The 111,571-nt window shown below is 67.9% G+C and carries 108 protein-coding genes, 1 tRNA gene and 2 pseudogenes (2 of these 111 running past the window's edge); 61 read left to right on the forward strand and 50 right to left on the reverse strand.

Annotated features, from left to right (window positions below; all coding sequences use genetic code 11):
- Nucleotides 1-1,185 carry the final stretch of a beta-ketoacyl synthase N-terminal-like domain-containing protein gene (locus W5W_RS15535; protein ID WP_008732089.1) on the forward strand. The gene continues 1,356 nt to the left of window position 1, outside the view, so the window shows 1,185 of its 2,541 coding nt (coding positions 1,357-2,541); its start codon lies off the left edge, out of view; the stop codon is at nt 1,183-1,185.
- A gap of 110 nt (nt 1,186-1,295) precedes the next feature.
- Here W5W_RS15535 and W5W_RS15540 read toward each other — a convergent pair whose 3' ends face one another.
- Entirely contained in the window at nt 1,296-1,898 is a 603-nt protein-coding gene (locus W5W_RS15540; protein ID WP_081486193.1) for a TetR/AcrR family transcriptional regulator, read from the reverse strand.
- 227 nt (nt 1,899-2,125) lie between these two features.
- Between W5W_RS15540 and W5W_RS0103510 the strand changes: the two genes are divergently transcribed.
- Nucleotides 2,126-2,515: a hypothetical protein gene (locus W5W_RS0103510; protein WP_008732101.1), complete on the forward strand. Its 390-nt coding sequence runs from the start codon at nt 2,126-2,128 to the stop codon at nt 2,513-2,515.
- A gap of 123 nt (nt 2,516-2,638) precedes the next feature.
- On the opposite strand, the gene W5W_RS0103515 is transcribed toward W5W_RS0103510, so the two are convergent.
- From W5W_RS0103515 to W5W_RS0103535, 5 genes are all read right to left on the reverse strand, one after another.
- Complete coding sequence (locus W5W_RS0103515) at nt 2,639-3,277, reverse strand: malonic semialdehyde reductase (protein ID WP_008732105.1); 639 nt, start codon at nt 3,275-3,277, stop codon at nt 2,639-2,641.
- 336 nt (nt 3,278-3,613) lie between these two features.
- Nucleotides 3,614-4,321 carry a hypothetical protein gene (locus tag W5W_RS0103520; RefSeq protein WP_008732103.1) on the reverse strand — a complete coding sequence of 236 codons (708 nt, stop codon included), beginning with the start codon at nt 4,319-4,321 and terminating at the stop codon, nt 3,614-3,616.
- Nucleotides 4,318-4,644: an ArsR/SmtB family transcription factor gene (locus tag W5W_RS0103525; protein WP_008732099.1), complete on the reverse strand. Its 327-nt coding sequence runs from the start codon at nt 4,642-4,644 to the stop codon at nt 4,318-4,320. The genes W5W_RS0103520 and W5W_RS0103525 overlap by 4 nt, the downstream gene beginning before the upstream one ends.
- 83 nt (nt 4,645-4,727) lie before the next feature.
- Nucleotides 4,728-5,513: a CPBP family intramembrane glutamic endopeptidase gene (locus W5W_RS0103530; RefSeq protein WP_017194363.1), complete on the reverse strand. Its 786-nt coding sequence runs from the start codon at nt 5,511-5,513 to the stop codon at nt 4,728-4,730.
- A gap of 120 nt (nt 5,514-5,633) precedes the next feature.
- A complete protein-coding gene (locus W5W_RS0103535) occupies nt 5,634-6,578 on the reverse strand; it encodes a sugar ABC transporter substrate-binding protein (RefSeq protein WP_232611721.1) in 945 nt (314 codons plus the stop codon).
- A gap of 134 nt (nt 6,579-6,712) precedes the next feature.
- Here W5W_RS0103535 and W5W_RS15545 point away from each other — a divergent pair.
- Nucleotides 6,713-8,067, forward strand: a pseudogene (locus W5W_RS15545) (ISL3 family transposase).
- Between the two features lie 362 nt (nt 8,068-8,429).
- Here W5W_RS15545 and W5W_RS0103550 read toward each other — a convergent pair.
- Genes W5W_RS0103550 through W5W_RS0103560 form a run of 3 tightly spaced genes read right to left on the reverse strand, consistent with a single transcriptional unit; the run spans nt 8,430 to nt 10,761 of the window.
- Nucleotides 8,430-9,173, reverse strand: coding sequence for a cupin (locus W5W_RS0103550; RefSeq protein ID WP_029574051.1), 744 nt, complete (start codon nt 9,171-9,173; stop codon nt 8,430-8,432).
- Nucleotides 9,170-9,970 (reverse strand): ABC transporter, encoded by an 801-nt coding sequence (locus tag W5W_RS0103555; RefSeq protein ID WP_029574052.1) that lies wholly within the window; start codon nt 9,968-9,970, stop codon nt 9,170-9,172. The genes W5W_RS0103550 and W5W_RS0103555 overlap by 4 nt, the downstream gene beginning before the upstream one ends.
- Nucleotides 9,967-10,761 (reverse strand): ABC transporter ATP-binding protein, encoded by a 795-nt coding sequence (locus tag W5W_RS0103560; RefSeq protein WP_017194366.1) that lies wholly within the window; start codon nt 10,759-10,761, stop codon nt 9,967-9,969. Before W5W_RS0103560 ends, W5W_RS0103555 begins: the two co-directional genes overlap by 4 nt.
- 130 nt (nt 10,762-10,891) lie before the next feature.
- Between W5W_RS0103560 and W5W_RS0103565 the strand changes: the two genes are divergently transcribed.
- From W5W_RS0103565 to W5W_RS16595, 3 genes are all read left to right on the forward strand, one after another.
- A complete protein-coding gene (locus W5W_RS0103565) occupies nt 10,892-12,130 on the forward strand; it encodes a sensor histidine kinase (RefSeq protein ID WP_017194367.1) in 1,239 nt (412 codons plus the stop codon).
- 14 nt (nt 12,131-12,144) lie between these two features.
- Nucleotides 12,145-12,882, forward strand: a complete 738-nt coding sequence (locus W5W_RS0103570) for a response regulator transcription factor (RefSeq protein WP_017194368.1) — start codon at nt 12,145-12,147, stop codon at nt 12,880-12,882.
- 118 nt (nt 12,883-13,000) lie between these two features.
- Complete coding sequence (locus W5W_RS16595; RefSeq protein ID WP_238533242.1) at nt 13,001-13,195, forward strand: hypothetical protein; 195 nt, start codon at nt 13,001-13,003, stop codon at nt 13,193-13,195.
- 311 nt (nt 13,196-13,506) lie between these two features.
- Here W5W_RS16595 and W5W_RS16600 read toward each other — a convergent pair.
- Nucleotides 13,507-13,806, reverse strand: a pseudogene (locus W5W_RS16600) (glycosyltransferase); the annotation flags it as partial.
- 186 nt (nt 13,807-13,992) lie between these two features.
- Between W5W_RS16600 and W5W_RS0103585 the strand changes: the two are divergent.
- The 3 genes from W5W_RS0103585 to W5W_RS0103595 all read left to right on the forward strand — a co-directional run bounded on the left by W5W_RS0103585 (nt 13,993) and on the right by W5W_RS0103595 (nt 15,579).
- Entirely contained in the window at nt 13,993-14,754 is a 762-nt protein-coding gene (locus tag W5W_RS0103585) for an anaerobic ribonucleoside-triphosphate reductase activating protein (protein ID WP_017194371.1), read from the forward strand.
- Between the two features lie 115 nt (nt 14,755-14,869).
- Nucleotides 14,870-15,181 (forward strand): type II toxin-antitoxin system Phd/YefM family antitoxin, encoded by a 312-nt coding sequence (locus tag W5W_RS0103590; RefSeq protein WP_232611509.1) that lies wholly within the window; start codon nt 14,870-14,872, stop codon nt 15,179-15,181.
- Nucleotides 15,178-15,579: a type II toxin-antitoxin system VapC family toxin gene (locus tag W5W_RS0103595; RefSeq protein WP_029574054.1), complete on the forward strand. Its 402-nt coding sequence runs from the start codon at nt 15,178-15,180 to the stop codon at nt 15,577-15,579. The genes W5W_RS0103590 and W5W_RS0103595 overlap by 4 nt, the downstream gene beginning before the upstream one ends.
- Nucleotides 15,580-15,629: 50 nt before the next feature.
- Here the strand turns inward: W5W_RS0103595 and W5W_RS0103600 are convergent, their stop codons facing one another.
- Nucleotides 15,630-16,097, reverse strand: coding sequence for a YbhB/YbcL family Raf kinase inhibitor-like protein (locus W5W_RS0103600; protein ID WP_017194373.1), 468 nt, complete (start codon nt 16,095-16,097; stop codon nt 15,630-15,632).
- A gap of 222 nt (nt 16,098-16,319) precedes the next feature.
- On the opposite strand from W5W_RS0103600, the gene W5W_RS0103610 reads away from it, so the two are divergent.
- The 5 genes from W5W_RS0103610 to W5W_RS0103630 all read left to right on the forward strand — a co-directional run bounded on the left by W5W_RS0103610 (nt 16,320) and on the right by W5W_RS0103630 (nt 19,995).
- Entirely contained in the window at nt 16,320-16,685 is a 366-nt protein-coding gene (locus W5W_RS0103610) for a type II toxin-antitoxin system Phd/YefM family antitoxin (protein ID WP_050980332.1), read from the forward strand.
- The gene (locus W5W_RS15555) at nt 16,672-17,079 is read left to right on the forward strand and encodes a type II toxin-antitoxin system VapC family toxin (protein ID WP_081486194.1); all 408 of its coding nucleotides are present in this window, start codon (nt 16,672-16,674) and stop codon (nt 17,077-17,079) included. The genes W5W_RS0103610 and W5W_RS15555 overlap by 14 nt, the downstream gene beginning before the upstream one ends.
- Nucleotides 17,080-17,252: 173 nt before the next feature.
- A complete protein-coding gene (locus W5W_RS0103620; RefSeq protein WP_017194377.1) occupies nt 17,253-18,539 on the forward strand; it encodes a nitrilase-related carbon-nitrogen hydrolase in 1,287 nt (428 codons plus the stop codon).
- Between the two features lie 176 nt (nt 18,540-18,715).
- A complete protein-coding gene (locus tag W5W_RS0103625) occupies nt 18,716-19,153 on the forward strand; it encodes a GyrI-like domain-containing protein (protein WP_017194378.1) in 438 nt (145 codons plus the stop codon).
- Entirely contained in the window at nt 19,150-19,995 is an 846-nt protein-coding gene (locus tag W5W_RS0103630) for an AraC family transcriptional regulator (protein ID WP_017194379.1), read from the forward strand. The genes W5W_RS0103625 and W5W_RS0103630 overlap by 4 nt, the downstream gene beginning before the upstream one ends.
- Before the next feature lie 67 nt (nt 19,996-20,062).
- Here W5W_RS0103630 and W5W_RS0103635 read toward each other — a convergent pair whose 3' ends face one another.
- Nucleotides 20,063-21,496, reverse strand: a complete 1,434-nt coding sequence (locus tag W5W_RS0103635) for a hypothetical protein (RefSeq protein WP_034498306.1) — start codon at nt 21,494-21,496, stop codon at nt 20,063-20,065.
- Between the two features lie 641 nt (nt 21,497-22,137).
- Here W5W_RS0103635 and W5W_RS15560 point away from each other — a divergent pair.
- The 3 genes from W5W_RS15560 (at nt 22,138) to W5W_RS0103655 (ending at nt 25,755) form a co-directional block, all read left to right on the forward strand.
- Nucleotides 22,138-22,713, forward strand: coding sequence for an excalibur calcium-binding domain-containing protein (locus W5W_RS15560; protein ID WP_017194382.1), 576 nt, complete (start codon nt 22,138-22,140; stop codon nt 22,711-22,713).
- Nucleotides 22,714-22,725: 12 nt separating this feature from the next.
- Nucleotides 22,726-23,067, forward strand: coding sequence for a sensor histidine kinase (locus W5W_RS0103650; protein WP_017194383.1), 342 nt, complete (start codon nt 22,726-22,728; stop codon nt 23,065-23,067).
- Between the two features lie 360 nt (nt 23,068-23,427).
- Nucleotides 23,428-25,755: an HNH endonuclease signature motif containing protein gene (locus tag W5W_RS0103655; RefSeq protein WP_050980334.1), complete on the forward strand. Its 2,328-nt coding sequence runs from the start codon at nt 23,428-23,430 to the stop codon at nt 25,753-25,755.
- Nucleotides 25,756-25,832: 77 nt separating this feature from the next.
- Here the strand turns inward: W5W_RS0103655 and W5W_RS0103660 are convergent, their stop codons facing one another.
- The 3 genes from W5W_RS0103660 to W5W_RS0103670 form a co-directional block, all read right to left on the reverse strand.
- The gene (locus W5W_RS0103660; protein WP_017194385.1) at nt 25,833-27,005 is read right to left on the reverse strand and encodes a glycosyltransferase; all 1,173 of its coding nucleotides are present in this window, start codon (nt 27,003-27,005) and stop codon (nt 25,833-25,835) included.
- Between the two features lies 1 nt (nt 27,006).
- Entirely contained in the window at nt 27,007-28,068 is a 1,062-nt protein-coding gene (locus W5W_RS0103665; protein ID WP_017194386.1) for a phosphodiester glycosidase family protein, read from the reverse strand.
- 139 nt (nt 28,069-28,207) lie between these two features.
- Entirely contained in the window at nt 28,208-30,610 is a 2,403-nt protein-coding gene (locus W5W_RS0103670) for a calcium-binding protein (protein ID WP_017194387.1), read from the reverse strand.
- Nucleotides 30,611-30,734: 124 nt separating this feature from the next.
- Between W5W_RS0103670 and W5W_RS16790 the strand changes: the two genes are divergently transcribed.
- Nucleotides 30,735-30,860: a hypothetical protein gene (locus W5W_RS16790; RefSeq protein ID WP_269771068.1), complete on the forward strand. Its 126-nt coding sequence runs from the start codon at nt 30,735-30,737 to the stop codon at nt 30,858-30,860.
- A 4-nt stretch (nt 30,861-30,864) separates the two neighbouring features.
- Nucleotides 30,865-32,229, forward strand: a complete 1,365-nt coding sequence (locus W5W_RS0103680; RefSeq protein WP_017194389.1) for a multidrug effflux MFS transporter — start codon at nt 30,865-30,867, stop codon at nt 32,227-32,229.
- Here W5W_RS0103680 and W5W_RS15565 read toward each other — a convergent pair.
- Both W5W_RS15565 and W5W_RS0103690 read right to left on the reverse strand, forming a co-directional pair.
- The gene (locus W5W_RS15565) at nt 32,148-32,684 is read right to left on the reverse strand and encodes a GNAT family N-acetyltransferase (RefSeq protein ID WP_008730170.1); all 537 of its coding nucleotides are present in this window, start codon (nt 32,682-32,684) and stop codon (nt 32,148-32,150) included. The genes W5W_RS0103680 and W5W_RS15565 overlap by 82 nt on opposite strands.
- Nucleotides 32,681-32,947: a type II toxin-antitoxin system TacA family antitoxin gene (locus W5W_RS0103690; protein WP_232611513.1), complete on the reverse strand. Its 267-nt coding sequence runs from the start codon at nt 32,945-32,947 to the stop codon at nt 32,681-32,683. The genes W5W_RS15565 and W5W_RS0103690 overlap by 4 nt, the downstream gene beginning before the upstream one ends.
- 224 nt (nt 32,948-33,171) lie before the next feature.
- Here W5W_RS0103690 and dnaK point away from each other — a divergent pair, with 224 nt between their 5' ends.
- From dnaK to W5W_RS0103720, 6 genes are all read left to right on the forward strand, one after another.
- The gene (gene dnaK, locus W5W_RS0103695) at nt 33,172-35,037 is read left to right on the forward strand and encodes a molecular chaperone DnaK (protein ID WP_017194391.1); all 1,866 of its coding nucleotides are present in this window, start codon (nt 33,172-33,174) and stop codon (nt 35,035-35,037) included.
- The gene (locus tag W5W_RS0103700) at nt 35,034-35,714 is read left to right on the forward strand and encodes a nucleotide exchange factor GrpE (RefSeq protein WP_008730145.1); all 681 of its coding nucleotides are present in this window, start codon (nt 35,034-35,036) and stop codon (nt 35,712-35,714) included. Before dnaK ends, W5W_RS0103700 begins: the two co-directional genes overlap by 4 nt.
- Before the next feature lie 262 nt (nt 35,715-35,976).
- Nucleotides 35,977-36,999 (forward strand): DnaJ C-terminal domain-containing protein, encoded by a 1,023-nt coding sequence (locus W5W_RS0103705; RefSeq protein ID WP_017194392.1) that lies wholly within the window; start codon nt 35,977-35,979, stop codon nt 36,997-36,999.
- Nucleotides 36,996-37,532 (forward strand): heat shock protein transcriptional repressor HspR, encoded by a 537-nt coding sequence (locus W5W_RS0103710; protein WP_017194393.1) that lies wholly within the window; start codon nt 36,996-36,998, stop codon nt 37,530-37,532. Before W5W_RS0103705 ends, W5W_RS0103710 begins: the two co-directional genes overlap by 4 nt.
- Nucleotides 37,533-37,629: 97 nt before the next feature.
- Complete coding sequence (locus W5W_RS0103715; protein WP_017194394.1) at nt 37,630-38,076, forward strand: hypothetical protein; 447 nt, start codon at nt 37,630-37,632, stop codon at nt 38,074-38,076.
- Nucleotides 38,077-38,083: 7 nt separating this feature from the next.
- Nucleotides 38,084-38,941 carry a hypothetical protein gene (locus W5W_RS0103720; protein WP_017194395.1) on the forward strand — a complete coding sequence of 286 codons (858 nt, stop codon included), beginning with the start codon at nt 38,084-38,086 and terminating at the stop codon, nt 38,939-38,941.
- A 111-nt stretch (nt 38,942-39,052) separates the two neighbouring features.
- Here the strand turns inward: W5W_RS0103720 and W5W_RS0103725 are convergent, their stop codons facing one another.
- Nucleotides 39,053-40,261, reverse strand: a complete 1,209-nt coding sequence (locus W5W_RS0103725; protein WP_017194396.1) for a sensor histidine kinase — start codon at nt 40,259-40,261, stop codon at nt 39,053-39,055.
- A 1-nt stretch (nt 40,262) separates the two neighbouring features.
- The gene (locus W5W_RS0103730) at nt 40,263-40,922 is read right to left on the reverse strand and encodes a response regulator transcription factor (RefSeq protein WP_017194397.1); all 660 of its coding nucleotides are present in this window, start codon (nt 40,920-40,922) and stop codon (nt 40,263-40,265) included.
- A 292-nt stretch (nt 40,923-41,214) separates the two neighbouring features.
- Here W5W_RS0103730 and W5W_RS0103735 point away from each other — a divergent pair, with 292 nt between their 5' ends.
- The 5 genes from W5W_RS0103735 (at nt 41,215) to W5W_RS0103755 (ending at nt 45,722) form a co-directional block, all read left to right on the forward strand.
- Nucleotides 41,215-41,718 carry a hypothetical protein gene (locus W5W_RS0103735; RefSeq protein ID WP_029574056.1) on the forward strand — a complete coding sequence of 168 codons (504 nt, stop codon included), beginning with the start codon at nt 41,215-41,217 and terminating at the stop codon, nt 41,716-41,718.
- Between the two features lie 38 nt (nt 41,719-41,756).
- Nucleotides 41,757-42,926 carry a peptidoglycan-binding protein gene (locus W5W_RS0103740; protein WP_154650233.1) on the forward strand — a complete coding sequence of 390 codons (1,170 nt, stop codon included), beginning with the start codon at nt 41,757-41,759 and terminating at the stop codon, nt 42,924-42,926.
- Nucleotides 42,923-43,621, forward strand: a complete 699-nt coding sequence (locus W5W_RS0103745; protein WP_008730190.1) for an ABC transporter ATP-binding protein — start codon at nt 42,923-42,925, stop codon at nt 43,619-43,621. The genes W5W_RS0103740 and W5W_RS0103745 overlap by 4 nt, the downstream gene beginning before the upstream one ends.
- Nucleotides 43,618-44,820, forward strand: coding sequence for an ABC transporter permease (locus W5W_RS0103750; protein WP_008730178.1), 1,203 nt, complete (start codon nt 43,618-43,620; stop codon nt 44,818-44,820). Before W5W_RS0103745 ends, W5W_RS0103750 begins: the two co-directional genes overlap by 4 nt.
- A gap of 422 nt (nt 44,821-45,242) precedes the next feature.
- A complete protein-coding gene (locus W5W_RS0103755; protein WP_029574057.1) occupies nt 45,243-45,722 on the forward strand; it encodes a GNAT family N-acetyltransferase in 480 nt (159 codons plus the stop codon).
- A 102-nt stretch (nt 45,723-45,824) separates the two neighbouring features.
- On the opposite strand, the gene W5W_RS0103760 is transcribed toward W5W_RS0103755, so the two are convergent.
- The 3 genes from W5W_RS0103760 to W5W_RS16605 all read right to left on the reverse strand — a co-directional run bounded on the left by W5W_RS0103760 (nt 45,825) and on the right by W5W_RS16605 (nt 48,755).
- The gene (locus tag W5W_RS0103760) at nt 45,825-48,143 is read right to left on the reverse strand and encodes a prolyl oligopeptidase family serine peptidase (RefSeq protein WP_017194401.1); all 2,319 of its coding nucleotides are present in this window, start codon (nt 48,141-48,143) and stop codon (nt 45,825-45,827) included.
- A 136-nt stretch (nt 48,144-48,279) separates the two neighbouring features.
- A complete protein-coding gene (locus tag W5W_RS0103765) occupies nt 48,280-48,462 on the reverse strand; it encodes an Rv0909 family putative TA system antitoxin (RefSeq protein WP_008732529.1) in 183 nt (60 codons plus the stop codon).
- A gap of 155 nt (nt 48,463-48,617) precedes the next feature.
- Nucleotides 48,618-48,755: a hypothetical protein gene (locus tag W5W_RS16605; protein ID WP_017194402.1), complete on the reverse strand. Its 138-nt coding sequence runs from the start codon at nt 48,753-48,755 to the stop codon at nt 48,618-48,620.
- A gap of 9 nt (nt 48,756-48,764) precedes the next feature.
- Between W5W_RS16605 and W5W_RS0103770 the strand changes: the two genes are divergently transcribed.
- The gene (locus W5W_RS0103770; protein WP_017194403.1) at nt 48,765-50,174 is read left to right on the forward strand and encodes a DUF418 domain-containing protein; all 1,410 of its coding nucleotides are present in this window, start codon (nt 48,765-48,767) and stop codon (nt 50,172-50,174) included.
- Here W5W_RS0103770 and W5W_RS0103775 read toward each other — a convergent pair.
- The 4 genes from W5W_RS0103775 to W5W_RS0103790 all read right to left on the reverse strand — a co-directional run bounded on the left by W5W_RS0103775 (nt 50,115) and on the right by W5W_RS0103790 (nt 52,913).
- Nucleotides 50,115-50,792, reverse strand: coding sequence for a hypothetical protein (locus W5W_RS0103775; protein WP_017194404.1), 678 nt, complete (start codon nt 50,790-50,792; stop codon nt 50,115-50,117). The two genes, W5W_RS0103770 and W5W_RS0103775, sit on opposite strands and share 60 nt — an antisense overlap.
- A gap of 172 nt (nt 50,793-50,964) precedes the next feature.
- A complete protein-coding gene (locus W5W_RS0103780; RefSeq protein WP_017194405.1) occupies nt 50,965-51,660 on the reverse strand; it encodes a hypothetical protein in 696 nt (231 codons plus the stop codon).
- 138 nt (nt 51,661-51,798) lie between these two features.
- Entirely contained in the window at nt 51,799-52,032 is a 234-nt protein-coding gene (locus W5W_RS16610) for a helix-turn-helix domain-containing protein (RefSeq protein WP_029574059.1), read from the reverse strand.
- 50 nt (nt 52,033-52,082) lie between these two features.
- Nucleotides 52,083-52,913 (reverse strand): hypothetical protein, encoded by an 831-nt coding sequence (locus W5W_RS0103790; RefSeq protein WP_154650234.1) that lies wholly within the window; start codon nt 52,911-52,913, stop codon nt 52,083-52,085.
- A gap of 335 nt (nt 52,914-53,248) precedes the next feature.
- Between W5W_RS0103790 and W5W_RS0103795 the strand changes: the two genes are divergently transcribed.
- The 4 genes from W5W_RS0103795 (at nt 53,249) to W5W_RS0103810 (ending at nt 60,570) form a co-directional block, all read left to right on the forward strand.
- A complete protein-coding gene (locus W5W_RS0103795) occupies nt 53,249-55,963 on the forward strand; it encodes an ATP-dependent Clp protease ATP-binding subunit (RefSeq protein ID WP_017194408.1) in 2,715 nt (904 codons plus the stop codon).
- Nucleotides 55,964-56,164: 201 nt separating this feature from the next.
- Nucleotides 56,165-56,887: a TetR/AcrR family transcriptional regulator gene (locus tag W5W_RS0103800; protein WP_017194409.1), complete on the forward strand. Its 723-nt coding sequence runs from the start codon at nt 56,165-56,167 to the stop codon at nt 56,885-56,887.
- A gap of 532 nt (nt 56,888-57,419) precedes the next feature.
- Nucleotides 57,420-59,612, forward strand: coding sequence for an NAD(+) synthase (locus W5W_RS0103805; RefSeq protein ID WP_017194410.1), 2,193 nt, complete (start codon nt 57,420-57,422; stop codon nt 59,610-59,612).
- Between the two features lie 163 nt (nt 59,613-59,775).
- Nucleotides 59,776-60,570 carry an HAD-IIB family hydrolase gene (locus W5W_RS0103810; protein ID WP_017194411.1) on the forward strand — a complete coding sequence of 265 codons (795 nt, stop codon included), beginning with the start codon at nt 59,776-59,778 and terminating at the stop codon, nt 60,568-60,570.
- A 52-nt stretch (nt 60,571-60,622) separates the two neighbouring features.
- Here W5W_RS0103810 and W5W_RS14550 read toward each other — a convergent pair whose 3' ends face one another.
- A complete protein-coding gene (locus W5W_RS14550; protein ID WP_017194412.1) occupies nt 60,623-61,861 on the reverse strand; it encodes a serpin family protein in 1,239 nt (412 codons plus the stop codon).
- Nucleotides 61,862-62,125: 264 nt separating this feature from the next.
- On the opposite strand from W5W_RS14550, the gene W5W_RS0103820 reads away from it, so the two are divergent.
- A complete protein-coding gene (locus tag W5W_RS0103820; RefSeq protein WP_008731034.1) occupies nt 62,126-62,575 on the forward strand; it encodes a GNAT family N-acetyltransferase in 450 nt (149 codons plus the stop codon).
- A gap of 44 nt (nt 62,576-62,619) precedes the next feature.
- On the opposite strand, the gene W5W_RS14555 is transcribed toward W5W_RS0103820, so the two are convergent.
- Complete coding sequence (locus tag W5W_RS14555; protein ID WP_017194413.1) at nt 62,620-64,038, reverse strand: serpin family protein; 1,419 nt, start codon at nt 64,036-64,038, stop codon at nt 62,620-62,622.
- A 314-nt stretch (nt 64,039-64,352) separates the two neighbouring features.
- On the opposite strand from W5W_RS14555, the gene W5W_RS0103830 reads away from it, so the two are divergent.
- The 8 genes from W5W_RS0103830 (at nt 64,353) to W5W_RS0103865 (ending at nt 71,138) form a co-directional block, all read left to right on the forward strand.
- The gene (locus W5W_RS0103830) at nt 64,353-64,790 is read left to right on the forward strand and encodes a PTS sugar transporter subunit IIA (protein WP_017194414.1); all 438 of its coding nucleotides are present in this window, start codon (nt 64,353-64,355) and stop codon (nt 64,788-64,790) included.
- A complete protein-coding gene (locus W5W_RS0103835) occupies nt 64,790-65,284 on the forward strand; it encodes a PTS sugar transporter subunit IIB (protein WP_008732298.1) in 495 nt (164 codons plus the stop codon). Before W5W_RS0103830 ends, W5W_RS0103835 begins: the two co-directional genes overlap by 1 nt.
- A 179-nt stretch (nt 65,285-65,463) precedes the next feature.
- Nucleotides 65,464-66,312, forward strand: coding sequence for a PTS mannose/fructose/sorbose transporter subunit IIC (locus W5W_RS0103840; RefSeq protein WP_008732272.1), 849 nt, complete (start codon nt 65,464-65,466; stop codon nt 66,310-66,312).
- 19 nt (nt 66,313-66,331) lie between these two features.
- Complete coding sequence (locus tag W5W_RS0103845) at nt 66,332-67,201, forward strand: PTS system mannose/fructose/sorbose family transporter subunit IID (RefSeq protein ID WP_017194415.1); 870 nt, start codon at nt 66,332-66,334, stop codon at nt 67,199-67,201.
- Nucleotides 67,202-67,362: 161 nt separating this feature from the next.
- The gene (locus W5W_RS0103850; RefSeq protein WP_017194416.1) at nt 67,363-68,244 is read left to right on the forward strand and encodes an HAD-IIB family hydrolase; all 882 of its coding nucleotides are present in this window, start codon (nt 67,363-67,365) and stop codon (nt 68,242-68,244) included.
- Nucleotides 68,245-68,267: 23 nt separating this feature from the next.
- Nucleotides 68,268-68,831 carry a hypothetical protein gene (locus tag W5W_RS0103855; RefSeq protein WP_008732286.1) on the forward strand — a complete coding sequence of 188 codons (564 nt, stop codon included), beginning with the start codon at nt 68,268-68,270 and terminating at the stop codon, nt 68,829-68,831.
- Nucleotides 68,831-69,529, forward strand: a complete 699-nt coding sequence (locus tag W5W_RS0103860) for an HAD family hydrolase (RefSeq protein WP_008732283.1) — start codon at nt 68,831-68,833, stop codon at nt 69,527-69,529. Before W5W_RS0103855 ends, W5W_RS0103860 begins: the two co-directional genes overlap by 1 nt.
- A 241-nt stretch (nt 69,530-69,770) precedes the next feature.
- Nucleotides 69,771-71,138, forward strand: a complete 1,368-nt coding sequence (locus W5W_RS0103865; protein ID WP_017194417.1) for a PAS domain-containing protein — start codon at nt 69,771-69,773, stop codon at nt 71,136-71,138.
- A 99-nt stretch (nt 71,139-71,237) separates the two neighbouring features.
- On the opposite strand, the gene W5W_RS0103870 is transcribed toward W5W_RS0103865, so the two are convergent.
- Together W5W_RS0103870 and W5W_RS14560 are read right to left on the reverse strand one after the other, a co-directional pair.
- Complete coding sequence (locus W5W_RS0103870) at nt 71,238-72,533, reverse strand: class I SAM-dependent methyltransferase (protein WP_017194418.1); 1,296 nt, start codon at nt 72,531-72,533, stop codon at nt 71,238-71,240.
- Between the two features lie 409 nt (nt 72,534-72,942).
- A complete protein-coding gene (locus W5W_RS14560) occupies nt 72,943-73,413 on the reverse strand; it encodes a transcriptional accessory protein (RefSeq protein ID WP_154650236.1) in 471 nt (156 codons plus the stop codon).
- A gap of 155 nt (nt 73,414-73,568) precedes the next feature.
- Between W5W_RS14560 and ispF the strand changes: the two genes are divergently transcribed.
- The 4 genes from ispF to W5W_RS0103900 all read left to right on the forward strand — a co-directional run bounded on the left by ispF (nt 73,569) and on the right by W5W_RS0103900 (nt 78,359).
- Nucleotides 73,569-74,126, forward strand: coding sequence for a 2-C-methyl-D-erythritol 2,4-cyclodiphosphate synthase (gene ispF, locus W5W_RS0103880; RefSeq protein WP_017194420.1), 558 nt, complete (start codon nt 73,569-73,571; stop codon nt 74,124-74,126).
- 272 nt (nt 74,127-74,398) lie between these two features.
- A complete protein-coding gene (gene cysS, locus W5W_RS0103890; RefSeq protein WP_017194422.1) occupies nt 74,399-75,958 on the forward strand; it encodes a cysteine--tRNA ligase in 1,560 nt (519 codons plus the stop codon).
- Nucleotides 75,959-75,986: 28 nt separating this feature from the next.
- Nucleotides 75,987-77,018 carry a 23S rRNA (guanosine(2251)-2'-O)-methyltransferase RlmB gene (gene rlmB / locus W5W_RS0103895; RefSeq protein WP_008732296.1) on the forward strand — a complete coding sequence of 344 codons (1,032 nt, stop codon included), beginning with the start codon at nt 75,987-75,989 and terminating at the stop codon, nt 77,016-77,018.
- Nucleotides 77,019-77,117: 99 nt separating this feature from the next.
- Nucleotides 77,118-78,359, forward strand: coding sequence for a hypothetical protein (locus W5W_RS0103900; RefSeq protein WP_008732276.1), 1,242 nt, complete (start codon nt 77,118-77,120; stop codon nt 78,357-78,359).
- Between the two features lie 33 nt (nt 78,360-78,392).
- Here the strand turns inward: W5W_RS0103900 and W5W_RS0103905 are convergent, their stop codons facing one another.
- Entirely contained in the window at nt 78,393-78,953 is a 561-nt protein-coding gene (locus tag W5W_RS0103905; protein ID WP_008732269.1) for a TetR/AcrR family transcriptional regulator, read from the reverse strand.
- A gap of 93 nt (nt 78,954-79,046) precedes the next feature.
- Here W5W_RS0103905 and W5W_RS0103910 point away from each other — a divergent pair, with 93 nt between their 5' ends.
- Nucleotides 79,047-79,775, forward strand: coding sequence for an SDR family oxidoreductase (locus W5W_RS0103910; RefSeq protein WP_193760057.1), 729 nt, complete (start codon nt 79,047-79,049; stop codon nt 79,773-79,775).
- A 53-nt stretch (nt 79,776-79,828) separates the two neighbouring features.
- On the opposite strand, the gene W5W_RS0103915 is transcribed toward W5W_RS0103910, so the two are convergent.
- The 4 genes from W5W_RS0103915 to W5W_RS0103930 form a co-directional block, all read right to left on the reverse strand.
- Nucleotides 79,829-80,188, reverse strand: coding sequence for a hypothetical protein (locus tag W5W_RS0103915; protein WP_154650237.1), 360 nt, complete (start codon nt 80,186-80,188; stop codon nt 79,829-79,831).
- A gap of 110 nt (nt 80,189-80,298) precedes the next feature.
- Nucleotides 80,299-80,724 (reverse strand): hypothetical protein, encoded by a 426-nt coding sequence (locus W5W_RS0103920; RefSeq protein ID WP_008732305.1) that lies wholly within the window; start codon nt 80,722-80,724, stop codon nt 80,299-80,301.
- Nucleotides 80,725-80,746: 22 nt separating this feature from the next.
- Nucleotides 80,747-82,132 carry a DUF4032 domain-containing protein gene (locus W5W_RS0103925; protein WP_008732297.1) on the reverse strand — a complete coding sequence of 462 codons (1,386 nt, stop codon included), beginning with the start codon at nt 82,130-82,132 and terminating at the stop codon, nt 80,747-80,749.
- Nucleotides 82,133-82,355: 223 nt separating this feature from the next.
- Nucleotides 82,356-83,483, reverse strand: a complete 1,128-nt coding sequence (locus tag W5W_RS0103930; protein ID WP_017194424.1) for an ABC transporter ATP-binding protein — start codon at nt 83,481-83,483, stop codon at nt 82,356-82,358.
- A 225-nt stretch (nt 83,484-83,708) separates the two neighbouring features.
- Between W5W_RS0103930 and W5W_RS0103935 the strand changes: the two genes are divergently transcribed.
- The 4 genes from W5W_RS0103935 (at nt 83,709) to W5W_RS0103950 (ending at nt 88,014) form a co-directional block, all read left to right on the forward strand.
- Nucleotides 83,709-85,961, forward strand: coding sequence for a serine/threonine-protein kinase (locus W5W_RS0103935; protein WP_017194425.1), 2,253 nt, complete (start codon nt 83,709-83,711; stop codon nt 85,959-85,961).
- A gap of 148 nt (nt 85,962-86,109) precedes the next feature.
- The gene (locus W5W_RS0103940; RefSeq protein WP_017194426.1) at nt 86,110-86,961 is read left to right on the forward strand and encodes a DsbA family protein; all 852 of its coding nucleotides are present in this window, start codon (nt 86,110-86,112) and stop codon (nt 86,959-86,961) included.
- An 84-nt stretch (nt 86,962-87,045) separates the two neighbouring features.
- Nucleotides 87,046-87,121 (forward strand) — tRNA-Thr (locus W5W_RS0103945).
- Nucleotides 87,122-87,243: 122 nt separating this feature from the next.
- Entirely contained in the window at nt 87,244-88,014 is a 771-nt protein-coding gene (locus W5W_RS0103950) for a Rossmann-like domain-containing protein (RefSeq protein ID WP_008732271.1), read from the forward strand.
- Between the two features lie 38 nt (nt 88,015-88,052).
- Here W5W_RS0103950 and W5W_RS0103955 read toward each other — a convergent pair whose 3' ends face one another.
- Nucleotides 88,053-88,730, reverse strand: coding sequence for a uracil-DNA glycosylase (locus tag W5W_RS0103955; protein WP_017194427.1), 678 nt, complete (start codon nt 88,728-88,730; stop codon nt 88,053-88,055).
- Between the two features lie 94 nt (nt 88,731-88,824).
- Here W5W_RS0103955 and W5W_RS0103960 point away from each other — a divergent pair, with 94 nt between their 5' ends.
- Both W5W_RS0103960 and W5W_RS0103965 read left to right on the forward strand, forming a co-directional pair.
- Nucleotides 88,825-89,427 carry a LytR C-terminal domain-containing protein gene (locus W5W_RS0103960; RefSeq protein ID WP_017194428.1) on the forward strand — a complete coding sequence of 201 codons (603 nt, stop codon included), beginning with the start codon at nt 88,825-88,827 and terminating at the stop codon, nt 89,425-89,427.
- Entirely contained in the window at nt 89,424-90,764 is a 1,341-nt protein-coding gene (locus W5W_RS0103965; RefSeq protein ID WP_017194429.1) for a hypothetical protein, read from the forward strand. Before W5W_RS0103960 ends, W5W_RS0103965 begins: the two co-directional genes overlap by 4 nt.
- Nucleotides 90,765-91,166: 402 nt before the next feature.
- Here W5W_RS0103965 and W5W_RS0103970 read toward each other — a convergent pair whose 3' ends face one another.
- Complete coding sequence (locus tag W5W_RS0103970; protein WP_008732285.1) at nt 91,167-91,556, reverse strand: hypothetical protein; 390 nt, start codon at nt 91,554-91,556, stop codon at nt 91,167-91,169.
- Nucleotides 91,557-91,645: 89 nt separating this feature from the next.
- Between W5W_RS0103970 and W5W_RS0103975 the strand changes: the two genes are divergently transcribed.
- The 4 genes from W5W_RS0103975 (at nt 91,646) to W5W_RS16005 (ending at nt 96,182) form a co-directional block, all read left to right on the forward strand.
- A complete protein-coding gene (locus W5W_RS0103975) occupies nt 91,646-92,128 on the forward strand; it encodes a hypothetical protein (protein ID WP_238533300.1) in 483 nt (160 codons plus the stop codon).
- 250 nt (nt 92,129-92,378) lie between these two features.
- A complete protein-coding gene (groL, locus tag W5W_RS0103980; protein WP_017194431.1) occupies nt 92,379-94,001 on the forward strand; it encodes a chaperonin GroEL in 1,623 nt (540 codons plus the stop codon).
- 242 nt (nt 94,002-94,243) lie between these two features.
- Nucleotides 94,244-95,638 (forward strand): WXG100 family type VII secretion target, encoded by a 1,395-nt coding sequence (locus W5W_RS0103985; RefSeq protein ID WP_238533301.1) that lies wholly within the window; start codon nt 94,244-94,246, stop codon nt 95,636-95,638.
- A 115-nt stretch (nt 95,639-95,753) separates the two neighbouring features.
- Nucleotides 95,754-96,182, forward strand: a complete 429-nt coding sequence (locus W5W_RS16005) for a hypothetical protein (protein ID WP_154650238.1) — start codon at nt 95,754-95,756, stop codon at nt 96,180-96,182.
- Between the two features lie 232 nt (nt 96,183-96,414).
- Here W5W_RS16005 and W5W_RS16910 read toward each other — a convergent pair whose 3' ends face one another.
- From W5W_RS16910 to W5W_RS16010, 13 genes are all read right to left on the reverse strand, one after another.
- Entirely contained in the window at nt 96,415-96,909 is a 495-nt protein-coding gene (locus W5W_RS16910) for a YbaB/EbfC family nucleoid-associated protein (RefSeq protein WP_161603433.1), read from the reverse strand.
- Nucleotides 96,910-97,055: 146 nt separating this feature from the next.
- Nucleotides 97,056-97,358: a WXG100 family type VII secretion target gene (locus W5W_RS0103995; protein WP_017194434.1), complete on the reverse strand. Its 303-nt coding sequence runs from the start codon at nt 97,356-97,358 to the stop codon at nt 97,056-97,058.
- A gap of 300 nt (nt 97,359-97,658) precedes the next feature.
- On the reverse strand, nt 97,659-99,056 hold the full coding sequence (locus W5W_RS0104000; protein WP_017194435.1) for an HD domain-containing protein: 1,398 nt from the start codon (nt 99,054-99,056) through the stop codon (nt 97,659-97,661).
- A gap of 174 nt (nt 99,057-99,230) precedes the next feature.
- The gene (locus tag W5W_RS0104005) at nt 99,231-100,862 is read right to left on the reverse strand and encodes a sensor histidine kinase (RefSeq protein ID WP_238533302.1); all 1,632 of its coding nucleotides are present in this window, start codon (nt 100,860-100,862) and stop codon (nt 99,231-99,233) included.
- Between the two features lie 171 nt (nt 100,863-101,033).
- Complete coding sequence (locus W5W_RS0104010) at nt 101,034-101,774, reverse strand: response regulator transcription factor (RefSeq protein ID WP_008730119.1); 741 nt, start codon at nt 101,772-101,774, stop codon at nt 101,034-101,036.
- Nucleotides 101,775-101,865: 91 nt separating this feature from the next.
- Complete coding sequence (locus W5W_RS0104015) at nt 101,866-102,567, reverse strand: response regulator transcription factor (protein ID WP_029574063.1); 702 nt, start codon at nt 102,565-102,567, stop codon at nt 101,866-101,868.
- A 5-nt stretch (nt 102,568-102,572) separates the two neighbouring features.
- The gene (locus tag W5W_RS0104020) at nt 102,573-103,934 is read right to left on the reverse strand and encodes a sensor histidine kinase (protein ID WP_017194438.1); all 1,362 of its coding nucleotides are present in this window, start codon (nt 103,932-103,934) and stop codon (nt 102,573-102,575) included.
- A gap of 125 nt (nt 103,935-104,059) precedes the next feature.
- Complete coding sequence (locus W5W_RS0104025; protein WP_017194439.1) at nt 104,060-104,923, reverse strand: ABC transporter permease; 864 nt, start codon at nt 104,921-104,923, stop codon at nt 104,060-104,062.
- A gap of 71 nt (nt 104,924-104,994) precedes the next feature.
- The gene (locus W5W_RS0104030) at nt 104,995-105,969 is read right to left on the reverse strand and encodes an ABC transporter ATP-binding protein (RefSeq protein WP_017194440.1); all 975 of its coding nucleotides are present in this window, start codon (nt 105,967-105,969) and stop codon (nt 104,995-104,997) included.
- Between the two features lie 179 nt (nt 105,970-106,148).
- On the reverse strand, nt 106,149-106,748 hold the full coding sequence (locus tag W5W_RS0104035; protein WP_008730116.1) for an NYN domain-containing protein: 600 nt from the start codon (nt 106,746-106,748) through the stop codon (nt 106,149-106,151).
- Nucleotides 106,749-106,931: 183 nt separating this feature from the next.
- On the reverse strand, nt 106,932-107,783 hold the full coding sequence (locus W5W_RS14570; protein ID WP_017194441.1) for a PspA/IM30 family protein: 852 nt from the start codon (nt 107,781-107,783) through the stop codon (nt 106,932-106,934).
- A 281-nt stretch (nt 107,784-108,064) separates the two neighbouring features.
- Nucleotides 108,065-109,456, reverse strand: a complete 1,392-nt coding sequence (locus W5W_RS0104050; RefSeq protein WP_238533243.1) for a hypothetical protein — start codon at nt 109,454-109,456, stop codon at nt 108,065-108,067.
- Nucleotides 109,457-109,905: 449 nt separating this feature from the next.
- On the reverse strand, nt 109,906-110,067 hold the full coding sequence (locus tag W5W_RS16010; RefSeq protein ID WP_008730127.1) for a hypothetical protein: 162 nt from the start codon (nt 110,065-110,067) through the stop codon (nt 109,906-109,908).
- A 227-nt stretch (nt 110,068-110,294) separates the two neighbouring features.
- Between W5W_RS16010 and W5W_RS15575 the strand changes: the two genes are divergently transcribed.
- Together W5W_RS15575 and W5W_RS0104060 are read left to right on the forward strand one after the other, a co-directional pair.
- Complete coding sequence (locus W5W_RS15575) at nt 110,295-111,479, forward strand: hypothetical protein (protein ID WP_008730109.1); 1,185 nt, start codon at nt 110,295-110,297, stop codon at nt 111,477-111,479.
- A 35-nt stretch (nt 111,480-111,514) separates the two neighbouring features.
- Nucleotides 111,515-111,571: the 5' portion of a hypothetical protein gene (locus W5W_RS0104060; RefSeq protein ID WP_034498639.1), read on the forward strand. The gene runs 375 nt beyond the window's last position; only the first 57 of its 432 coding nucleotides appear in the window; its start codon is at nt 111,515-111,517; its stop codon lies beyond the right edge, outside the window.

Below are 111,571 nucleotides of genomic sequence, written 5' to 3' on the forward strand. Positions count from 1 at the left end.
ATTGAGCAGTTTGATAAACAGTACCACGCCAATCTCGTAAGAGTGGAGTCTGACACTGTGCTGCCGTCCGGGAAAGGCCGAGCCGTAGCGATTGTCGCTACCGGGCGCTGTCAGGCGACTGCCATGGACAATGGTACACTTCTTGATGACGACATTGACTTCGACTGGCGCCATTTTAAGGTTCCTCCGGTCCTGGTTCCGCATATGGATGGCGCACAGCGTCTAGCTCTGGAGGCAACAAGGCGCTTGCTTGCTGAAAGGCAGATTGATCCGGATCGTTGTGGGATAGTGCTAGGGCAGCCTGCGGGTCTTGAGGTTCTTGCTCGTCGGTCGTTTAAGATCAGACTTCCTGAAATCGTTTCAGCGCTGCGTTCCACTCAAGGTGTGGACAGTCGAGACATCGAGGCCGTAGTCTCTGGTGTTGAAAAGATTGCCTCGTCTATTCCTGCAACAATAGAGGCGTCTCTGCCGGGGTATATGGACAACATTGTTGCCGGCCGTCTTGCTAATGTCTTCGATGTTCGTGGGCCATCAATGGTTTTGGATGCCGGAGAAGCATCGTTTGCGGCGTCTGTTGACCTCGCAGCTCGCTATCTTGATGCAGGGGAGTGCGATCAGATGATCGTGGGTTCCGCTTTTGCGTCGAGGTCCCGTGTGCATCGAGCTGCAGGCTTGGCGTCTCAAGGACGTAACGCTTCCGTCATGCTCGTGCGCTCTCTTGAGTGGGCGCGGAAGCATCCAGAGGAGGTTTTGGCTGTTGTTGAGGTGAAGACTGTTTCAGAGGTCGAACATGACGGAGGATTCAGTAACTCGGCGAATGCTGGTTGGGTGCTTGAGACGATGGCCACTTCTCCAAACGGCTCCGGTTGGAGTGAGCAAGCGACTGTTGCTCAGTCAGGTCGGAAGTTTGGCTACAGCGTGGCCGTCTATGGCACAGTCCTCTCATATGACGAGAAGTCGGATGGCGAATCGGCATCAATGGCGACGAGGTTGCACTTGGCGGCAGCCGACTCTCCTGAAGAAGGCTTGCGTCTGCTTTCCCGTCCCGCAGTGGCGAACGCAAACAAGGAGAATGGGCTTGGTCGTTTTCGGATGGCCGTCCTGGACTCCGATATGGAGCTGGCCGAGGTGATCTGGAGGTTCCTCGGTCAATGCGGTCGAGAAGAGGAACTCGTCCGCAAGTAGATCGAGTTTCGATCTACTCGTGCGGGGCTCTCGATCGCCTTAGTCGGGAGCCCCGCACACCCCGTTTTTGGGGTGGATGGTTTTCTATATCTTGCCATGAGGCGGTGACATCAACTTCGGCTTATTCCGCGAATGACGACGTCTAGAAGAATATCGTAGGCATCGTCGTCGAGTGTTGTTACGTGATCGGAAGAGCCTCGCGCAGCGGATTGGTGCTGCCATTCAATGAATATCGCACCTTGAACGCTGGCCCATATTGCTTCAGCTAGTTTTCTTGGGTTATCTTCGATGAAAACACCTGCCACTTGTCCGTACTGGACGATGTGGATGAGTTGTGTGAAGGCATCGTGAGCGGCAGGTCCCGGGCGAGTGACCCACATCAGTTCATAGGCTTGAGGGGTGGCCAGCATGAGTTGGCGAACGACAATGCCTGCTTGACGGAGGCGAGTTTTAGGGTCTTGTTCGGCGATTTCGCGCAATCGACTGACCATGATTGAGAAGTGTTGCTCGGCGATAGCATCGAGGATGCCTTGCTTGTCCCCGAAGTGGTTGTAGATGCTGGCCGGTGACACGTGTGCCTGCGCTGCCACAGCGCGGATGGTTACCGCCTGCACGCCTTTGTTCTCCAGGAGGTCCGTGGCCGCCCGAACGACGGTGGGCACTAGTTTTTTTGAGGATGTGCGAGTGGTGCGGCTTGTCGGCTGTGAAGCCATGGGTCCCCCTTTTGTGAGAACGACCTATGGTGAGGTGGGCGAATTGTCATGTTGCTCATGATACTCGGCGTCGAAGTCCAGCGTTGTTGGGCCTTTTGAGGCGCGTAACACTGCGGTCGTCGGGGATGGGCGCTGTCAGCCGTTAGCCCGAGGCTCGTAGATCGAGGAGGCCGCTATGGGGAGCGGTGTCCATGGTTGGTGTTGGGGCGCACTCCTAGCCTCGGGGCATGAGCTACGACCTCCTGATCTTCGAGCCGGACTCTGCGACCGACGATGACTTCCCCCGGTGGTGGGAGCAGGTCGTTGCCCAGTGGGACGAGCCGCAGGGCTTCAGTGCCATCGACGGCTCCACCCCGGCGATCAGGTCCATCTACCGCGACCTCATCCGCATCTTCCCTCCGTTCAACGGTCCCGACGCGCTGAATGACGCAGAGCTCGAGGATCGGGAGGCCAAGGGGTTGCCAGTCGCCGACTACACCATCGGCGCGGACTACATCTACATCAGCGTCGGTTGGTCGGATGCGAATGCGCTGGTCAAGATCGTCGGCCAGATGGCCTGGACGCAGCGGCTCGCGGTCGCCTACGTCAGCGAGGACAGCTCGATCTTCCGGCCGTAGAAGAGGGGTCTGACACTGAGCCTCGAGCGTTGATGCTATCGCGGCCTCGTGTGGCTGTACTCTCTCCACAGTTCGTCCGGAGCGAGTGGGGATGCGTGGTTGGGTGCGATCGACCCATTGGGCTCATAGCACCCGATAGACCTCCTCGAAGGGCAGGCGCGGGTTTCGCTCCTGGTACGCGTCTGGCCCTGGGTGACCGACGTTGATGACCAGCAGCACCTCCACGTCCTGACCGGCGAAGAACTCGGTCGCCAATGCCTCGGCGTCGTCTCCGTTCATGGGGCCGGCTGCCAGCCCGACGGCGCGAATCGCCTGAATGACGTAGGCCGTCTGGATCAGTGCTGAGGTGCGCGCCCAACGCGCCCGCATCTCCGCCCCGCCCTCCTCCAGCAGCCGCTGGTAGCGCTCGCCGCGCGGGTGCAGCCGCGGCAAGGACTCGGCGAAGGTGCGGTCGGCTGCGCAGACGAGGGTGAGAGGCGCCCCCGCGGCCTGCTCGCGATTGCCGCGAGGAAGACAGGGCAGTAACCGCTCCCGGGCGGCGGGGGACTGCACGGCCGCCACCCGCAACGGCTGGGCGTTGACCGCCGTCGGCGCCCACTTGGCCAGCTCGTGGATCGCCCGCAGCTGGGCGTCCGTCACCGGTTCGTCGGTGAAGGTGTAGGCGGTGCGTGCCCCGCCGAACAGCAGCGAGGCATCGGACTCGGTCAGGGCGGACTCGCCGGGCACGGGGCCCGGAACCGGAACGGGGGAGACGACTGCCATGCCTCGATTGAAGCACGTGCCGTCTCCCCCGCGGTGGAATGGCCGGTCGGGTACCGGCCCTTCGGGCGGTGACCAGTCCTTAGGCAGCCTTACTGGCCGCCGCCCGATGCTATGGATGATGTCTCCCGAGGTGTTCTTGTTGCTCTGTGCCTCCTCCCTTCCTGCTTCTTCTGTCTTTCCTTGGCCAGGTGGGCGGGTGTGCGCCGTCCTGTGGACATCAGACAACACGAGGGGATGTTGTGGTGGTGTTGAGGCTATTGCTTATGTCGTTGCAACATGCGAACCCTCCGGGACATCTCGGTGGGTGCGTCGACCCTGCAGATATGTGACTGCGGCTTACGGGTGGCGGTGCCGTGGCCGGCTCAAACGCATGGCCCTGACCAGGGAGGCGACCAGAAGGGTCACGGTGATGGCTACCGCTCCGCTGCCTCCGATCGCCAGACCCAGCCACGGGCTGGCGGTGGTGCCCGCAATCGTGGCCAGGCCGACGACGACCATCGAGATGCCCGCGCTGCGGCTCATCGAGCGTTGAGCGACGATGAGGGCATTGAGCCAGGAGTCATTCGTCTCGACGTCGGACTGCGCGATGGGGAGATAGATGCCCAGAAGGACCAGCAGGGCGCCCAGGCTCATCGCCACCAGCGTGAGCGCGGAGGTCTCGGAGCCCGTGTGGAGGCCGACGACGAAGACGTGCATGGCGCACATCACTAGGCAAAGCCCGGCCTGCGTCGCGGTGCGGACCCGTGCGGCACTGCGGTCGTAGCGGGGCATTGGCATGCTGGTGAGGGAGGAGAACTTCGTGTTCACCCAGGGGCTGATCGCCATCAGTGAGGAGACCAGCACGAGGATCACCGGCATTGCCGACGCGCTAAAGCCTCGGGGGATGATGCTCGCGCCGTGGCTGCCGCCGGCCTCCCGTGTGACGATGGTGGGCGCCATCTCCGGCCAGTGCACGGCGCTCCAGGCGATCATGAAGGCCAGGGCGATCGCCGCAGCGATAACAACTCCGGCGGCAAAACGAGTTGGGCGGTTCTCGGTTGTCATGGTTCTCTCCTTTCCTGAGCGAGGCGGACGGTGGGATCGGGGGCTTTGAGCGTGCCGCCCAGGGAGGCGAGCAGCAGCATGGCCTCGTCAATGAGGGTGAGGTTGACGCGGTACTGGATCTCGGTGCCGCGGCGACGGGTGTCGACCAGCTCGGCCTCGCGCAGCGTGCGCAGGTGGCCCGACAGGGTTGATCCTGAGACGCCGACGGCGTCGGCGATCTCGCCGACCTTGACGTAGTCGTGATCGCGCAGAAAGGCCAGGATCGCGCGCCGTGTGGGGTGCCCCAGGGCGGCGAAGACTCCTGATTCGGTATTTCGCGACATACCGAAATAGTACTCCGGGCGCCGTCGGCCCGCGCGTTGAACGAGCTGGAACGGGCCCGGAGCGGAAGGTGAGTGTGATGCGTTCAGTGCAGGAGGAGGGTCAGGAAGGCGCTGAGGTTGTTGAGGCAGTGGATGCTCGCCGGGTAGAGCAGGTTGCTGTCGGTCTTGACATAGAGCAGCCCGCAGCTGAGCCCGATGAAGGCGTGCGGGATGATGCTCAGTACCTCGGAGAGCGCGAACGAGTGCATGTGCAGCGCACCGAACAGAACGCTGGAGACGACAACAGCCACCCAGGTCGGCGCGAAGCGCTTGATGAGCCCAATGAGGAGCTGACGGAAGAACATCTCCTCCACAATCGGCCCCACGATCCCGAGCACGATGACGATGACAATCGGCGGGAACATCTGCGTGGCTTCGCCAACGCTGGTGTCATTCTGCAGGGTTGCTCCGGACAAGCCGGCGAGGTTGAGCAGGGCCGAGGACGCCAGGCCGCCGACGATCTCGATAACCAAGGCGGCGAGTCCGCCCACGATGAGAGTGAGGACGGCCCGCCGCTTACGGGCCGCTATCTGACGGGCGGCCCGGGCCAGCGGGTGGCGGAAGGCGACGCAGCCGACGGCGAAGAGAGCGATGTAGAGCGCGAGACGGGTTGAGGGGCCGGCGTCCCCGGGGATGAGAAAGTGGCCGAGGTGGAGGGGGAAGAAGAAGGCGTAGACGCTCGTGAAGATGACCAGCGCGACGGTGCTCAGGCGGTCGGGCCGGGTGCTCGCGGTCGGAGTCGAGACCGGAGCGGAGTCCGACGGCGCAGGATCTGGTGCTCCGGAGGCGGTCGGTGTCTGCTGGGACAGGGACGTGCGGGAAGTGCTCATGGCTGGAAGTGTGCGGTGGTCGGCTCGAGAGCGGCATCGCCCTGGCGGCCTAACCCAACGGCGTGCGTCAGACCCCGGTCCATCAAACCCCGGTTCGACTCCCCGGGCCTGTCATTGCCGCTACTTGACCACGACCGAGTCGGCGTTCTCCTTGGTGATCCAGGTGGCCTTGGTGTAGTTGACCTTCTCCACCGACTTGCCGTTGATGAGCGATACGACTGTGTCCACGGCCATTCGCCCCATTCCGGCCGTGTCCTGTGAGACGGTCCCGTCAATGCCGCCGCTCTTGATCGAGTTCAGGCCGTCGTCGGTCGCGTCCACTCCGTAGACCGCGATCTCCTGGCTCTTGCCTGCGTTGTCGATCGCCTTCTGCGCACCGATCGCCATGGAGTCGTTCTGAGCCACGATCGCGTTGATGGTCTTTCCTGTGGACAGCCAGTTCTCGGTGACCTTGAGCGCCTCAGCCGTGTCCCAGTTGGCGGTTTGCTGGAAGGCCAGCGTGACGTCGGGGTGGCTCTTGAGGACCTCGTCGTAGCCGGTCTTTCGCAGTACCTGTCCGTCGGAGCCCATCGGTCCGTAGAGCACGGCCACCGTTCCCTTACCGCCCATCGCGGATACGGCCTGCTCCATCTCGAGCTTGCCGGCGGCCGTGTCGTCCCCGCCGACGAAGGAGCTGGCCCGCTCCTGCTGCTTGGCCTTCTGGGCCACGGTGATGATCGGAATGTCTGCCTCCTTAGCGGCCTTGAGCCCCGGGGCGACTCCCTCCTGCGATACCGGCTCCACGATGATGCCCTTGTAGCCCTGGCTGACGGCGGACTCGATCTGATTGAGCTGGTTGGACGCGTCCTTCTTCCCGTCGAACACGGTCACGGAGACTCCTGCAGCGGCACCCTGCTCCTTGGCGGAGTTGGCCAGCGTCGTCGTGAAGGAGTTGCTCATGTGGCTCATGATGAGCGCGATCCGGACCTTGCCCGATGAGTTGTTCGCGCAGGCGCTGAGCATGACGCCGGCGAGGATGAGGCTGCACAGCGTGGCCAGAACCTTCTTCATTGAGGTGCCTTTCATGGCTCTTCGCGTTTGAGGGTGTAGTAGCCGGAGCCTATTGAAGTGCATAGGTGGGGGTGCGTCGTTGCGGCGGGTAGGGGTCGAGGTCTCCCGATGATGGGAGCTGCTACACAACCGTCACGAGAGACCTCGACGTGCCTGAGACTACCTTCGCCTGCCCTGATCTGACGACCTTCCTGGGGCTGGACGCCCTGGGACTGACCGCGGTGGGTCAGCTCCTGACCTCGACGAGAGCCATTGTGGAGTGCCGCATGCCGATCGGGTTTGAGGACCCCTTTTGCGGAGCCTGCGGCGTTCAGGGAGTATCCCGTGGGACGGTGGCCCGACGCCTGGCCCACGTGCCGGTGGGGTGGAGGCCCACGCAGCTGGTGGTGCGCGTGCGGCGCTTCGCCTGCACCCACTGCCGTCGAGTGTGGAGGCAGGACACGAGCGGCCTGGCTGAGCCCAGGACCCGGCTGACGCGCTCGGCGGTGGAGTGGGGGCTGCGTGCCCTTGCCCTGGAGTGCATGTCGGTCTGTCGGGTAGCAGCCGCTCTGGGGATCTCCTGGCACACCGCCAACAACGCAATCCTGACCCGAGCTGAGCAGACCATCACCGGCAACCCTGACCGCTTCGATGGTGTGGAGGCTCTCGGAGTTGACGATTCCCCCGCGCGCTTCGCTCCCGTGCGGGAGGTGCCCCCTCTGTGTGGCGCCACACCAGGCGGGGCGACCGGTACGTCACCGTCATGATCGACCTGACTCCCGTGCGCGACCGCAGTGGTCCGGCCCGGCTTCTGGACGTGGTCCCGGGCCGGTCCAAGAAGGTCCTCAAGACCTGGCTCTCCCAGCGTGACCAGGACTGGCGTGGGCGGGTCGAGGTGGTAGCCACGGGGCGGTTTCACCGGGTCCCGAGAGCGCCGCCGACCAGGAGCTCCCACAAGCCCGGGCGGTCATGGATCCCTTTCACGTCGTGTCCCTGGCGGCCAGCAAGCTCGATGAGTGCCGCCGCCGCATCCAACGGGCGATCACAGGGCGGCGGGGCCGGGCGGGTGACCCGCTCTACCGGGCCCGACGCACCCTACACACCGGGGCCGGCCTGCTCACCGACACCCAGGCCAGGCGTCTCCAGGCCCTGTTCGCTGATGAGCGCTACGCTGCGGTCCAGGCCGCCTGGGGCGTCTACCAGCGCCTCATCCAGGCCTACCGCACCGACGAGGCGGGCCTGGGAAAGTACCTGATGCAACGGCTCATCGACTCCTTGAGGCAGGCCGTCCCCGACGGGCTGGAGGAGATCCAGACCCTGGCCAGAACCCTGACCGAAAGAGCCTCCGACATCCTGGCCTACTTCGACCGCCCCCGCACCTCCAACGGCCCCACGCCAAGCCATCAACGGACGCCCGGAGCACCTACGCGGCATCGCCCTGGGCTTCCGCAACCTCACCAGCTACACCATCCGCAGCCTCATCCACACCGGACGCCTCAAAGACCACCTGACAACAACCACCTAAACCAGCCGACAAGCCCCACCTACAACACCCTCAAACACGAAGAGCCGGTTTGAAAGGTCAGTATTTCATGTCCGTTGATGCGTTGTTCTTCCAGCCATTTCATGGTAGCTAGGTGCGCATCGAGCTCCTCTTCTGGAGTGAACGTATCGCTGTCCATGGTGCTTCCCTCATGAAAAGAGCAGGTGAGAGATGGGAGTGTCTGCCTGTGATGGCGGAATGTCTCTGCGAGAGTATATCGCGCTGGAACGATGTTGAGCGATCTGGGTTTACTCGGCAGGGGATAGGGGTGAAAACGTCCTCACTCGCTCCCACCCCTGACTTTGATGGGCGGCGGCAGGCTCGTACTCGTGGCGTCCCGATCCTCACGCATCCGCTCGCACCAGCCGGACGATGCCAGCCATTTGAGCGGCCGTCGTCCAGGCCAGGATGATGAGTCCGGCAGAGGTGACGTCCGCCTGCGATTCGGCTGCCGTCAGCCAGATCTGGCCCGCCTGGCCGGGGAACCAGCGGGCGGCGTCGCCCGCGATCACGGCCAGCTGCGGTGTCAGGATCACCAGCACCACGGCCGCCGTCGACGCACCGATGACGCTGCGCAGCGCCGCACCGAGCCCGGCCGCCAGCAGCAGCACCGCCGTCAACCAGGCCACGGTCCTTCCGCCGGCCCACAGTGCTGCCGTCGACATCGTCGGGCACGCTGCCAGGCTCGCTCCGACCAGGACGCTCGCCGCCACCAGTCCCGTACCGGTCAGCACCATGAGTCGCGCCGCCGCCAGCCGCCCCCGCGCCGGCGTCACCAGCAGACTCGTCATGCCCTGCGCCGTGGAGTGCTCGGCACCCGCGGCGGCCACACCGGCCGCCACGAAGCCGATCTGCACCGCCAACGTCCACATTGGCGCGATCTCCTCGAATCCGAAGTCCCGCCCATCCACCACGTTCTGCAGGACCGACATCATCGTGGCGATCGCAGCCGCGCCCGCCACCGCTGCCGACCACCACATCGCCGGCAGCGTCACCACCTTCAGCAGCTCCGCGTGCAGCGCGCGCCCCCAGGCTGTCGTCACCCCTGCGGTAGCCCTCACCCTGCTGGTCGCACCGGCTCCGCTCATGCGTCCCGCCTCATCCACACCCAGCAGCACACCGCCGCGCACCCGCTCGCCCACGCCGTGCAGACGGCGGCCGCCATCGGGATCGACAGCAGCTCGACGAGACGGTCGTAGTTGAGCGTCGTCGGGTTCGCGATGAGACGGACCGCGGCGGTATCCGGCAGGAACCGGGCCGCATCGGTGGACTTGATGAGCAGCACCCCCGGCGAGATCATCGTCGACATTGCGACGAGGACCGTCATCGGCACCAGCGCGCTGCGGGTGGCCGCCGCCAGTGCCATCGACGCCATTGCCGAGAACCCCCACCAGGCCAGTATCCCGGTCAGCAGCGGCCACGGCACCGGATCGAGGGGCGCCCAGGACCCCAGCAGGTGCCGGCACAGCGAGTAGGTCGCCGTCCACGCCACCGCCAGGAGCACCGTCGCAGCACCCAGCACCACGAGCAGCTTCGCGGCCACCGATGCCCCGCGCCGCGGCTGGACCAGCATCGTCGTCGTCACCTGTCGCGACGCGCCGTTCGTGCGCGGGTCGCTCGCGTACTCGCTGACCACGACGCTCGCCGCCAGCACCACGATCCCCGTCGTCCCCATGTAGAGGCCGATGACGCCGACGCCGTCCAGCCCTGCCAGCGCCCGCGGGTCGCCGGCCGCCAGCCTGGCCGGCAGGTCATGGTCCGTGTAGTACTCCACCAGTGCCGGCAGGACGAGCGCCAGCGTCGCCCCCACCCGCACGCCCGGCAGACCGGCCGTCTTGAGCGCCTCCGCCTTGAGGGAGCGGACCAGCGCCATCGCCACGCTCATGCCCGGCCCCCTTCCCCGCGGCCCCCACGATCCGCGTGACCCGGGCGTCCCGACCGGCCTCCGAACTGGGGCCGACCCCCGGGCGCGCGGCCGGACCCGCCCCCGGTCAGGGAGAAGAAGGCCTCCTCCAGGTTCGCGTAGCCGGCTGCGATCTCGTCGAGCGTCCCGGCCGCGCGCACTCGTCCGCCGGCGATGACGACGACGTCGTCGGCCACCTCGGCGAGCTCGGCCAGGACGTGACTGGACAGCAGGATCGTGCCCCCGGCGTCGGCCCGCTGCCGAAGCAGCGTGCGGATCCACCGGATCCCTTCCGGGTCCAGGCCGTTGACCGGCTCGTCGAGGACCAGCACCTCCGGGTCGCCCAGCAGCGCCGTCGCCAACCCCAGGCGCTGCCCCATTCCCAGGGAGAAGGTGCGCACCCGCCGTCCGGCCGCATCACTCAGCCCGACGACGTCGAGCACCTCGGCCACCCGACGCCGACTGATTCCCGCGCCCGAGGCCACCCACGCCAGGTGACCGCGGGCCGTGCGCGAGGGATGCGCCCCCGAGCCGTCGAGCACCGCCCCCACCGTGCGCAGCGGCTCGCGCAGCTCGCGGTAGGGACGCCCGCCGATAAGCGTCCGCCCGCCGTCGGCCCGGTCCAGACCCAGCAGACACCGCAGGGTCGAGGACTTCCCAGCGCCGTTCGGGCCCACGAATCCGGTGACGCTGCCCGGACGGGCCTCCAGGCTCACGCCGTGAAGCACCTCCCGCCGGCCGTGCCGTTTGACGAGGGTCTCAACACTGATCATGGGGCAATCTCACCGGCGGGACGACGCGGCGGGCATCGGCCGTCGAGAGGAGGGGCTCGCGAGGCGTCGGACCCCGCGCCTCGGACCGTGGTTCGATGAAGCGCCCGAGTCGTCTTCCTAGACTGGCCGCGTGCCTGCCCCCGACGTTCCCCCGCGCCACTCCACGCTGGGGCGCGTGATCACCGGGCTGACCGTGGTTATCGTCGGCCTGGGCACCATGGTCGGCTTCTCCCCGGCTCCTTCTCGGCGCGCCCAGATGACCGTGCTGCTCGTCATGGCCGGGCTCGTCGTCGCCTCCCTGTGGCTGCGGCGGCGCGACCAGCGTGCCTACGAGCGGCGCCTGGCGCAGGAGACCGCCGCGCGCGCCGTCGCCGAGGACCGCCTCGTCATCGCCCGCGAGCTGCACGACGCCGTCTCCGGCAACCTCGGCGCCATCACCGTGCGCTGCGCCGTGGCCCAGCGCCTCGAGACCACCCCGGACGGTCTGCGTCACGCCCTTCGCGATGCCGAGTCGTCCTCCCGGGAGGCCACCGACGGCCTGCGGCGCATGCTCGCCGTGCTGCGCGACGAGGGCGCGGCCGCGCATGGTATCCCGGACCCGACGGGGGCGGCGGGTCCGGAGGGCCCGGCGGGCTTTGCGGCGGCGGGAGAGGCGGGGGTCCCGGGCGGGCCCGGGAATCGGATGATCCGGCCCGCCCGTGGGACTCCCGCCGGTGCCGGTGCCTCGCGCGGCACCGGCACCGCTGGAGCCGCCGTCGGAGCCTCGTGGAGGGGGACCGGCATCGGCGCTGGCGATCCGGACTCCGCTCTGGCCGAGGCCGTGACCCGCGCCCGTCGCGCCGGCGTGGAGGTCGAGATCGACGCCGACCGGGGTGCCGGGCCCTCCCCGATGGGGGAGACGGTCGCCCGGGTCGTGGGTGAGGCGCTGGTCAACACGGCCCGTCATGCCGGGCCCTCGCGCGCCCGCGTCACGGTCCGGCAGGAGTCCTCCCGGTTGCGCGTCATCGTCGTCGACGACGGTCCGGCTCCCGGCTGGACGCCTCGCCCCGGCGCCGGTCAGGGACTGCGGGGACTGTGCGAGCGGGTCGAGGCCATGGGTGGGACGCTGAGCGCGGGACCCCTCCGCGGTGCTGGCAGTGCCGGCCATGGCGCCGACGGTGCTGATGACGGCCGGAGCGCCGGCGGTGCAGGGGGGACGGCTGGGGCCATCGGAGACGCTGGCGCCGTCGGAGCCTCGAGAGCGGGCTTCGTCGTCGAGGCGGTCCTGCCACTGCCCGTGGCGCGGACCGGCGGAGTCGGCGGGGTGACCGGTTCGAGGGACGACTGCTTCGAGATCCGGCCCGCGCGAGCTCGCGGAGGAACCCCGTGAGTGACGCGAGTGGGATGAGAGAGTCGTCCGATGCCCCGACCAGTGGTGGCCCGACCGGCGGTATGCCGACCAGCGGTGGCCCGACCGGCGCTCCCGTCCGCGTCCTCGTCGCCGAGGACCAGGCGCTCCTGCGCGCCTCGCTGGCGGCGCTCCTGGACGCCGAGGACGACCTGGAGATCGTCGGGCAGGCCGCGGACGGCGCCCGCGCCGTCGCCCTGGCGGCTGGCCTCCGCCCCGACGTCGTCGTCATGGACATTCGGATGCCGGGGCTGACCGGTATCGAGGCCACCGCTCGGATCTGCGCCGACCCGGCGCTCGCGGGCACCCGGGTCCTCGTCCTGACCATGTTCGAGATCGAGGAGTACGTGCTGGGGGCGCTGCGCGCCGGCGCCTCCGGCTTCCTTCTCAAGGACGCCGACCCGCAGGCGGTCGTCGACGCCGTGCGCACCGTCCACGAGGGTCAGTCGCTGCTCAGCCCCCAGATCCTCCGGGGTCTCGTGTCGCGCTCGCCGTCCGGTGCGGCCTGCGGGCGGCGGGCCGACGACGTCGGGCGACTCACTCCCCGGCAGCGGGAGGTTCTCGTGCTCATCGCCCGGGGACTGTCCAACGGCGAGATCGAGACTGTGCTCGGCATCACCCGCGCCACCTGCCGCAGCCACATCACCGCGCTGCTGGCCCGCCTGGACGCACGGGATCGCGCCCAGCTCGTGATCGCCGCCTACGAAGCGGGTCTCGTGCAGCCGGGGGCGTGAGGCGGGGCGCGCCGCGCCCGAGGTGATCCGGAGCGGTCGGCGTCGGATGGATCGCGATGCCAGCGCGAGGTAGCTCGCGGCGACCAGGGCGAGCGCCAGCGCCACGTAGCGCACGGCCGTGCGTCCCACCGTTCCCGGCGCCGCCCGGAAGATGCGCCGGTTCATGAAGAAGTTGGCGGCGCCGCTGATCAGCCGTGCGCCCACCACGCTCGTCAGAAGGCTCCCGGTGAGCAGGTGCAGCACCACGACCCCGATCCAGTCGATGACGAAGCTCGCCAGGGATGCCCCCGTGAAGCGCAGCAGCGGGGCGTAGATCCGCGCGGAGTCCTGCAGCGGGCGGAAGTGGGAGGAGGCGTTGCCGGGCTCGTAGACGGTCGCGATCTCGACCTCCTCGACCGTCATCCCCAGCTCGTGGGATCTCAGCAGGGTCGAGAGCTCGTACTCGTACCGATCGCCGGGGACCTTCAGCAGCCAGTCCAGCTCGCCCGCCGGGTAGCCGCGCAGGCCGGTCTGGGTGTCGCGCAGCCGCCACCCCGTCGCTCCGCGGAACAGCAGTGCGGTGACGCTGTTGCCCAATCGGCTTCGCAGGGGCACCGAACCGGTGAAGGCTCGCACGCCCAGCGTCATGCGACCGGTCTCGTGGACCCGGCGGGCCACCGCGGCGATGTCGGCGGGTGTGTGCTGGCCGTCGGCGTCGGCGCACACGACGTCGGCGCCCGGCCACAGGCGGATCACCCGCGCCAGACCGGTGCGCAGGGCCCCGCCCTTGCCCGCATTGACCGGGTAGCCGGTGACCACCGCTCCGGCGGCGCGGGCCGCGGCGAAGACGCCCTCGTAGGCGGGGCCGGAGCCGTCGTCGACGACGAGCACCCGCGTCTCCGGAAGCGCGCGCCGCACGTCCCGCACCAGGCGGGTCAGGCGCATGTCCGGCTGGTAGGCGGGGATGAGGACGACGAGCGCGACGACGCCGTGTCTCGCCGCGGTCGCGCGTCGGGCGTCGCGATGAGGCTCCGCGGCCGGGAGGCGCGAGACGGCCGGGCCGTGGCCACCGGCGGCGCCCTCGGTGCCGTCACCTCCCGCCTGAGCGCCGTCACCGCGTAGGGCCGGGCATTGCTGGTTTCGCAAGAGCCGAAGGGGGCGGCCTCCCGCCGCCCCCGGTCCCGTGCGGCCGACGACCTGGTGATCGCGGGGCTGGTGCCGATGTCAACGGTGGACTGGCCCGACCATCTGACCGCGACGGTCTTCCTGCAGGGGTGCCCGTGGAACTGCTTCTACTGCCACAATCAGGCGCTCATCCCCACGCGCACGCCCGGGGCCGTCGCCTGGGAGGAGGTGCGCGCGCTGCTGAGGCGTCGCCGCGGGCTGCTCGACGGCGTCGTCTTCACCGGTGGTGAGGCGCTGCGCCAGGACGCGCTCGCCGATGCCGTGGCCGAGGTCGTCGAGGCCGGCTTCCGGGTCGGGCTTCACACCGCCGGCGCGTACCCGCGGCGTCTGCACGACCTGGTCGCATCCGGGCTCGTGGACTGGGTGGGGCTGGACATCAAGGCGCTGCCCGAGCACTACCAGGACGTGGTTGGGCGCCCCGGCGGCGCAAAGGCATGGGAGAGCCTGCGGGTGCTGCTGGAGGCGGAGGTCCCCTTCGAGGTGCGCACGACGGTCGTGCCCGGAGATGTGACCGCCGACGACGCCCTCGAGGTGGCCCGCAGGGTGCGCGAGGCTGGAGCGCGGGTGTACGCCCTGCAGCAGGCGCGCGGCAAGGGGACGACCGGTGACTTCGCGGTGACGGCCGCGGGGTGGGACGCCGAGTGCGAGCGCATGGCCGAGCGCATCCGGGTCCTCGATTGGGAGCGCTTCACCTACCGGGCGGCCTGACGTCGCTCCCGCGTCGAGATCGGTCGTACTCCGCGTCGAGATCGGTCCGGTTCCGGCTCGAGATCGGTTCATGGGCGGGCTGTTCGCTCGGAATGCCCGCCGCTACCCTGATGTCATGAATGCGATGAGCATGCCCGCGGCCCCGGCTCCCAGAAGCGTGGGTCTGCGCGAGGTCGGTCAGCGAGCCGGGGAGATCTACCGCGAGGTGGAGTCCTCCGGCGTGCCCGTGACGGTGACCGACGACGGCCGTCCCATCGCCCAGATCGTCCCGATCCGGCGCGAGGAGTCCTGGTACGAGCGCATGGTCCGCCAGGGCCAGGTCCGACCCGCCAAGCATCCTTTCCGGTTGCCGGCGGAGCGCTATGCCCTCTCCGAAGAAACTGACCTCGACGATTTCCTTTTCAGCGAGCGTTTGGAAGACCGGTGATCTACGTCGATACGTCAGCAGCGTTACTGGTTCTTCTTGGTCAGGAGGGCGCTGCCTCGGCCCAGGCTTTTCTTCATAGGTTGGCGTCTCGAGAACGAGTGACGTCCTCCGTCTTGCTGCAGATAGAGATGATGAGGGCTCTCCATCGGGAAAGGCTATCGCTGACCATCGCTCAGGAACTCCTCGACGGCGTGGAACTGATGCCCATCAACGACGACGTGGTCGAGCGCGCCTGTGCCATGACCGAGGAGTTGAAGTCCTTGGACGCCATTCACCTGGCCACTGCGCTGCTTCTCGATGACCCGCGCGATCCGGTCACCGTCTTCACCCACGATGTCCGTCTGGCGGATGCCGCCCGCTCCCACGGTCTCGCCGTCTTCGACCCGCTTGCAGCCTGAGGGCGGTGTACGGCTCGCCCCGGCTCGATGACCAGGCGGCGGTCCCCGCTCTACTCGAAGACGCCCTCCAGGACGCCCCATTGGAGGATGTGCCCGGCTGCGCTCCGCCAGAAGCGGCGCGTGCCGGCCCGGGCCGGACAGCTCAGCGGCGCGTCGAGCGCCAGAACGAGGAAGGAGTAGCGGTGGCTGGTTCCGCGCGGCGGCTTGGGGCCACGGTAGCGGTGCAGTCCGTAGCCCCGGCCCTGGACGGCTCCGTCCCGGGTGATGCGCCCGCGCGGCAGCCCGGCCTCGATGACCGACTGGGCAGGCAGGTTCCAGATGAGCCAGTGCGTCATCGAGCCCAGCAGCGGGTGCGTCTCATCGGTGAGGACCACCGCCAGCCGCGCGACGTCATCGGTCAGCCCATTGATGCGCAGCTCGGGGGAGACGTCGTCGCCGCGCCCCGTGTGCGTGAGGAGGAAGCGCTCGTCCTCGGCGATCCCGGGGGAGGTCACGCGCAAGTGCGGTGAGCCGTTCATGCGCAGCCTCCACGACGGGGTGCGGTTCTGGCTTCTCGGTATCTTCGGCATGCTCGGCATCTTCGGTCTCCCCGCAGCTGCTGGCGTGTGATCTCCAATGATGTCCATGGTAGGTCGGCGGAGTGCGCAGCGTGAGCGGGCGCAGTGGCCGGGTGCGGGTCCGAGGGCGAGGCGGGCGAGGCGGAGATGTAGAACAAGTAGGACGGGGTGTATCCTCATGACATGAGCGCCGAGGTCGCACCCGAGTCAGGTTCATCATTATCTCTAGAAGCGCCATCCGCTTCTCCGGCACCATTGCGGACCGTCAGCCTTCGGGAGCTCAACCAGTACTCCGGCAGGATCGTCCACGGTGTCGAGGAGAATCGTCAGGCCGTGACCGTTACCGATCGTGGGCGCCCTATTGTGCGCATTGTTCCTATCGATCCCGAGGAGCGCCCGTACGAGCGTCTGGTGCGCGAGGGGAAAGTGCGTCCCGCGAAGAGGAGGCGTCATATTCCTGTGGTTGCCGGATCTCTTCCCAAGGGCATGACACTTCAGCAGCTCCTCGATGAGGATCGGGAAGAGATCGATCTCGATGTTCTACGTTGACACATCCGTGCTCGCATTACCTCTTCTGAATCAGGAAGGAGGTGATGCGGTCGAGCGTTTTCTGATCGAGGAGATCTCGGAATCCGAATTGGTGTCTTCTGTCCTTTTGGAAGTAGAACTGATCCGCGTCGCCAAGCGCAGCATCACGCCATCGGATACTGCGCAGAGCGCCCGTACGCTTCTCGATGAAATCCATCTTATTGATATCGACCACGAGGTTGTGGAGAACGCCTGCGGACTTACTGATTCTCTTAAGTCCCTTGATGCCATTCATCTGGGAACGGCTCTCATGCTCCATTGTGAGCGGGATCCTGTCGTCATGCTGACCCATGACGATCAGCTCGCCGTGACCGCCCGCCGTCTCGGCGTTGAGGTAGTCGATCCCGCGGCGTGAGGTTCGGCTCCGGCCGTGCCCGATGTCCGCCGTCAAGGCGAGTGCGGGCCGTGATCCCGGATCCCGGTAGGCGCGGGACGATCGGTGGCCCACTCCCGATCGTCCCGCAAGGTATGCTGTTCAGCGCACCTGCACGACGGTCGAGCATTAGGGTTGTAGGCATGGGGAGGAAAATGGGGAAGAAAAGGGTGTTGGTCTGCTATGCGCTGGCTCTGATGGCCGGCGCGATTCTGGCTCTGGGTGCGTTCATGCCGGTGTGGTGGCTGCAGTTGGGGTCGCTGTTGGCCTTCTGGCCGGTTTTCGTGGTGCTGCGGATGGTGCCGGTGAAGCATGCTTATTCGGCTGGACTGGTGTTCGCATGCGCCTGGCTCATACCGACGACGTATTGGTACTACGCGTTCATGCCGCCGTGGCTGGCGTTCGCTGCGAGTTTCGGTTTCGCGGCTCTGCTGGCGAATATATTCTGGGTGGTGTTGCTGCGTCAGCGGTGGGGCATGCGGGTGGTTGCCCCACTTTTCATGTTGGTGTGGTGCGGCTGGTTGTGGGCGCGATTGCATATGCCGGTGACTGAGGATTGGTGGCTTCCCTATTCCGGGTACAGCCTGTGGCGCAATAGTGCCCTGATCTGGCTCGGCGGCTTCGGCGGGGAAGCCGTTGTCGAAGCGGTGATAGTGGCGGTCGGCATCGTGCTCGCCTGGGTGTGGGCGCGGCGCGGCTGGCGGGCGAGCACCGCGTTGGCGGTGGCGATCATAGCTGCGACGGTGGGCGGTCATTTCCTGGTGCGGCAGTTGCCCGCGCACTCGGCGTCACCGGCGATCGCCGTGCAGATGATGACCCGCGGCGGCATCAATCAGCCGGCCACCGAGAATGATGTCGATGATCTTATCGAGGCGACCGATCAAGCCCTGCAAGAACGCGATACATCGCAGGGCGCGATCACGGTGGTGTGGCCGGAGAACTCCATTCCCACGGCGAGTGAGAGTCGACTGGAAAAATTCGCCGCGGAGCATCGCGTCCGGTTGGTGTATCACACGAATAAGCGGCAGGGCGACGGCGATTACAAGCAGGCCGTCATTCTCGATCAGGACGGCCGGCGAATCCTGACCAATTACAAGGCTCATATTGCTCCAGCTGAGGACGGTACCGACTGGTACACGGATCAACATGCCGTCAGTGACGGGCAGGTGGTCACCGCTTACGTGTGCTATGACATGCATTATCCGGATATTGTTAAGCGTCTGCGCGGAGCCGATTCCGCTTACGCGACGCTCGACGATGCTACATATGGTTATCTGCAAAAGCAGTTCCATGCTGCCGATATCAGCCTGCATGCGGCCCAGGCCGGCGTGCCGGTGACCGTGGCGAGCACCAACGGCCCGACAATCGCCGTCGACAGCCGTGGCGTGGTGCGCCAGCAGATGACGGGAAGCGGTCCGGCCGTCCTGGTGGTCGATCGTTAAACGACGTCTGCGGGGCGTCTTGGAATCACAGGCCGGGCCTGCCCCTGGGGCCGGACCGATCTCGAGCCGGAAGCGGACCGATCTCGCGACGGAGTTCGACCGATCTCGGCGAAGGGCGACGCCCTCGTAAGAGAACTCCGCAAGAATCGTCGGTTGGCGGTGGGCATGATGAGCTCATGCGAGAAGTCATTGAGTCTTTCGAGGTCGTCGGCTTGCCGCTGCGGACCTCCAACCGCGAAGCGGCCCGCACAATCCCGGCCCATTGGGAAGCGGCCGCAGCAGCTGGGCTGGTCGGCGTGCCCGGCACCGAGGCCTACGCCGTCTACACCGACTACGAGACGCCTTTCGACGTCGTGAGTAGCGCTTACACCCTCATCATCGGCCGGCGCGGTGAGGCGATCGGCCCCGGGCGCGACGATCTGGTGGTTGCGAGAATCCCGGCGTCCGCTCGGGACGTCGTCGTCGTGAGCGATTCCCGACCCGAGAGCATCGTCGAGGCTTGGGCGGGCATCTGGGCGCGCCAGGATTTGCCTCGCGACTACCGTGCCGACTACGAGTGCTACGCCCCCGACGGCAGCGTCCGCCTGTCCGTGGGAGTCCTCCCCGCCGCATGAGGGCCGAGCAGTACCAGCGCCAGCTTGATGCGGTCACCGACTACATTTACGCCCACCTCGACGACGACCTCAGCCTCGACCGTCTTGCGGACGTCTCCGGATTCTCGCCCTACCACTGGCATCGCATCTACCGGGCTGTGCGGGGTGAGACCGCCGCTCAGACTGTGCGCCGCCTCCGTCTGGAGCGCGCGGCCACCATGCTCGCCCAGAACGCCTGGCCTCTGGAGCGGATCGCCCGACGCGCCGGCTTCACCTCCGCGGACGCCTTCAGCCGGGCCTTCCAGCGCGCCTATGACCGGACTCCGGGGCGCTTTCGCAGCGACCGGGCCGGTGGACCGAACGGAACCGGCGGCTTTCGGCGCTCCGCCGTAATACCCGACGTCGAGAGCCCGACTCCCCACCCGGTGCGGGTCGAGGAGCGCCCCGAGTGCCGGCTCGCGGTGGCTGAGCATCGGGGCTCCTACATGGGCATCGGCCGGGCTTTCGCCCGCGTCGTCGACCGCATGGGATTGCGGAAACCCATGGTGGCGATCTACGAGGACGATCCCGACGCCGTGCCCGAGGCCGCACTGCGCGCGGTGGCGGGCGCCGTCGTCGGCCCGGAGGCGGAGGTGCCCGAGGACCTGGAGACCCGGGTCGTGCCCGCCGGACGCTACGCCGTCATGCGATACACCGGGCCGTATGCGTCCATGCACGCCGCCTACCTGTGGCTCTACGGTCAGTGGCTGCCCGCCTCCGGTTGGGAGCCTCGGGATCATCCAGTGATCGAGGAGTACCTCACTGATCCCGCCACGACGCCGCCCGCCCAGGCGGTCACCGATATCCTCCTGCCGCTGCGCTGACTCTCGACGCGGACTACGACCGATCTCGACGCGGAGATCGACCGATCTCGACGAGGGGGCTCGATTCTTATCGCTGCTTCCACTCGTTCACATCCTGGGCCCAGGACGTGGCGGGAATGAACTCGAATCTGTCGTGCATGCCGTAGGCGTTGATCGAGATATCGGCCTCCAACCCGGTTCCCGCGATTCTCGTCTCGTTGATCTGCTCGCCCGTGAGTAGATCGAAAGCGGTCAGGTGGTAGGAGTCGTCCATGCTGTTCCGCAGCTCGAATAGGTAGAGAACGTCGTTATAAACCGCGGTCGAGGTGGAGTAGGAATCCTCCCTGACCATGTGGATGATGGGCTCGCTGGATTCCGGGAGGCGGACGTCGAGGAGGTTGTTTCCGGTTGCGATTCGCCAGCCCTCGCTGCAGTGCGTGTAGACGTGATCATCGGAAGCGGAGTTGAGGGGATCGTCCTGTGCCAGAGTGACGACCTCGCCGGTGTCCAGACTGATGACTCGCGGTGGATCATCGGCTTTCGCATCGGGGCCGTTGCCGGTGGCGATCGCCCACCGTCCGTAGACCTCGTAGAGGTTGAGGTCCTCATTCACCTTATGGTGGGCCCCGTTGTCCATGCTGATGAGTCCGGTGCATGTGCGGTCCGATTCCTCATCAATGCGGGAGTACCAGACGACCGCATGGGGTGAGAGCCCTCGAATGGTCTCCGAGGTCAAGGAGCCGGCGTCGAGAATGGTGGACAGGTCGGAGAGGTTCAACGTTCGGGCCACGGTCTCGCCCATTCGACCCTGGTCGCTGGCCCAGGCGAACAGAGTGCCCTCCTCGGTCAGGCAGAGGTATCGGTCGTAGGGGAAGACGTTGTTGGGGGTGTGGGGGTGTACCCAGATGCGCTCGCTCAGGGTCGCCGTCGCAGTGATCGCGCCGTCGGATAAGCGGATTGCGACGACGTCGAGCGGCGCTGAGAAATCCCGCATGGATGTGCCATTGACCGTGGTGGTCGGCTGCGGGTAAGGCATTCGGACGACCATGGCATAGGCGTGCTCGTCGTCCAGGACGGGGGCGCTGGCGAGCAGAATGGTTCCGGCGCCCTCATGGACGGCGCTGGGCGTGGATCTATCGTCAACAGTGGTGGTCGCGTATTCTCCGGTGTCCGGATCGAGGACGAGCATTCTGGTGGTCTGCTCGGCCAGATCGACGATCACAGTCGATTGCAGGTTGTTAAGATCGATTCCGCCCGAATCATCGCGCGTGTCGGTGTGCGGGGCAGGCAGGCTGCCGACCAGATGGCATCCCCTCATGCCGCAGATGCGCTTATCGAATCCCAGAAGTTTCGGCCACAGCTGCTCCTTGGCGAAGTTGATGGGCATAGCGGTGGAACTGGGAGGCGCCGTAAAGCTCGCAGAGGCTGAACCCGTTCTCCCGGATATGCGGCTGCAGCCCGGGAGCATTGCCGGCGCGACGATTCCTCCGGCGAGAGCCAGGAGGGCGTGGCGGCGCTTCATGATGCTCCTTGCGGACAGGGCTGGCGAGCCCATGGAGAGGGACGCTGTCATCATGACTGCTGACGCTTGTCCGCACAATGGGGAGCTCGCCCCGCTCCCGCAGGCCGGGGCTATCTGGGGCTATCTGGGGCTATCTGGGACTAGCCGGCTTCGCCTGCGGCCGTGACTCCGAAAAGAGCCGCGGATGTCGCTTATTTCAGTTGCCCTAGTTGTCCCATTTGTTCCTGGAGGTTTATCCGTGGGTCTCTAGGTGTCCAAAACGGAGGGGATTAAAGTGCCGCCAGCCCAGGTATCTCCAAGGAACCGTGCGATGACCCGGTGTTTTTGGCGTGTTTTCGGTGTGTTCTCAATGTGCTTCGGTGTCGCGCTGCATGGTGTCCGGGCTGATCTCCTCCGTTTTGGACACCTGGCGCGCTCACTGCGCCGTGCCGACACCCTGGCAGGGCCGTCCGGAGCGGGCCCGGGCGGGGCATCCCCGGGAGCGACCAACCGCGCATCCCGCTTATCCCAGTTCTGTAACGGTTCGCGCTCGCACGCAACCTCATTCATGTGGAGTGGTTGAATGCTTATGGCTAGTCGCCACCGTTCCCCTTCTCCTCCCCTTACTCCTTGTCCTCCCCGAGGCTCCCATGAACACGCCTATGACGCCCTCGTTCCCTCCCGCACCCGCCTACCCCTCGTATCCCGCTTCCGCGCGTCCTCCTCGGCCGACGCCCCGGCGCCGCGGACTGGTCCGCAAATCGCTGCCTTTCATTCTGACCTTTGCTCTTGGTGTCGGCGTCGGCGCCTCCGGCTCGTCCAGCAATGCGAGTCCCTCCTCGACCCCGGAGCCCACTGCCTCTCCGGAGGCGACCGTGGTCTATTCGCCGACGCCGGTGCCCACGGTCGTCTACACCCCCACGCCCGTGCCCACCGTCGTCTACAGCCCGGCCCCGACGACGCCGGCCCCGCAGGAGCAGAGCACGACCGAGCCCGCCGCCCCTCAGCCGGAGGAGGACCCGGCGGGCGGGCAGGATGCCGGCGCTACTGGCGGCGGTGATGGCGGAGCCTCGAATTCCGAGGAGGCCCCCGCACCCCAGCAGCCGCCCAAGAGCGCCTACTATGGCAATTGCACGGAGGCCCGAGAGGCCGGTGCCGCCCCGCTCTATCAGGGCGAGCCCGGATATCGCCCTGGACTGGACCGCGATCACGACGGCATCGCCTGCGAGTGGAAGTAGTCGAGGAGGCGGTTGACCGCCCCTGCGCCGCATTCATGCGTCCGAGCGGGTAAGACGCAGGAATCCGCCGGCCTGCGCCATGCCCTGCGCGATATCGAGGAGACATCGCGCGAGGCGACTGACGAACTGCGGCGAATGCTGGGAGTGCTGCGCGAGGATTCCGGACCCTCGTCGCTGTCGCCGCTGTCCGTGCCGGAGGACCTGCAGCACGCTCTTGCCGGTGCGGTCGGCCGGGCTTGCCGTGCCGGCGTGACGGTCGAGGTTGGGGCTGAGCCCGGGAACGGCTCCCGTCGTCTCCGCCGCTGGTGGCGGCGCAGCCGGATTGGGCCGGAGAGCTCAGGGACCTCCCGGTAGAGGGGGCTGCCATCTCTTCTGGGGCCTCGAGTTCGCCGAGCTCAGAGTATGTGGACGTGGGGAGTCGCCATGGATGAGCCGGTGCCCGGTCCCATCCGAGTGCTCATCGCTGAGGATCAGGTGCTTCTGCGCACCTCGTTCGCCGCGCTCGCGGGCGCTGAGCCCGACCTGGAGGTCGTCGGTCGGGCGGCCGACGGGGGCGCGGGACCGCGCCCAGCTCGTCATCGCCGCCTACGAGGCCGGCCTCGTGCGGCCCGGGAATTGAGGTGCGCCTGCATGTGCGCCTGTATGGAGCGCTGGTTGGGCGGGTGCGGTTAACGGGGGCGTTTTCGTGTCGCACCCACGCCGTAGTCTGTACATATGTTCGATAGTTGGGGTGCTGCCGGCTCGGCCGCGGGGAATGCCGCGGGCGGGTCGGTCGGTGTGCTGCCGGACGGCGCCGCTGCGGATGAGAGTGCTTCGGCGGGTTTGGCGGGGATGGCGCCGGGTGCCGCTCTGGCGGGTGCGGTTGAGCGCTTGGTGGCGCCGCTTCTGGCCCCGTCTCCGTCCCCGGTCATCGGCAGCGGTACTGCTGGGGCTTCCGGCTCCACCGACGGCGTCATCGACGCCTGCAGCGCAGGTGCCGGGCTGTTCGCGGATGTGGTGGACCCCGGCGAGCGGGCGCTCGTGGAGGCCGCGGAGTCGCTGGTGGTCAACGACGATCGGAGCGCCTATGCTCTGGCGGATTTGGGTGCGGATGGTTTGAGCGAGCTGGTGGCGGCGTGCGGCCGTCTGGCTGCTTGGGCGCAGTGGGCCCAGTCGGTGGCTGCCGTGTGCCTGGCCCGTTGCCCGGAGATGTGCGGCCTGCCGTGGCGGCCTTCTCGGGGTGATGACCGGTGCGGAGAGCGGGATCGAGACGGCCGGGAGCCCCAGAGAGGCGGGGATGCGCGTGCGGTATCGCCCGGCGACTTGGCGGCGGGGCGGTGGAATGCTTCTGGTGAGATCGCGTGTCGTCTGGGCGTCTCGCGTACGCGAGCCTCGCGTCTGGTGGATCGGGGTGCGGGGCTGCTGGATGAGCGACTCGCGCCGACGTCGGGTTTGCATCGGGTGGGGCTGCTGGATGAGTCCAAGACCGGTCTACTGGTGCGACGGCTCGCCGAGGAGCCTGCCGGTGTGGTGGAGACGGTGCAGGCCCGGGTGCTGGGCAGGGCTGTGCATCGTACCTCTGCTCAGCTGGGTCGGGACGTGGATCGGGCGCTGACGGCCCTGGACCCCGATGGCGTGAGTCGTCGGGCCCGGCGCAACACGTTCCGGCGTCATGTGTCCCGACCCCGCCAGGCCGGTGCGGGGGTGTGCGAGATGCGCCTGCTGATGCCCCGGGCCGACGCCTTCCTGGTGGATGCGACCCTGGACGCCATCGCCGCCTCCGCACGTGCCGCCGGTGACGAGCGCACTACGGGACAGCTGCGGGCCGACGCCCTGGTGGCCTTGAGCCTGCATGCCTTGAGGGCCGGCCAGCACCGCGCCGCAGGGCAGCGTGCCACCGGGCCGATTGCCGCCGATGACGACGCCGCAGCCGAGAGCGCTGTTGACGCTGCTACGGCGGATCTGATGCCTGATGGCGTTCCGCTTGCGGAGCTGCTGGCCGCTCTCAGCGGTCTGGTCAGTCATGCGGGCCCGTGGTGGATGCCCTCGGGTACTGATCCGATTGCTCTGCCGCCTGGTCTGACAGTCCATGTGGACGTCACTGTCCCCATGGATCACCTGGCCGCTCTCCTTGACGAATCGTCTTCTGGCCCGCCTGGCGGCAATGCGCCTGATGGCAGGCTGCTCGGCTCTGCTGGACCGCCTGGCGACTCGCTTGATGCTGCCGGGATGCCGGACAGTGAACCACTCGATGAACCACCCGATATCGGGTCGTCCGGCGATCCGCGCGCCTGCGCGCCCCTCGGGGAGGCGAGCCTGGGCGCCGGCGGCAGGAGCATGCCCGTGCCGGCCGCGGTCGCCAGGGCTCTGGCTGCGGGCGGGACCTGGCGGCGCCTGATCACCGACCCCATCGTGGGGACTGTGGTCGATGTGGGGCGCACTCGCTACCGGCCGCCGGCAGGGCTGGCTGATCTGGTGCGCGCCCGCGATCGGGGCTGCACCCATCCGGGATGTGAAGTCCCGGCACGCGGCTGCGATCTCGATCACATCACTCCCTGGGCCAGTGGCGGCACCACCAGTCTGGAGAACCTGACTTGCTTGTGCCGGGCCCATCATCGTCTCAAGCACACCCCCGGGTGGGCGCTGACCCGTACCGGTGACGGCGCCCTGATCTGGCGTACGCCCACCGGTGCCCGCTATCGCCGTGAGCCGGACGGCGCCATCGCCCTCCTGCCCCGCCGCACTGGCCCCCGCCAGGCAGTTGCTTCCGCGGTTCGAGTGCCCGACGCTCTCGCTCGCGCCGTCACTCCCGCCGTCCTGGACCGCCTCGACAAGGGGCTCGCAGATCCTCACATCGCCGACGGCGCTGCTGGTTCCGTCGCCGCGCCCGGCTGCGTCGCGGCCGACGTCGCCGCTACTGGCGGCGGGGAGTCGGCCCCCGTGATCACCACTCGCGGCCCGCGCCCCGGCGAGAACCCCGGAGACTACGAGACCACTCCCTACCCCCGGGCTCTGCACGCACTCGGCCTGACTCCGCTGCTCGATGCCATCCCGCCCTTCTGAGAATCTGAGGACTAGAACCCCAGAGAATCCAGCCGGCGGGCGGCTTCCGGTAGCCGTTTCCGGTAGCAGTGGGGCGCTCAGGCCTTCTCGCGGAACACGACCCGGCGCTGGATCAGGTAGCTGGCCATGTAGATCGTGCTGTCGCCCAGAATCTTGGCGATGCCCAGCGGGACGCCGATCCCGGTCAGTGCCGCCAGGGCCAGGTAGCTCGCCGCGACCAGGGCGAGGGCGAGCGCCGTGTAGCGCACCGCCGTGCGGCCCACCGTGCCGGGCGCCGCCCGGAAGATTCGCCGATTCATGAAGAAGTTGGCTGCGCCGCTGATCACTCGTGCGCCCACGACGCTCGTCAGCAGATTCCCGGTCAGCAGGTGCAGGACCATGACCCCGACCCAGTCGATGGCGAAGCTCGCCAGGGACGCCCCCGTGAAGCGCAGCAGTGGAGCGTAGATCCGCGCCGAGTCCTGCAGCGGGCGGAAGTGGGAGGAGGTGTTGCCGGGCTCGTAGACCGTGGCGATCTCGACCTCCTCGACCGCCATCCCCAGCTCGCGGGCCCGCAGCAGGGCCGACAGCTCGTACTCGTAGCGGTCTCCGGGGACCTCCAGCAGCCAGTCCAGTCCGCCGGCCGGGTAGCCGCGCAGACCGGTCTGGGTATCGCGCAGCCGCCACCCGGTGGCCCCGCGGAACAGCAGTGCGGTGGCGCTGTTCCCGAGCCGACTGCGCAGGGGCACCGGCCCGGTGAAGGCCCGTACCCCCAGCGTCATATGGCCGGTCTCGCGGACCCGGTGGGCCACCGCGGCGATGTCGACGGGCGTGTGCTGGCCATCGGCGTCGGCGCATACGACGTCGGCGTGCGGCCACAGGTCCGCGGCCCGCGCCAGGCCGGTGCGCAGAGCCGCCCCCTTGCCCGCGTTGACCGAATAGCCGGTGATCACGGCCCCGGCGTCGCCGGCCGCGGCGAACACCTCCTCGTAGGCCGGGCCCGAGCCGTCGTCGACAACGAGCACCTGCGCGCCGGGCAGCCGCCGCCGGATGTCGGTCACCAGCGCGGCCAGGCGGGCGTCGGGCTGGTAGGCGGGCACGAGCACCACCAGCCAGGCGGGCCGGAAGCGCTCGGCCTCGGATGTGGCGCCGGCGCTCTGTCGGCTCTGTCGCGGCATCGCGGTTGTCCCGCTGGTCGGGATCGTCATGTCGTCGTGGCGGCCGGGGTCGATTCGACGGCGGACCGGCACGGGTCCTGTCTGCACGCTCATGTCAGGCTCCCTGGGCGATGTAGAGGATGTCGGAGGTGGCGCGCTCGCCACCGTTGGAGGGCTGATTGATGATCCGGCCGTTGAAATACATGGCCGAAGACCCGCCGCCATCGAGGTTGTAGGCGACCTGGCAGCCGAGGTCGGCCATGATCTGAGCCATCTCGGTCATGGTGGTGCCGCGTGAGTGGCCCTCACTGCGGCCATCGACGACGACGAACATGTAGTGGTTGGTGTCCACCCAGCCGAGAGCGGTGCGCGGCTGGTTCCCCTGGATGGAGTGGTTGCCGAAGTTCGTATCGACCTCCACCTCGTCGATCCCGGCGGGGATCTGCCCGGCGTTGACCAGAGCGGGGCCGAAGGACAGCGTGTTCCACACCCCGGCGTCGAGAAGGGCCTGGGCATTGGTGGAGGTCTCGTCGTAGATCTCGCAACGGCCGTCGGTGTAGAAGGCGAGTCCGTCGCGCACGCCGTCATCGCGATAGACGGCGCCGTTGCGGATGAGGATGCCGTCGGAGCGGAAGCCGTAGTAGTCGCCGTTGATGGCGAAGACGGCGTCGTGCGCGGCGGCGATCTCGCTGGGCTTGGCGGTGATGTTGGTGCCGAACTCGTTGTTGGCGAAGGCGCTGCGGATGGCGGTGGCGTCGCTGACGGTGATGTCGGCCGTGTAGTAGGTGATGGTGTCCGCGCCGGAACCGGTGGCGACCTCATTGATCTCGATCGAGGTCAGCGACGAGGTGTAGGACGTGTCGGTGACGGTGATGCTGGCCGCGTCGGCGGTCGCGGTCGAGGCCCCCGCGGCGTTCTGGGCCTCGTAGGCCTCGACATCGGTGATCTCGGTGTGGTCGATCACGAAGCGGTTGAGCGCCCAGGCGCTGGTGCCGGTGGCGGTCAGTCCCAGGACGGCGGCGCCTCCCAGCAGGAAGTTGCGGCGCGTATGACGGCGGGACTGTTGAGTCCGGGCCGAGGGCTCGTGCGTCAGGGTTGCTGCAGAGCCGGGGGTGTCGGCAGTACTGGTAGAGCTGCCGGCGGAGTGCGGGGCCGGTGCCCGGTGGTGTTTCGACATGGCTTCACCGTGCCGAACCGGCGTGTGGCGGGCGTGGGGCGGCCTTGTGAATCGTCTGTGAAGCCGGCGGGTGCGGGAGAGCCCACGCGTAGCCGGGCCTGTCTGCGGTCTTGTCCCGGATCGGCCTCGGTGGACCAGCTCAGGGGATGACGGTCAGGTCGCCGGCGCTGAGCTGCACCCCTTGGGGCAGCCGGGCGAAGGCGACGGCCTCGTAGCTCGTTCCCGAGCCGTCGGCGTCGAAGTAGAGGGTGTCCCCGTCCTGGATCACGCGGGTGGCGGATGTGGTCTGCCCGGCCTGGGCGAACCACTGGCCCTCCAGCTTGCCGAAGACCGTGCTGCTCAGGGCGATCTTGTCCTGGCCCGGCGTGAAGTCGGTGATCGTGTCGGTGCCGTGGTCCACGATCGTATCGAAGGTGAAGGTGTCGGCCCCCTCGCCGCCGGTCAAGGTGTCCGAGCCCTCACCGCCGCGCAGTACGTCGTCGCCGCCCTCGCCCGCGAGCCGATTGTCGGCCGGGTTGCCCGTCAGGGTGTTGCCCGCCGCGTTGCCGGTCGCCTCCTGGGCGTCGCCGCCCAGCAGGGTCAGGGCCTCCACGCCCTCGGGGGCGGTGGTGGTGACGGTGGCGTAGGCGGCGTCCGTGCCCGCCTCATCGGTGACCGTGTCCTGGGGCGAATCCAGGATGAAAACGTCATCGCCCTTCCCGCCGGACTGCGCGTTCGCCCCCTTGTGAGTGGTGCCCAGGCTCGTGTCGCCACTGACGCGCGCCGGCCCGATGCCCTTCGTGCTCCCCTCATGGGTGACCACCTGCCGCTCGCTGTTGCCGATGACGTCGTTGCCGCTCACCTTCAGACCGGTGATGTTCCCGACCAGGGTTTTGTTGTGGTCGCGGCCGTCGGAGGACTCGGCCCCGGCGTAGACCAGGGCCGGCGAGTGCCAGGAGTCCATCAGGATGTTGCCCTGGACCGTGATGCCGTCCAGGTCCCCGCGCCCGCCGTAGAACGGGGCGGGTGTCCCATCCTTGGGGCTCGTCACCTTGCCTTTCTGCATGAAAGTCCATGGGTTCATACCGTCAGGCAGGTTGGAGGCCGCGGAGTCCTCATCCCAGATGGACTCTACGGCGACGAAGGCATGATTGGCCGAGCCCGACACGATGTTCCCGGTGAAGGTGGTGGATGTGGAGTCGGTGCCCGCGTACAGCACCCAGGAGGGCCTGGTGGCGCCCACGACGCTCACGCGGTTGTCGGAGAAGATGTTGGACTTGCTGCCCTGGTAGGCCTGCAGGAGGCCCTGGGCGGTGGCGCGGTGGGTGACCACCGTGTTGCCGCGCACCGTGTTGTCGTTGCTCTCATAGGCCACGTGCACCGCGGACGACCTGGAGTCGCTGAGGTAGTTGCCCTCCACGGTGTTGCCGTTGGAGCGGCTCTGCATCGAGATGTTGCGCATGTTGTTGCCGAGCGTGTTCCGGCTGATCGTGCTGCTGCTGACCCCGGACAGGCCGATTCCGTAGTATCCGCCGTCGATGACGTTGCCGGTGATGGTGTGCCCGCTGTTCTCATGAAGGTTGGCGGCGGTGGTTCCGTCAGTGGTGTATTGGTCCCATACGGGTTCATTGCTCTTCTTGAAAGCGGCATCGGTCTGGCGCGCCGAGTTGAGCTGGATGGAGGGCTTGCCCTCGGTGTTCTTGTCGCCCAGGACGTTCTTGATCCGGTTGTCCCGGATGGTCAGTCCCCGCAGCGGGCCGGAGTCCGCCACCATGTTGATGCCGACGAAGGCCACGTTCAGCATCTGGACGTCCGAGATGGTGGTGTTGCTGATGGCGTTGCCCTGGATGCCCCGAGTCCATTCCTGGTTCTTCAGGTCCAGGGTCAGGTCGGTCACGGTGGTGCCGGAGGAGCTGGTGGCCAGGACCAGGACGTTGGCCGGGGCATCCTCGGTGCCCCCGGGGATCGAGGCGTTCAGGACTGCACCCGCCCCGTCCAGGAAGGGCACGGCGTCGGGGATGGTGAGGGAGCCGGTGGTGGCGTAGTGCTGCCCAGCGCCCAGGCGCACCCCCTTGCCCAGGGCCGCGGCCTGATCTATCGCGCTGGTCAGGGCCCGGGTGGCGTCGTCGCCGACGTCGTAGGCGATGAGCGGCACCGCGTCGGTGGAGTCGGTGAAGGCGACCCCGTACGTGGTGCCGTCCACTTCGACGGTGGCGTGGGCGCCGTCCTGAGCCGTGGAGCCGCGGGTGAAGGCCACGTGGGAGACGCCGTCGGAGACGACGATGTAGGTGGTGCTCGCCTTGGAGGAGCGGGCCTCGCTCAGGGATCCGACGACGGTGACCTGGCCGTCCCGATAGGCCTGGCCCAGGCCCTGGGCCTCCAGGGAGGCCTCCAGCCCCTGGTGCTCCGGGACCGGTGAGGCGGCATCCTGGGCGGCTGCGGCGATGGCTGTCGCTGCGCCACGGGGCTCGACGCCATGGGCCATTTCGGGGCCGGTGGTCCCGGCCAGGGCCAGTGATAGGGGAAGGAGTACGGAGGCGGTTCGCCGGAGATGAGGTCTCATATGTGGCTCCCACAGGCTCGTCAGCACGTTTGCCTGCGTAGTCGGTATCGGCCTGATATGGGCTGCGCCGCTGCCCCGATGCGGAGGCTGCCTCAATGCGGAGCGGGCAGCTCTAATTGTCCGGATGAGCGACACTACCAGAATGGTGCTCTGTCTGGTGAGGGTCTGGCTGCCGCTGCCCCGACCTCACATGTGCGCGGCCCTGCTGAGCGTGCTCGTGGTCCACGCGCTCGTGACTGTGGTGGGCTAGGCGCATGAACAACCCTGATCCGGCCGCGCCGTCCGACGGCGGGCTGAGAACCGCTTTCCCGGCGACGATCCTCCTGGCCCTCGCCGCGCTCGCCGCTGTCGCGCCTCTGGCCACCGATGCCTACCTGCCGGCCTTCGGCCAGATGGCCGACGACCTGGGCGTCTCCGCCTCCAGCGTCCAGCTGACGATGACGACCTTCCTGGTGGGCATTGCGCTCGGGCAGCTCGGCATCGGCGTCCTGTCCGACCGGTTCGGCCGCAGGCCCCTCCTCCTGTGGGGCAGTGTGCTCGCCCTGGCCGCCAGCATCTGCTCGGCCCTGGCGCCCAGCCTCCCCTTCCTGCTCGTGGCCCGCTTCTTCCAGGGGCTCGGCGGTGCCGCCGGCATGGTCCTGGGGCGCGCCGTCATCTCCGACCGCTCCCGCGGTATCACCGCGGCCCGGGCGCTCAGCGTCGTCATGGCGATCCAAGGCATCGCCCCCGTGGTGGCCCCGATCCTCGGCGGCGTTCTCGTGGAGCTGATCGGGTGGCGCGGGATCCTCGGCGTCGTCGCCGCTTTCACGGGCCTGCTCGTCCTCATGGTCATCTTCTGGGTTCCCGAGTCCCTGCCGTCCGAGCGGCGGCACGACGGCGGCCTGAGAATCCTCCTCGACGGCACGCGCGAGCTGGCGCGAGACCACGTGCTCATGCGGCTCCTGGTCATCAACGCCCTCACCTTCGGCCTGCTCATGGCCTACCTGTCCGCCGCTCCCTTCATCCTGCGCAACGTCCTGGGCATGGGGACGGTGACCTACACCGCCGTCTTCGGCCTGTGCGGTGCCACCGTCACGGCGACGATGGCGGCAGCGGCCTCCATGGTGCGCCGCTTCCCGCAGGTCCGGCAGGTGCGCGTCGGGCTGGCCGCAGTCCTCGCCGTCGACGTCGTCTTCGCCGCGGTCTGCCTGACGCGGTTGCGCGCGCCCGTCGAAGGCGGGGAGCGGACGGTGCTGCTCGTCGTGGTCACTGCACTCTTCCTCGCGCATGTGGCCTGCCTCGGTCTGTCGCTGGGCAACGTGCCGGCGCTCGCCCTGGACCGCACCGGCCGTTGGGCCGGGACGGGCAGTGCGCTGCTCGGATTCCTCCAGTTCGTCGTGGGTGGCCTGGTCAGCCCCCTGGTGGGCTTGAGCGGGGAGGCCAGTGGTGCGGCCTTCGGCGTCGTCATCGTGGTGATCGGCGTGATCGCCAATGCGCTGGCCGCCCTCGGCCTGCACGGGCGGTCTCCTGAGGCGCCCATGGGCGCGAGCGCATGGATTCATATGAGGTGCGAGATGACGGCCGCCAACCGCCGGCGGCTGTGGCCGCGGCTCAAAGGGATGAATCCGTGGTGCTGGTAGAAGGAGGCCGCCTGATCGTCGATGGCGTCCACGACCAGGAGTCTGGCGGCGACGACGCGCCCCGCATGATCCGCGGTGCGGACCGCATGCGAGAGCAGAGCTCCGCCGACTCCTCGCCCGTGCAATCGCTGATCCACTGCCAATCGCGCCAGAAGGATGGCGGGCAGGACGGCGATCTGGCCGCGGCTCAGACGGCGGGGCAGCTCATCGGTGGTGATGGAGGTCGAGGCCAGTGAGTAGTAACCCAGGATCGGGGAGTGGCCGGCTGGTTCGGCAGTATCGGCGAGCAGCACTTGCGTGGCGGCTGTGCGCCGTCGCTGGGAGTTCCAGGCGTGCTTGTGCAGCCAGGTATCCAGCGTTGCGTAGCCGCAGGAGAAGGACGAGGCGTCGTCGTCCGCTCTCAATGGGCGGACCGACAACTGCTCGGGCGGCTCGCCAGAGGGAGGGGTCGTCACAGTCCCAGCTCGGCTGCTCGCAGGTGTGCGCGATCCATCGCCGGATTAGGGGCGGGAGGTGAGTCGAGGGCGGCCAGAAGGGCGTCGAAGGTCTCCGCGGAAACGATGACTGAGCGGGCCAGGTCGGTGAGGGCGGCATCTCGGGCGGCGGTGCGGACGTACTCGGTCACGGTGCGCCCCGAGAGGCGCGCGGCCTCCTCGATGTCCGCTTTCTCCTGGGCGGGCAATCGGAGCTCCAGCCGCGTCGTAGTCGTTGCAGTCATGGGATAAGGGTAGAGTGTACGGCATTTTGCCGGAAGCGAGCGCGAAGGTGCGTGCTGCACGTCACCCGTGCGTCTTCGGAATAGATGAGAACCCTCCGAGGTTGAGCTCACCAGACTCAAGATTGCGGCTCGCGAAGTTGACAAGGTTCAGCTCAACCACAATCCTGAGTGCATACCACTCAACCTCGACCATCGCTCCGCTAGGAGCAGTTAAGGAGCTCTACATGGCACGCGCCGTCGGTATCGACCTCGGTACCACCAACTCCGCCATCGCCGTCCTCGAGGGCGGCGAGCCCACCATCATCCCCAACGCCGAGGGCGGTCGCACCACCCCCTCCGTCGTCGCCTTCTCCAAGTCCGGCGAGGTCCTCGTCGGCGAGGTGGCCAAGCGCCAGGCCGTCACCAACGTCGACCGCACCATCTCCTCGGTCAAGCGCCACATGGGCACCGACTGGTCCGTCGAGATCGACGGTAAGAAGTACACCGCCCAGGAGATCAGCGCCCGCATCCTGGCCAAGCTCAAAACCGACGCCGAGTCCTACCTCGGCGAGTCCGTCACCAATGCGGTCATCACCGTCCCCGCCTACTTCAATGACGCCGAGCGCCAGGCCACCAAGGAGGCCGGCACCATCGCGGGCCTGACCGTGGACCGCATCGTCAACGAGCCCACCGCCGCGGCCCTCGCCTACGGCCTGGACAAGGGCAAGGAGGACGAGCTCATCCTCGTCTTCGACCTGGGCGGCGGCACCTTCGACGTCTCCCTCCTGGAGGTCGGCAAGGACGACGACGGCTTCTCCACCATCCAGGTGCGCGCCACCAACGGCGACAACCGCCTGGGCGGCGACGACTGGGACGCCCGCATCGTCGACTGGCTCGTCAAGCAGGTCAAGGACAAGAACGGCGTCGACCTGTCCAAGGACAAGATCGCCATGCAGCGCCTCAAGGACGCCGCCGAGCAGGCCAAGAAGGAGCTCTCCTCCGCGACGAGCACCAACATCAACCTGCAGTACCTGTCCATGAGCGAGGCCGGCCCGATCCACCTCGACGAGAAGCTCACCCGCTCCCACTTCGAGGAGATGACCGCCGACCTCCTGGAGCGCACCAAGGTCCCCTTCCACAACGTCATCAAGGACGCCGGGGTCAAGGTCTCCGACATCGACCACGTCATCTTGGTGGGCGGCTCCACCCGCATGCCCGCCGTCTCCGAGGTCGTGCGCGAGCTGACCGGCAAGGAGCCCAACAAGGGCGTCAACCCCGACGAGGTCGTCGCCATCGGCGCCGCCCTCCAGGCCGGCGTCATCCAGGGCGACCGCAAGGATGTCCTGCTCATCGACGTCACCCCCCTGTCCCTCGGCATCGAGACCAAGGGCGGCGTCATGACCAAGCTCATCGAGCGCAACACGGCCATCCCGACCAAGCGGAGCGAGGTCTTCTCCACCGCCGAGGACAACCAGTCCTCCGTGCTCATCCAGGTCTACCAGGGCGAGCGCGAGTTCGCCCGCGACAACAAGCCGCTGGGCACCTTCGAGCTGACTGGCATCGCCCCGGCCCCGCGCGGAATTCCGCAGATCGAGGTCTCCTTCGACATCGACGCCAACGGCATCGTCCACGTCTCCGCCAAGGACCGCGGTACCGGCAAGGAGCAGTCCATGACCATCTCCGGCGGCTCGGCCCTCCCCAAGGAGGACATCGACCGCATGGTCAAGGAGGCCGAGGCCCACGCCGAGGAGGACAAGAAGCGCCGCGAGGACGCCGAGACCCGCAACTCCGCCGAGCAGCAGGCCTACTCCGTCGAGAAGCTCCTGAAGGACAACAAGGACAAGCTGCCCGAGTCCGTCCACTCGGAGGTCTCCGGCGCCGTTGACGGGCTCAAGAAGGCGCTCGAGGGCGAGGACATCGAGCCGGTCAAGACCGCTCAGGAGAAGCTGAACGAGGTCGCCCAGAAGATCGGCGAGGCCCTCTACCAGCACGAGCAGGCCGAGCAGCAGACTCAGCAGGCTCAGTCCTCCGCGGGCGCCTCCTCCGAGGCCCCGGCCGAGGACGATGACATCGTCGATGCCGAGATCATCGACGACGAGGACTCCAAGTGAGCCCCGAGGGCACCGGCCGCGAGGACGGCGGGGACGACGAGCGAGTCGACCCCGCCCTGGCGGATGCCGTCGAGTCCGCCTTCGACGGCGTCGTGCTGGACGAGTCTGGCAACCCGGTCGCTCCTGCGGGGGCGGCCGGGGAGGCCGGCGGCTCTGAGAAGGCTGAGAAGGCCGGGGAGGCTGAGGCTGCCGGGTCCCCCGAGTCGGAATCTTCTGAGCCGTCAGAGCTCGAGCGGGCTCGCGCCGAGGCGGCGCAGGCGGCCGACGACCTGGCTCGTGCCCGCGCGGACCTCTACAACCTCCAGCAGGAGTACCAGGGGTTCGTGCGCCGCTCCCGCGAGAGTGCCGCCGGGCACCGCGAGACCGGGCAGGCGGCTGTTGTCGAGGCCCTCATTCCGGTCCTCGACGAGATCGAGCTGGCCCGCCAGCACGGGGACCTCACCGGCACCTTCGAGACCACCGCGGGCAAGCTCGAGACGGTTCTGGCCGACAAGTTCGGTCTGGTGCGCTTCGGCGAGGCGGGTGAGACCTTCGACCCGACGATTCATGAGGCCCTCATGGCCACCGAGTCGGACGAGGTCGACGAGCCGTCCATCGCGATGGTTCTCCAGCCCGGCTACCGGCTCGGCGAGCGGATCGTTCGCGCCGCCCGCGTCCAGGTCGCCAACCCCGCCTGATCCGGCGGCCCCGGCTGATCCGGCGGCCCCGGCCGATTCAGCGGCCTCGGGCTCCCGGACGCCAGGGCTCCCGGGGCGGGCCTCAACGCCGAGATCGGTCGAGTTCCGCACCGAGATCGGTCGCAACCCGCGCCGAGATCGGTCCACTTCCGCGCCGAGATCGGTCCGACGCCGGAGGCATCGGGGATCGCCCCGTCCAGCATCCGCATTCGCACGAAAGACAGATATCACGACCACCACCCAGACAAGGAGGAGGTGACCCATGGCCAGCCAGGACTGGATGACCAAGGACTTCTACGCGGTCCTCGGCGTCGCCAAGGACGCCGACTCCGCAGCCATCAAGAAGGCATACAGAAACCTAGCCAAGAAGTACCACCCGGATCGCAACCCCGATGACGCCGCCGCGGCCGAGAAGTTCAAGGAGATCGGGGAGGCCTACGCGGTCCTGTCCGACTCCAAGGAGCGCGAGCAGTACGACGCCATCCGCTCAATGGCCGGCGGCGGGGCCCGTTTCACCCCCGGCGCCGACGGCGGCGGCGCCGGCTTCGAGGACATCTTCTCCTCGATGTTCGGCGGCGGGGGCGGCAACGTCCGCTTCTCCACCTCGGGCGGCGCCGAGCCCGACATCGATGAGCTCCTGCGCCAGTTCGGTGCCGCCGGCGGCGGTGCCGGGGGGTACGGCGGGAGACGAGCCCGCAGCCCCTTCGGCTTCGGGGGCTTCGGCTCCCAGCCAGAGCCCATTAAGGGCCCCGATGTCGTCACCAGCGCGACCCTGTCGCTGCGCGACGCCGTGGCCGGCACCACCGTCGAGTTGGTCGCCGACGGGCGGACCATGACGGTGCGCATTCCCGCGGGCGTGCACAGCGGTCAGAAGATCCGCCTGCGTGGAAAGGGGCGCCCCGGTCGCAATGGCGGTGAGTCCGGCGACATGGTCGTCACCATCACCGTTGACAAGCACCCCGTCTACTCCATCGACGGCGCCAACCTGCGCATGGACCTGCCCGTCACTCTCAAGGAGGCGGCGCTGGGCGCGACCGTCGAGGTGCCGCTCCTGGACGGGACGACCACGCGCATCAAGATCAAGCCGTGCACCTCCTCGGGCACGGTGATGCGGGTGCGCGGCAAGGGGATCGCCACCTCCAAGAAGACCGGCGATCTACTCGTCACCGTGCAGGTGGCCGTGCCCCGAAAGCTCTCGCGCGCCGCCAAGGAGGCTCTCGAGGCCTTCGACAGCGCTATGGAGTCCGATCCTCGCGCCTCGCTGGCCCAAGAGGCGTCGGCGTGAGCCCGAGGCACCGGGCTAGTCGGGCTGGTCGCGCTGGTCGTGCCGGTCAGGGCGTCGACTTCCTGGCCGACGACGCCGCCGAGCGCGCCGTCTACGTCATCTCGGTGGCCGCCGAGCTGGCCGGCATGCATCCGCAGACGCTGCGCCAGTACGACCGCCTCGGGTTGGTCAGCCCCGCCCGCACCTCCGGGCAGGGCCGGCGCTACTCCCACCGCGACGTCGAGCAGCTGCGGCGCGTCCAGGCGCTGAGCCAGGACGGTGTCAACCTCGAGGGGATTCGGCGTATCCTCGAGCTCGAGCGTCGTCTGGAAGACCTTGAGCGCGAGAACCGCGCCCTGCGACTGCGTCAGGCTGCTGCCGAGCGCGTGTTCGCCGCTGCCGCCGACGGCGAGGTCCAGGTCGTGCCCGCCCGTAGCGGTCGGGTGGTCCAGGGCCGTGCAGCTCAGCGTGCGGAGGCGCCGACCGCCGGTGCGTTCGGCCAGGGACGGAAGGCGACTCCTCCGGGCAGCGCCATCGTCCTGCGCCGCATGTGAGCCGTACCCGGCCGAAACCAGAACGTGATCCGTTGCCCGGCGCCTGTCGGCCCGTGACTATAGTGGTCGAGTACTCCCAACACTAAGGAAGTTCGTCATGACACAGCCTCCCAATCCCGGACAGCCTTACATCCCTCCCGCCTCTGCGCCGTCGGCCCCGGGCACCTACAACCCGCAGCAGTTCGCCGCCCCGCAGAACCCTCAGTACGCCCCGGTGGGTGCAGCGCCCCAGCAGCCCGGCCCGGTTCCGGGCGGTGACTCGCTCTTCACCAACCTGTTCGACGTCACCCGCACCTTCGCCTCCAAGTACGGCACCATTGTCATGATCGTGGGCACCATCGGCTTCGCCCTGTCGTGGCTCTACGGGGCCTACAACGCGGGCGCAACATCTTTTTCTATCTCCGGTCCTGACTTCGATTTCGGCAGGTTCCTCATTTATCTCTTGGTGAACGCCCCCTGGGTCTGCCTCGAGATTCTGGGGATGCGTGTCGTGCTCGAGATCGCGGCGAAGAGCGGTGGCCCGACGGGCGGCCGCCAGTTCTGAGGCTCGCGTGGCGCGCTACGAAACCGAAGACGGCGAGCCCCGCTACGGCAAGCGCTTGAGCCCCGAGGAGCTGGAGGCCTATCTGTACGAGCAGAGGGTCCAGTCTCCTGCGGAGCCGCCCCCGAACTCCGACTGGTCGTCCGAGTCCCGGGCGTCGTCATACGGGGCATCGGCTGATGAAGCTCGAGAAGGCCGCAAGAAAGAGGGCAGAGAGAACAAAGAGGGCTCAGAATCGGATCCCTTCGTGCGGGCGTCGGGAGGCAGTGCCGTCCGGCTGGCGGACCCCCTGCCGCCTGTGAGCGAGAGCGCCGCCCTGGGCTACACGGGATACGCGGGGTTCGGCACAGGTTTCGGCACGCGCCCCCGCACGGTGCGGCGTCCTTGGCGCATGTCGGTCATCGGCCTGGTGCTGATGCTCGTGGTGCCCCTGGTTCTCACTTTCACGGCCCTCTCCATCGTTTTCGACAGCGCCAGCGGACCGGGCGCCCCGCTGGGCAATGCCGGCACGGTGTACCTGGAGCAGGGCTCCACCTCCGCCCTGTACACCTCAACATCCGGCAAATCGACAACCGACTGCACCGTCACCGGCTCGGACGGCAGCACTGTCTCCCTGACACCGCTGACCGAAGAACTGCCCTACGGCTCCTTCGACGCTCCCGGGACGGGAACCTTCACGGTGACCTGTCCGGGAGGGACCGACGACGTCATCATCGGCCCGCCCCTCAAGCCCGCTCGCCTGCCCTTGTTCCAAGTCCTCATGCTGACTGTCGTGGTGTCCGGAGTAGTGGGCCTGGGGGTGACCATGGTCGGTGCGGTCCGTCTCCTGCGCTATCGCGCAGTCGAGCGACGCATGAATGCGCGCTGAGGGATCGTGAGGACGCTCCCGAGAACCCTCCGATAGAGAACCCTCCGATACTGAGCGCCGCACTGCGCGTTGGGCCGGCTCTCCTCGGGAGGGCCGGCCCAACGTCGTTCTTCAGGCGCCGGGAGCATCCTCGTGCGGCTCAAGGGCGTCGTCGGTGCCGGCGCGCACGGGCAGATCGAGGACCGCGGTCAGGCCGCCCGAGGAGTTCGCGGACAGCTCCAGAGCACCGCCGTGAGCGGCTGCGACCGCGGAGACGATGGCCAGGCCCAGGCCGTGCCCGTCTCCGCGGGTTCGCCCCCGGCCGGCTCCGCGGACGAAGGGCTCGCGCAGGGACTCCAGCCGTTCCTCGGGGATGGGCGAGCCGTCGTTGGACAGCCGCAGCCGCACCCGGTCGCCCGCGTAAGCCAGCTCGATCTCGACGCCGCCATCCGGGACGTTGTGCCGCACCGCGTTGCGCAGCAGGTTGGAGACGGCCTGGCGGAGCAGCACCGGGTCCCCCTCCAGGACGGCGACATCGCCGGGGGCCTCGGGCAGGGTCACCCTCCGCTCTGTGGCCTCCGGGGCGAGCTGGGCCAGCACCGTTGCCACCACGTCGGCCAGATCCACCTCCTCCCGGTAGATGTCCCCCGATTGGGCCTCCGCCAGGTCGAGCAGGGCATCGACGGTCTCGACGTTCGCCTGGTTGGTCTCTCGCAGCCGCTCCGCCAGGGACCGCAGTTGCTCCGCGGAGGCATTGGGATCGGCCAGGGTTACGTCGATCATCGTCCGGGCCGTCGCCAGCGGCGTGCGCAGTTCATGCGAGGCGTTCGCCGCGAAGCGGCGGTAGGTGGCCAGGGAGGATTCCAGGGAATCGAGCATGTGATCGTAGGTGTTGGCCAGGTCGCGGATCTCGTCGCGGGGGCCCGTCAGCGCCAGGCGCCGGCTGAGGTCGCCGGAGGCGGCCTGTCTGGCGGCCTCGTTCATAGTCGACAGCGGGGCGAGCATGCGGCCGGCCACCACCCAGCCGACCGCACCGGACAGCAGAGCCAGCAGGGCGAGCACTCCCAGGGAGATCGCGAGCATTCGGTTGAGGAACTCGGACATGAGGGTGATCTGCAGGTAGATGTCGCCGTCGTCCCCGTCGATGCCCGTCGTCTCCTCGGGAATGGCCACCTGGAAGCGGCTCATGTACAGGTAGACCAGGGCGATGAGGACGGCGCCCGATCCGGTCACCAGACCCGCGTAGGTCAGGGTGAGCCGAGCCCGAATGGTCAGCCTGCGGGACCTGGGACTCTGCGCCGCCGGTGATGCGGGCGGGCTGCTGGAGGTGGGCCGCGGCATCTCAGTCCCCGAAGCGGTATCCGGCGCCGGGGACGGTCTGGATGACCCAGGGCTGACCGAGGCGCTTGCGCAGATGGGAGATCGTCACCCGCATCGTGTTCGAGAAAGGGTCCGCGTTCGCGTCCCAGGCCTTCTCCAGGATCGTCTCGGCGCTGAGAACCCCGCCGTCGGCCTCCATGAGCAGCTGCAGGACGGCGAACTCCTTGGGGCTCAGACGCACGAAGTGCCCGTCGCGCGAGACCTCCCGGCGGAAGGGATCCAGCCGCACTCCGCGGGATTCCAGGACGGGGCCGCGCGCCGGCTGACTGCGCCGCTCCAGAGCGCGCAGCCGGACCACGAGCTCAGGGAACTCGAAGGGCTTGACGAGGTAGTCATCCGCCCCGAGTTCGAAGCCTTCGACGCGTTCACGCAGGGAGCGGGCCGCGGTGAGCATGAGGACGCGCACCTCCGGGTGCTCGCGGGCCAGGCGGTTGCAGACCTCGTCGCCGTGGACGCCGGGCAGGTCCCGGTCCAGAACGACGACGTCGTAGTCGGCGATCTCCACCTGGGCCAGCGCTTCGGCGCCGTCCCCCACGACGTCCACCGCCATCGTCTCGCGACGCAGCCCCACGGCTATCGCATCGGCGAGATAGGACTCGTCCTCGACCACCAGTACGCGCACGTCATCGACCTCCCGGGTTTCCGCTTTCTGCAGCCTTCTGCATTTCCCAGCCGCTCTCACGGCCCCTTCCAGGGCGCCCGCCGGCGGCCGCCCACGCGCCAACGATAGGGGAGAGGGGGTTAAAACCCGCATAAGGATTTTTCTAAAGGCTCTTGCAACGCCGGCTCCGCTGAGATTGTGCCCGGCCCCGGAAGGACCGGGGGCGATTGGCCGGCCGCCCCGGATATCGGGAGATCGGCCGTGCAAGAGCTCAAGGGCTCGGGAATCCAAGGAACTTTTAAGGAGAACTTCGATGAGGAACGGCAGGACGAGGATGCTTGCAGCAGTGGCGAGCGTGGTCTGCGCACTCGGCATGGTCACCGCGTGCGGGGGCGGGAAGTCAACCGACGCCGCCGATGCCTCCGCCGCCAGTGCGACCGGCTCCGCCGAGGACTACACCCTCAAGTTCAACCAATGTCTGCGCGACGCTGGGTTCAACGTGTCCGACTCCGACGAGGGTAAGGACATCCGCACTCAGGACGTGGGCGGTGACGCGGCCGCCTTCAACACCGCCGTCGAGGACTGCGAGAAGAAGCTCGGCCCGCCGCCCGGGGCCAGCACCCAGAATCCCGACGACCCCGAGATCCTCCAGTCGAGCATTGCTCTCGCCGAGTGCCTGCGCAATGAGGGCTACGACGTCAAGGATCCCGAGCCCGGCAAGGGCCTGTCCATTGACGTGGGCACGATTCCCCAGGAGGCCATCGAGAAATGCGCGGCTTCGGCCGCCCCCTCCTCGGCCTCCGAGGGGGATCAGTGAGCCTCCGGCGTCGGGCTCGCGGTTCGGGGAATGACCCCGTGTCCCCCACCGAGGGCGGCGACACGGGCAGCACGGACGGCATGAATAGCCCGGCCGATGTGGAGGCTCCGAAGAAGGGCCCTGCTCGCCCGACCCGTCGCCTGCTCCTCGGAGCCGGAGCCGTCCTCCTTCTGGCCGGAGCGGGAGCGGGCACGGCGGCGGCAACGGGAATCCTGCCAGGCCGGGCCGACAAGGGTGACGACAAGTCCGAGGCCTTCACCGGCACGACCGAGGAGATCACCCGTGGCACCCTCCAGGGCGAGACGAGCGCCGCCGGCACCCTGCGCTTCTCCGATTCCCATGTGCTCCGCTCCGGTTTCGAGGGCGTGGTCACCTGGTTGCCCGCGGCCGGCACCGTGCTTCACGCCGGTGATCGGCTCTACGATGCCGGAGGCGAGTCCTCCTACCTCATGCACGGATCCATCCCGGCCTGGCGCGCCTTCGAGGACGGCATGAGCAAGGGCAGCGATATCCAGCAGCTCCAGAGCGCCCTGCAGGGCCTGGGCTACTTCACCCGCGAGCCGGACGGCACCTTCGGGTGGTGGACCATCAGGGCCATCAGGGCCTGGCAGAAGGACATGAGCCTCGAGCAGACCGGGGCCATTCCCCTGGGGCGGATCGTCTTCGCTCCGGATGACCTGCGCGTGGGCTCCATCAAGTCCCGCGTGGGCGACAAGACCGCCGTCGAGGGCGATCTCTACGACGTCACCTCCACCGCTCAGGTGGTGGACGTGAACATCAAGCTCGCCGATCAGCAGCTCGGCGTCGTCGGCAATAAGGTCACTCTGCACCTGCCCGGTGCCGTTGATACCACCGGCACCATCTCCTCCGTGGGCACTCCCACGGAGAAGAGCGGTTCGGGCGACTCCAAGGAGAAGGAGCGCGTCATACCCGTGACCATCGTCCCCGACGATGCCTCGGTCACCGCCGACTTCCAGGAGGTCTCGGTCACCGTTGGCCTGCCCAGCGAGAAGCGCGAGAACGTCCTGTCCGTGCCCGTGGGGGCGCTCGTCGCCCTGAGTCCGGAGCAGTTCGGCGTGGAGGTGGTCCAGGACGACAACACGACGACGAGGATTCCGGTGACCACCGGGCTCTTCGCCGCCGGTCGGGTCGAGATCTCGGGCGAGGGCCTGGCAGAGGGACAACGCGTGGTGGTGCCGCAGCGATGAGCCGCATCCTGTCTCTGCGCGACGTTCACCGTACCTATGGGGAGCCGCCCGTCGCCGCCTGCGCCGGAATCAGCCTGGATATCGACCGCGGCGAGTTCGTCGCCGTCGTCGGCCCCTCCGGCTCCGGCAAATCGACTCTGCTCAACCTCATCGGCACCCTCGATCGGCCCAGTTCGGGACGCGTCGAGATCGACGGTCTCGATGTCGCCGGCCTGACGGACCCGGAGCTGTCAGCCGTGCGCGCACGACGCATCGGCTTCGTCTTCCAGCAGTTCCATCTGTCGGACGGCATGACGGCGATCGACAACGTCGCCGACGGCCTGCTCTATCTGGGAGTGCCGCGTGCCGAGCGGCGCAGGCGCGCCGAGGCGGCCCTGCGCCGCGTGGGGCTCGAGCGCCGTCTGCGTCATCGCCCGCACCAGCTCTCCGGCGGAGAGCGTCAGCGCGTCGCCATCGCCCGCGCCGTCGTCGGGGATCCGCCCCTGCTCCTGGCGGACGAGCCGACCGGCAACCTCGATTCGGTCTCCGGGGCCTCGATCGTCGAGCTCCTTCACGAGCTGCACGAGCAGGGCACGACGGTCGTCGTCATCACCCACGACAACGACCTGGCGGCCGAGCTGCCGCGGCGCGTCGCCATTCGGGACGGGAAGATCGTCTCCGACTCCGCGATCGGCACGACGGAGGAGGCCGCATGAGCTCGACGACGATGCGCCCGGGACGCTCGCACCTGCGCCCGACCGACGTCCTGCGCCTGGCCGGGACGGGCCTGCGCGCCCGGCCCATGCGAGCCTTCCTGTCCGCCCTGGGCATCGCCATCGGCATCGCGGCCATGATCGCGGTGGTCGGCGTGTCCACGTCGAGCCGGGCCCAGCTCACTGCTCAGCTCGAATCCCTGGGCACCAACATGCTCACTCTCACCCCGGGCTCCGACCTGACCGGCACAGAGGTCAAGTTCCCCGACGACGCCGTCGGACGGGTCGGCACGATCGACGGCGTCCAGCAGTCGAGCTCGACCTCGCTGGTCAAGGTCTCCGTCTACCGCAGCTACCTGAGCGACAAGGAGGCGACCGGCGGCATCTCTACTCTCGTGGCCGATGAGAACCTGCTCGACGTCGTCGCCGGCGAGGTGAGCACGGGATCCTGGCTCAATCAGGCCACGTCCTCGTATCCGGCAACCGTGCTCGGAGCGGCCGCCGCCCGGCGACTGGGCGTGGTGGAACCGGGAACTCAGGTGTGGCTCGGCGGGACCTCCTTCACCGTGGTCGGGATCCTTCAGCCCTCGGTGCTGGCCCCCGAGCTCGATAACGCGGCGCTCATCGGGGCGTCGGTGGCCAAGCAGCTGTTCGACTACGCGGGCAACCCGACGACGATCTACGAGCGCAGCGCCGATAGCGCCGTCGAGAGGGTGAGGAGCCTCCTGGGTCCCACGGTCCTGCCGCAGTCGCCCGGGGCCGTCAAGATCTCGAGGCCCTCGGACGCGCTGGCGGCCAAGAACGCCGCGGACAAGGCCTTCACCAGCCTATTGACGGGAGTCGGCTCGATCGCCCTGGTCGTGGGCGGGATCGGAGTGGCCAACACCATGATCATCTCGGTGCTGGAGCGGCGCCGTGAGATCGGGCTGAGGCGCGCCCTGGGGGCCATGCGCAGCCACATCCTCGTCCAGTTCCTCGCTGAGGCGCTGCTTCTGGCGGGACTGGGTGGTGCATTGGGCTGCGTCCTGGGAATCGGGGTGACCGCCGGGGCGGCCGCAATCAACGACTGGCCCTTCGCCCTGCCGCCGCTCGTCATTGCGGCGGGTCTGGGGGTCACGATCCTTATCGGGGCGGTGGCGGGTCTGTACCCGGCGGTGCGGGCGGCCCGTACGCCCCCGACGGCGGCCCTCAACGCCCAGTAGGGCCGGGAAGTCGGGAAGAAGAGACGTCCGGTCTCCGCGGTTCGGTCCAGGTACCCACATGATGGGGGCCGCGGAGTTTCACCGAGTAGAAAGGAGGTTGTAGAGCACAGCGAGCCGTCGGGCACATGTATCAGGGGTATGTGCCCGACGGCTCCTGTGCTTCTTGTTCTCCCGCCGAGATCGGTAGTACTCCGCGCCGAGATCGGTAGTACTCCGCGCCGAGATCGGTCCGGTTCCGGCTCGAGATCGGTCGCAACTCGCGTCGAGATCGGTTCAGCCGGTTCGCCGGCCCCGATGACGCGCCGTCGGACGCTCGTCGTCGGCAATGGGCCCGACTGCTCGGCATATTCGGATGGCTCGCGCAGTTCGACCTCAGCGGAGAGTTCTGCTCTTCTAGTCCTCTTGAGGCCGACGGTAGGTTCGTGAGTGTGAATGATGCTGTTGTTGTCAGACGAGCGACCGTATTCGACGTCGGCGCCCTGGTGGCGCTGCGCGCGGAGATGTTCCGTGTCACGGGGACGGCGATGACGGATGGTCGATGGCGGAGCAATGCGCATCGATGGTTCACCGAACGGGTGAAGAACCCGATATACGGGATCTTCGTCGTGCAGGCGGGCCAGGATGTCGTGGCGTGCGCGATGGGGGCGGTTCGTGACGCCGCGCCGTCGCCCGAGGTTCCCGACGGCCGTGATGTGCTGGTCAGCAACGTGTGCACTTTCCCTGCTCATCGCGGTCATGGATATGGCAAGCGGGCTTTCGAGGCGGTGATGAGATGGGCCGTCTCGACGGGTATCGGTCGAGCCGAACTCATGGCGACGGAGGCGGGGCGGGGAATGTACGAGCAGACCGGTTTCGTGACCAATCGATTCGCTGCCATGCGCGCCGACCTGCGAACGTATTGAGGTCGGTATCCCGGTGCGGACGTGAACCGATCTCGGCGCGGACGTGAACCGATCTCGAGCCGGAGTTCGACCGATCTCGGCGAAGGGGAGGGAGGGGCGCGATCAGCTCAGGACTCGCCGGGCGAAGTCGTAGGTCAGGGCGCTCATGAAGGCCCGCTGCGCATTGGTCGAAGCCCGGCCGTGCCCGCCCTCGGAGTTCTCGAAGTACGTCACCGCCTGCCCCAGGCTCTCCAGTCGATGAGCCATGGTGCGCGCATGCGCCGGATGGACGCGGTCGTCCCGGGTCGAGGTCACCAGAAGCACCGGCGGGTAGTCGCGCCCCTCCTCCAACAGGTGGAAGGGGGAGAAGGACCGGATGAACTCCCATTGGGCCGGGTCGTCGGGGTCGCCGTACTCGGCCTTCCAAGAAGCGCCCGCCAACAGGTGGGTGTAACGGCTCATGTCCAGCAACGGCACTTCGCACACCACCGCCCCGATCAGGTCCGGGTACTGGGCGAGCATGTTGCCCACGAGCAGACCGCCGTTGGAGCCCCCGTGCACGGCCAGCCGCCCTGGCGCGGTCACGCCCCGCTCACTCAGCGACCGGGCGACCGCCGCGAAGTCCTCGTAGACGCGGTGCCGATGCTCCTTCAGCCCGGCGCGGTGCCAGGCGGGCCCGTACTCCCCGCCCCCGCGGATATTCGCGATCACGTAGGTGCCGCCCTGCTCCAGCCACGCCTTGCCGATCACCGACAGATAGCCGATCCCCAGCGGCACCTCGAAGCCCCCATAGCCGTACAGAATCGTCGGCCCCGGCACGGCTCGCCCCTCGGCGTCCACGGCCGGGCGCCCGACCTGGAAATAGGGCACACGCGTCCCGTCCGCGCTCACCGCCACGTGCTGGCTGGCTTCTATGCCGGTCGCGTCGAAGCGCTCCGGGGCGGCGCGCAGCACCTCGACGTCGGTCAGTGCGCCGTCGGCCTGGAGCGCACCCGTCATGAGGGTGGTGGGTCGAGTGAAGGACGACGTCGTCAGCCATAGCCGGTCGCCCTCGCGCCCATCGACGGCGGTGGCGCTGACCTCGATCAAGGGGCGGCCAGGGCGCAGAGCGCTCGGATCCTCGAGCGCGGCGGTGGCGGTAGGGTCGCAGACGCTCCCGGTGTCGGACTCCGATTCGGCGAGCACGCTCAGATCCAGCGGGCGGCGAGCCCATCGGCTCGCGCCGGTTCGCGGAGGCGTGAGCACCTCCAGGGCGGTCACGCAGTCGTCGAGCATGGTCAGGACCAGATGGCGGGCGGTCACGGTGAAGCCGATCAAGCAGGCCGACGGCGTCGGGGCGAACAGAGTCTCGAAGGCGCGCTCGCCGGCCAGGAAGTCATCCAGAGGTGCGGCCAGCAGCGAGCCGGCCGTGTGAACGGCGCCCGCGATCTCCCAGTCCTCGCGCAGACTGACCAGGAGCCAGTCCCAGGCTGCGGTGACCTCGGCGGAGGCGGGCACGTCGATGTGCACGGCCCCTGGCGCCACCGTCGTGCCGGCATCCGCCAAGGCGCTCGGCCCCGACGATGCCGGAAGCGTCTGAGCGCCGTCGGGCAGTAGCCACAGCTCTTCGGTGTAGAAGTCGGGGCGCGTGAGCAGCCAGGTGCGACCCCAGCGGTCGCGGTGCGCCCAGGCGCCGTCATCGTCGGCTGCGGCGGTGAGCAGGACCTCCCCCTCGGACAGAGACTGGCCGCGCCGCAGCCGCCTGATCTGGCGCGGATATCCGGCGGGGGACAGCGAGCCCTCGCCGAGGTCGGCGATCGCCAGTACCGAACTGCCCTCGTCGTCCGCCCATGACAGCGATCCCTTGGAGGACTCGCGGTGGAAACCGCCTTCGGCGGGTGGGATGAAGCGCCCGGTATCGAGGTCCAGCTCACGGGTGACATCGGCGTCCGAGCCGCCGTCGGACAGAGCCACGAGGGCGCGCCTGCCGGCCAGCGGGCCGGTGCGCAGGACCCGGGCGCCGTGCCACACCCAGGTGACGCCCTCGGCCTTGCCGAGCGCGTCGAGGTCGAGCAGCACCTCCCACTGCGTGCCGTCCTCGGCGGCAGTCGCGTCGGTTTGAGCAGCCGCGTCGGCGCCCGCCCGGCCGGGAGCGCCTGCGAGATAGGAGTCCCATGTGGTGCGGCGCCACAGCCCGCGCGGGTGATCGGCGTCGGTCCAGAAGTTGTAGAGCAGGCCGTCCGCCTGCCCGACGCCGGGAATGCGATCGGGCGAGTCGAGAATCGCCTCGATCTGAGTCCGCAGGGTCTCGAAGCGCTGGCTCCCATCGACGACCATGCGGGTGGCGGCGTTGTGCTCGGCGACCCAGGCGAGTGCGCGCTCGCCCTCGATCTCGTCGAGCCAGGAGGGCACGGGCGGCAGGTCGGGTTGAGCGGCGTCGTCATTGGTTCTCGGGACGGTCATGGAAGCATTCTCGTCCAAACAGACATTTTCGAACGAGATCGACGGTGCCACCGTCGATCTCGTTCGAAAATGTCTATCTCGACAGGCTTGACCCAGCGGGATCGCGCAGCCGGTTCGCTCTTGTGCTCTCCCGGGCTCAGGCGTTGCCGAGTTTGGAGTCGGCGGCGTCGCGTGCGGTCTCGACCTGGGAATCGAATTTGCCCCCGGTCGCTTTCTTGGCGGCGTCGGCGGCCTTGTCGAGAGCCTGATCGGTCACGGCCTCGGCCTTGTCGGAGCCGAGGGCTTCGCCGGCCTTGCTCGTCAGGTCACCAATTCCCATGAGGGTTTCCTTTCGTCGTGGTGCGCGGTATCTCCCGGCACCGGTTCCGCCCCAGCATGGCATGCGGTTGCGGACGCTGCGAATCCCGCGAATCACGAATTGATGCATATTGGTGCATGTCGCGCAAGGCTGCTCGTATTGCGCTCGTCGGCTCGTCAGTTCGTCGGTCCTTCACCGGTGAGCACGCCGTCCGCATCCGACCGGAGGAGGACTTGGATCGCAGGGGCGCCGTCCCAGCGGATGACAGGGGCGCCGTCCCAATGAACGAGGCACTCCCATATGAATTCGATCACGATTGCCTCATGGCTTTTCCCTCGCGTGCTGCAACCCCTGTTCCTCCTGAGCTGGCCAGCGCCAGCTCCTTCACCGGTGCGAGGTCGGTGCGCCATCCGGCGCCGGATGTGGCGCGCGGTTTCATGCTCCTGCTGATCGCCCTGGCGAACGTGTCACAGAACTGGCTCATTTACCTGCCCGCGCCTGCCGAGCAGTCGGCGGTCGATCGCGTAGTGGAGGTGGTGCGGGCCTGTTTGGTCGAGAACCGCGCCTACCCATTGTTCGCCATGCTGTTCGGCTTCGGGATCATGACCATGGCCTCGCGGCGCATTGAGGCCGACGTGAGCAGGGCGGCCGAACGGGCCGACCGGGAACCGGCCCTGAGAGCCGTGCTCGCCGACCCCGCAGCGCGTGCGACATGGGAGGAGGCCGTGCGTGCCGACGCCACGGCCGATGCCCGGCGCCTGGTGCGCCGTCGGGGATTGTGGATGCTTCTGTTCGGCGCGGTGCACAGCGTGATCTTCAACGGCGACGTCATCGGGTCCTATGGGCTCATCGCCGTGCTGCTGGCGGGCGTGCTCGTGCATCGCAGAAAGACCTGGATGAGCGTCGTCGGCGGTGTCACGGCACTGCTCGGCGTGTGGACCGCAGTCAAGGTGGGAATATCCCTCGAGAGTGCGAGCGGCTCGGGGGTTGACATGCTCAGCAGGGAGGGCGTGCGCTCAACGTTCAGCGCATGGTATCCATTGAGCAATCTGACACGGTGGCCGGTCGGGACAGTGGTCTTCCTCTTCACCTCCTACGCGGTCGTCTGCGTCCTTATCGGTGCGCGTTTGGCCGACTCCGACCTCCTGTCGCATCCGGATCGGCATCGCGGTCGGCTCCTGGGCGGTGGAGTCGCGGGGATACTTGTCGGAGCCGTAGGGGCGGTACCCCTGCTCATGCTCATGCACGGGTCGCTTCCGCTGCACCTCGGGGGCGCCGCGATCGCCGTCTACTCCCTGTCCGGCATAGCGGGTGCCTTCGGGTGGCTGTGCCTGCTGGCCACATGGGCGGGGCCGGGCCGCCCGGAGCCGCTCCGTGGCGCGCGCTGGGTGCTGGCCGCCGTGGGGAGGCGATCCATGACCGCGTATGTGGGCCAGTCCGTTCTGTTCCTCGGAACCTTCTTGATTCTGTCGAGCCTGGATGTCGAGGCGACGGAGGCGGCGATTGGAGTCGGTGTCGCTGTTCTGGTCTGGGTGGCGCTGGCGGCGTTCTGCGTCGTGCTCGAGCGTTCCGGGCGCACTCGCGGGCCGCTCGAGGTGCTGTTGAGGAGAGCGGTGGCGAATACGGCCCGCCGTCGTCCTCCACTGGGGGAGGGCGCCCTGGAGAGCGCCCTGTCAGGAGGACAGGGTGGACATGATGACGTCGGTCAGCTCCCGGGTGCGGGAGGCGTCTGAGGTGGACAGCGTGAGGCTCGTCCAGCCGCCACCGCTGTCCGGTGTGACGATGGCGGCGCTCTGCATCGTGGTTCCCTGAATGGTCGAGGTGAAGGTCATGACGGCGGCCTCCCCGAGTTCGGTCTCAGAGGTGGAGTATTCGCCGGGTGTGCCGCCCCGCGCCTTGATCAGTGAGGACATCATGTCCTCGGTCGGCAGGAAGGCGATCTGCTCCACGGGTATGGCGAACAGGTGCTCGGGGACTCCGTCGTTCGTCTTGGGGGCGGCTGCAGCCAGCTCGATGGCCGGCAACGACTGGCTCCCCTGGCCGTCAGGGTCCTGCGTGCCGGTGGGCAGGGGGATGTTCTGATCGTCTCCGCTGAACACCTGCCAGTTCTCGGGAACGGCGAAGGAGATCATCGACGAGGGGGTTGTGACTGTCTGGTAGCCGTCGGGCGCGTCCTTGCCGGACCCTGCCGTCGGGGCGGTGCTCTGCGTGTCCGTTGAGTCGGTTTCCTGCGCTGAGGAGGTCTCCTGATCGGAGGAGCTGTTCTGGATGCGGATCAGGGAGCATGCCGTCAGTGAGGCGGACAGGAGTGCTGCTGCGACGACGGCGGTCGCGCGGTGGAAGGTCTTCATGATCGTCTCCTGACGTCGCAGAGGGAGGGACTCGTACAGTACGCGACAATCCTTGGACCGGTGCTGGGGAGAAGTCCCCGGATTGGCGCGGGCCGGTTCACCGGCCCGCGCCAATCCGGGGACTTCTTGAGCGGGCTGCCGTTGACGTCTCCGGTGTCCGGGCGTCAGGGCGTCAGGACAGCGTGGATGTGATGGTTTCGGTCAGCTCCTGAGTGCGAGAGGCGTCCATTGTCATCACCGTGATGGCTGCCCAGCCGCCGTTCTTCGTCGGGGCTGCGATGACGGCGCCCTGCCCCTCGCCGGCCTGAGTGGAGAGCGTGTAGGTCAGGATGGCGACCTCTCCGAGCGAGGTCTGGGAGGTGGAGTATTCGCCGGGTGTGCCGCCCTGCAATTTGATCTGCTGTGCCATGACGTCCTCGGTCGGCAGGGCGGTGACTCCCTGTACGGGAGCGACGTTCGTGTTCTCGGCGAAATTGTTGTCATCGGGCTGCGTGGCCATGGCCTGCAGCTCTAGCCCCGAGAGCAACTGGCGTATCTGGTCGGGGTCATTGCCCGACTTGTTGGCGATTTCCTCGATCTTCTGGTCGTCCTTGAGATCATCGCCGGTCAGCACCTCCCAGTCTCCGGGGACGGCGAAGGAGAGATTGGTCGTGGGGGCTGTGACCGTTTGGTAGCCGTCGGGCGCCGGCTGCGCGGCTACGGTCGTCTGCTGGTCGCCCTGCGTGGCCTTACCCGTGCTCGCCGAGTCCGTCGCTTGTGCCGAGGCGCTTTCCTTATCATTCGAGGGATTGCTGTGTGAGCATGCTGCGAGAGATGTGGCCAGAAGTGCAGTGGCGACGAGAGCGGTCGCGCGGTGGAAGGTCTTCATGATCGTCTCCTGAAGTCGCAGAGGTTAAGGAGTCGTACAGTACGCGACGATACTTGAAGCGGTATTGGGGGGAAGTCCCCGGCGGAAGTGGCCCTCAGTGATTCTCAGTGGGCGAAGTCGAGGCGCCCGGCTCGCTCGTCAGTCGGCCGCCCCGGATGCGATCTCCAGCAGGTCGCCGACGCCGCATCCCAGAGCCCCGCACACGGCCACCAGAGTGCTGAAGCGGATCGCCTTGGCGCGCCCGTTCTTGAGCACGGACAGGTTCACGGCGGTCACTCCGACCTGCTCGGACAGCTCGACGAGCGTCATGCCGCGCGTCTCCAGGAGCCGGTCGAGATGGCACACGATGCGCGGCTCCTCTTTGTCCCCGATTCGTCCTCTCGCGCTTCCGCCGGCTGCGGTCCGACGCTCCTCGACGGCGGTCATACCAGTCCCTCGGTCTCCGCGCGCAGCTCGGCGTTCTCGGCGGTGAGCTCGCCGGCGCGCTCGCGGGTGCGGCTGAGCGCGCTCAGCACATGGGACAGCACGATGAGGACGAGCAGCCCTGCCAGGAACGGGTCGGGGCTCTTGGTCGGCAGGGTGATGAACCAGTGGCGCTCCGCAGAGGCGTCCGCGGGGTAGATCGACTCGTTGGCGATCCAGTCGGTGATGATCGCCAAGGCGATCGACAATCCGTACGCGGCCGCCCCGGTTGCGAGGAGGCGCTTGCCGCGCGTCATCAGCAGCCTCCACCAGTCGGCCCGGTCCGGGCGGATGGCCGCCAGTAGATGGATGAACAGGCCTCCGCAGACTGCGATCAGACTGACCTGGGCTGTGATGAGTGCGCCCATGAGCAGCTGGGTGGTGGGGGACAGGGCGGTGAGATCGCCGTAGGTCTGCGAGGAGGTGGAGGTGTCGATCTCGGGGGCGAGGGCGGCAACTCGATCGATGCCGTCGGGGAGTGCGGGTTGCGAGGTGCTCGGCAGATCGGCGAATAGGACGAGCAGGCCGTGTCCGCGCAGAAGGTCCTCGAGGACGCTGAGCAGCGGGTAGCAGGTTGTCAGCCACAGCAGGGCGGTGATGACCGAGGCCGTCACGAGGCTTCCGAAGCCGATCGTGGGCGAGTCGGTCCACCGCTCCCACCGCTTCCACCGCTTTCGAAACGCCCGCCATTGCCGCCGTCGCACCGCCGCTCGTGTTCGCCGTCCGGTGCTCGCCGGTGGCGCTGCGGCGCCTTCGGTCTCGTTTGGTGTCGTGGTCCCGGTGGCTGTCATGGTGCCCTCCTCGCCGAGAGCTTCGACGTCAACATATCGTTTATCGATATGGTCTGCTCGTCGCCTCGTGTCAAGGGGGTGATCCGGCGCCCATGCCCGACGTTGAAGTCACCCGCATGGCGCTCGCCACTCAAGAAGTTCGGGTTCCATTAAGTTGAGTGGAATACGCTCAATCTTGGTGAGGTTGTACGGGCTGGAGACACCAGGGCCTGCGGGTTCATCAATCCGTGAATGGGAATTCGACCGCCGGGCGCGCATCGGCGCAGCCGGAGGGGCGGAGCCCCGATCACCCGCCGGAGCCCGGTCCGTCTGAACGACAATCAAGGAGATCCCATATGGACACGAACTACACCACCCGCTCGCAGGAGGCCATCTCCGGAGCCATGCAGGCCGCAGCCGCGGCCGGCAACCCCCAGATCGACACGCTTCACCTGCTCGCCGAGCTCCTCGGTCAGGAGGACGGCGTCGCCGTCGGCCTGCTCGCCGCCGTCAATCCCGACGCCGGCGCTCTCCAGACCATCGGCGCCGCAACGCGCCGCGCCCTGACCCAGCTTCCGGCGTCCTCCGGCAGCTCGGTGAGCCAGCCGCAGCCCTCCCGCGGCCTGCTCGCGGCTCTCGAGGCCGCTTCCAACGAGGCCAAGAGACTCGGTGACGAGTACATCTCCACCGAGCACCTGCTCATCGGCATTGCCGCGGGCAACCCCTCCTCGGACGCCGCCGCGCGCATCCTGGCCGACAACAGCGCCACTGCCGAAGCGCTGCGCGACGCCCTGCCCAAGGTTCGCGGTGGCGCTCGCGTCACCTCGCCCAACCCCGAGGGCACCTACAAGTCCTTGGAGAAGTACGGCACCGACCTCACCGAGGCCGCCCGCGCCGGTCAGCTCGATCCGGTCATCGGCCGCGACGCCGAGATCCGTCGCGTCGTCCAGGTCCTGAGCCGTCGCACCAAGAACAACCCGGTGCTCATCGGCGAGCCCGGCGTCGGCAAGACCGCCGTCGTCGAGGGCCTGGCCCAGCGCATCGTGGCGGGCGACGTGCCCGAGTCCCTGCGCGGCAAGCGCCTGATCGCCCTGGACCTGGCGGGCATGGTCGCCGGCGCCAAGTACCGCGGCGAGTTCGAGGAGCGCCTCAAGGCCGTTCTGAAGGAGATCAAGGACTCCGACGGCGAGGTCATCACCTTCATCGACGAGCTCCACACCGTGGTCGGCGCCGGGGGCGGCTCCGAAGGGGCCATGGACGCCGGCAATATGCTCAAGCCCATGCTCGCCCGCGGTGAGCTGAGGCTGGTCGGCGCCACCACGCTGGACGAGTACCGCGAGAACATCGAGAAGGATCCCGCCCTGGAGCGCCGTTTCCAGCAGGTCTTCGTCGGCGAGCCCTCGGTGGCCGACACCGTCGCCATCCTGCGCGGCATCGCCCCCAAGTACGAGGCCCACCACCAGGTCACCGTCTCCGACGGCGCGCTCGTGGCCGCGGCCTCCCTGTCCGACCGCTACATCACCGGCCGTCAGCTGCCCGACAAGGCCATCGACCTCATCGATGAGGCGGCGTCCCGCCTGCGCATGGAGCTGGACTCCAGCCCCGTCGAGATCGACGAGCTCCAGCGCCGCGTCGACCGCATGCGCATGGAGGAGTCCTACCTCGCCGACTCCATTGAGGAGGAGGGCTCCTCCGCCGACCCGGCCGCCGTCGATCGCCTCGAGCGCCTGCGCGCCGAGCTGGCCGACGCCTCCGAGCGCCTGACCGCTCTCAACGCCCGGTGGGAGGCCGAGAAGGCCGGTCACAACAAGGTCGGTGAGCTGCGCGCCGCCCTCGACGAGCTGCGCACCAGGGCCGACCTGGCCGAGCGCGAGGGCAACTTCGAGGAGGCCGGGCGCCTGCGCTACGGCGAGATGCCCGCACTGGAGACCCAGATCCGCGACATGGAGGCCGCTCAGGCCGCGGCCGATGCGGCCGTCATCGGTCCCGACGGCGTCGAGCGCGACAACGGTCCCGCACCCGAGCCCATGATCGCCGAGAAGGTCGGCCCCACCGAGATCGCCGAGGTCATCTCCTCCTGGACCGGAATCCCCGTGGGCAAGCTCATGGCCGGCGAGCAGAAGAAGCTTCTGGAGATGGAGGACGTCATCGGCGAGCGCCTCATCGGGCAGGCCGCCGCCGTGGCCGCCGTGGCCGACGCCGTGCGCCGCTCGCGCGCCGGGGTGTCCGACCCGGACCGCCCCACCGGATCCTTCCTGTTCCTCGGCCCCACCGGCGTGGGCAAGACCGAGCTGGCCAAGGCCCTGGCGGACTTCCTGTTCGATGACGAGCGCGCCATTGTGCGCATCGACATGTCGGAGTACTCCGAGAAGCACTCCGTGGCCCGCCTGGTGGGCGCCCCTCCCGGGTATGTCGGCTACGAGGAGGGCGGCCAGCTCACCGAGGCCGTGCGGCGCCGCCCCTACTCGGTGGTGCTGCTCGATGAGGTCGAGAAGGCCAACCCCGAGGTCTTCGACATCCTCCTGCAGGTGCTCGACGACGGCCGCCTCACCGACGGCCAGGGCCGCACGGTGGACTTCCGCAACGTCATCCTCGTGCTGACCTCCAATCTGGGCAGCCAGTTCCTCACCGATCCGCTGCTGAGCCCGGAGGAGAAGCGCAAGGAGGTCATGGCGCAGGTTCGCGCCTCCTTCAAGCCCGAATTCCTCAACCGGCTCGATGACACCCTCGTCTTCGACCCGCTGACCAAGGAGGAGCTGGCTCGGATCGTCGATATCCAGCTGGCCAAGATGCAGGACCGCCTGGCGGGCCACCGGCTCACCCTGTCGGTCACCGACGAGGCCCGCACCTGGCTCGCCGACGAGGGCTACGACCCCGCCTATGGCGCCCGTCCGCTGCGTCGCCTGGTTCAGCGCGAGATCGGCGACGAGCTGGCCCGCATGATCCTGGCCGGCGAGGTCCTGGACGGTCAGGAGGTCGTCGTGGATGTGAGCCCCGACGGCGTGCTCGCCGGGTTGTCGCTGACCGCCCGCGGCGAGGCCTGGGCGCCCAGCGCCACCAGCGCCGTCTGATCCTCCGCCCACCCAATCTCGCCGAGATCGGTCGTACTCCGCACCGAGATCGGTCCACTTCCGGCTCGAGATCGGTCGCGCTCGAGCGGGAGTGCGAAAGAGCTTTCATGACCGGTCATGTGAGACCCGTTGCTGGAGAAGCGTACGGGCTCCATGGCCGGTCATGGATCTACATGAATCTAACAGTGACACAATGCTGGTATGACCCGTGCGAACAGTGGCGACAACGCAGCCTCCGGTGGTCATTCAGCTGCGTCTGCGCAGGGCGAGCGGCGCAGGCCCGGCCGGCCCAGAGTCGGCAGTGAGGACAAGCGCGAGCGGGTCCTCAATGAGGCCATCAAACTGTTCGGGGCCCATGGATATGCCGGTACGTCTTTGTCGGACATCGCAACGGCGTCGGATATCTCGAAAGCGGGACTTCTCCACCACTTCTCCTCCAAGGAAGAACTTTTCGCTCAAGTCCTCCAGTGGCGCGATCAAGATGATTTCGCCGGCTTCTTGGGGGGAGGTGCGATTGAGGACCCCTGGGAACTGCTTCATGCGTTCGCGACGCTGGTCGCGCACAATGCTGCTCATCGGGATCTCGTGGCGATCTATACGGCGACGGCCATGTCCGTGCTCGATGCCGATCACCCGGCGCACCAGTGGTTCGCCGGCCACTTGACGGAATCGGTGACGATGATCGAGAACGCCTTGGAGCGCGGTAAGGAAGCGGGCTCGGTGCGTGCGGAGGCTCCGTCGAGGATGATCGCCCGATCGTTCGTGGCGCTCAGCGACGGGCTGCAGATCCAGTGGTTGTGCTCGACGACGCCGGGAAACGCCGCGGATCAGCGCTTGTCCACCACGATGGTGCCCGAGGTCCGCTTCTTCATAGACGCTCTGCGGGAGCAGTGGGGGTTGTTCCCGCAGGCTGCGGGGCACTGATCGCCGGTCGAACGGCGGCCGCGCTGGAGCCGGACGTAATCCGATCCCCGTTCGAATTCAGTGTGCGCCTCGGCGTGTAACTGGACCGATCTCGACATGGCACCGATGATGGTCCACGGGAGTGCAGTGCGCTCCCCGACGGTTCTCCGGCAGGTGTTGCGATCATGACCTGCCGGAGAACAGAGGGAGGCCCCGACACCTTGCGGTGCGGGGCCTCTCGCCGGGCTCGGGGGCGCGGTCCCTGAATCGCGACATCCCCGAACGCAGCGGCAGTCAACAGGGTCCCTGATCCCCTCGTGTCGTCTGCGTTCCGACAAGGAAGACTATATGGGTTCCGAGCTCGGAAATCCATTCCCGCCCCGCGAGAATTCCGCGAGATTCCGGTGATCCATGATAACGAAACGATATCGATTCAATCTATGGGGTAACGGAACGATAACATCGAGTATGTGAAGGGTGTTCTAACGGGTTTGAAAGGTGCTGCCGTCGATTCGAGAACCGTCCCTCTCGCAGCTCATGGGAGGATCGTCACATGCATCAGGACGCACCTCCGCCGCCCCCCGCTGGACGGCCGACCATCGAGTTCCGCTCCGCCTACGACCAGGGCTTCGCGCGCGTCGCCGCCGTGACCCTTCCCGTCGCGCTGGCGGATCCTGCGGCCAATGCCGCCGCGATCATCGAGCAGGCCCGCAGTCTGTCCGACGACGGCGTGTGCCTGGCCGCCTTCCCCGAACTCAGCCTGACCGGCTACTCCATTGACGACCTGCTGCTCAGCGACGTGCTGCTCGACGAGGTCCTCGCCGCCATCGAGACCATTCGCGCGGCCTCCGCCGGCCTCCTCCCGGCGATCATCGTCGGCGCGCCCCTGCGGGACGGCAGTCGCCTCTACAACTGCGCCGTCGTCATTCAGGGCGGTGCCGTGCGCGGCGTCGCACCGAAGTCCTACCTGCCCACCTACCGCGAGTTCTACGAGAAACGGCATTTCGCGAGCGGAGACGGCGCGCCGGGCGCTCAGCGGATCCTCCTGCCCGCAGTCCGCGCCGGTGCAGAGGCCGCCGCCGTCGGGAACGCCGTCGGGGACCGGGATGATGGCGTCCGCGTCCCCTTCGGCCCGCATCTGCTCTTCGAGGTCGCCGATGTGCCGGGCCTGACCTTTCACGTGGAGGTCTGCGAGGACATGTGGGTGCCCGTCCCGCCGTCCTCCCTGGCGGCTCTGGCCGGGGCGACCGTACTCGTCAACCTCTCCGGCTCTCCCATCACCGTGGGCAGGGCCGAGGACCGCAAGCTACTGGCCCGCGCCTCCAGTGCTCGGAATCTGGCCGCCTATGTCTTCGCGGCCGCCGGGCAGGGGGAGTCATCCACGGACCTGGCCTGGGACGGCCAGACCTTCGTCTACGAGAACGGCGAACTCCTGGGGGAGACCGAGCGCTTCCCCGATGGGCCGCGGGCCACGGTCGTCGACGTCGATATCGAGGGGCTGCGGGCCGAACGGCTGCGCCAGGGCTCCTTCGAGGACAACCGTGCGGCGCTGAGTAGGGCCGCGGCTCCCGCCGGGTCTGACGGCTCGAGCCGATTCCTCACCCTGAGCATTGAGCCCCGGGAGCTGCGAGTGCCCCGCACCGACATCGGCCTGCGCCGAGCGGTCGACCGCTTCCCCTTCGTGCCAGACGACCCGGCCCGCCTCGCCCAGGACTGCTACGAGGCCTACAGCATTCAAGTGGCCGCCCTCGCTCAGCGGCTGCGGGCCATCGGCCTGCCCACAATCGTCATCGGCGTCAGCGGCGGACTGGACTCCACCCATGCGCTCATCGTCGCCGCCCGCGCCGTCGACCGCCTCGGCCTGGGCCGCGAGCACATCCACGCCATCACCATGCCCGGGTTCGCCACGAGCGAGGGGACCAAGAGCAATGCGCTCGCGCTGGCGCGGGCGCTCGGCTGCCACGTCGAGGAGCTCGACATCCGTCCCGCCGCCGAGCAGATGCTCACCGCCATGGGCCACCCATACGGGCGCGGCGAGCGGGGGCGCGAGGTCTACGACGTGACCTTCGAGAACGTTCAGGCCGGGCTGCGCACCGACTTCCTGTTCCGCATCGCCAACCAGCGCGGCGGCATCGTGCTCGGCACCGGCGACCTGTCCGAGCTGGCGCTGGGCTGGTGCACCTTCGGGGTGGGCGACCAGATGGCCCACTACGGGGTCAATGCCGGCATTCCCAAGACCCTCATTCAGCATCTCATCCGCTGGGTGGTGGCCGAGCGGATCTTCTCCGACGACGTTGGGCGGGTACTGCTGGCCATTCTCGGTACCGAGATCAGCCCCGAGTTAGTGCCGGCCGATGATGGCGAGCCCATCCAGTCCACGCAGGCGAAGATCGGCCCCTACGCCCTGCAGGATTTCACCCTGTGGCATGTGCTGCGCCGCGGCTCCCGGCCGAGCCGCATCGCCTTCCTGGCGGAGAAGGCGTGGGCGGATGCGAGCGCGGGTCAGTGGCCGGTCGGGCTGCCGGAGGAGGAGAGGGTCGCCTACGACTTGGCGACCATCAGGAGGTGGGAGTTGCTGTTCCTCCGACGCTTCTTCTCCAACCAGTTCAAGCGCTCCACGCTGCCCAACGGCCCCAAGGTGGTGGCGGGCGGTTCGCTGTCCCCCCGGGGCGACTGGCGCATGCCGTCGGATGCCGCAGGCGCCGCCTGGATCGCCGAGCTCGAGCGCAACGTCCCGCCGGCCTGAGCCGTCCAGGCCGTCCAGCCGCCGAGATCGGTCGTACTCCGCCGCGAGATCGGTCGTACTCCGGCTCGAGATCGGTCGTACTCCGGCTCGAGATCGGTTCGGTTCCGCATCGAAATCGGTCAGGACGGCACTTCGAACCGATTTCGGCCCGTAGGCTAGGGCGATGCGCAAGCTCCTGTCCACCGACATCGATGGCACGCTCCTGTTCAATGCGACCATCTCCCCGACTGATCTGGCCGCCGTCACACGCTGGCGCGACGCCGGCAACCTCCTCGTGCCCAACACCGGACGGTCGGTGGCCGCGCTGCGCTCGGCCCTGCGCGGCTACGACCTGGCCTTCGACTATTCCGTGCTCTACACCGGTGCCGCCCTGATCGGCCCCGACTACGGCGTCCTGGAGGCCCGGACCCTGCCCGATAGCTTCGCCGAGGAGATCCTCGACATGCTCGAGGGCGAGACCGGTGTCACGGTCTTCGTCACCACGCTCGACGGCGACCTTCAGCTCTACGACTCGATCGGCTCCGATACCGCCCTGCTCACTCTGTTCTCTCAGGCGTCCCGTACGGATCTGGCCGGGCGCACCGTCGTCGGCGTCCCGCTGCGCATCACCGATCCTGCGCTCCTGGCCCGTGTGCAGGCCGAGATCGCGCACCGCTGGGGCGACGTCGCCATCGCCTTCCAGAACCAGGACTTCCTCGACATCGTGCCCGCCGGCTCCTCCAAGGGCGCGGGCCTGACCGCGCTGGTCGATCTCCTCACCGCCGACGACGGCCCCTACCCGGGTGAGCGCATCGAGACCTGGAGCGCGGGCGACTCCTGGAACGACATCTCCATGCACGAGGCCGCCGACCACGCCGTCGCCATGGACGGGGCGCCCCCCGAGGTCCTGGCCGTCTGCGAGCGCACGACGACGTCGGTGGCGGCTCTGATCGACTCGGCCCTCGCCGGCTCCGACTGAACCGCGCCCCTCAGCCCGCCCGGCCGGTGCTGGCGGCGGAAGCTGCGCCCCCCTATGCAGCGGGGTCCAGGACGGCGGCTTCGATGAGGGCGATGCCGGAGGTCAGGTCCACGATCCGCAGGACGTAGGGGTGGTCGACGGTGAAGTCGATGGGCTCCTCCGGGCGTGGGGGCGCTCCCGTCCGAATCTTGATCTCGGTGAGGGCGGCGGCGACGGTGCCCGCCTCGGCGACGACGAGCTTGACCTGTTGGACGATCTGGCCCACCAGTAGATCCGGGGCGATATGGTCTTGGAAGCCCAGTCGCACGCCGAGACTCTTGACGACGCCTGTGAGGTCAGTGGGCTTTGAGGATAGGTTGAGTCGGGGGAGGCGGAGGTGCACGTTGGTGGTGGTTCCTGCTGTCTGGGCGGCGGTGAGGCGTCGGGTTGCCTCGCCCCAGGTGGTCGGCGGCAGGTCGATGGGGGAGCTGACTTTTCTGGGCAGGATGACGTCCATGGCCAGTGTTTCGGACCCTGCGGCCGAGCCGCCTGCGCTGCCCGAGTCGCCCGCGCCGTCAACGTAGCGCAGCCTCAGGGCGCGCCAGTCCGGGCCGGTCACGAAGGTCAAGCGCCCGGTTCGGCTCATGAGGTCGGCGCGGGAGGTCGAGCCGTCTGCGCGGGTGAATGGCTGGCGCTCAGCAGTTGCTGCCGCATTAAAATGCTTCGCCCAGCGGGCGGCGAACAGGAGGGCGTTCTGCACCACGAGGCGGGTCAAGGGGGTGACGTTGATGGCGGATTCCTTGATGAGTCCGCCGGTGTGCAGGTTGGCCCAGGCGTCGAGGGCGGCTTTGGCCTTAGGGCGCTCGGCCCTGTTGACCTCGGCGCCGTACCAGCGCTTGGCGTTGCCGAGGTAGTCCTGTGTCGGCTGTGTCTGTCCGATGGCCAGGATGTTGTTGGCGATGTGGAGCAGGGGGGTGTCGGGGATGGCCTCGGGGTTGAAGTCCTGCAGCTGCTGGGTGTCGGCGACGTCGAAGCGCTGCAGGCTGCGCTGAACGGCGGACCAGACGCGGTCGCGGGTCTTGGCGTCGGTATCGACGCCAAGCATGGCGTCGATACCGGTGCCGTTGTCTGCCGCTCCCGCGCGCAGGGTCGCAAGCGCCAGGGCGAGCCCGACCGGGCAGGCCAGGACATTCCCGCTCGCGCCGCTGTCTTCGCCAAGCCGGCTGGTGAGTCTGGTGAGCATGGCTGCGCCGATCGCATCGCAGGCCGCCACAGCTCCGGCCAGCGCACCGTTCTGGAGATCGCTGTTCATGCGGAGAAGTCTGTGGGATGTGCGCTCAGACGTCGAGATAGACATTTTGGGATGAGATCGACGGTGGCGCCGTCTGTTTCGTTCCAAAAAGTCTGTCTCGACGCGGGGAGGGTCGGGGAGTCCGGAGAGGGCGCGGCCTGAGCGGTCACAAGCGCCCGCACGAGCCTCCGAGGCCGGTAGGCTCCACTCGGGCTGCGTCGAGCAGACGCCGCAGTCGCAGAGCAGAACCGAGCAGAACGCAGTGACAGCGTAAGAGGAGAGTCCATGACTGTTGAGATCGTTGCCCAGTCCACACCTGAGCTCGTCGAGGCGATGGAGCGCCTCATTCCCCAGCTCTCCCGCTCGGCTCCTGCGCTGACCGCCGAGCAGTGCGAGGCCTTCGTGGCGCAGGAGGGCGTCTACCTGTTCGTCTTCCGGCCGGACGAGCCGGCTGCAGACGGCACTCGCCCGATCCTGGGCATGCTTACTCTGGCGACCTTCTCGATCCCCACCGGTCTGCGCGCCTGGGTGGAGGACGTCGTCGTCGATTCCGCCACCCGCGGCCAGGGCGCCGGGCAGGCGCTCGTCGAGGCGGCCGTCGCCCACGCCGGCACGATCGGGGCCCGTACCGTCGACCTCACCTCCCGCCCCACCCGTGAGGCTGCGAACCGCCTGTACCGCCGCTGCGGCTTCGAGCTGCGCGAGACGAACGTGTACCGGTACTCCGGAAAGTGAGGCTCCGGGCGGGCTCCCGCCTGTCTGGGGAGCCCGCCCCGGGCTCAGCCTGCGGGGTTGAGGATGGCCGCTTCGATAATGGCCACGCCCGAGGACAGGTCCACGATCCGCAGGACGTAGGGGTGGTCGACGACGAATTCGACTGCGCCCGAGTCATCGACCGATGTCACCCCGACGCCGACTTCTGTGAGTGCGGCGGCGACGGTGCCCTCCTCGTCGACGATCAGTCGCACCTGTTGGACGGCCTGATTGACCGCGAAATCGGGGGCGATGTGGTCCAGCGACCCCAGGTCCACGCCCAGATCCGACAGGACGGGGAAAAGATTCATGACTCCCGAGGCGAGATTGAGCTTCGGCAGCTTGAGGGCGACCTGCTGCTGGGATTCAGTCTCGGCGGCGGTCAGGGCCGTGGTCGCCTCGCCCCAGGTGGCCGACGGCAGGTCGGCGGGGGAGCCGATGGCATCGGGCAGGATGATGTCCATGACCAGGTTGCTGGAGCTGCTGGAATCGGAGCCCGACGCCGTCGCGGTCGACTCCGGCCCGGCTGAATAGGGAAGCCGGAGAGCGCGCCAGCCCTTCCCGGTGACGAGGGTGTAGGAGCCCGTGCCGGTCATGAGGTCGGCGGTGGACGCGGAGCCGTCTGCCAGTGTGAACGACGCGCCTTGCCGCGTGTCCTCGGCCTTGAAGGGGACGGCCCAGCGGGCGGCGAAGAGGAGGGCGTTCTGCGCCACGAGGCGCATGCTGGGGTCGATATCGATTCCGGACTCCTTGATGAGTCCGCCGGTGTGCAGGTTGGCCCAGGCATCGAGGGCGGCTTTGGCGTCGTCGACGGGGACGCGGCCCAGGTCGGAGGCGTACCAGCGCTTGGCGCTGTCGAGGTACTCCTGGTTGATGACGGTCTTGTCTCCGATGGCCAGGATGTTGTTGGCGATGTGGAGCAGTGGGGTGTCGGGGATGGCCTCGGGGTCGAAGTCCCGCAGCTGCTGGGTGTCGGTGACGTCGAAGCGCTGAAGGGTCTGCTGGACGGCGCTCCAGGTGGAGTCGCGGGTCTGGGCGTCAGCATCGGCGCCAAGACCCAGTGCGGCGTTGACGCCCTCGCCGGGGCTCTCCGCCCCGGCGTACAGGAGAGCCATGATGAGAGCGATGCCGATGGGACAGGACAGGGCGTTGGCGGCGCCGTCGTCACGGAGCCGGGTCGAGAGCATGCTCGCGCCTATGCCGGCGCAGGCCGCCGCCGCGGTGGTCGCGCGCTGCCCGTCCAGACTGACGGATTCGGTGGTCATCGTCGAGGGCAGCCAGTCGATCTTGGCCAGCGCATCGTCGCGGACCTTGTCCGGCGAGCCGTGGCTGCAGCCGGTCAGGGCGCCCATGGAGGCCAGAGCCGCGAGCGCCGAGAATGACTGGAGGGCGCTGCGGCGCGGGAAGAGGCGCGACGGGTGGCGGGCGAAGTCGGACGTGCTCATAAGCACAGTCTCCGATGCGGCCGGAGATGCTGTCAGTCGGATTGACGGGGAGTGCTGCCCCTTGCGAGGCGTGCCGCAGCTCGAGTGGACGCGGCGGTCGGCGGCAGCGCGCCATCGAGCGCGGGTGCGGCCTAGTGGAGGACGAGCCCGATCGGCAATTGTGAAATGAGACACAAAAAGGCTTGTTGTGGCCGAATGGCGGACGTTTGACATGCCGTATACCTGTGATACAGGTAACGTGCCTCCTGCCTAACGTACATCGAATTCTCTGCTCGACCCGAGTGGGGAACTGCGCGATTCACGAAGGAGTGCGCATGGTTGCTGTGATCGTCGCCGCCCACGGGCATCTGGCGGAGGGATTGATCGCCTCGTCCGCCATGATTGCGGGGCCTCAGGAGGATCTTGTCGCCGTCACCTTTGAGTCCTCGGAGGGGCCGGATGACCTCCTCGCCAAGTACGCCGACGCCGTCGAGAAGTCTCCGAGCGACCAGTACCTGATCCTGGTGGATCTGCTGGGAGGCAGTCCGTACAACGCGGCGGCGCGCTTCGCCGCTGCGCGTGAGGATGCCGACGTCGTCACCGGAGTCAATCTGCCCATGCTCATCGAGGTTCTCGGCGGACGCCTGACCGGCGGGACTCTGGCCGAGCTGGTTGAGAAGGCCCGGACCGCCGGAGCCGGCGGCGTCAAGGTCCTGTCCGAAGTTTTCACCCCCACCACTACCGATTCCGACGACGAAGGAGACGAGCTCTGATGGATGTCAAGCTCCTGCGCATTGACTCACGCCTGGTCCACGGCCAGGTCGCCAACAACTGGGCGGGAAGCCTCGGTGCCGAGGCCATTCTTGCGGTGTCCGATGGCGCCGCCAATGACGAGCTGCGCAAGACGCTCATGCTGCAGACCGGCGGCGGCAAGGTCAAAGTCCACGTCCTGGGCGTGGAGAAGGCCGCGCGCGTCTACAAGAACCCGAAGTACGAAGCCCTCAAGGCCGTCATCGTCGTGGAGACCCCGGCGGACGTGGTCCGGCTGCTGGATCTGGGCATTGAGGTCGATGAGGTCAATGTCGGCGGCATGACCTTCAAGCAGGGCACCAAGGCCCTGTCCCAGGCCGTCTACATCTCCGATGACGACGCCGCGGCCTTCCAGGAGATCGACAAGCGCGGCATCACCCAGTACATCCAGCAGGTTCCCTCGACGAGCCGCTCGGATCTCATGGAGGCTCTGAAGTCCAAGGGCTTCATCTCCTGAGACTCTGCGCCTCTCGGTCGTGCGGCGGGCGGCGACGTCCTCACCCGCCGCACGACCGGACCACGTCGCCGACGCTCGAAGAGGAGCGCTGACGACATCGGCGCCCGGGCTCCCTCCCGGCGCCCCTCCTGTGTCCCCTCCCACCAGATTCGCTGAAATCCGCAGAGAAAGCAGCTCCCATGCACGATATCAATGCGGTCCAGATCATCCTCGTGACGCTTGTGGCCTTCCTGGTCGGTTGCGATGCTGTTCTGGACGAACGCATGTTCTACCGTCCGATTATCGCGTGCACCCTCACTGGCCTCGCCATGGGCGACCCGACCACCGGCATCATGATCGGCGGCTCCCTGGAACTCCTGGCGCTGGGGTGGATGAATGTCGGCGCCGCCATGGCTCCCGATGCCGCCCTCGCCTCCACCGTCTCCACGGTCGTCGTCATCGCCGGGGGTCAGACTCAGAAAGATGCCATTGGCATCGCCGTCTCGGTGGCGATCGCGGGCCAGGCCCTGACCATCTTCGTGCGCACCATCAACGTCTTCTTCGCCCACCAGGCGGACAGGTTCGCCGAACAGGCGAACATACGGGCCATTGAGGTCATGCACTTCATAGCGCTGGCTCTCCAAGGGCTACGAGTGGCGATACCTACGGCTGTTGTCGCCGTCCTGGCGTCCGGCGACAGCGTTGAACGCGCTTTCAAGGCTATTCCGCACGTTATTACCGACGGGTTGAGTATTGCCGGTGGCTTTGTCGTCGTCGTCGGTTACGCCATGGTCATCAACATGATGAAGGCGCGCAAACTCATGCCGTTCTTCTTCATCGGTTTCGTGTTCGCCACTTTCATGACGACGCTGAACACGGGCGTCACCCTTGTGGCCCTGGGCATCCTCGGTGTCTGCCTGGCCTTCATCTACGTCCAGCTCAACCCCGAGTTCCAGGAGCCCGCTCGATTGCCGCAGCCCGTTGCAGCGGGGAGCAGTGGCGGTGGCGGCGCCGACCTGGACGACGACCTGGACGACGAGCTCGACTGAGCTGGAAGGAAGCACGACTATGACTACTGAAGCGAATACGTCCGCGGCTCTGGAGCGCACGCTCACCACCAAGGACCTGCGGAGCATGTACTGGCGCTCCACCTTCTTGCTCGGCTCCTACAACTTCGAGCGTATGCAGGCCATCGGGTTCTGCCTGACCCTCGTGCCCGCGATCAAGAAGTTCTACCCCAATGACAAGACTCAGCAGGCGGCCGCGCTCAAGCGCCACCTGGAGTTCTACAACACCCACCCGTGGATCTCCTCGGTCGTTTTCGGCGTCACCGCCGCCATGGAGGAGCAGCGCTCCAAGGGCGAGGACATCGGGGATGAGACGATCACCAACGTCAAGGTCGGCCTCATGGGGCCGCTGGCCGGCGTCGGCGACCCGATCTTCTGGGGCACCGCTCGTCCGGTGCTGGGGGCGCTCGGCGCCTCCCTGGCCGTCAACGGCTCCTGGCTCGGTCCACTCATCTACTTCGTCGGCATCAACATCATCCGCATCCTCACGCGCTGGTACGGCCTGAAGTGGGGGTATGAGCGCGGCACCACCCTGGTCACCGAGGTCGGCGGCGGCCAGCTCAAGCGCATTACGCAGATCGCGGCCATCACCGGTCTGTTCGTCATGGGCGCGCTGGTCTCCAAGTGGACGCACATCGACTTCCCCTCCGTGGTCTCCCAGGCGAAGCAGTACTCGACCGGCGAAGTCGAGACGAAGACCCTCCAGAACATTCTGGACGACCTGCTTCCGGGAATCGCCGCACTGGGCCTGACCTTCCTGTCCATGTATCTTCTCAATAAGAAGATCAATGCCCTGTGGATCATCCTGGGAATGTTCGTCCTGGGCATCCTGGGCGCCTGGAGCGGGTTCCTGGGAATCCCCGCGGCCTGAAAAACGGCGCCCCGCCCACGGGTGATGGCGAGGGGTCGTCGGGGAACCCGGTTCAACGCAGTTCCCCGGCGGCCCCTTCCGCCTCGGTAACCCGTCTACCCCGCACAATCCGCCCAGCCCGCCTTACCCGCACGAATGCCCGGAATTCGAGGAGCGCATACATGTCCCAGCGGCTTGAGCCTCTCCAGTCGCCCCAACTCATCGCCACCGACCTGGACGGCACCATTCTGTTCGACCGGAAAGTCTCGTCCGCCGACCGCGAGGCCATGAGACGGTGGCGGGCGGCTGGGAACCTGCTCGTAGTGGACACCGGCAAGTCGGTCTTCGCCACCCGCGACACCCTCGAGCCGCTCGGCGTCGTCTTCGACTATGCGATCGCTTTCACCGGCGCGGTGCTCGCCGACGGCGACTACCGCGTACTGACCTCCCGCTTCCTGCCCGACGGCCTGGCCCACGAGATCGTCATGTCCTTGCAGGGAATCGGCGGGCTCACGGTCTTCGCCACCACGCTGGAGACCGACTACATCGTCTCGGACACCTACCACGAGGTCTCTCCGATCCTCCAGGTGTTCGTTCCCATGTCGCCCGAGGAGATGGCCGGGCGCCGCTTCATCGGAGTTCCCATGCGCGTGCGCGACGACGCCGCACGCGAGCGCATTGTCGCCGACCTGACCGAGCGCTGGGGAGGACAGATCGAGGTGGTCCGCAACCAGGAGTTCCTCGACGTCATCCCCGCCGGCGCCACCAAGGGCTCCGGCCTGAAGGATCTGATCGCCTGGCTCACCGGCCCTGACGGGCCTCACCCGGGCGCGCGCATCGAGACCTGGAGTCTCGGCGATTCGTGGAACGACATCCCCATGCACGAGGCCGCCGATCACGCCGTCGCCCTGCCCTGGTCCCCTGCGGATGTCACCGCCGCATGCGAGTGCACCATGGGGTCCATGACCGAGCTCGTCGATCGCGCTCTGGCCGGCAGGGACGAGGGGGCTGATCGGGCTGCTGGGGTTTCAGGCGGAGCTCATGACGCCACGGATGAGAACTGATGAGAAGAGGAGCTGAGGACAGAATGATGGCGGGAATCGGGGCCAAGGTCCGCGATTGGTTCAACGGCGGAGACCCTCAGGGGCACATCAAGATCCGCCAATGGCTGCGTGGCTACGACGACCGCCCGGAGGGCTGGACCTACGGCATGATGGGGCCGGTCATGGGGCTGTCGATTCTGGCCGCCATCCTCTACCCGCTGACCAAGGGCTACGGCAGCATCGTCGCCCTCGTCCTGGCGATCTTCCTCCTGCTCGGACGTCACCTGATTGAGCGTCAGGTCGCGCGCGTCGGCTCGGACCTCCAGGAGGCCCGCCGCCAGTACGAGCGCACTCACGAACCGGACTATCTGAAGTTCGTGGAGCTGCGGGCCTCCGGGCTGCTCGAGGACAACAAGATGCTCACCCCCTCGACCAGGACCTGGCTCAACGAGCAGGTCGAGTGGGCGCAGGAGCAGATCGAGAAGAATGAGCGGCGAGCGGCGAAGAAGGCCGCTCGGGCCGCACGCCGTCGGAATTCCTCCGCCCGCGCGCCGGAGGGCTCTGGGAATTCAGCGAATTCAGGCAATAGCGCTCAGCAGGAGAAATGATGACCGCGCCCACCAGCCCCGCTGCCGCCGGCCGTTACGTCAGAGCCGTCCTGTGGGACATGGACGGCACGCTCATGGACTCCCAGCCCATATGGGACGAGTCCTTCCTCCGCCGCTGCCGGGAGCGGGGCGGAACCGTCACCCCCGAGCAGGTGGCGGGCATCGCCGGGGCGTCGATTGCGCGCACCCGCGAGCTCATTGCCGCCACCGGCGCTACGCCATCCCCTCAGGACCCCGCTACCGCCGAGGTCTTCGCTCAGATGGCCGCCGATGTCGAGGCCTCAGTCCGCGTGACGCCACCGATCCTGCCCGGCGCCCGGAGGATCACATCGATGCTCAGCGAGATCGGGCTGGCGCAGGTCATCGTCACCCAGTCCCCGCGGCGCATCGTCGAATCGGTCGCTCATGCGCTCGGCGACGTGTTCGTCGGACTGATCACCGGTGATGACGGGCTGCCGGGCAAACCGACGCCCGCGCCCTATGCGGCTGCGATCGAATTCCTCGGTCTGCGGCCCGAGGAGTGCGTCGCGGTGGAGGATTCCCCCACGGGGGCGGCCTCGGCCCGTTCCAACGATCTGCTGGTCATTCAGGTGGGCGGCAGCTCCAAGCACTTCCCAGGCGATCCGGGGCTGGTCGTCGTCAAGAACCTGGCCGCCATCACCCCGCATCTGCTGCTGTGGGACGACTCCCTCCTGTGACTCCGCACCGCTGACGCCGTCCCCCTCACTCACTCCGCCGAGATCGGTCCGGTTCCGCGTCGAGATCGGTCGTACTCCGGCTCGAGATCGGTCCGGCCTGCCGGGAGCTGACGCCGTGTGCGCTGAGTAAGCTTCCGGGGAGGATCACCACTCCGCCTCCGTCGTCGAACGCGGCCGCCCCGGCCGTCCGACGCCGTCGGAGACCGACATCCGCCACGGGAGGCGCCATATGACTGAACATATGACTGAAGCTAGTGAGGCTGCTGAGCCCGCTGAGCCCACTATCGACGCCCCGGGCGATGAGCACACCTACGCCGCCGATGAGCTCTTCTTCTCCACGACTGACTCCTCCGGCCGGATACGTCGCGCCAACTCGATCTTCATGCGCCTGTCCGGATACCCGCGCGGCGCCCTGGTGGGGCGCGCTCACAACGTCGTGCGGCACCCCGATATGCCGGCGGGGCTGTACCGCTGTGTATGGGATGACATCACAGCCGGAGACGCCGTCAGCGCCTACATCACCAACCGCTCGTCCGATGGCGGCAGATACCGCGTCTTCGCGACGATCGTGCCTTCGGGCGCCGGCTTCTTGTCCGTACGCACCCTGCCCATGAGAACTGATCTGCGCGACGCCGTCGAGGCTGTCTACGCTCGTGTGCGACAGGTCGAGGCCGCCTCTGCCGCTGCCGGCGCCTCTCGTCGCGAGGCCGCAGCTGCCGGCCAGGCCGCCCTGCTCGAAGAACTGCAGGCGCTGGGCTACCGCGACTCCGTGGACTTCACCCGTAGAACGCTGCCGGATGAGGTTGCGGCTCTGGTCGCCGCCGGCGTCGGCATCCCCGCGCGAGATGGTGATGGCCCACTCGCCCGTGTCCTCGCCGAGATGAATGGCGTTGAGGTTGCGACCGCCGATCTGGTCGCCCTGCTCGACGAATGCAGTCGCATGGTCGCCCTGCTGGGCAGGCGCTCCGACGAGATCGGCTCCCTGTCCGCGCGCCTGAAACGGCTGCGCGACTGCCTGCGCGAGGCGTTCGCCGACGTCGAGCGCTACGGGGAGGTTGACGGCCTCATCCTGGAGTGCGTCGAGCAGCTTCACCCGCTGGCCGGCCAGGTCGCCGAACTGCGCAGTGACGTGGACTCTGTGCGCTTCGGCATCGCCCTGCTGCGGCTGCACAACCTGGCCTCGGGCTTCTTCGCCCTGCAGATCATCGACGGCGAGGACGAGCTGGACGCCAACGACGCCGTCGGCTCCCTCCGCGAGCTCACCAGGGCTCTGCGAGACGGTGCCGAGAGGCTCACCGAGCGCTTGTCCTTGTACCACGCCCGTGCCGAATTGGTCGGTGGTGAGCTCGACGACGTCGCCGAGGCCCTGACCGCCATCGACCGTCCACTGCTGGATCTGCTGGGATCCGTTCCCGATGCCGGGGCGGACGATGAGGCGGCCGTGAGCAGTGTCCGCTCGGCCCGCTCGCTGGTTCGCGACGGGTTTCCGGAGGCCCGGCACTTGGCCGATCTCGCCGGCGCCGTCCGCGATCTCGAGGTGCCCTATGCGGCTGCGGATATCGACGCCCGCCTCGTGCTCGTCGAAGCGGCCCTGGCCGAGCTGACCTGACGCCGAGATCGGTTGAGTTCCGGCTCGAGATCGGTTCTCGGACCGATCTCGGTGCGGAGTACGACCGATCTCGGCGAAGTCGGAGGTTGGAGGATCGGGTCAGGCCAGCTCGACCAGGACCTCGGCGTGATCGGTGTGGGGGAACATGTCGAACAGCTGGGCCCGGCGGACGCGCAGTGAGGGCATGGCCTCGAGGTCGGCGGCCAAGCTCACCGGATTGCACGAGGAGTACAGGACCCGGGCCGTCTCCGAGCTTTCGATCCGCTTCGCCAACTCCGCCCCGATTCCGCGCCGTGGCGGATTGACCACCAGTAGATCCGGCGACGCACCGCCTCCGGGGTCAAGAATTCTCGCGTCACCGGTCTCGAAACGGACGTTCTGCGACGACAGGCCCATGAGCGCCGCAGACTCCCGCGCCCCTCGGATCGCGGGCGCCGAGACCTCGACTCCCCGTACGAGACGACCGGACCCCGCGAGTGCGAGCGCGAAACCCCCGACACCGCAGAACAGGTCCCATACCTCGGCCTGCCGGTCAAGGTCCTGCGCCCAGTGCGCCGCAGTCGCGTAGAGCCGCTCCGCCACGCCCGTGTTCGTCTGGAAGAAGGAGCGCGTGGGCAGGAACAGCAGGAGCTCGGTCCCCGTCGCTCGCCCGGGCCCGCCGGTCCGTTCGGCTCCGCCGGTCCGCCCTGCGCTGATTCCGTCCGGCGCGCTTCCGCTGCCCACGAGTTCCGGCAGCCGCAGGCGCATGAGCAGACGGTCGCCCCAGGGGACGTCGTCGGTGAGGATGATCTCCTCCTCGCCCTCGATGATGGCCTGGTGAACGGGCTGAATATTGGCGCTCATGACGGCAAGGGTCGGCAGCTCCCGCCTCAGTTCCGGCAGGGCGTCGCGCAATTGCTCTACGTGCCGATGCGAGCGCAGGACCCAGCGGACCATGAGGTCGCCATCGGGGGAGGCGGTGACGAGAAGATGCTTGAGTTCGCCGCGTCGTGCATCGACGTCGTAGGGACCGATGCCCAGTCGGCTCACGGCCCGGGAGAGAACGGGCAGGGCGTCCTCGATCGCGGACATGTGGAGGGGGCAGCTGCGCAGGTCGATGCCGCCGTCGGGACCGAGAATGCCGAGGACGGGGGCGGCCGCCCGCCCGGAGACCACCATCTTCGCCTTGTTGCGGAAGCGTTCGGGTGCGCTTGCCACTGGAGGCAGCCAGGCGTCGGCGGGGACGGGATTGGGTGCGGCGGCGAGCATCTGCGCGACGCGCTGCTGTTTGCGACTGAGCTGGAGGTCGAGCGGCATGTCCTGGTGCGGGCAGGAGCGGCAGGTGCCGCTGCGGTGCAGTCGGCAGAAGGCGGCCGACGTCGGCGGGCGGAGGGCGTCGGCGCGCATGAGGACCATGAGGACATTGTGGGCCCTCGAAGGCGCTGGAATGGCGCTGGATATGACTGGGTATGACTTGGCCCGCGGTGCCGGGCTGCTTCCCCGGCCCCGCGGGCCTTCGTCACCGAGGGGCTCGACTCCCGGGTTCCCATTCCGGGAGGAGCGCTCCTCCTTCGCCGAAGCGGCGCCCTCGGGCTCCCTTAGACCCTTGGTCACCTCGGTCGTAGCCGGTCATCGGGTTCCCCAACCCTCACGACCACTCCCGTCCGGCGGTGACATACATATAACCGGACGGACCTGAATAAACACCGTCATGACACCTGGGAGAAATCTAGGAAATGCAGAACGCTTGGGTAACGGCGGAGAGGTGGAGAGTAGGGCGAGCCCGAGGCCCGCCCGTTGGCGACCACACGCCCGCGTCAGGACGTCACAGACTCCTGCCGGCCGCCCCCAGGATCATCAAGACGATGCCGCCGATGACGACCATGGAGCCCAGCCACTGGAGGGGGATGAAGAAAAGGGTGTTCCGGTTGCGCAGCCGGCGTCTGACCTCGGGGCTCTGCTGAGCGACGATGCGCTCGATCTGCTGGGACGCCTCGGCCTCGTCACGGGGTGCCGGCGCTCCGGCTGGGATCTGGAACGTGCCCTCGCGCATCCGCTGCCACAGGTCCTGTCGCAGACCCTGCAGATACTCATCGGCCTTCTGGCGTGGGCGCAGCACATTGAGCCAGTACCCGAAGACGGCGCAGGCGGCACCGCCCAGCGCGAAGCCCGCTCCCGTGGCGATCATCCCGGCCGGTGTATTCGTTCCGATGTGGCCGCTGCCGCTCGTGATCAGAATGTCGCCTCCGAGAATGAGGAGGAAGCCGACAATTCCCCAGCCGCGCCAGATGATCATGTGGGGCATGTTAGGTGCGGCCAGGCGAAGCGCGTGATGGGCAGCGCGACCCATGGTCGGGCGGCTGTGTCGCTGCATCGTTGTCGCTGTGTCGCAGTTGCACCGTCGCGCATGCGAGTGCCCGCGGGCTCGGGCACTCGGGCACACTGTGCACCATGATCGATTCCGCTTCCGCCGTGCCGCCCGAGGCCGGGTCGGCGATACCGGTGCCGGCGCCGTCGTTCCTGCCCCGTACCGGTATCGGCATCGACGTCCACGCCTTCGCCTCTCCGCAGACGGCCGAGCCTTTGTGGCTGGCGTGCCTGACGTGGCCCGGCGAGCCCGGGCTGGAAGGCCATTCCGATGGCGACGTCGTTGCCCACGCCTGCTGCGACGCTCTTTTCTCCGCCGCGGGGCTGGGGGACCTCGGCGCTAACTTCGGAACCGCCGAGCCGCAGTGGAAAGGAGCGGCCGGCAGCGTTCTCCTCGCCGAGGCGGCGCGGCGCGTGCGTGCGGCCGGTTATGAGATCGGCAATATTGCGGTCCAGCTCGTCGGGGCGCGCCCGCGGGTCGCGGGTCGGATGGATGAGGCTTCTGCTGCCCTGTCGGCCGCCGCCGGAGCCGACGTCGTCTTCTCCGCCACCACCACCGATCGTCTGGGCTTCCTGGGGCGCGAGGAAGGGCTGATGGCGATCGCCACCGCCCTGGTCTGCCCTTCTGCTCCGTCGAGGTAGGCCGCGAGGCAGACGAGATAGACCGCGAGGCGGACGAGATCCACGAGATCGACATTCTCGAACGAGATCGACGGTGGCGCCGTCGATCTCGTTCGAAAAAGTCGACCTCGACAAGGATGCGGTGGGTGGACCGATCTCGACGCGGGTTGCGACCGATCTCGAGCCGGAAGTGGACCGATCTCGACGCGGAAAGTGGACCGATCTCGGCGGGGAGTTCGGCGGGGAGTGCAGGGCGTGGCACTAGAGCGCAGCGTGCAGAGTACGCTGGGCCGGTGAGCACTGATCTTCAAGCGCGCCCTGTCCTGAACCTGCGCCTGTACGACTCCGCCGCCCGCGGCGTCGTCCCCCTGGCGCCCACCGTCGCCGAGGGAACGGTGGCGGTCTACCTGTGTGGCGCCACCGTTCAGGGCTCACCCCACATCGGCCACATGCGCTCCGGCATCGCCTTCGACGTCCTGCGCCGCTGGCTCGAGCGGTGCGGCCAGAAGGTCCTCCTCATCCGCAATGTCACCGACATCGATGACAAGATCCTCGACAACTCCGCGGCCGCCGAGCCCCCCGTGCCCTGGTGGGCCTGGGCTCAGCGCCACGAGCGCGAGTTCGACGCCGCCTACCGGGCGCTCGGCGTGGCCCCGCCCACGTACGAGCCGCGCGCGACCGGTCACATCCCCGAGATGATCGATCTGGTCGGCCGCCTGCTGGACGCCGGACACGCCTATATCGGCCAGGCCGGCAACGTCTACTTCGATGTGCGCTCGCTGTCCGACTACGGGTCGCTGACCAACCAGCGCGTCGAGGACCTGGCCACCACCGAGGACGAGTCCCAGATCGACGACGACCTTGAGGCCGACAAGCGCGACCCGCGCGACTTCGCCCTGTGGAAGACCGTCAAGCCCACCGAGCCGGCCGACGCCGCCTGGGACGCCCCCTGGGGCCGCGGGCGACCGGGCTGGCACCTGGAGTGCTCGGCCATGTCCAGGCGCTACCTGGGCGAGACCTTCGACATCCACGGCGGCGGCATCGACCTGCGCTTCCCCCACCACGAGAACGAGCAGGCCCAGTCCCACGGCGCCGGCTGGGGCTTCGCCCGCCACTGGGTCCACAACGCCTGGGTCACCGTCAAGGGCGAGAAGATGAGCAAGTCGCTGGGCAACTCCCTGGTCGTGGCCGAGCTGCTCAAGAAGTACGACGCCCCCGTGCTCCGCCTGGCGCTGGGCACCGTCCACCACCGCTCCACCGTCGAGTTCTCCGACGAGACCCTCGCCGACGCCGCCGCCCTGTGGGAGCGCCTGAGCGGCGCCGTCCTGCGCGCCCGGGAGGCGACCGGCGGCGCGAACGGCTCCGACGACGGCTCCGGCTCCGACACTGACGGCGCGGTCGCCGTCAGCCCGGTGGACGCACCGCCTCAGGAGGTGCGCGCGCGCCCTCTCCCCGACGAATACGTGGCCGCGATGGACGACGATCTCGGACTGGCCGGAGCCATGGCCGTCGTCCACGCCACCCTCAAACGGCTCAACAGTGCGCTCGCGGCCCCGACGCCGGAGCGCGACGCCGTCGTCGGGGCGGCTCTGGACCTGCGCTCCCAGCTCGACGTCCTGGGGCTGGACCCCCTCGCCGAGCCCTGGCGCTCCCGCGTTCTGGGCGGCTCGGAAGCCGGGAGCGACTCCGCCATGGATGCGCTCGACCATCTCGTCACCGCTCTGCTCGACCAGCGGGCCGAGGCCCGCGCAGCCAAGGACTGGCCCCGCGCCGACGCCCTGCGCGATGAGCTGACCGCCGCCGGCGTCGTCGTCGAGGACTCGACCGCCGGCGCTCGCTGGCACCTGGCCTGAGCCCCGAGCGCAGTCGAAAGGATCATTCATGCCCGGAAACGAGCAGTACCCCGGAGCCAAGCGGCGCTTCGCCAAGAAGGGCCCTACCAAGGGCTCCGGCGGCAAGCGCCGTCGGGGGCTGGAGGGCCGCGGCCCCACGCCGAAGGCGGAGGACCGCGTGGGCCATCCCAAGGCGCGGGCGAAGGCGCGCGCCGAGGCGCGGGCCGCCCAGCCCACCCATGCCAAACGGCTGGATAGGGCCAGGGACCGCTTCGACGTTCCCGCAGGCCATGAGGTCGTATGCGGCCGCAATGCGGTCGCCGAGGCCGCCCGCGCCGGCGTCCCGATCACGCGCGTGTTCATGGCCTCCTCCGCAGCATCATCCGGGTCCGACGACCGCCTCGGCGCCGTCGTCCGCCGCGCGACTCTGCTGGGCGCTCCGGTGCTGGAGGCCACCAGGCTCGACCTGGAGGCGCTCACCGACGGCGCCGCCCACCAGGGCGTGGCCATCGAGGTGCCCGCCTACGAGTACGCCGACGCCCGCGACCTGCTCGAGCGCGCCCGCGAAGCCGGCCGCACGCCGCTGCTCGTCGCCCTGGATCAGGTCACCGATCCCCACAATCTCGGGGCGGTCCTGCGCAACGCGGGCGCTTTCGGGGCCGACGGCGTCATCATCCCCGAGCGGCGGTCGGTCGGGGTCAACACCACCGTCTGGAAGGTCTCGGCCGGCGCGGCCGCCCGCGTGCCGGTGGCCCGCGAGACGAACCTCGTGCGCACACTGACCGCCCTGAAGAAGGAGGGCTGCTTCGTCGTCGGGCTCGACGGCGGTGGGGACACGGCGCTCGAGGACCTCACGCTCGCCGATGCCCCGCTCGTCGTGGTCACCGGGGCCGAGGGGGCGGGCCTGTCCCGCCTGGTGCGTCAGACCTGCGACGTCATCGCCTCCATCCCGATCTCCCGTGCCGTCGAATCGCTCAACGCGGCGGTGGCCACCGGCATCGGCCTGTACGAGATCGACCGACTGCGCCGCGCCGCTCGTTCTGCTCAGCCCGCTCAGTCCGTTCGCCCGGATCGGGGCTGACCCGCATGCCGGTTGCTGACACAATGGGCGCCGGACCCGTAATCCCTAATCACCGGACCGACCGCGGAGCGGCTGGTCCCAGCCGGCTAGGAGGCCGTCATGGTGCAGGACACCGCACAGCGCTGGAACCGTACTGAAGGCGTGCTCATTGCTCCGGGTACCCAGCCGGATGCGGTTGCCGACCGCCTTGTCGCGGACCGGGTCGTCGCCCGCCTCGAGTGGTACCCCTCCAGCCCCCACCTGCTGTCGGTGACGCTCATGGCCGACGCCGATGGTCGCGTCGCCGTCACCCCGCCCGCACGCGGGGGAGTCGTGGCCGGGCTCGGCGTCAGCGAGCTCGCCGAGTCCCTCGCCCGCGAGTTCGGGGCGGATGTGACCATCGGCCCGGCGGCCTTCAACGCGCTGCCCGACGACGTCGTTCTGCCCGAGGTTCCGGGCGGTCCCGGGCCCACGACCCGCACACTCGTGGTCTCGCCCCTGAGCGCCTACATGGTGCCTCTGCAGGCCACGCTGCTGGAGCGCCCGCTCGCCGTGGCCTCCCTGCCCGGCCTGGATCGTCGGATCGTCATGTACGCCGGCGAGGGGACGGGGCTGGGCTCCTTCGGCTGGGACGAGGAGTCCCTGCCCGCTCTCGTCCTGACCGTTGACGAGCACGACGTCGCCGCCCGCGCCATCCTGACCGGTGAGAGCGAGGATGACGCCGTCTTCTCCTGGGGCATGACCTCGCGCTATGTGTGGGGCGGAGTCGAGGAGCCCGGACCGGCGCTGCGCGCACTGGTCGATGAGCTGCTCACCGATTCGACCGACGCCTCCGTCATCGCCTCGACCGTGCCGGGAGCCGACGTCGAGGCCGCTGCCGCGGCCTGCGAGACTCCAGGCCTGAAGGGCATGGTCGCCCTGACTCGGGCGCTGGGATTGCCCGAGTGGGTCGAGTCCGTCCTGGCCGGGCGGCTCGCGCCGGCGGAGGTGCCCGGTGCGGTCGTCCATGAGCCTCGCGGCCTGTCGAACGCCGTGGGCCGCAGCGTCGGCATGCTTCTGCAGGATCCGTCCACTCCGGGCTCGGCCTTCTGGCAGTCCTACGTTCGCACTGTCACCGATATGCCCTGGGCGGTGCGCGGGGCGGCCATTCTCGAGGCCGGTCTGGGCGGGGCGCTGGTGGGCGCGGCGGTGCGCCGCCACCACCGGACCGGTCGTCTGCCCGGCGGGCTGCTGGGCGTGGGCATTGTGCTGATGGTGGATGCGGTGGCCGAGACCTCGCTGGCCTCCTGGACGCGGCACCGCGAATTGCGCCGACGGGCCGATGAGGAGATGGCGCTGGTCGCCGAGGAGCTCGGCGCCTGAGGGGCGCGCGGGGCGCTCGCTCGCCCAGCCGCCCTAGTCGAGTCCCTCGAGATAGGCCGTGAGGACGGCTCTCGTGTCCACGGGTGCGGCTTCGGCCGCCTGGTACATCAGCAGCGCGTCCACCAGCCCCACCAGGTCGGGGGCGCGGGTCACGGCGTCCGAGACGCCTGCGGAGGTGAGAACCTGCTCGGCCAGTCGGGTCAACGGCTCCCTGACCGGGGCCTTGGCCGTGAGCGCTTCTCGAAGCTCGGCATCGTCTCGCAACTCGAACAGGAGCGCGCCGCGGGCGGCTTGAGCGTCCGAGCGTCGTGCCATGTGCGCGAGGATGTCCGCTGCGATGCCGGCCGCCTCATGGCGATGAAGTGACGCGGGGATCTTGACGTCGGCGATGTCCGACTGTGATCCCTCGGAAAGACGGTTGACCACGAGTGTCAGCAGATCTCGGCGGGTGCGGGCGTAGTAGGAGGTCGATCCGCGGGGGAGCCCCGCTTCGGCATCGACGTGCAGGTGTGTGAGTGCGTGCACTCCATCGCGGGCGATGAGCCGTACTCCGGCGTCGCCGATCTGCTCTCTGCGTCCTGCCCCGCGTCCCATGGCGTCCGCTCCTTGCCTTTCGAGACTAAATACCTCTACGATTATAGATACTCTATGATCGTAGAGGTGTAAATGCTGCGAGAGGGGCGCGCGATGAGAGTGGCAGTTGTAGGAGGGGGCGTCTCCGGGAAGGCCATCAGGCATGCTCTGGAGAATGCCGGGACGCGGGTGACGATGCACTCGCGCCGGACCGGTTTCGACGTCCTGCGGGATGATGCCGTGGCCGTACTGGCGGGGGCGGATGCCATTGTGGAGGCCAGTGGCAGGTTCACCACCGGCAAGAAGGTCGCAACCGACTTCTTCACGCGTTCGACTCGCGCCATTTCCGCTGCGGCGAAGGCCTTCGGGGTGCGACATGTTCTGCTCTCGATCGTCGGCTGTCACTTGCCGGAAGTCCGGGGGTACGGCTATTTCGCGGGTAAAGTTGCTCAAGAGGAGCTTGCCCGCCGGATGAGCCCGCGTCTGTCGCTGGTCCGCTCGACCCAATGGTTCGAGTTCGTCGGCCAGAATGTGGAGCGCATGCGCCACGGCCCCATTTCGCTCATCCCCTCCATGAGAATGCGCCCAGTCGGTCTCGACGCCGTCGCCGAGACCGTGGCTCAGGCGGTTCTCAGTGACGACGACGGCCAGACGTATGAGGTTGCGGGACCCGAGGTGATGACGCTGTGGGAGATGACTGCGCAGCTCCCATCCTTGAGCGCGCGACCGGTGCCCCTGCTGATCCCAACCCGCTGGGGACTCGCCTTCCGCCGCGGTGCGCTGGTGCCTGGCGATGATGTGCCGTCGGTGGGCCCCACGTATGCGCAGTGGTTGCGGGCGTGACGAGCATGGTCGAGCCTGACGATGTCGTTCTGCGGGTGGCCGCACGGCTACGGTCATGCACCGATGGCGTTCAGGAACGCTATGATAACTGTAACGAGTATCACCCCGAAGATGGTGAGCATGATGACCGTGGGAGCGCGGTAGTCCTTGTCGGAGATCGGAGTGGGTGAGATCACCGGCGACGAGTTCTGCCACTGCGGCTCCCAGTAGAAGAGCCGAACCACTCCACCGGGTGCCACACGCACCGTCACCGGCCGGGTGAGCACCAGCAGCCCCGGCACGCCCACCTCCAGAGGAACGCCGGCGGGGACCTGCAGTCGCGTAGTCCCCATGGGCAGGTGCATGTTCTCCCCGTTGATGCGGATCGCAGCCGGACGCCCGGGAGGGCTGAGCAGTCGAAGCTCCGCTCGCACATGCTGGACGGTGATATCTAGGTAACCGGTACCGTGCGGGTAAGCAGGGTAAGCACTGTGCGGTGGGCCGGTTGTGCCGTTCATTGCGCTCTTCTCACTCGCCCGGGGCTTCAGAGCCGTTTCATCAACTCGATGAGCAGATGAAAGGCAAGCACTGCGAGCAGGATCACGACTATGACAAGCCACTGCTTCTCGTAAGGGCTGGGTCTCTTGATCCTCTCCAGCGTCAGCGCACCGGGATCTCCCTTGATCCAGGAGCGGTAGTAGAAGACGGGGACGGCCTGCTCGGGCTGGACCACGACATCGACGCGTGGAGCGAGCAGCCTGAAGCCGCCGGGACGACCGATGACGACGCTCGCAGGCCCCGCAGGCGCGACGACACGGGCGACAGCCGAACTGAAGTGCACCGGACAACCGTTGATCATCACCGGGATGTACTTCCATGTGAGCACCGTTCCGGAGGGGTCGGTCACCAGGTCGATGAAGCCGTGAGGGACGCGGTCGGCGCCGGGGAGGACGACGACGTCGGGGCTCACGCGAGCATCATCCTTGCTCTCCTCACTCCCCCTTGAACTTCAGGCCGGCGGTGAAGCCCATGGGATTGCGCTCATAGGCCAGGGCCATCTCCTCATCCCTGGCGGCGAACTCGTCATCGTCGTCAAGGGGGGCGTTCTCGCCTTCGTCCTCGGCGCCGAAGATCGCCGCCATCTCCTGGGTGTCGCCCAGTGAGAGGAAGGACTCCTCGTCCCGGTGCTGGGGCAGGACATTGTTGATGTAGTCCTCAAGCGCCTGCTCGGTGGTGATGTCGCACTGCTGGGCCTCCGACATGTACCAGCGGTGCTCGAGGACCTCGTGGAAGATCTCTGCGGGTTCGAGCTTGCGGCGCAGTTCCATGGGAACGGCGGAGATCGTCGGCTCGAAGACGTTGGCGAGCCAGGAGTGGGCCGTCTGCTCGATGGGCTCGTCCTGCCGATCGGTGTAGGCCCTGTACGCCTCCAGGTCGTTGAGCATGCGCTGGCCCTGACGCTCCTGGACGTCCAAACCCGTCAGGCGCATGATCTGGCGGTGGTAGTGCCCCGCATCGACGACCTTGGGCTGGATGACCATGCGCGCGACCGAGCCGTCGGCGTGGGTCTTCATCATGAGCTCGCCGACGTCGAAGCCCAGCTTGTTGAGGCGCTCGATGCGCTGCCGCACGCGCCACCGCTCGCCCATGTCGAAGGTCTCCGCGCCCGTGAGCACCTCCCACAGGTCGGTGTAGCGGGTCACGATGCGGTCGCCGACCTCAATCGTGTCGACGCTGGGCTCCAGGAGCGCTCCGGCCTGGAGGTCCATGAGCTCGCCGATGATGTTCGTCCGGGCGACGTCGATGTCGTACAGCCGCTTGCCCTCCGTCAGTCCCTCCGTGTGGAGCTCGCCGGTCTCGGCGTCGACCAGATAGGCGGCGAAGGCGCCTGCGTCGCGCCGGAAGAGCGTGTTGGACAGCGAGACATCCCCCCAGTAGAAGCCGAGCAGGTGCAGGCGCACGAGCAGGACCGCCAGAGCGTCGATCAGGCGTGTGGCGGTCTCCGGGCGCATGTACTGGCTGAACAGGGCGCGATAGGGGAGGGAGTAGGACAGGTGCTCGGTGATGAGCACGGAGTTCAGGGCGGTGCCGGACAGGTCCGTGCGGCTCGTGATGACAGCGGTAGGCGTCACGCACGGCGCGCCCAGGCGCACGAGGCTGCGGAGCAGCTCGTACTCGCGATAGGCGACGGACTCGCCGATCTCCTTGACGGCGATCACGCGCTCGGAGAGGTTGACGAACCGCACGATGTGTCGGGACAGGCCGCGTGGAAGTGCCGCGAGGACTTCGGGCGGCCACGACTCCAGTGGGCTCTCCCACGGCAGGTCGAGCAGCGCGGGGTCGATCGTCGCCGCGGTAATCTGCATGGACTGAGGCATGAAAACATCCTCTCAGGAAACGGAGTCGACGGCGCGCTGAGCGGCGGGAGGGGTGCCGGACCGCACACTGAGACACCTGAGGCACCTGAGACACACCGAAGCCCGCCCCCTCGGCGTGAGGGGACGGGCTTCAGTGCGGATCGGCGCGTGGCGCGATCGCGGGGTCGGGGTCTCAGGCGGTGAAGTGCTCAGGTCCTCCGCACCAGACCCGCTGCTAGGGCCCTCAGGCGGGCAGGCGCTCGCCCGTGGAGGAGGAGAAGATGTGCTCCTCGCCGGGCTTGATGCGCACGTGGACGGTCTCGCCCGGCTCGGGCGCGGTGCGCGGGGGAACGCGAACGATGATCTGGCTGGAGTCCTCGCCGGATCCCAGCTTCTCCTCCGAGCCCTCGGCGCCGACGAGCTCGCCGTAGATGTAGGCGTCGCTCCCCAGCTCCTCCACGAAGGACAGGCGCACCGGGATGGAGGGATCGTCGTCCGCGGAGACGACCTCGAGGGACTCGGGGCGGAAGCCGATGATGACCTTGCCGCCGTCCTCGGGCTTGATGGCGTCCAGGGTGGCCTTGGACAGCTGGACCTTGGCGGCGCCGAGAGTCGCGACGTCCCCCTCGACCGAGAACCGCCCCAGGTTCATGGCCGGCGAGCCGATGAAGCCGGCGACGAAGTCGTTGGCCGGCTTGTCGTACATCTCACGCGGGGTGCCGACCTGCTGGAGGACGCCGTCCTTGAGGACCGCGATGCGGTCCCCCATGGTCAGGGCCTCGGTCTGGTCGTGGGTGACGTAGACCGTGGTGACGCCCAGCGACCGCTGGAGGGAGGCGATCTGCGTGCGGGTCTGAACGCGCAGCTTGGCGTCCAGGTTGGACAGGGGCTCGTCCATGAGGAAGACCTTGGGCTTGCGCACGATGGCGCGGCCCATGGCGACACGCTGACGCTGGCCGCCGGAGAGGGCCTTCGGCTTGCGGTCGAGGTACTCGGTCAGGCCGAGGATCTTGGCGGCCTCCTTGACCCGCTTGTCGATCTCCGCCTTCGGGGTGCCCGCGATCTTGAGGGCGAAGCCCATGTTGTCGTGCACGCTCATGTGCGGGTACAGGGCGTAGTTCTGGAAGACCATGGCGATGTCACGGTCCTTGGGCTGAACATCGGTGACGTCCTTGTCCCCGATGAGGATGCGGCCGGAATTGACGTCCTCCAGGCCCGCGAGCATGCGCAGGGAGGTCGACTTTCCGCAGCCGGAGGGGCCGACGAGGACGAGGAACTCGCCGTCGGCGATCTCAAGATTGAGGGCATCCACGCTCGGGCGGTCATTGCCCGGGTAAATGCGCGTGGCGTGATCGAAAGTCACAGTGGCCATGGATGGTGTCCCTTCACCGGCAGGTACGTGCCGGACGATCCGTAGTGAAAGGTGCCGATGCGTGTCCGCACTGACACAGGAGCCCGGCCGGGTGACCGGGCGCGGGACTCATGCTGTCACACTATCAAGCCGATCAGATAGGTTTGCGGCGATCGGAGTCGCTCCCGAGGCGGTGAAGCCCCTCACATCCCATGCTGGGACGGAGGGTACCGGTACTGTGAGGCTATGACGCAGAATCCGGACGTGGGGACAGGCACCCCGATCTCCTTGGCGGGGCTCCGTGCCGGCGCGGATGTCGGGGGCTATCGGTTGCTCCGGCGGCTGGGCGCCGGCGGTATGGGCGTGGTCTGGGAGGTCGCCGACGGCGAGGGCAGCCACGTCGCCATGAAGATCCTTCACCCCCAGATCGCCGCTGATCCCATGGCCCGGCGCCGTCTGGACCGCGAGGCCTCGGTGCTGGCGCGCGTCAAGGACTCCCGTGTCGCCCGCATCCTCGATATCGAGACCGGCGACGGCGCCGACGGCAGCGGCGTCACCTTCGTCATCACCGAGCTCGTGGACGGGCCCACGCTCCAGCACGAGGTCGATTACGAGGGCGCCTACGACCTGTCCACCGATGCGCGCGACCTCTCCGACCTCGCTCACGGGCTGGTCGACTCGCTGTCCGCCGTTCACGCCGCCGGCGTCATCCATCGCGATCTCAAGCCGTCCAATGTCATGCTCGGGGCGCAGGGCCCGGTGCTCATCGACTTCGGCATCGCCCAGGTCGCCGACGACGTTCGGCTGACCCAGACCGGTCAGGTGACCGGCACACCTGGTTTCATCCCCCCCGAAATGCTCGACGGGCAGGAGCCCACCCCCGGCGTCGACTGGTACGCCTGCGCGGGTGTGCTCCTGTTCGCGGTCACCGGGCGGGCGCCCTTCGGCTCAGGGCCATGGCAGGCGGTCTTCCGACGCGTCTACGCCGGAACCCCCGAGCTCGGCGCGCTGGAGGAGGACTGTCCCGCGCTCGCTCAGGCGTTCACCGCCGCGCTGGCCACGGAGGCCGACGACCGTCTCAGCGTCGAGGATCTGCTGCGAGTCCTCGACGACGTCGCCGATGGCGGCACCGGGCAGGAAGTGGTCGATGAGCTCCTCGGGAACGACGGCGGAGCCTCCGAGGCCGACACGGCCACCGGCACGTTCGCGGCGAATTACGGCATCATGGCGTCCCCGCAGTCCGCCGGCACGGGCCCGAGGCCCGGTGCTCCCGGCGGAGCTGGAGTGCCCGGCGGGGCCGGCGCTCTTCCCGCCGGCGCTCCTTCCGGCGGCGGGTACAGCGGCTACGGCGGCTACAGCAGCTACAACAATGGGTACAGAACGCCTTCTACTCCTTCCAGCGGCGGATACGGCACCAGGCCCGGTGCGCCTTCTGCTGGTATGGGGCCGCCTCCCGGCGCATACGGGTATCTCGGTGCGTCGGGCCCCGCCGCACCGACGCCAACGCCGCCATCGCCATCGACGTCGATGTCGGGCGCCGTCGGCGCGCCGCCCAGTTTCCGGCCGGACGGCGGGCAGCAGTCCGGACCGATGACGCCTTCGACCGGCGTGCGGCCGACCGGAGTACCGGCGGCATATGCGCCGGGCAGCAATACGGGCGTGCGTCCGGCTCAGCCTAGCTCGGCGCGTCCCGCGCCCCTGCCCGCGCCCGGTCCCGTACCGAGTCCGACGCCTGCGCCGATCTCGCCGCCCGCTCAGCCGGCTCAGCCTGCTCAGCAGGCGCCCGCCCAGCCCACCGGCCCTCAGCCCACCGGTGCGCATCCGACGGGTGCCCGGCCGACTGGTGCGCAGCCCGCCGGCGCCCAGCCGACGGGTGCCCAGCCCGCCGTCTCTACGGAGACGAGCGACTCGTTGCCGAGCTGGGCGCGTGAGCCGCGTCGTCATCCGGTCGTGATTCTGGCCGGATTCGCCTTCCTGGCGGCACTGTCTTTCGCAATGCCCTTCTGGGTGGTGATCCTCTTCGTCGTGATTCTCGTGGTGGCCGGGACCGTGGGGCGGGCCGAGGACGCCCGGCGCTGGCGCAGACTGGAGGCCGGTCGGGTGTCCGCAGGGGACAGCCCTCGCATGTGGGCGGGGGTGCCCTGGTACCTGCTGCGTTCGCTGGTGGCCAATATTTTCGCGGCGATCCCGGGCCTCCTGGTGTTTGGCGTCGCCTACTACGTGTTAAACCGACTGGTGTTCGGACAGGCGGAAACGTATTACGCCGTGCGCATGACGTGGGGCGTGCCGGTGACGCTGTCCCTCTTCGTCGGATGGATGGTGCCGTGGGGCGCGCCGACGCGGCGCGGCGGCGCGCGCATGGTCGAGGCCGCCATGGGGAGCGAGTCCGGTCCCGTCATCGGTGGTGCCGTTCTGTTGGCGGCGGCCGCCGGTCTGATGATCCTCCTGGTGCTGGGGGCTCTCCCCACTACGGCGGGGCCTTTCTTCTACGAGTCGTGAGGCGTTCCCGCGGCGCGTGAGGCAGGCCGCAGTGCTCGTGCGGTGCTTATCGGCTGATTGCCAGGCAGAATACGTAGTGTCCTGCCATCAGTGGACTGTTGAATCTTTTGGTGTTCAGTGGTCCTGCCGACGATCTGAGGAGTTCTCCGTGGCCTCGAACACCCCCCGTCCTACCAAGGCAGAGCGACGCGAGGCCGCCCGCGTGAAGGCTCAGGCACTCCGAGAGGAGCAGGAGCGTCGGGAGCGCCGTGCGAAGATCACGCGCCGCGTCCTGATCGGAGCGGGCGCCGTCGTCGCCGTGGGAGGTGCGACCGGGCTTGTGGTCGCCAGCCAGATGAAGAAGTCGGACCTGCCCACGGGCACCATCGCCGAGGGCAAGGCGAACACCCCGGGTGTGCCGGAGATCGTGCTGTCTGACGGCGCGTGGACCTATGGCAAGGACTCGGGCCTCCTCGGCGGTCAGGGTGTGGCCATCGGCTCCGTCACCGAAGGCGCCGCCGTGCTCGACGTCTTCTTCGACTACTCCTGCCCCCACTGCGCGGAGTTCGACAGCCTCCACACCGACGAGATCTCCAAGCTGTTGGACAACGGCGAGGCCACGCTCGTCCTGCACCCCTGCAAGATCCTCGGTCAGGACTGGACGGACTTGGCGATGAACGCCATGGGCCTGGTCATCGACAAGGACCCGGACAATGCGTTGGCTTTCCACAACGCCGTCTTCGAGGAGTATCTCTCGATCGCCCAGAAGCAGGACGTCTCGCGTCTGACGGTGGAAACCCTGGTGGCCGTCGGTGAGAAGGCGGGAGTGAGTGGCGACGTGACCGCTCAGTTCAAGGACACGATCACCAGCAGGGCGTACGACGCGTGGACGAAGCTCGGCACTGAGACCTTCCAGAACCTCGGGTTCAAGGGGACGCCGACGATTCTGGTCAGAGGCGAGCAGATCGATCTCACTCAGGTGGGCGCGGCCGACAGCCTGACCAAGCTCATCAACAAATGATGAGTCCGGGCGCGGGGAGCGGGGCCTGGCGACCCGCCCGGGCTCGTGCCCTGGACGGTCCACCCTGTAGGCTCGCCCGCGCATGCCGTGTTAGCTCAGTTGGTAGAGCAGCTGTCTTGTAAACAGCAGGTCATCGGTTCGAGTCCGATACGCGGCTCCAGGGAGTCGACGGGGTATATCCAGCGCGCAGGCGCAGGAGTTAAGGTGAGCCTTACTGATGGAGATGGCTAGAGAGATCTGGACCCGGGAGATCGGGATCCAGCTGATACAAGGAGCTCACCTGTGACCAGCCGCTGGGATATTTACGACGCCCTCATCGACGACCTGCCCGAGGATGTGACCGTCACCGCTTCTGACCGCGGCGCCCGGTGGACCCGGGTCATCAACTCCGCCGGCGGCATCGGCTCGGCCTGGTCCATGCGGGAGACGAGTCGCCCGGCGCTCTCCGCCGACACACCCGACGCGGGCCGCCCCATTCGCGACGTCGCCGCCCTGGTGCGCAGCTGGAACCTCGCCGAGGCGAGCGTCGGACTGGCCGCCATCAACTCGTGGTACTCCCGGGCCGAGGTCGCCTCCCGGCAGGGATTCGTGCCCACCGGCGCGGGACTGACCTGGCGCGAGGTCTTCGACCCCTACGCCGACGCCGTCGAGGGTCGGATCGCCGCGATCATCGGCCATTTCCCCTTCGCCCGCGGTGTGCTGTGGAAAGCCGCCGACCTGCAGATCCTCGAGCGCTTCCCCGAGCCGGGCGACTACCCGGACACGGCTTGCGAGTACCTGCTGCCCGAGGCGGACTATGTCTTCATCTCCTCGTCGAGCTTCGTCAACAAGTCGGCTCCCCGCCTGCTCGACCTGGCGGTCGGAGGCGGCGCGCACACGGTTCTGGTCGGCCCCTCCACCCCCATGCACCCTCTCCTGCTCGACCTGGGCGTGGATACCGTCACCGGGTACGTTCCCGACCCCGAGGTCGGCAAGGCCGGCGTCATCGAGGAGTTGTCTCCGACCGGCCAGATCGGCCCGGGCACCCGCATGCATCAGCATCGCTCCGCCTGAGGCCGGCAGGCCGGCCCCTTGGGAGGTCTGCGCCGTCGTCATGGCAGGCGCCAGTCCACGGGCTGCGCACCCAGCCGGGTCAGCTCCTCATTGGCCCGGCTGAAGGGTCTGGAGCCGAAGAAGCCGCGCGAAGCGCTCAGCGGCGAGGGATGCGGGGAGGCGATGATCGGCGTCTGGCCCAGCATCGGAGTCAGCGACTGCGCCGGCCGGCCCCACAGGATCGCCACCAGTGGTTCCGGGCGCTGGACCAGCGCCTCGATCGCCCGCTGGGTCACCGTCTCCCAGCCCCAGCCGCGGTGAGAGGCGGGCGCCCCCGGGCGCACCGTCAGGACTCGATTGAGCAGCATGACTCCCTGCCGCGACCAGGGCGTGAGGTCTCCCGACGTCGGCCGGTCCACACCCAGATCGCTGACCATCTCGGTGAAGATGTTCTCCAGGCTGCGCGGAGGCTTGACGCCGGGCTGCACCGAGAAGCTCAGACCCATCGGGTGCCCGGGAGTGGGGTAGGGGTCCTGCCCCACGATGAGGACCTTGACCTCCGGCATCGGATAGGTGAAGGCGCGTAGCACGTCGGTGCCGGCCGGCAGATATCCGTGCCCCGCGGCGACCTCCTCCCGCAGGCGGGCGCCGATCTCGTGGATGGTCTGCTCGACCGGCGACAGGGCCTCGACCCATGAGGAATGGACGATCTCGGACAGGGGCTTGGGGTCACTCATCCTGCAAGCCTATCCAGCCGGTTCCCACGGTGTCCTTACTACAGATTCCGCGGGTCGCCCGCGCGCATGGGCGGTGGCCCGCTATTCTCGCAGGGTGAGCGACTACCAGTACCCTGACGACGAGTTCGACGCCGCGGATGCCGAGGGGCCCGTCCCCGTCGGCGTGCACCGGGCGCAGGTGCCCGCATGGCGCAGCTGGATCCCTCTGCTGGCGGTGCTCATCATCGTGCCGCTCGTCGCCTGGGGCGCCGTCGCCCTGTTGAGAAACGGTGGTGGCTCGCCCTCCTCGAACGGCTCCTCCAGCGCCGGGGCGACGACTGCCGGCCCCACGGCCTCCACTCCTGAGCCTGAGGAGACTGAGAATCCCGAACCGCAGCCCTCCGGCGATGCCGACATGACCATGGGCGTTACCGTGCACAACGGTACCAATGTCACCGGTCTGGCCGGCCGCACGGGCGATAAGCTCACGAACGCCGGATTCACATCCGTTCAGGTCGCCCAGGGGGTGTACGACTCCGCTGATCCGTCCGCCACCACAGTCTTCTACTCGACTCCGGACAATGCCGCCACTGCCAAAGCCGTGGCCGATGCCCTGGGGACGACCAACATTGTGGAGTCCGCCGAGGCGGTTGAAGCCGACGACTCCCCCAACCCGATCGTGGTCATCCTGCGCGATGACTACGATGACCAGGGGTGAGCCGAGTTCCTGCCCCGCTCGCGCGTCGTGATCTTCTGCGCGCCGCGCTCCTGGTGCCCGCTACCGGCGCGGCCGTCGTCACCTGCGCCGCCCTCGGCGCGCGCCCTTGGAGACGCCGCCCGCCCGCCCTCCTGTCGGAGGGCGTGGTCATCGGAGCCGATGGCGTCGTGGAGGCGATTCCGCCCGGGCTCGCCATCTCCTACGCGCCGGGCACCCGCGTGATCGCGTCCGCGCAGGGAACGGCCGTCGCCGCTGCACAGCAGCAGCGGCGCGACGGCGTCCGTCTTCCGGAGGGCCGCTGGGGTGGTCTGATCGATGCGGCGCTGACCGACCTGCTCGCGCTGACCGGCCCGGCCCTGGACGGCGATGCCGCAGGAGCGGCCGATCTTCCCGCAGGGGCCGTCATCGCCGGCCCTGTCGGCGCCTGGCGCTACACCTGGCCCCGCGACGCGTCCTTCGCGGCTGCCGCCCTCTCCGCCGTCGACCTGCATGACGAGGCGCTCGGCGTCCTGACCCACCTGGCCGGGCTGCAACGCTCCGACGGCGGCTTCGAGGCGCGCTACGACATCGATGGCGGTCCGCCCGACGATCGCCCCGCGCAGTCGGATGGCGCCGGTTGGCTGTTGTGGGCGGCCCACCGGGTCCTGGTGGACGGCGTCGGGGCCGATGAGCTCGACGTCGCCTGCGGGGCGGCTCTCAGACGCGCCGCCGAGAAACTGGTGGCCCTGACCGACACGCCCTCGCATCTGCCCGCCGCGTCCCCCGATTACTGGGAAACCCCGGAGCGAACCCTCACCCTGGGCGTGGCGGCGCCAGTGCTCCTCGGCCTGGAGGCGGCGGCCGCTCTGGAACGGGAGGGGATCGATCTCGGCTCGCCTGCGGGACGCATGGCCGGGCGCGCGGCGGTGGTGCGCCTCGCCATGGAGCGGGCTTTCGCCCCCGACTGGGGCCGTCACGTGCGTGACGAGCATGTCGATGCTGCGATCGCGCTGGTCGGCCCGCCCTTCACGCAGGCGCTGTCGGGTGCGCAGAGGGTGCGCGCCGACGCCGTCTCGCGGATGCGCCGGGAGAGCGGGGGAGTGGCGCCGGGGGAGTCCTGGCGCGACGACGGCGTCTCCTGGACGCCCGAGACGGCGCTGCTGGCCTGGTCGGCGGCCGCATTGGGGCGGTCGCAGGAGGCCGAACGGCTTCTGGGCTGGCTCGAGGAGCATCGCACAGCGCTGGGGTCCCTGCCGGAGAAGGTCTCCGCCGGCGGCGCCCCGGCCGGTCCGGCGCCCTTGGCGTGGACCTGTGCCCTGGTCATTCTCGCCGCGCTGAAGGCGGAACCGGGCGCGTGAGGGCCTGGGGGAGGAGGCTTCGTCGAGCCCCGCCTTCAAGCACCCTTGCGCGCATCACTTCCCAGAGGGTTCACAGAGGATGTCCCGGTGCATTCCCAGGAACATGAGGTTACATAGTGATTGCCGCCGGACGGGAGCGGTCCTGAGGGTTGGGGAGCCCGATGACGGATCGTGACTGAGAGCCGGTTCGGGTTCACGGGAGCCCGGGCCCTCGCTCCGGCGAAGAAGGAAGGCCCTCCCGCGGGTTTGTGGGAACGCCCGCGGTTGAGTGGCCCCTTGATGACGGGGCCCGTGGTCCCGGGGAGATCGCCCGGGCCACGGGCCGCAGTCGTTTTTTCTCGAGATCGGTTGTACTCCGCGCCGAGATCGGTCCGTGGGTCCGTGGCGGGTGGCCTGGTGGTCTCAGGGGCGCTGGATGGAGGAATCCTCACTGACCCTGGCCACGGCCACTCCGTGACGCAGGGCCACGGTCTCAACGGTGGTGATCGCGCGTGCGGCCCGACTCCAGAAGAAGGTCATGTAGATGAGGCGGGAGCCGATGCAGTAGTCGGCGAAGTTCTCCACCCGATCGGGGTCGGGCTCGGTGCCGAGCGCGTCGCAGGCCCGTACCTCCGCCTGCAGGTCGGGGAAGTAGTGGAGCATGTCCGTGTGGAAGGCCCGCAACGAAGCAGTGGTGAGGGCCGGGTCGCAGTAGGAGTGATCCTCCGGCCAGGTGGCCTGCTCCTCCCACCAGGCGGGGAAGTCGGCATCGGAGACGACAGTGGGATCGAAGACCAGAACGTCGTAGCTCATGGCCCGAGGCTACCGGCGGCCCCGTATGCGGCCTTATACAGTTGTGGGCCGCAGGGAGCCGCGACGCGAAGGAGGGACCCGTGCCGCGTATGAGTTATATGACCTGGGAGGTCGCTGCAGCCGCTTTCGTCGAGCACGACCGGTCGTCTCTGAGTCCCGTCGACGTCGCCGATGAGCTGGCCGTCCAACTCACCCACCGCGGCTATTTCGACGGCCGCCGTCGTTTCTCCCTGGGCGTGCGGGCTCTGGCCGAGGGGGCCGCGCGCCTGGCGGAGGAGCCCGAGGATCACATCGCTCAGATGAACTACATGCAGTGCGGGGGCTCCGCCGAGCGCATGACCATCGAGGTCCGGGTGGCCTCGGGGGAGAGCATGACGCACTACGCGGTCAGCCGGATGCCGGTCGCGGACGACAATGCTTGGATCGAGCTCCCCTACGATGGGGATCGCAGTGTTCATCTTCACCCCGAGGAGGTTTTCTCCGGCGAGCAGGCGGTGCCGGTCTTCCGCGCCTACATCCTCGACGGCGTGCTTCCGCCCGAGGACCTTCTGCGCGACCTGCACCTGAGCTGAGCGGCTGGGCTGAGCTGAGCGGCTGGGCCCCGATCCTGCCGAGGGCGAACCTGAGCGTCTTGCACTCCATGGTGGAGAGTGCCAGCATTGCGGTTAGCACTCGAGGCCATCGAGTGATAACCCCCCGATGGCTGCGTGTGAACGACCCAGGCCGCAAGGTGAGGGTCGGGCCCGGGCGTGACGTGAACGCCGGAGCCCGATTCGTCCGTCGCGGGCACCGCACGGCCACCTGTCACGCTAAGGAGCAGCAATGCCCAAGATCATCGCCTTCGAGGAGGAGGCCCGTCGCGGTATGGAGCGGGGCCTGAACACCCTCGCCGACACCGTCAAGGTCACCCTCGGCCCCAAGGGCCGCAACGTCGTGCTCGACAAGAAGTGGGGCGCCCCCTCGATCACCAACGACGGCGTCACCATCGCCAAGGAGATCGAGCTCGAGGACCCCTACGAGAAGATCGGCGCCGAACTCGTCAAGGAGGTCGCCAAGAAGACTGACGACGTCGCGGGCGACGGCACCACCACCGCCACCGTGCTCGCCCAGGCGCTCGTGCGTGAGGGCCTGCGCAACGTCGCCGCCGGCGCCAACCCGATCGCCGTGCGCCGCGGCATCGACAAGGCCGTCACGGCCGTCGTCGAGCGCCTGCTCGCCGACGCCAAGGACGTCGAGACCCAGGACGAGATCGCCGCGACCGCTTCGATCTCCGCCGCCGACGAGCAGATCGGCGCCTTCATCGCCGAGGCTCTCGAGAAGGTCGGCCACGACGGCGTCATCACTGTCGAGGAGTCCAACACCTTCGGCCTCGAGCTCGAGGTCACCGAGGGCATGCGCTTCGACAAGGGCTACATCTCGCCCTACTTCGTCACCGACGCCGACCGCCAGGAGGCCGTCCTGGAGGACGCCTACGTCCTGCTGGTCGAGTCCAAGATCTCCAACGTCAAGGACCTGCTGCCGCTCCTGGAGAAGGTCATGCAGTCCGGCAAGCCGCTGGCGATCATCGCCGAGGACGTCGAGGCCGAGGCCCTGGCCACCCTCGTGGTCAACCGCATCCGCGGCACCTTCAAGTCCGTGGCCGTCAAGGCCCCCGGCTTCGGCGACCGCCGCAAGGCGATGCTGCAGGACATGGCGATCCTGACCGGCGGCACCGTCATCTCCGAGACCGTTGGCCTCAAGCTGGAGAACGCCACCCTGGAGGACCTGGGCCAGGCCCGCAAGGTCGTCGTCACCAAGGACGAGACCACCCTGGTCGAGGGTGCCGGCGACAAGGACGCCATCGAGGCCCGCGTCGCCCAGATCCGCGGTGAGATCGAGAACTCCGACTCCGAGTACGACCGCGAGAAGCTCTCCGAGCGCCTCGCCAAGCTCGCCGGCGGCGTCGCCGTCCTGAAGTCCGGCGCCGCCACCGAGGTGGAGCTCAAGGAGCGCAAGCACCGCATCGAGGACGCCGTGCGCAACGCCAAGGCCGCCGTCGAGGAGGGCATCGTCGCCGGTGGTGGCGTGGCCCTCCTGCAGGCCGCCGAGGTCCTGGGCGGCCTCGAGCTCGCCGACGACGAGGCCACCGGCGCCGCGATCGTCAAGGTGGCCCTGGAGGCCCCGCTCAAGCAGATCGCCGTCAACGCCGGCTTCGAGGGCGGCGTCGTGGTGGACCGCGTGCGCAACCTGCCCACTGGTGAGGGTCTGAACGCCGCCACCGGCGAGTACGTGAACCTCCTGGCGGCCGGCATCGCCGACCCGGTCAAGGTCACCCGCTCCGCCCTGCAGAACGCCGCCTCCATCGCGGGACTGTTCCTGACCACCGAGGCCGTTGTCGCCGACAAGCCCGAGCCCCCGGCCCAGCCGGCCGCCGGCGGTGGCGACGAGATGGGCGGCATGTACTGATCCACTGATCCCAGTAAGTTCCTGCCCGGCTGTATTGAGTTGGTCGAGCCGGTAGTTGCCATCGGGCAATCGGATACGACTACGACGGCGGGCTGCTCCCCCATCTGGGGGAGCAGCCCGCCGTCGTAGTGCGCGAAGAGAGTCTCTCTGCTGAAGTGGAACCTGGTGTGTGGTAAGTTTCACGTGTTTGGTGGTTTGTTGTAGGTGTTGGTTTCTACGAGGGAGGGGTTGCGGTGACGGTGATGGCTGGTGGGCTTGGTGGTGTGGTGGTTGGTCGGATTGAGGGTGATCCGGGCGGGGTGCGGTCGGTGGCCCAGTCGTGGCGGTCGGGTGCGGGCAGGCTTGAGTCCGCTGTTGGTTTGAGTGGTGGTGCTCGTGGTGGGGTGGTGTCGTGGGAGGGTGAGGCTGCGGTGGCGTTTTCTGGTGCGGCTGGTGGTCTTGAGTCTGGGTTGGAGCGGGGTGTGGGGTGTTTAGAGCAGGGTGCGGGGGTGTTGGATGACTATGCGGCGGTGCTGGAATCAGCGATTCATGCGGCGGCAGCATTACGTGAGCAGGCGGGCCAGGTGGTGTTGGAGGCCATGGCTAATCCGCTTGGGGCCGGTGCCGCGGTGGGGGCGCTGTCCGCAATCGCGGGAGCCTGGGCAAACCTACAGGCCGAGGTGGATTTAGCGGCCGCCCGGGCCGCAGCCGCACTGGGCAGCCCAGGCAGTGGTGATGCTTCGGGGGGGCCTCAGGGGTCGCCGGAGAAGGATGAGAAAAGCGATTATGGATGGTGGAGCTGGCTGAGCGGTAAGGAGACTGAGAAGACCAAGGATCGGACTGCTTATACCGATGAAGAGTGGGCGCGCCTCAAGGAGCAGGCGGACGGCACGGGAGTGTGGGGGGATACCCATCAGGGTCACATTGGTGACTGTTACCTGTTGGCGTCGTTGCAGGCGTATTCGATGACGCCGGAGGGGCAGCAGTTCTTGAGGGATCACGTGCAGTGGGATGATACTGCGGCTGATGGTGCGGGTGCGTTTGTCGTCACATTATATGACGGTGACAAAGAGGTGACGGTCGAGGTGCAGTCCCAGTACGACCAGGGACTGCAGGGCGAGTCCAGTCTTCTGGATATTTATGAGCGCGCCTACGGCATCCATGTTGGGGGTAATGATCTTGATAATGGGGGGCAGGGCGAAGAGGCGATGGAGCACGTGTCGGGTCAGGAGGCCCATCATATCGATACCCATGGTGGCTCGGGGTTCTTGGGGTGGCCGTGGTGGGACGATCACAAGTACACCGACGAGGAGTGGAACGAGATCGACCAGGCCGTCGAGGACAACAAGCCAGTCGTCGCGGGAACTGCGGGCGGGGACTTCAACGGAGCCGATAATGCTGTTGTTTCAGCGACCGTGGACACGAACGGGAGTGGAGGCAACAAGATCGATAGTGGTGACGCCCAGGGAAACTACAAGCTGGTTAAGGGACATGTGTACACCGTGGTTGACGTTGATGATGATTATGTGACCCTCAAGAATCCGTGGGGATACAACAAGGACCAGGCAGATGGTCAGAGCGGTAATGGTCTCATACAGATCACTCGTGAGGATTATGAGAAATACTTCAACCGCACGGACATAGGCAGCCCGTACTGAGTAGCCGAAGGATTCTGTTTGGTCAAGGACAGGGGGTTTGGTTGTGGTGGCGGTGAGGTCGTGGGTTCGTGGTCGTATCGGGCATGCGGGCCAGGTAAAGGGGAGGGGCCGGCAGGTGGTGGTGCGTGTTGTTGTGGTTCTTGTGCTGCTGTGCGTGGTTGCTGTGATGGGGCGGGTGTGGTGGACCCACCCATTGAAGCGCTCAGCAGCCCTGCCACCTGGCACTGAACAGGGAGAAACCTTCCCTATACGCGGTAATCTTCCGTCGCCTCGGACGATAGACGGCGGGATTTTTTATGCGGAGAATGTGCGGTCGGTGAATCATGAATGGGTCATCACGGCGAAATGGCACCCACACGGAGGCCCCACACAGGCCGTGGATCTTCGCCTGGGGGAAAGCGTCCATTTCGACGGCTTTGGAACCGTCACATGGATAAAAGCCGCCCCTCCTCCCATTATTGAGCTTGGGGAACCCGAACCAGGAGGAGGAAGAAGTCAGGAATTCAATCTTGTTCTCGACCCCGGCGTGAATCTATGGAAGTAGCTGTGGCTGCCAGTAGTTATTATGTCGCGGTCGCGAACGAGAATCGAGAATGAGGCGGAGTTGGTCGAGAGCTCGTAATGCTGGGCTCATTCGAATAAACTGTTGATATCGGTGGCGTTTTTCGGGTGCTGTTCGTGTTAGGGCTAGCCGCTTCCCGTTTCTGGGTCCAATGACCGGGTGCTGTGGTGAGGTAATGTAGTGGGGTAATGGAGCCGGCACGTATCCTACTCCACTACCTAGTGCGAGGAGGCCTCGGTGATCGAGTGGGGCCGATAATCATTCCCGGAGCGTAATCATCTCTTCGCGACGCTCCGCCCTCGTGCTTATCTTCAGCGCTCTCCGCGGGCTGCCTGTAGGCATGCCTCATGCGTTGCGTGAGATCGGAATCCTCTCCCCATACTTCGGATGCCAGAATGGAGGCGCGCTCCCGCGCCGATTCATGTGCCTCCTTAATGCAGCTGAGGATCGTGGAGGCCAGCACGGTTGGGTTCATGTATGTCACGGCGTCGTTCAACTGCAGATCGACGAGCCTCCCCGAGATATCCACCGTCACACGTACCGCTCGATCGCTCGAGGCGCAGGTCTGGCGGATCGAGGCCAGCCGATCGCTCAAATGACGGGCATCTTCAACCTGCTGCTCGGTATCGTGCAGCAGCCTGCTGATCCGGGTGACTGCCCGGGCTGATTCCTCTCGACTGCTTCCGCTCGAATAGATATCACTGTTCACCGGCAAGTCACCTCGACGCGGTTAGGAGTCTGTGACGCTCAACACCCAATCTATCATCGGTTGCTGACGCGATGCGATGCGTCGCCACGACAGCCACAAGAGTCTGTGGCGGCGCATCATCAGTCCGCGAAGGTCATGGCTATATCTCAGCGGCGATCCGGCAAATTGAAGCGACAGGCGTTGCATGTTTCGGCGTCATCGTAGGAAACGGCCGCCTGGTCGAGGGACTGGCTGATGAGGTCCAGACTCGACTGGACTTGGATGGCCGTGACGTGCCAGTCGGCGGCGCAGGTGGCCATGGAGTCCGAGGCGCCGCCCGTCCATGAGGACTGCAGCAGCGAGATGTCGCCCTTGAGGCCATCGGTCTCGGTCTGGATCGTGGCGATGCGGGTGCGGGTGCGGGCTGCCGTGTCGGCGACGGCCTGAGTGTCGACGGAGAAGACGGGCATGGCGGAAGCCTTTCGTGAGGGCGCCGAGGCGCTGTGCTGAGTGCGCCTCGACGTCGAGACGCACAATCACCGTAGGAAGGCGCAGCCTGGTCGTGCATCCGGAGTCTCGAGCTCTTGTGGACGCCCGCTGCGCGATCTCCTCTGTGGAGCCCCGCCCCTCTTTTTTCTCGAGGTTGACATTTTCGGACGAGGTAGACGGTGCCACCGTCGCCCTCGTCCGAAAAAGTCGATCTCGACGAGGTGGCGTGCCGGCGGGTGTGGTGTGGCGGCCTGGGGGTTGTCGTACGGTGGGAGGCCGTCTCAGAGATCCCCAGCGCCGTCCTCGACGAGAGGGGCGGTGACCGGGGCGATCTCGCCTGTCCGCGTCTCGCGCAGGGCCTTGGCCGCTTCGGTGCGCAGCCGCAGGCGCTCGGCGAGCTTGGCGCGCTCGGCCTCGACCAGGGCCGCCCGGTCCACCGTCTGATCGCCTTTGATCACCAGTCGGCGACTCGCCAGGAGACGGTCGAGATCGGCGGCGCAGGACTCCATCGAGGTCGTATGGCCCAAGTCCTCGTCGTCTCCGCGGGAGATCGGGGAGATCGGGCGGGACCGCCCCCGAGGAGGAAAGGAGGGCGGGATATCGGCGACGTCGACGCCGCCGGCGGGCGTACGCGGCGAAGAGGCCGATGTCGGAGACCTCCGGGGCGAAGCGGAGGCCGGGAACGGGATCGGAGAACCGGATGCTGAACGTGTGCGAGGCGGCCGGCGGCCGCGATCGCTCGGGTCGTTCCGGCCGCCAGTGCGTTCGACGTGCTGATCCTGGCCATCGCGGGTGGTGCCGCTCGTCCTCCGGGGCGCGGGCGACACCGCCTCACGGGGCTTCTGCGCCGGAGCGCTTCCCCCGGCGGAGGCCCTGGAACCGGGGGCGTTCGCGTTGTTGATGCCGGCCCCGTCAGCCCTACCGGTGCTGTCGGCCCCGTCAGACCTGTCAGTCCTGCCGGCGCTATCAGCCTCATCAGCGCCGTCGGGGCGCAAGCGGGCGAGCTCGTCGGTCAGCCGCTGCTTCTCCGCCTGCAGGTTCTGACGGGCGGGCCGCTCCCAGCGCTGACCGAGAGGTGAGGAGAAGAGCATCTCGCGATCCAGGAGCCGAGTGATGATCGTCAGGCGGGCGCGCAAATAATCCTCGACCGGGATGTGGGCGTACTCCTCGCGCACCATTCGACGATAGCGCTTGTACTGCTGGGGCTCGACCGCCAGCGCGCCCAGGTCGGCGTCATTGAGGGCCAGGGCGTCGATGTCGTTGTGGGGCAGACTGTGGTGCTTGAGATTGAGGATGAGTGCGCAGATGCGGTCCACCGTTGCGTCAGGCAGGCCGAGCTTATGCAGATCACCCGCCGCATAGGCAGCCGAGGCGACCTCGTCCTCACCGCCGTTGCGCCTGTACGTCTGCTCCGAGGCGGAGGAGAAGATGCAGCCGTGATACCAGGTGGCCATGCGTATCATGTCGGGGTCGTGGGACTCGTCGGCCAGCTCATCAACACGGGCCAGCATGTTGATCGCGTGCTTGAGGTTGTGGAAGTGGCGATCCGGGCTCGACCACATCTCGATGAGGGCCCTCCCCGACTGCCCGATGTCCTCAACGGGAGCGGAGGCTCCCAGCGCCCTGACACTGCGGACATAGGCCGGAAGAAGCCACTGTGGTGCGTCGATGACGCCCATACGAGCCTCCGAGATAGGGTGCAAGATGCCAAGTATCGTATTGCCGGTCGCGAAGGTTGTGAAGTTGAGAGCGTGTTCGGCCGACCACCTTTACGGCCATCTTCATAGTGTTTCATGGACCCATAGGCTGCACAAGGAACAAGAACCACTCGGGTCACTCGGGCACCTGCGGGCTCAGGGGCGTCCCGTCTGCCGGCTGAGCTGTCGATGGGAGTGCCGACCGGGTTGCTGGCCGGGCTGTTGAAGGGGCTGCTGGCCAGGCGCTGGCGGCGCGCTGGCGATGCTGGGGAGCAGGGCCGGGATCTCGATGTGAACCGTCGCGCCGCCCCCCGGAGTGCGGTCCATGCGCACCGTGCCCCCGTGCCGCTCGACGATCGCCGAGACGATCGCCAGCCCCAGGCCCGATCCCCCCGTCTTGCGGTTGCGGGAGGTGTCCGCCCGATAGAAGCGCCGGAAGACCTTCTCCACATCCTGGTCGGAGACTCCCGGACCGTGGTCGCGCACCTCGACGACGGCGACGGTCCGGGCGTTCTCGCCGGAGGCCGCCGAGGGATGCGGGGCGGCACTCCGCCCCGCCGCTGCCCCGCCCGCCGTCGTCGCGTGCACCGCCGGAGCCTCGGTGCGCACGCCAACGGCGACCTCCACCGGGGAATCCTCGGGGGTGTGCCGCAAGACGTTGCCCAGCAGGTTCGTCAGCACCTGGGAGAGCCGGTCCTTATCGCCGATGACGACGATCGGGGAGGGCTCCTGGCCGGATGCCGCCGCATCGTCGTCGAGCGGGATCAGTGCGCAGTCGCGCTGAGGGGCGAGGACCATCATGTCGGTCAGGGCGCCCGTGGCGATCGCCGTCAGGTCGACCTGCTCCATGGTCATCTCCCGGCCCTCATCCATGCGGGCGAGCTGAAGAAGATCATCGACGAGGCGCCCCATGCGCGAGGCCTCGGACTCGATGCGCCCCATGACCTCGTCATTCCGCTCGGGCGGCACGCCCCCCATGCGGTAGAGCTCGCCGTAGCCGCGGATCGCGGCCAGGGGGGTGCGCAACTCGTGCGAGGCGTCGGAGACGAAGCGGGTCATGCGCTCCTGAGCGACCAACTGGACGTCGAATGCCTGCTCGTTGCGCTGAAGCATGATGTTGAGCGCCCTCTGGAGGGAACCCACCTCGGTGGTGGACGGCTCGGTGTTGGGCACGCGCGCCGACAGGTCCCCCGAGGCGATTCTGCCCGCCACGCGTTCGATCTGGCGCAGGGGGCGGAAGGATCGGCGCACGAGGTAGGTCGCCGCGGCCGCGCCCAGGACGATCACCGAGATATTGGTGAAGGCCACCATGAGACGGGTCTGCTCCACGGTCTGCATGACGTTCTTCAGCGGCAGGCCGATCGCAACGACGCCGGTGAACTCGCCCTCCGACGCGATCGGCAGGGCGATCACGCGCCACTCCTGTCCGGGCAGGCTGGAGGCGGCGGTGAAGACCTCCTGGTTCTTCGCCTCCTCCAGGGAGAGCGTGCCCAGCACGGGGGTGCCGTACTCCCCGGCCGTCTCGTCGGAGACCATCTTGCCCGACGTGCCGTCGAGGTACTGCGCCTCGACGTAGTAGGTCGACGGCAGCTTCTGGCTGTCGCCGGTGCGGATCTGGCTCAGGCCCTGACGCCCGATCGTCCCGGCCGTGGACTGCAGCTGCTCGTCGATCTGGGTCATCAGGTGGGTGGAGAGCAGCGAGGTGACCGATAGGGAGGCGATGAGCAGCCCCGTGGTGAGCAGCCCCGTGGTGATCAGGGCCAGACGGCTGCGCAGAGGCTGGGCCATCCAGGCGCGGCGCACCGTCGTCAGCGGATGCCAGCGCCCCTTCTTGGTCGGGCGGTGCTGACGGGTTCTGCGCGTCCGGCGGGAGGTGTTCTTCGTGGTGGTGGCGTTACGACGGGCAGGGCCGGCCCCGGATGGGCCGGTGCGAGTGTTCCGCCTGGCGGTGCGCACCGCTCACTCACCCTTGGGTTCGCGCAGCATATAGCCCACTCCGCGGCGGGTTTGGATCAGCGGGGTGACGATCTGCCCGTCCTGCCCCTCGACCTGATCGATCTTGCGCCGCAGGTAGGAGATGTAGGACTCGACGATGGCCGCATCCCCGTTCCAGTCGTACTCCCAGACGTGGTCGAGGATCTGGGCCTTGGACACCACCCGTCCGGCATTGAGCATGAGGTAGCGCAGAAGCTTGAACTCCGTGGGCGACAGCTCGACGTCCACTCCGGCGCGGTGCACCTCGTGGGCGTCCTCGTCCAGCACGAGGTCGGCCACCCGCACGACGCCGTCGTCCTCCTCGGCGCCGTGCGTCCGACGCAGTATCGCGCGGATGCGGGCCACGACCTCCTCCAGGCCGAAGGGCTTGGTGACGTAGTCGTCGCCTCCGACCGTCAGGCCCTGAACCTTGTCGGCCATGTCGTCGCGGGCGGTCAGGAAGAGGATGGGGGTGGTGATGTCGCGCTCGCGCAGGCGCCGCGCCACGGTGAAGCCGTCCATGTCCGGGAGCATGACGTCGAGCACGATGAGGTCCGGATCGGCGCCATCGACTCCGTGGAGTGCGCCGTTGCCGTCATCGGCCGTCGTCACCTCGAAGCCGGCGAACCGCAGCGAGGAGGCGAGCAGGTCGCGGATGTTGGGCTCATCGTCGACGACGAGAAGATGAGCCTCGTGAGACGTGGAAGAGTCCTGGATGCGATCCATATCCGCAACTGTGCCCCGGGATTCTGAAAGGTTCCTGGATGACGGTTGTGGCGTTGATCCCGGAGGGTGGGCGTGGAACGGCGGGGATCGTTCAGATCCAGCCCTTGGAGCGCGCGATCTCGGCGGCGGCATGCCGATTGGGCGCACTCAGCTTGAGGGCCGCCGCGGACAGGTAGTTGCGCACGGTCCCGGGGCTCAGGTGGGCGCGTCGGGCGATCTCCTCCACGGGAGCGCCGTCCGCGGCGAGCTCCAGGACGTCGGCCTCGCGCGGGGTCAGCGGCGAGTCGCCGGCGGCGATCGCCTCGGCGGACAGTTCGGGATCGACGTAGCGCTGACCGGCGTGGAGGCGCCGGATGATCTCGGTGAGTCGTGCCGCCGGAGTCGTCTTGGGGACGAACCCCCGCACGCCTGCGGCCAGCGCCCGCTTGAGGTACCCCGGGCGCGCGTGAGAGGTGAGGATGAGGCACTTCGTCTCCTGCGGGGTCCGCTGTGAGGAGTGCGAGGAGCGTGAGGAGTCGGAGATCGCCGCCGCCACCTCGATCCCGTCCGCACCGGGCATGAGCAGGTCGAGCACCGCCACGTCGGGCCGGTGCCGCTCGATCTGGACGATCGCCTCGGTGCCCGAGGCGGCGACGGCGACGACGTCGATGTCCGCCTGCAGGGACAGGATCGCCTCCAGGGCCTCCCTGATCAGGGTCTCGTCGTCGGCGACGACGATCCGGATCGCAGGCGCCGGGGACGGCGGGGGCGCCTGGGACGCCGGATCCTCTGGGTACCCTGGATGCTCAGTCAAGGGGGTCAACGAGCTTCTCCTGCCGTCTGGGCGATCGCCGCGGGTGCAGGCTGAGCCGGCTCGGTGGACGGGGCCGGCGGGCGCGGAACCCGGGCAGTGACGGTGAAATCATCCCTCTTCCGGTGCGCTGCCAGGGTGCCGCCGACCGCCTCGATGCGCTCGGACAGGCTCGCCAGCCCGGAGGGTGATCCCTTCTGCGTCGGCCCCGGGGCGGCCAGGGTGATCGCGTCTGCCGAACCGGCCTCGGCCGCCGGATCGCGGGCGCCGTCGTTGGTGACCGTGAGGGCGGCACCGTCGTCATCGAGGGCGACCCGGATGGTGCACGACCGCGCCTCCGAGTGGCGCACAACATTGGTGACGGCCTCCCGCAGGACCAGGGCCAGCGGTTCGGCCGCCCAGACGGGGATGGCGGTCTCGCCTATGGTGCGGGTGGCGATTCCCGCCGAGGCCAGCAGGGAGTGGGCGCCGGCGAGCTCGGTGGCCAGGTCCGGGCGGCGGTACTCGGCGAGCACGGCCCGCACCTCCTTGAGGGCGTCGTCCGCCAGGGTGCGCACGTTTCGGGACTCGGCGGCCGCCCGCGGAGCCTCTTCGGCATCGGCCAGGGCGGCGGCGAGCTCGGCCTTGACCGCGACGGTCGTCAGCGTTCGCCCGAAGACGTCGTGCAGGTCCCGGGCGATGCGCAGTCGTTCCTGGGCGACGGCCAGGTCCGCCCGCATCAGGTCGAGGTCCTCCTGGGCGCGCACCGAGGACAGGATGGCGAAGGACCAGCGCGTCGCCAAGGGCATGAGGATCAGCATGAGGGAGGTGGGGAAGAGGCCTCCCAGGACGATCGGGCCGGTCGGAGGGGAGTCCGGGCTCGGGATGAGGTGGTGGGCGAGCGCTGACCCGGCGGCCACGGCGCCCGTCGAGGCCAGGCCCAGCAGAACCATCCGGCTGGCGCTCAGGAGCGGGGCGAGGACGCACAGACAGGCTCCGATGGTGATAGTCAGCTCCGCCGTCGGGTGGGACAGGGAGGTCGCACCCGGTGGGAGCGCCCCGATGGCGGTGACAGCGCCGGCTGCGGTGGTGGCGGCCAGGAGCGCCCGGCACCACCGGGGTACGGGGGTGTCCTCGATCTCGTAGGCGGCCACGTGGTGGAGGGTGATCCCGCAGGCGACGGCCTCGGCCGTCTGGCACGCGAGGAAGGGGAGCGTCCAGGGGGTGTAGACCGGCGCTCTCGCATACGACAGGGCCAGGCACGGCGGCCAGAGCACGAGGAGGGCGTACATCGACCACAGGGTGTATTCGCGCAGCCTGGTGGTGCCCTCGCCCCGGCGCCCTCTGCTGGGAGGGCCGGCAGCGGGCGGGAGCGGGGCGCTGTGGATCATGAGCGGGTTCCTTCTGGGTTCCTTCTGCGTCGAGGTCGACATTCTCGAACGAGGGCGACGGTGCCACCGTCGCCCTCGTTCGAGAATGTCGACCTCGACGATGGGGCGGCGGGCGCGGCTGCGGCTCAGCGACGGCGGGCGAAGCGCATGGTCCGACCGGCGATCGCCCAGGCGGCCACGCACCAGCAGGCCAGGCAGAGCGCCGGCCGACCGGCCGCGATCAGGGTGCTGGTGAACCCCTCGGCAGTGATGCCCCCGTCCAGGCTCGTGCCCGTCATCCCCAGCGAGACCAGATCGGACATGGCGTACAGGGGACTTCCGGCGGCGATGGCGCGCAGTCCTTCGGACATGGAGGCCGGCAGGAAGGTCCCCGACAAGAAGATGAGCACCAGGAACAGCGGCATCGTGGAGTACTGGGCGCCCTCGACGGTTGCGGTCCACGTCGAGCTCCACGCCGCCGTCGCCGCCAGGAACACGGTCCCGCCCACCAGGGCGACCAGCATGAGCAGGGGGTTGGCGAGCGAGTGCATCCCCATGAGCGCCATGGCCGCCGCGGTCCCGAGGACCACCTGGGCGACGGCGACCGCGGCCGACGGCAGACAGGCGCCGACGAGCGCCTCCCAGGGGCTCGCCTCCCCGGTGGACATGCGCTGGAACACCCCCTCCTCGCGCCTGGTGACGAAGATGATCGTGAGGTTGTAGTAGACGACCATGAGCATCGACCAGGTTGCGAGCATCTCCACCAGGAAGGTCGCGAAGGCCGGACCGGTCAGGTCCCGCCCGAGCAATGGGCTCATGAGGCCGACCGTGACGGGTGCGAACAGGAGGGCGGTGGCCAGGACGGTGGGGTTGCGGACGAACAGCCGGATCTCCGCCCGACCGATGGCGGTGATGCGGCGCAGGGCGCGCGGGCTGACGGGAGCGGTGGTGCTCGACCACGTGCGAGGGGCCGCCGAGGCGGTGGCGTTGTCGGCGAAGGCGGGATTCATGGTCTCCTCCTTGAGGCTTGATGGGGGGGCGGGGCACGTGCGGCGCTCGCAGGCGGGGCGCTGCAGGGAGCTCAGGCGGCTTCGGGGGCGCGGCGGCCGTCGTCGTCAGTGCTGTCAGTGTCTTCAGCGGTGAGCGCGAGGAATGCCTGCTCCAGGGAGGCCGAGCGGGCGTTGAGGCCCGTCAGGCGGACGCCGCGGGTGTCCGCCAGGTGCATGAGCGCCGACAGGGTCGTCTGCAGGTCCGAGCTGAACAGTCGGATCCGGTTCCGTGCCCGCTCCGGGGCGTCGACGAGCGCGGGGAGAGCATGCAGGTCGGCCTCCCCGATCGGCGAAGGGTCCGGCAGGCTGAATGACAGGTTCGAGGCGTGGTTCGAGACGATCTCGGCGACGGTGCCCTGGGCGCGAACACGACCGGCGGCCATGATCAGGACCCGATCGGCGAGCTCCTCGGCCTCCTCCAGGTAGTGGGTGGTGAGCAGGACGGTGGTGCCCTCGGCGAGCATCCGGCGGATGAGGTCCCAGGTGCGACGGCGCGAAGCCGGGTCCAGGCCCGTGGTCGGCTCGTCGAGGAAGAGGATGTGAGGGCGGCCGAGGATCGCCATGGCCAGGTCAAGACGACGGCGCTCACCGCCGGACAGGGACTTCACGCGAATGTCTGCGCGGCGAGTGAGGTCCACCAGCTCAAGGACCTCGGTCACGGGGCGCGGACTGGTCAGGGTCCCCGCCCACATGCGCAGCGTCTCGGCGACCGTGAGGGCCTGGGCGAAGCCGGCCTCCTGAAGCATGATCCCCATGCGGGGGCGGATGAGGGGCCGGTCGCGCACCGGGTCGCGGCCCAGGACGCGGACCGTGCCCGATGCGGCGGGGACGATGCCCTCGATGACCTCGACCAGGGAGGTCTTGCCGGCGCCGTTGACGCCGAGGACCGAGACGAGCTCCCCGCGCGCGACCGAGAGACTGACTCCCGCGACAGCGGTGAAGGCGCTACTGCCCTTGCTCCCCTTGCCGTAGGTGCGCGTCACGTTGGCGGCCTCGATGATGGCCATGTCGTCCTCCTGGGCCGATGCTTCTGATCGGCTCCAGGCTCTCCCGGATTCCGGGCCGCCGTTACTGAGAGGCGTCACCGGTTCTTATGAGGACCGCATGGGGTGGGCATGACAAACGTCACGCCCACCGGCTTGCAGCATGGCTCTGGATGGCTTGTATGGCTCTGTGCGGGGCGCGCTCAGATGAACTTGAGCGGGTCGAACTCGTCCAGCGGGATGATCCGTACGCGCGGCAGCGGGCTGGTGAAGGCGTCCACATCCTGCTCGAGGTCGTGGATCACCAGGCCGTTCTCCTCCAGCGCCGCCAGCTGGGCGTTGAGGAACTCTCGGAAGCACAGCACGCCGACATAGGCGCCCGCGGCCAGAAGGCGCTCGACCTGCGGGATGTAATCGCCGTCGTGCGAGCCGAGCAGGACTTGAGCCCTGTGCCCCGACTCGGCGCGCGAGGCCAGCGCATCCAGCGTGCGCTGGATACCGACGTCGACGACCTTCTCCTCGGTCTCTCCCGATCCGGCCAGTGGCAGGGGGCGGTACTCCATGGCCATGAGGGCCTGGACGAATCCCATCGGCATGTGCCCCGAGGTGGCGTTGAGGAAGAACAGGGCGGTGGTGTCGGCGCCCTCGCCGCCGGCACTGGCATCGGACAGCTCGTCGCAGAAGGAGAGCACGCGGTCCCAGCGGGGACGCTCCTCTGGCTCGGGCCGGCGTCCCAGAACGCTCATGCCCAACGTGGCGTCGATGTTCTCCCCGTCGACGAGGAGGTAAGTGGGGGTGCTCATAGCGCTCATGCTAGCGCTACCAGGGGCCGGCGGCCGTTTGTCGGCGGTGTGCGGCGATCGGCGTGGCGCCGCCGGCGACCCGCATGAAGCGGCGCCCCGGGGGGAACAGGATCCTCGGAGCGCCGCTTGCCGGTCGGTTCTGCTGGTCGGCGGTGCGCCGGTTTCAGCGGGAATCAGAAGCAATCAGTAGGAGGACTGCTCGGGGTCGATGGGCTGGGCGGCCGGCTGGGCGTTCTCGGCCTTGAGCGCGGCGAAGGCGGCGTCGACGTCATCGCCGTCCGTGATCTGCGCCGGAGAGGACGCGCCGGGCAGCGCGCTGTTGCCGCCCGACTTCAGGGCCGCCAGGCGGGCCTCGGCCTCCAGGTCCGCGCCGGATGCCTCCAGCTCGGCGAACTGCGATTCCAGCGAGGAGCCGGCGAGCTCCATCTGCCCGGCGGCCTGCGCCTCGACGCGGCGGACCTGGTCCTCGTAGCGGGAGAGCTCGCTGGTGGGATCCATGACGTTGATCGAGCGGATCGCGCCCTGGACCTTGACCTGGGCCTCGGCGGTCTTTTTACGGGCGATGAGCTGGTCGCGCTTGGAGTGCAGCTCGCCGAGCTTGGCCTCCATCTGCTGCAGGCCCGTCTTGAGCTGCTCGACGACCTGCTGCTGGGAGGCGATCATCGGCTCGGCCTCTTTGGCCTCGTTCTCAGCCGTGATCTGCTTGGTGAGGGCGATCTTGGCCAGCGAGTCCCACTTGTCGGCGCCGACCGAGTCCCCGCCGGCGCGCAGTTGATCGGCCTTCCGGGAGGCCGCCAGCGCCTTGTTGCCCCAGTCCCTGGCCTCGGCGATGTCGGCGGCATGGTCCTTCTCGGCCAGTCGCAGGTTGCCGATCGTCTGGGCGACGGCGTCGCGCGCCTCCGAGATGGAGGCGGTGTAGTCGCGCACCAGCTGGTTGAGCATCTTTTCCGGGTCCTCGGCGCGATCCAGGAGGGCGTTGACGTTGGCCCGGGTCAGCTGGGCGATGCGCCCCAGGATCGACTGCTTCTCGGCCATATGCGGTGTTCCCTTTCTCTGTGCCCGGCTGCCGGGGACGGCGCGCGAGCGGGTCTGTAGTTTCGGCTCTGTTCTATTCGGCTCTGTGGCTCGGCGGAGTGTCTTCGGACCATCGTTCCAGAAAACCCGGGTGCCGCCCAGCGCCCGGGGGTGGGGGAGGGGACGTATCGCCGGGAGCCTCGCGGACCCGTCAGGCCGGCTCGTAGAGTTGGTCGTGCAGGTCTGTCAAGCCGGCCGGACCGGCCGCGCCGGCCTCGATATCAGTCCAGCCCAGCACGGCGTCAGTCGAAGAAGTCGAAGTCCAGGTCGGGACCTCCCCAGCCGCCGTGGTGGCCTCCGCTCAGTCCTCCCATGAGCAGTCCGCCCAGGACCAGGGAGCCGACGTCGAGCCCGCCGCCGCGACCCTGGCCGCCGCCCGCGCCCGAGTCCGAACCCCACGACCCGGACTGGCGCACGTCCGCCTCGGCCAGTGTCTGGGCTTGGGCCACCAGCGGCTCGCCTTGGGCGACCTCCGACAGGGCAGCAGATGGGTCGGTGTCCTGGATCGAGTTGGCGGCTCCCGCGTGCCTGGAGGCCTCCGACAGCGCCGTCCGCGCAGAGGGGCCCACGGCCCCGCGGTGCGTGGTGATGTAGGAGGTGACCGCCGTGATCTGGGAGTTGAGACGCACCAGGCGCGAGCCGAGCGAGGCGCGCGCGCGAGAGTTGTTCTCCTCCTGGGCGCGGGCGGGCGCGAGTGCGGCGTCGAGCGCGGCCTCGGCCTGGGCCAGGTGGTCCAGGGCGGCCAGCGGGTCTCCGGTGGCCCCGGGGCCGGAAGCGGCCCGGCCCTCGGCGACGGCGGCCTCGGCATCCGCCACCAGTGGGTCCAGGGATGCGGACGGCACCTGGGATCCCAGCCGTTTGGCGTCGATCAGGTCGGAGGAGATCGAGGCGATGGCGGCCGTCAGGTCCGCGGTGGCGCGCTCGAGGCGCTCCCGCGCCCCGGTGACCTGGGCGGCGAGTTCGCCCGCCTGGGCGATCGTGCCCTGGGCGATGCGCACCTGCTCCACAGCGGTGGGGTGCTGGCCCGCCTCGATGGAGGCTCGCGCCTGGTCCAGGGCGGTGCGCCCGGCCTCGAGCAGACGACCGGCGCGCTCGGGAGCCTCCGAGACCGAGGTGAGCGAGCCGGCCGGATAGGTGGCGTGGAGGGTGACCAGCAGGGTGTTGGCCATGGCGATCGCCTGCTCGGTCTCATCGGCCCTCTGGGCGGTCTCGGCCACGGACGTCGGCAGATTCGCCTCCAGGCCGCGGCGGGCATTGAAGGCGGACTCCTGCTCCTTGATGATGCCGACGGCGTCGTTGCACCGCTGGAGGATCTCGCTGTACATCTGGCGCTGGACGGGCTCGGTCTCAGGGATGTCGTCGTCCAGGAGCTTGCGCAGCTCGAAGGAGCGGGCCAGGTGCCCGCGGGCGGTCTCCAGCGCCGCGGTGAAGGGGTCCGTCGCCGACAGGCCGAACTGGGCCTGGGCGTAGGACAGCTCCTCGGAGGCCGAGCGCACGGCGTCGTCGGCTGTGACCAGCGCCTTGCCCGCCCGGACCCGAAGGTCCTCGACCGTCACCACCTGCGGTGAGACGACGGGGGTGTCGCGCTTGCGTTTCCAGAACACGTCGGGCTCCTCGGGTGTGGGTGCGAGCAAGCTTATCGTCCTTGCAGAGGTGCCGGCCGGGCAAGCCGTTTCGCGTGGAGCGGGCCTGGGCCGGGTGTGGAGCGCGCGTGAAGACGTGAAGATGGGCATGGAGAATGGGCGTGGGGCCCGAGCGGTAGGGGGTTGGGTGAGGGCGGGGCGGATTTGGACTGCTGCCGAGCGTCACCGACCGCGGTCGAGTCAACGAGCGGGGCGGTTCCTCGTGACTGAATCGTGATCGAGTGGTACCGTCGGCGCCGTCCCAATCCGCGATGAGTAGTGACACGACGAGTAGCGAGAGGCCGTCGGATGACGAGTAATTTAAAATGGGATCACAATCAGGCCATGTCAGCCAAGTCGAGCGTGGATTCGGCAAATAGTTCTATTAGTGGGGATTCGGTAAATTCACCATCGGGCTGCGGGTGGTCGGCGGCGGATGCCTCGGCGGTGGTGTCGAACCTTCAGGCAGCGTTGTCGGGATTGAAATCGAGCATCCCGTCGCTGTCAACCAGTTTATCGAATGCCGACTCGACTATGACGTCGGCTGATACGCACAGCGCGAGCACCGTTCCGCAGTGCTCTCCTGCCCAGTCAGGCACGGACCCGGGGACGACGTTGGGCACAAGTTCCTCCTCGAAAGGGAGCGGGAAGCCTCATTCATCTTCTTCTCCCGCGATGTCCGCAGATGCGGGGTCCACGTGGGGTGGTTCTTCCTCTGGGGGTGGGGGGACGACGTCGGGATCGCACTCGGGGACGCCTTATGCGGGTATGAGCTCGAATCCAAACGGGCGATAAATAGGCCATCGGGTCTACACGACTGAAACGATTCCAAACACAAAGGGTAGTAGCCTTGTCTATTGACACCCATTTGGATGCGACGCCGTCTGATATCACGGCGTCGGCAACGGAGATCGGTAATATCAAGACGCATGTCGATAGCGCCGAGACCGATTTGATCAGTGCGCGCAAGACGATGGCCAGCATGGACGGGGCGACAGCCATAAATGCTGCTATTTCGATCAGCCAATCGGCCGATAAATGCAAGGATATGGTCTCTACTTTAGGCAGTTATAAGACTGCTCTGGATAATCTTGCCAGCGCTCTGGGTAAAGTTAAAACGGATTTGGAGGGGATTCGCAGCAGGGCCACCGAAGGCGGGTTGACTCTTTCCGGAGAGACTATTCTTCAGCCGACAACTTCTTACCCGTTCGGACCAGATCTCAATAATTCATATGAGGTCTACGAAAGTAGTATTGAACAAGAAAAAATCACCTTGTACAACACCCTGGAGACCGATACCAGCGATATTCGAGATAGGGAGACCGAGGCAAGGCAGGCATTCGCAGATGCTTGCAAAAAAATCACAGACGGAGGCCCTGTTGCCCAAGCGGTCAAGAGTACGGTAGGTGGCTATTTCGTTCCTTCGGTCAATAATGGCGACTGGAGGGATCCAGTAAATGCAGCCAAATGGGCTGTCGGTCGTGCTGGTAATATCAAGACGGTAATGGAAGCAGGCGGCTTGAGGGCAACAGGCGCAACCTTCAAAAGGGCGACGGATGGTGCTGGATGGGCCGGCAAGATAAAAGATGGATTCCATAATACCGTCGGTCGAGGGCAACTCAAGAACTGGAAAGTACCCGATGCAGCGAAAGGGTCCACCGGTGCAAAAGCAGTTAGCGCAGCGCGAGGCGCCGCTGGTACTGCTCTCAAGTGGGGTGGCCGGGCAAGTACGGTGGCGACTTTTGCGGTTGATGCGTACGGGCAGTGGAAGAAAGACTCGCACAATCCGTCCATAGGTGAAGGCGAGAAAGTAGTCCGGGCGACCACTAAGGGAGTCGGCTCAGCTGCTGGTGGTTGGGCTGGCGCTGCGGTAGGCGGCAAAGCCGGTGCCGCTATAGGTGCCTGTGTCGGTGGTCCTGTTGGTGCTGCGGTCGGTGGTATTGTCGGCGGTGTTGTTGGCGGCGCTATTGGATCTGGGTTGGGGAAGAGCCTTGCTGATGGTGCTAATGGATTGCTTCACAAATGGTTGCATTGACGATTGTCGCTGGTGGTATGAGGCGGTGAGTGAGCATGTCCAACCAAGTATGGGTTGGGATCGGGGGACTCGTGCTGGGCGGGGCGATGCTG

Source organism: Actinomyces massiliensis 4401292, from assembly GCF_000269805.1.
Lineage (GTDB): Bacteria > Actinomycetota > Actinomycetes > Actinomycetales > Actinomycetaceae > Actinomyces > Actinomyces massiliensis.

Bases quoted from the DNA above. Each gene is read 5' to 3' on its own strand.
- W5W_RS0103900 (WP_008732276.1), top strand. From the start codon at position 77,118: ATGGTGCAGGACACCGCACAGCGCTGGAACCGTACTGAAGGCGTGCTC.
- W5W_RS0104020 (WP_017194438.1), bottom strand. From the start codon at position 103,934: ATGATCCACAGCGCCCCGCTCCCGCCCGCTGCCGGCCCTCCCAGCAGA.
- W5W_RS0103520 (WP_008732103.1), bottom strand. From the start codon at position 4,321: ATGACAACCGAGAACCGCCCAACTCGTTTTGCCGCCGGAGTTGTTATC.
- W5W_RS15560 (WP_017194382.1), top strand. From the start codon at position 22,138: ATGACGCCCTCGTTCCCTCCCGCACCCGCCTACCCCTCGTATCCCGCT.
- W5W_RS0103905 (WP_008732269.1), bottom strand. From the start codon at position 78,953: ATGGGACGCGGGGCAGGACGCAGAGAGCAGATCGGCGACGCCGGAGTA.
- W5W_RS0103570 (WP_017194368.1), top strand. From the start codon at position 12,145: ATGAGAGAGTCGTCCGATGCCCCGACCAGTGGTGGCCCGACCGGCGGT.
- W5W_RS0103705 (WP_017194392.1), top strand. From the start codon at position 35,977: ATGGCCAGCCAGGACTGGATGACCAAGGACTTCTACGCGGTCCTCGGC.
- W5W_RS0103830 (WP_017194414.1), top strand. From the start codon at position 64,353: ATGGTTGCTGTGATCGTCGCCGCCCACGGGCATCTGGCGGAGGGATTG.
- W5W_RS0103600 (WP_017194373.1), bottom strand. From the start codon at position 16,097: ATGAACGGCTCACCGCACTTGCGCGTGACCTCCCCCGGGATCGCCGAG.
- W5W_RS0103630 (WP_017194379.1), top strand. From the start codon at position 19,150: ATGAGGGCCGAGCAGTACCAGCGCCAGCTTGATGCGGTCACCGACTAC.
- W5W_RS0103735 (WP_029574056.1), top strand. From the start codon at position 41,215: ATGAGGAACGGCAGGACGAGGATGCTTGCAGCAGTGGCGAGCGTGGTC.
- W5W_RS0103725 (WP_017194396.1), bottom strand. From the start codon at position 40,261: ATGCCGCGGCCCACCTCCAGCAGCCCGCCCGCATCACCGGCGGCGCAG.
- W5W_RS0103765 (WP_008732529.1), bottom strand. From the start codon at position 48,462: ATGGGAATTGGTGACCTGACGAGCAAGGCCGGCGAAGCCCTCGGCTCC.
- W5W_RS0103845 (WP_017194415.1), top strand. From the start codon at position 66,332: ATGACTACTGAAGCGAATACGTCCGCGGCTCTGGAGCGCACGCTCACC.
- W5W_RS0104005 (WP_238533302.1), bottom strand. From the start codon at position 100,862: ATGGCCCAGCCTCTGCGCAGCCGTCTGGCCCTGATCACCACGGGGCTG.
- W5W_RS0104030 (WP_017194440.1), bottom strand. From the start codon at position 105,969: ATGGCCATCATCGAGGCCGCCAACGTGACGCGCACCTACGGCAAGGGG.
- W5W_RS0103870 (WP_017194418.1), bottom strand. From the start codon at position 72,533: ATGGTCCTCATGCGCGCCGACGCCCTCCGCCCGCCGACGTCGGCCGCC.
- W5W_RS0103715 (WP_017194394.1), top strand. From the start codon at position 37,630: ATGACACAGCCTCCCAATCCCGGACAGCCTTACATCCCTCCCGCCTCT.
- W5W_RS0103985 (WP_238533301.1), top strand. From the start codon at position 94,244: ATGGCTGGTGGGCTTGGTGGTGTGGTGGTTGGTCGGATTGAGGGTGAT.
- W5W_RS0103810 (WP_017194411.1), top strand. From the start codon at position 59,776: ATGCGCAAGCTCCTGTCCACCGACATCGATGGCACGCTCCTGTTCAAT.
- W5W_RS0103680 (WP_017194389.1), top strand. From the start codon at position 30,865: ATGAACAACCCTGATCCGGCCGCGCCGTCCGACGGCGGGCTGAGAACC.
- W5W_RS0103925 (WP_008732297.1), bottom strand. From the start codon at position 82,132: ATGCCTCAGTCCATGCAGATTACCGCGGCGACGATCGACCCCGCGCTG.
- W5W_RS0103745 (WP_008730190.1), top strand. From the start codon at position 42,923: ATGAGCCGCATCCTGTCTCTGCGCGACGTTCACCGTACCTATGGGGAG.
- W5W_RS0103835 (WP_008732298.1), top strand. From the start codon at position 64,790: ATGGATGTCAAGCTCCTGCGCATTGACTCACGCCTGGTCCACGGCCAG.
- W5W_RS0104035 (WP_008730116.1), bottom strand. From the start codon at position 106,748: ATGAGCACCCCCACTTACCTCCTCGTCGACGGGGAGAACATCGACGCC.
- dnaK (WP_017194391.1), top strand. From the start codon at position 33,172: ATGGCACGCGCCGTCGGTATCGACCTCGGTACCACCAACTCCGCCATC.
- W5W_RS14560 (WP_154650236.1), bottom strand. From the start codon at position 73,413: ATGATCATCTGGCGCGGCTGGGGAATTGTCGGCTTCCTCCTCATTCTC.
- groL (WP_017194431.1), top strand. From the start codon at position 92,379: ATGCCCAAGATCATCGCCTTCGAGGAGGAGGCCCGTCGCGGTATGGAG.
- W5W_RS0103525 (WP_008732099.1), bottom strand. From the start codon at position 4,644: ATGTCGCGAAATACCGAATCAGGAGTCTTCGCCGCCCTGGGGCACCCC.
- W5W_RS0103970 (WP_008732285.1), bottom strand. From the start codon at position 91,556: ATGAGCTACGACGTTCTGGTCTTCGATCCCACTGTCGTCTCCGATGCC.
- W5W_RS0103800 (WP_017194409.1), top strand. From the start codon at position 56,165: ATGACCCGTGCGAACAGTGGCGACAACGCAGCCTCCGGTGGTCATTCA.
- W5W_RS0103775 (WP_017194404.1), bottom strand. From the start codon at position 50,792: ATGAAGACCTTCCACCGCGCGACCGCCGTCGTCGCAGCAGCACTCCTG.
- W5W_RS0103550 (WP_029574051.1), bottom strand. From the start codon at position 9,173: ATGAGCGGAGCCGGTGCGACCAGCAGGGTGAGGGCTACCGCAGGGGTG.
- W5W_RS0103795 (WP_017194408.1), top strand. From the start codon at position 53,249: ATGGACACGAACTACACCACCCGCTCGCAGGAGGCCATCTCCGGAGCC.
- W5W_RS14570 (WP_017194441.1), bottom strand. From the start codon at position 107,783: ATGGCCGAGAAGCAGTCGATCCTGGGGCGCATCGCCCAGCTGACCCGG.
- W5W_RS0103670 (WP_017194387.1), bottom strand. From the start codon at position 30,610: ATGAGACCTCATCTCCGGCGAACCGCCTCCGTACTCCTTCCCCTATCA.
- rlmB (WP_008732296.1), top strand. From the start codon at position 75,987: ATGCCCGGAAACGAGCAGTACCCCGGAGCCAAGCGGCGCTTCGCCAAG.
- W5W_RS0104025 (WP_017194439.1), bottom strand. From the start codon at position 104,923: ATGAATCCCGCCTTCGCCGACAACGCCACCGCCTCGGCGGCCCCTCGC.
- W5W_RS0103930 (WP_017194424.1), bottom strand. From the start codon at position 83,483: ATGGCCACTGTGACTTTCGATCACGCCACGCGCATTTACCCGGGCAAT.
- W5W_RS0103760 (WP_017194401.1), bottom strand. From the start codon at position 48,143: ATGACCGTCCCGAGAACCAATGACGACGCCGCTCAACCCGACCTGCCG.
- W5W_RS0103850 (WP_017194416.1), top strand. From the start codon at position 67,363: ATGTCCCAGCGGCTTGAGCCTCTCCAGTCGCCCCAACTCATCGCCACC.
- W5W_RS0103560 (WP_017194366.1), bottom strand. From the start codon at position 10,761: ATGATCAGTGTTGAGACCCTCGTCAAACGGCACGGCCGGCGGGAGGTG.
- W5W_RS0103515 (WP_008732105.1), bottom strand. From the start codon at position 3,277: ATGGCAGTCGTCTCCCCCGTTCCGGTTCCGGGCCCCGTGCCCGGCGAG.
- W5W_RS0103975 (WP_238533300.1), top strand. From the start codon at position 91,646: ATGAGTTATATGACCTGGGAGGTCGCTGCAGCCGCTTTCGTCGAGCAC.
- W5W_RS0103510 (WP_008732101.1), top strand. From the start codon at position 2,126: ATGAGCTACGACCTCCTGATCTTCGAGCCGGACTCTGCGACCGACGAT.
- W5W_RS0104010 (WP_008730119.1), bottom strand. From the start codon at position 101,774: ATGGATCGCATCCAGGACTCTTCCACGTCTCACGAGGCTCATCTTCTC.
- W5W_RS0103865 (WP_017194417.1), top strand. From the start codon at position 69,771: ATGACTGAAGCTAGTGAGGCTGCTGAGCCCGCTGAGCCCACTATCGAC.
- W5W_RS0103840 (WP_008732272.1), top strand. From the start codon at position 65,464: ATGCACGATATCAATGCGGTCCAGATCATCCTCGTGACGCTTGTGGCC.
- W5W_RS0103590 (WP_232611509.1), top strand. From the start codon at position 14,870: ATGAATGCGATGAGCATGCCCGCGGCCCCGGCTCCCAGAAGCGTGGGT.
- W5W_RS0103860 (WP_008732283.1), top strand. From the start codon at position 68,831: ATGACCGCGCCCACCAGCCCCGCTGCCGCCGGCCGTTACGTCAGAGCC.
- W5W_RS14555 (WP_017194413.1), bottom strand. From the start codon at position 64,038: ATGAGCACGTCCGACTTCGCCCGCCACCCGTCGCGCCTCTTCCCGCGC.
- W5W_RS0103770 (WP_017194403.1), top strand. From the start codon at position 48,765: ATGGCTTTTCCCTCGCGTGCTGCAACCCCTGTTCCTCCTGAGCTGGCC.
- W5W_RS0103790 (WP_154650234.1), bottom strand. From the start codon at position 52,913: ATGACAGCCACCGGGACCACGACACCAAACGAGACCGAAGGCGCCGCA.
- W5W_RS0103955 (WP_017194427.1), bottom strand. From the start codon at position 88,730: ATGAGTGACCCCAAGCCCCTGTCCGAGATCGTCCATTCCTCATGGGTC.
- W5W_RS0103750 (WP_008730178.1), top strand. From the start codon at position 43,618: ATGAGCTCGACGACGATGCGCCCGGGACGCTCGCACCTGCGCCCGACC.
- W5W_RS15555 (WP_081486194.1), top strand. From the start codon at position 16,672: ATGTTCTACGTTGACACATCCGTGCTCGCATTACCTCTTCTGAATCAG.
- ispF (WP_017194420.1), top strand. From the start codon at position 73,569: ATGATCGATTCCGCTTCCGCCGTGCCGCCCGAGGCCGGGTCGGCGATA.
- W5W_RS0103635 (WP_034498306.1), bottom strand. From the start codon at position 21,496: ATGAAGCGCCGCCACGCCCTCCTGGCTCTCGCCGGAGGAATCGTCGCG.
- W5W_RS0103620 (WP_017194377.1), top strand. From the start codon at position 17,253: ATGGGGAAGAAAAGGGTGTTGGTCTGCTATGCGCTGGCTCTGATGGCC.
- W5W_RS0103855 (WP_008732286.1), top strand. From the start codon at position 68,268: ATGATGGCGGGAATCGGGGCCAAGGTCCGCGATTGGTTCAACGGCGGA.
- W5W_RS0103690 (WP_232611513.1), bottom strand. From the start codon at position 32,947: ATGACTGCAACGACTACGACGCGGCTGGAGCTCCGATTGCCCGCCCAG.
- W5W_RS0103935 (WP_017194425.1), top strand. From the start codon at position 83,709: ATGACGCAGAATCCGGACGTGGGGACAGGCACCCCGATCTCCTTGGCG.
- W5W_RS0103535 (WP_232611721.1), bottom strand. From the start codon at position 6,578: ATGAAAGGCACCTCAATGAAGAAGGTTCTGGCCACGCTGTGCAGCCTC.
- W5W_RS0103805 (WP_017194410.1), top strand. From the start codon at position 57,420: ATGCATCAGGACGCACCTCCGCCGCCCCCCGCTGGACGGCCGACCATC.
- W5W_RS0103530 (WP_017194363.1), bottom strand. From the start codon at position 5,513: ATGAGCACTTCCCGCACGTCCCTGTCCCAGCAGACACCGACCGCCTCC.
- W5W_RS16790 (WP_269771068.1), top strand. From the start codon at position 30,735: ATGAGCGACACTACCAGAATGGTGCTCTGTCTGGTGAGGGTCTGGCTG.
- W5W_RS0104000 (WP_017194435.1), bottom strand. From the start codon at position 99,056: ATGGGCGTCATCGACGCACCACAGTGGCTTCTTCCGGCCTATGTCCGC.
- W5W_RS15540 (WP_081486193.1), bottom strand. From the start codon at position 1,898: ATGGCTTCACAGCCGACAAGCCGCACCACTCGCACATCCTCAAAAAAA.
- W5W_RS0103555 (WP_029574052.1), bottom strand. From the start codon at position 9,970: ATGAGCGTGGCGATGGCGCTGGTCCGCTCCCTCAAGGCGGAGGCGCTC.
- W5W_RS0103655 (WP_050980334.1), top strand. From the start codon at position 23,428: ATGTTCGATAGTTGGGGTGCTGCCGGCTCGGCCGCGGGGAATGCCGCG.
- W5W_RS0103665 (WP_017194386.1), bottom strand. From the start codon at position 28,068: ATGTCGAAACACCACCGGGCACCGGCCCCGCACTCCGCCGGCAGCTCT.
- W5W_RS14550 (WP_017194412.1), bottom strand. From the start codon at position 61,861: ATGAACAGCGATCTCCAGAACGGTGCGCTGGCCGGAGCTGTGGCGGCC.
- W5W_RS0103995 (WP_017194434.1), bottom strand. From the start codon at position 97,358: ATGCCCGTCTTCTCCGTCGACACTCAGGCCGTCGCCGACACGGCAGCC.
- W5W_RS0103910 (WP_193760057.1), top strand. From the start codon at position 79,047: ATGAGAGTGGCAGTTGTAGGAGGGGGCGTCTCCGGGAAGGCCATCAGG.
- W5W_RS0103780 (WP_017194405.1), bottom strand. From the start codon at position 51,660: ATGAAGACCTTCCACCGCGCGACCGCTCTCGTCGCCACTGCACTTCTG.
- W5W_RS0103660 (WP_017194385.1), bottom strand. From the start codon at position 27,005: ATGAGCGTGCAGACAGGACCCGTGCCGGTCCGCCGTCGAATCGACCCC.
- W5W_RS0103625 (WP_017194378.1), top strand. From the start codon at position 18,716: ATGCGAGAAGTCATTGAGTCTTTCGAGGTCGTCGGCTTGCCGCTGCGG.
- W5W_RS0103610 (WP_050980332.1), top strand. From the start codon at position 16,320: ATGAGCGCCGAGGTCGCACCCGAGTCAGGTTCATCATTATCTCTAGAA.
- W5W_RS0103820 (WP_008731034.1), top strand. From the start codon at position 62,126: ATGACTGTTGAGATCGTTGCCCAGTCCACACCTGAGCTCGTCGAGGCG.